Here is a 100,917-nt window from a genome sequence, read left to right on the forward strand (position 1 = left end):
GCGCCATAGCCAGAATTGTGTAGATACCGATGCCCGATGGCGCTGAATCAGTCACCTGATGAATCGACTGACACACCGCTATCGGGGGCAAGCCCTCTCCCACATTTGGATCGCGGGGTAATGGTTAGATTGTGGTCAGCTGTCAGGCAGCCGGCGGGAGCAAGCTTCCTCGCCACCGGTCCAGCGCCATATCCAGAGTGGTGTAGATACCTAGGGCCATCGAGCTCCCACAGGTAAGCTGCGGTTTATTCCCTATTGGGTTTCCAGTTCAAGCCGCAAGCTATGGTCAGACAGGTGCTGGCTATCCTTCACCACTGCGCGGGTACGCCGCCCCTCCAGCGCAAACACCACGGTCTGCGCCGCGTGCAGATCTTCCGGCAAAGGCTGGAACACCTTCAGCACAGTCCCGCCAGCTCGCCGTTGCACGCTCACTTGGCACTCGACATGCTTGGCCATAGGCCCAAAAAGCGTTTCCTGGGTGTAATCAATGCGCGCCTTGCCATTGACCGGTATGGATAAATTCATGTTTGTCACTCCCTGATCAAGCCTGGGCGCGCGCGTCCGAGCGGCGCCATTGTACGTGGGTAATACCGAACTTTTCGGCTTGCTGCTGGCTGGTCTTCTTCACTTGCTCGCGGGCGAACCGACCGATACGACCCACCCCTGCGTCACAGCTTGCCCAGTGCCAGGCTTCTGCTGCATCAAGCTTTTCCAGGCGAATGATGAAGGACTTGGGTTCACCGTGCAGGCAGTAGTCGATCACAAATAGTTTTGCGTTATTCATTGGTCCATTAACCCTCCATGTATAAACAAGTGATCGTCCCGTGCCGCAAAAATTCACTCGGATTCTCCAGCGGTGGTCATTACCATGGCGACTCTTCCTTGATTGATGTACATCCCCATGGCCCTGGCCGCGCCCCCCGACCTCAGTGACCACGCCGTTCCCGTACAGCCCTTGGCGCGTACCTACCCGCGTGGGCTGTACGTGGAGCCGCATAGCCACGAATGGGGCCAGTTGCTCTACGCCATGAGCGGCGTGATGTGGGTCGAGACGCCCCGTGAAGCCCTGGTGGTGCCGCCTCAGCGTGCGGTGTGGCTGCCGCCGGGGGTGGAACATGGGATCCGCGTGGTGTCGGATTTGCAGATGCGCAATATCTACCTGCGACCAGCATTGGCAGCGACGCTGGACAGCCAGGTGCAGGTGATTGAGGTGGGAGGGCTGCTCCGCGAGTTGATCGTCACGCTGGTGGACGAGGGCGACAACGGTGAGGCGGCGTACTACGACGCGGTGGTCAGCCTGGCCTTGCTGGAGCTGCAACGGGCGCGCCGCTCGCCGATCCGCATCGCCATGCCGGTTGAGGCTGACCGTCGACTGATTAATGTCTGCCAGGCGGTCATGGCCGCGCCCTCCCTGGAGATCCCTTTTGAGCAACATGCCGAAACCGCTGGTGCCAGCGTGCGCACCCTGGCGCGGTTGTTCCAGCACAACCTGGGCATGGGCTTCGCCGAGTGGCGTCGCCAGGTGCAACTGGCCACGGCGGTGGCGGAATTGATCCAGGGGCAGTCGGTCAGCGGGATTGCCCGCTCGCTCGGCTATTCACCCAGCAGCTTCAGCGACATGTTCCGCCGCGAACTCGGCGTGGCGCCCTCGCACTACGCCGGTTGAACGGATGGCCGAAATCCTGAAGCACTTGGCCGATGCTTCAGGAATCGCCTCTCTACACTGAGCGCCTCTCACCACACGGCGCTGCTCACCATGAACTATCTGATTTCCCTCGCCATCGGCCTGTTTGTCGGCGTGATCTATGGTGCCCTGGATTTCCGCTCGCCCGCGCCCCCGGCCATCGCCTTGATAGGCCTGATGGGCATGCTGCTGGGCGAAAAGCTCTGGCCCATGGGCCGGCAGCTGGTGGGCACCTGGTTGTCTTGACCTCCTTTTTTTCTTCGATGGATATTGGCCATGAAAGCACTGCAATTTACTGCCACCGGCGATCTCGCCGCCCTCGGCTTTGTCGACGTCGCCACCCCGGTGCCGGCCGCGGGTGAAGTGCTGGTACAGATCAAGGCCGCGGGCCTCAACCCCAGCGACGTCAAGAACGTGCTCGGCCGCTTCCCCTACACCACCTTGCCACGCATTCCCGGCCGCGACTTTGCCGGTGTCGTCGTGGAGGGGCCACAGGAACTGGTGGGTCAGGAAGTCTGGGGCACCGGCCGCGACCTGGGGTTCTTTGCCGACGGTTCCCACGCCCAGTACCTCACCGTGTCGGCCAAGGGTGTGGCGCATAAACCCACCCACCTGAGTTTTGCCCAGGCCGCGAGCCTCGGCGTACCGTACACCACCGCCTGGGACGCCCTTGAGCGCAGCGGCGTGACCCAGGGCACGCGCTTGTTGGTGATTGGCGCCAATGGCGCGGTGGGCAGCGCGACCCTGGCCTTGGCGAAAATCCGCGGCGCGCAAGTGCTGGCCGCCGTGCGTCGACCGGAGCAGGTTGAAGTCTTGCAAGCGCAGGGCTTCGAGGCGATTGCCCTGGGCATGCCGGAAGAACTGGGTGCGCAGGTGAATGCCGTGTTCAAGGGCGGCGCCGATGTGATCTTCGACACCACCGGTTTCTGGCTGCCGGCGGCCGTGGCGGGCCTGGCGCCGTTCGGTCGTATCGCGATTATCGCGGCACCGGTGGACGGTCATGTGCAACTGCCGGCCCTGGCCCTGTATCGCAAGGGCGGCTCGGTGGTGGGGATCAATTCGCTGCTCTACAACGGCGAGCAATGCGCGGTGATGCTGGAACAGTTCGGGCGCTTCTTTGATGAAGGCTTGCTGCCGTTGCCGACGGGCTTGCGTGAAGTCGCGTTGGCAAATGGCGTGGAGTGTTACGAAGAAGTGAACCAGGGCAGCCCCGACAAAATCATCTTCCTGCCCTGACACGGTGAAAATGTGGGAGGGGCTTACTCCTCCCACCTGTCGATCTCCATCAAGCTTCGGGAACACCTTTCTCCCAGGCCGACCAGTTCTTCAGGATCGCCTGTACCAACGGGTTGCCCGTGCGGTACAGGTTCTCGAGCGCCGGCACGAAGCCGCCTTGATCGGCGTATTTCAGCAGGTTGTCCACTTCGCTGTAGCCAGGGTAAGGGCGGTCGAAGTCCGAGCCGGCACGTACCACCGCCAGGCGCTGGATATCCACCAAGCCTTCGCGGCTGGCGCGCAGCAACGCTTCATAGGTGGAGTTGTCTTCCTGCTGGGTGGTGCAGTATTCACCGTTGTTGTCGGTCAGCAGCTTGGTCCAGACTTCGGCACGTTCGCTGAGGCGTGTGCCGGAGAACCAGGTATTGCCGGCCAGGGTGTCGCAGCGGGTGACCTGCGGCGGTTGGTTGGCAGGGGCGGCGGGGTAGTGTTTGCGCCAGGCGCTGGATTCCTTGCTTTCCGTCAGCTCGACGTTGTGCGACAAGGCGAAGGCCTTGGCCTGCAATTTGGGATTCAGCTCAAACACTTCGGTCTTGTAGTCCAACGGTGGTTTTTCGTTGGGGCCCTTGGTGTTGATGCCGATATAGCCGGTCGGCCAATCCTTGGGCGCGTCCCGTGAGTCCAGCTCCCACTGGGTGCCGAACTCCACCAGGTAATGCGCCCAGGCGGCGGTGCCGAGGGTGCCGTGCTTGGGGCTGATACCGGCGATCCCGGCGATCAGGAAGTAGCTCTGGCGCAGGTCGAACTTGGGTGACAGCGCCAATGCCAACGTGGACGCGGCGGCATTGGTCTGGCCCATGCCCGTCACCAGCAGGCACACGTCCTGGGTGTTGCAGCGGATCACCGGGTATTCGGCGGACAGCCCTGGTACACGCACTTCCTGCTTGAGTTCCAGGCGATCGATCCAGGTTTGCGCCTCGGGGGCGAACATGGTGATCAGCATCACCTTGGGTTTGATCGGCGCAGGTGTATTCGCCAGTACCACGTGGGGCAGCAGCGCCAGGCCGACAGCCATCGAGAAGCCGGTAACAGAGCGACGGGTAAATGCTTTCATCTATAGCTCCTTGATCAGAATTGGTAGCCCACGCCGGCGTAATAACCCCAGCCGTCGGAGCGGGCGCGGAAGTTGCCTTCGCCGAAATTCAACTCGCTGCCGTCTTCCCAGTTGCCGCCGTTATGGAAGTAACGGCCGACCAGGGTGAACCGCAGGTGGGTAAACGAATACAACAGCACGTTGGTGGCCACCACGGAATTGGCGGTGCGCGCCGGGTTGTCCTTGTGCAGGTCCGAGCCGAAATCGTAGTTGGTGAAGCCGATATAGGTCAGTGAGGCGCCGTTGTCGAATTTGCCGATGGGCACGATGTACTTCATTTGCGCGCGGTAACCGTCCCAGGAATATTCATTGCTGGCACCATAGTTTTCCCACTGGTAACGCCCGTAGAAGTTGGCCGACAGGTTGACCCGCGAGTGGGTGTCAATGTCGGTGCCGAGGCCGCTGTACAGGGTGTTGGCGCGGTTTTCCTTATTGCTGCCGTGGTCGTAGATCCAGTCGAACGCGACATACCATTCCTTGAACGGCCCGATGGCGAGGCTGCGGCCTGCGAGGTAGTCGATTGAGATACGTGGCTCATGCTCCATGAACACGGGCGAGCCATGGTCCCACACGCCTTTGTCATTGCTGTTGCCGATGGTGAGGATCTTCGGCACGTCGATATAGCCGTACAGCTCGAAGGGCCCTTTGCGGCCGAAGTATTCGTACTCCAGGTAGATATCATCCTGCGGCTTGGGGCCGAAGCTGATGTCTTTACTGCCGATCAACGTCAGGTCCTGGTTGAACCAGTCCGACAGGTACACGCCTTTTTTTGCCGGGTTTGCCTCAGGGCTGAGCGTTTCGCCCTGTGCTGAGTCATCGACAGGTTTTTCCTGCGCCAAAATGGGAGCGCTGAGTACTCCCGTAACGGCAGCCAGTAGCAAGGAAACACCAAAGGGGGTAGGACGCCTTGAGGTGAAGTGCATTGAAAATCCCTATTCGTACGCGGTTTAGACCCGATGCTTCGGGAAGAGGTGAACTGGGTGGCCAAGTTCATACCGCAAACGTTTGCACAGGTTGTACCAACTTTGCTCAATCGGTTGATCAGCCTGAAAAAAACTGGGATTAGTCGACCTTTTGGTCAGAATTGACTGGGTGTCATTTTTTCAATGCGCTGGAACAGGTGCATGGCTGTTTCCCGCCGATAGTCACTCGGTGTCTGGTTCATTTCGATCCGGAAGTGCCGATTGAAATTGGACAGGTTGGCGTAGCCCACCTCAAAACAGATATCGGCCACCGACATATCACTTTGCAGCAACAGCCGGCAGGCGCGTTGCACGCGGAACTTGCGCATCAAGTCGATAAAACCGTGGCCAGTGTTGCGTTTGAAGAAACGCGAGAAGCCCGGTTCGCTCATGTCCAGTTGTTGTGCGATCACCGACAGGCGCACATCGCCCGTCAGCTCACGCATCAAATAGTCGAACGCCTTGTTGATGCGTTCGGCGCTGCGTGCGTCCAGGGTCGGCGCATAGCAGGGGCTGGCCAGGGCCTTGACCTGTTGCGTCGGCGCATTTTTCAGGCTGTCGAGCAGTTGCAGGAACAGGATCAACCGTTGCAGGCCCTGGGCGTTGCCGATGGCTTCCATCAAGTGCGCTGCCTTTACAGCGGCCTCGCCAATAAATTCCAGGCCACGACGGGCCTGTTCGAACAACGCCGAGAGGTCCCCGAGCTCCGGCAGGGTCTTGCGCAGGGCGAGGAGAGCGGCGCCGTCGAATTGCAGCACCACGTCGCGGCCGCTCAGGTATTCGCCGGGCGCCAGCTCACCGATCCAGTCGTGGGGCAGATCGGGGCCGATCAGTGCCACATGCCCGGCACTGAACGCACCAATGTAGTCGCCGGCCACCAGCTTGCCGTTGCCCTGGCGGATCAGGTGGATTTCGAATTCAGGGTGGTGGTTCCAGCGCGCCAGCTCATAGGGATAGTCGTGTTCGAACCAGCGAAAGCAATGATCCGGTTCGGGCAGGATCACTTCGAGTTCGGCGGGACGGTGTTCAAACAGTTGGGCGCGGCTGATGGGCATGGTAATGCCTCTTGTATGGGTGGAATCGCCTCAAAATACGCGGGTTGGCGATACCCGCGCTACCCCCGGTTTCGCTTGGCACTGATACTTTTTTAACTGACAGGCGACGGTTAAAAAAGTATCAGTCGAGCATCCGCCCTGCGTTTGTGAGGGCCTGGCCAAGCTGCTGTAATCGGCCCTCAACAACAAAAACAACAGGTGGAAACCGCTATGTTCAAGCTCCCGCAAGCGTTGTTCCTGCTTTCCGGCCTGGCATTGGCCATGCCCGGCCAGGCTGCCGACACCGTCACCATCGCCACGGTCAACAACAGCGACATGATCCGCATGCAGCGCCTGTCCAAGGTGTTCGAAGCGCAGCACCCGGACATCAAGCTCAACTGGGTGGTGCTGGAAGAAAACGTGCTGCGCCAGCGCCTCACCACCGATATCGCCACCCAGGGCGGGCAGTTCGACGTGCTGACCATCGGCACTTACGAAACCCCGCTCTGGGGCGCCAAGCACTGGTTGGAACCGCTGACCCAGCTGCCCGCCGATTACGACGCCGACGATATCTTCCCCTCGGTACGCCAAGGCCTGTCGGTCAATAACACCCTGTACGCCTTGCCGTTCTATGGCGAAAGCACCGTCACCTATTACCGCACCGACCTGTTCAAGCAGGCAGGCTTGACTATGCCGTCGCATCCTACCTGGACCCAGCTCGGCGAGTTCGCCTCCAAGCTCACCGCCAAGGATAAGGACCAATACGGTATGTGCCTGCGCGGCAAGGCCGGTTGGGGCGAGAACATCGCCTTGCTGAGCACCATGGCCAACGCCTTTGGCGCGCGCTGGTTTGACGAGCAGTGGACGCCCGAGCTGACCAGTCCCGAGTGGACCGCCGCGGCCAATTTCTACGTCAACACCCTCAAGCAATACGGCCCGCCGGGCGTGTCCAGCAACGGCTTCAACGAAACCCTGGCGCTGTTCAACAGCGGCAAGTGCGCGATCTGGGTCGATGCCAGCGTGGCCGGCTCCTTCACCACCGATAAAAGCCAGAGCAAGGTCGCCGACAGCGTCGGTTTTGCCGCCGCGCCGACCGAAGTCACTGATAAAGGCTCGTCATGGCTCTACGCCTGGTCCCTGGCGATCCCGGCCACGTCCAAGCACAAGGACGCCGCCAAGGCCTTTATCAGTTGGGCGACTTCCAAGGATTACATCCAACTGGTCGCCGACAAGGAAGGCATCACCAACGTACCGCCTGGCACCCGCCAGTCCACCTACAACGAGGCGTACCTGAAGGCCGCCCCGTTTGCCCAGGTGACCCTGGAAATGATGAAACACGCCGACCCCGCGCACCCATCGGCCAAGCCGGTGCCGTACGTGGGCATTCAATACGTGACGATTCCTGAGTTCCAGGCCATCGGCACGTCGGTCGGCAAGCTGTTCTCGGCGGCGCTGACCGGCGGCATGTCGGTTGACCAGGCCCTGCTGCAAGCGCAGTCCACCACCGAGCGCGAGATGAAACGCGCCGGTTATCCGAAGTGATTTTTGACGGGACATACCCATGAAACGACTGGAAGGTAAGAGCGCGCTGATCACCGGATCGGCGCGCGGTATCGGCCGCGCCTTCGCCCAGGCCTATATCGCCGAAGGCGCCACGGTGGCCATCGCCGATATCAACCTGCAACGGGCCCAGGCCACAGCGGCTGAGCTGGGCCCACAAGCCTATGCGGTAGCCATGGACGTCACCGACCAAGCGTCCATCGACGGCGCGATTGCCGCCGTGGTGGCCCAGGCCGGCAAGCTGGATATTTTGATCAACAACGCGGCGCTGTTCGACCTGGCGCCCATCGTCGACATTACCCGTGACAGCTATGAACGGCTGTTCTCGATCAACGTTGCCGGCACGCTGTTCACCCTGCAGGCCGCCGCGCGGCAGATGATCAGCCAGGGCCACGGCGGCAAGATCATCAACATGGCCAGCCAGGCCGGGCGCCGGGGCGAGGCGCTGGTGGCGGTCTACTGTGCGACCAAGGCAGCGGTGATCAGCCTTACGCAATCGGCGGGGCTGAACCTGATCAAGCAGGGCATCAACGTCAACGCCATCGCACCGGGCGTGGTGGATGGGGAACATTGGGATGGGGTGGACGCGTTGTTTGCCAAGCATGAGGGTCTGGCGCCCGGCGAGAAGAAAAAGCGGGTAGGGGATGAGGTGCCCTTTGGACGGATGGGCACGGCGGAAGATTTGACCGGGATGGCGATCTTCCTGGCCTCGCAGGAGGCCGACTATGTGGTGGCCCAGACCTACAACGTCGATGGCGGCAACTGGATGAATTGACGCCGTCTACTCGGCGAAACTGCGATCAAAGAAGTAAATGTCCCCAGGCTTCAGGTTTTCCACCGTCGCCTGGGGCCTGCCGCCTTCACCCTGCTTCTTGCGCCCCGTCTCCCGCAGATACCCCGCCTCGGTCAGCTTCAACATGCGCTGGCGAATACTGGTCTTCAACACCGGCCGCGCCAGCACCAGGGAAAAAATCGTGGTCGCCTCCGGCGCGCTGAATTCATTGCCCAGGAACATCAGCGGCAAGCTGCTGTACAGCGACTTTGAAAACAGGCGTTCCTGTACCGATGCCACGATCATGTTGTGATCGAACGGCAGCTTGATGCTGCCGTCCGCCACGGCATTCAGTGAATACCAGGCTTGATGCTCGCCGAGCGTCACCTCATCCGCCACGATCGCCAGGTAGTACGTGGACGACGACCAGCAACGCGGGTCGCGAAACGCATCGCCCACCGTGCCGACTTGCTCGCTCCAGGCCAGTTCAAACCCCACCTTGTCACTCGCCCGCAAGCGCTCCACTGCATCCTGGAGGCGCAGATCTTGCACGCCGCCATTCACCACCACCCCCGGCAACGCCCAGTGCCCGGCGAACGGCTCGGCGTCGCGTTTGTTCAGCAGCAGCTTCAATTCGCCCGCGCGGCGGCAGTAGAACAGTACGCACAGGTCGACGGTGTGGAGGTAGGCGCTAAGCGGCATGTGAGCTCCTTGCGAATAACAATGGGGCACAGTCTAACGGATCAAACAAATATGTCATGTACTGACGCCAGGATAGATAACCAAATGTTTCTTGCAATGAAAGTACATGACGTGTACTTTTGTTTCCAGACCACAGGAGAAACGCCATGACCCTCGCGAAAACCGCCATTGCCTCATTCGACGTCGACGCCCAGAAGAGCTTCACGCCACTGTGCCCCAACGAGTTGCCTGTGGCCGGCGGTGACCAGATCGGTGCCGAACTCAACTACATGGCCAGCCTCGCCGGCCATCGCGTCGGCAGCAAGGACGCCCACACTCCGCACGCTCCCTGGGTGGTGTCGCAGCACAGCGAGATGCTGCAACCCACCGGCCTGGCTCATGCCGATGTGACCTGGGTGAGCCACTGCGTCCCTGGCACCGAAGGCTTCACCCTGCTGGACGCGTTGCCCACGCCCTATGACTACGATTACTTCATCTGGAAAGGCGTCGAACCCGACCTGCACCCCTACGGTGCCTGCTACCACGACCTGCACGACAAGCTGTCCACTGGCGTCATTGAGTACCTCAAGGCCCAGGGCGTCACCCGCGTGATCGTCGGCGGCCTGGCGCTGGACTACTGCGTCAAGACCACCGCGTTGCAACTGCTCAAGGCCGGCCTGGACGTGGTCCTGCACCTGCCGGCATGCAGGGGCATCACGGAAGAGGGCGGCATACGGGCCGTCAATGAATTGCTCAAGGCCGGTGCCGTCATCAGCAGCAACCGCGAAGAACTGGCCGCGATGGCCACGCGTTAAGGAGAGACACCATGGAAAGTGCATACGACTACGAGTCCCCGGTGATCCAGGGCTTGCTCGACACCGACTACTACACCTTCACTATGATGCAGGCCGTGTTGCACCAGCACCCGAATGTCGATGTCGAGTACAACTTCATCGTCCGTTCGAAGGAAAAACTCGGCCACCTGATCCCCGAGCTGCGCGCCGAACTTGAAAAAATGGCCGGCCTGCACATGCGCGAAGGCGAGCTGCGCTTTCTGTTCAACCCACGCTTTCGCGAATACCTCACCCCGGATTACGAGCGCTTCCTCGGTCTGTTCCGCTTCAACCTGCGCTATATCCACGTCAGTGAAGTCGACGGCCAGCTGAACATCCGCGTGGTCGGCCCGATGCTGCACTGCATCATGTTCGAACAGCCGGTACTGGCCCTGGTCAGCGAACTGCGCAACCGCGACAAATACCCTGACGTGACCCTCGAAGACGTCACCCGCAAGCTCTACCAGAAGTTCGACTGGCTGGAGAAAAACCTCAGCCGCGATGAGCTGGCCGACTTGCGCGTCTCCGACTTCTCCACGCGCCGGCGCCTGTCGTTCAAGGCCCAGCGTGAAGTGGTCGACATCATGCGTCGCGACTTCCCCGGCCAGTTCGTCGGCACCAGCAACGCGCACCTGGCCTACGAATTCGACCTGCCGCTGATCGGCACCATGGCCCACCAATGGCTGATGGTGCACCAGCAACTGGGCCGGCTGCGCGAAAGCCAGAATGCCGCGCTGGAAAACTGGGTACGTGAATACCGTGGTCGCCTCGGGATCGCCCTGACCGACTGCATCAGCACCGACTTTTTCCTCAAGGACTTCGACCTGTACTTCGCCAAACTGTACGACGGTCTGCGCCAGGATTCCGGTGATCCCATCGCCTGGGCCGACAAGGTGCTCGCCCGCTACAAGCAATTGGGCATCGACCCGATGACCAAGGACCTGATGTTCTCCGACGGCCTCAACTTCGAGAAATGCCTGCCGATCCTGCGCCACGTACGCGGCAAGGCCAAGTTCGGGTTCGGCATGGGCACCAGCCTGGCCTGCGATGTGGAAGGCGTCGAGCCGCTGAGCATCGTGATGAAACTGGTGCGGGTACACGGCGAGCCGGTGGTGAAATTCTCCGATGACCCGGTCAAGAACGTCTGCGAAGACGCCTCGTTTTTGCAGTACGCAGCACAAGTGTTCAACGTTGGCAGTGTGGAGGTGTGACATGCAAGACCGTATCGCACGAGAACTGAATATCAACCGCGCGCTGGTCCTAGGCGGCGAGCCCGAGGAAATCCAACGGCGCATCGACTTCATCAAGGTCACCTTGCGCCACTCAGGCTGCAAGGCCCTGGTATTGGGCATCAGCGGCGGCGTCGACTCCCTCACCGCTGGCCGCCTGTGCCAACTGGCGGTACAGCAACTGCGCAGCGAGGCGTACGCCGCACGCTTTATCGCCATGCGCCTGCCCTACAAGACCCAGGCTGATGAACGTGACGCCCAGTCCTCCCTGGACTTCATCACCCCGGACCACATCGACACCCTGAACATCGCCGCCAGCGTCGACGGCCTGATGGCCAGCCTGACCGCCACCGACGCCAGCGCCGAACACGTCGATTTCATCAAGGGAAACGTCAAGGCCCGCACCCGCATGATCGCGCAATACGCCGTGGCCAACCTGCACAACGGCCTAGTGGTTGGCACCGACCATGGCGCCGAAGCGCTGATGGGCTTTTTCACCAAGTTTGGCGACGGCGCCTGTGACCTGGCCCCGCTGTCGGGCCTGACCAAGACCCAAGTGCGCCTGTTGGCCAGCGCCCTCGGTGCCCCCGTCAACCTGGTGCAAAAACCGCCCACTGCCGATTTGGAAGAACTGGCGCCGGGCAAGCTCGACGAGCATGCCTATGCGTGCACGTACGAAGAGATCGACGCCTACCTGATGGGCGAACCGGTGAGTGAGCGGGTCAAGAACCTTGTGGAACGCGCCTACCTGAAGACCGCCCACAAACGCGCGCTCCCCATTGCTCCGCTGTAGCCGCCATCAGCGTTCGATGGACCGACTCCACCGCGCATTCCACTCCGGCCGCGCTTGGTTGACCTGGTCCCAATCAATCGAAATCGCGGTCTGCAGGTAACCCTGCATGGCTTCCACTCGCGCGCGGGTCTTGTCGGTGGTCGGTGTGGTCGGGTTCGACGGAATCTGGTCACCTTCCTCCAACGCCGGCGCCTGGGCCTCGGCGGTCAGCAGAAAGGCCGCGAGTTTCTGCGCCAGTTCCGGTTGGTCGTTGCGTGCGATCACGCATTCGGCCACGTTCAGCACCACCGCGCCTTCCTTGGGTTGTGCATACTCCATCGGCACGCCGAGCAGTTTCTGGGTGGCGACCTGGGTCGGGGTGAGGGGGAAGATCGCGGCTTCGTCGGTCTGCACCATCTCGGAGATTTTCGCCGAGCTGGCGATGTACTCCAGCACGTTGGGGCCGACGGTTTTCGGCCAGGCCTTGAAGCCGGGCTCGACGTTGGTTTCGTCGCCGCCCTGGATGCGGTTGAACATCAGGAAGCCGTGCAGGCCGAAGGTGGACGACGCCAGGGACTGGAACACCACTTTCTCCTTGAAGCGCGGGTCGGCCAGGTCCATCCATGAGGTGGGCGCGGCCCAGCCTTTTTCCTTGAACATCTTGGCGTTGTAGCCCAAGCCGGTGACGCCGAGGGTCACGGCCACGGCTTCCTCCTTGATTCTGGCCTTGGCCGGGATCTGTTCCAGGGGCGGGCTGGGCGCCAGCTTGTCGCACAGGCCCATGGAGATGGCGCGGTACATGATGCCGTCGTCGAGGAACATCACGTGCATCTGTGGGTTGTCTTTGTTGGCCTGGACCTTGGCGAGGATGTCCGACGAGGTGCCGGGCACGATCACCACCTTGACGTTATTGGCCTTTTCGAACGCGGGCAGCACCTTGTCGGCGTACACCCGTTCCATGGTGCCGCCGTTCATGCCCAGGTACAGCGTGGGCGCGGCGTGCGCGGTGGAAGCGAGCAGGGCGAGGGACAAGCAGGACAGCGCAATACGTGGGTTCATGGATGTTTTTCCTCTCAGGCTTGGAAACGACGGATGGAAAACGCTTCGATGGGTTGGCGGCTGGCTCCGTCGCAGACGATCTCTGCCAGGGCTTCACCCACCGCGGGACCGAGCTGGAACCCGGCGCCGGCAAAGCCGAAGCCATGGAGCAGGCCAGGTTGGGTGCTGCTGGGGCCGATCACCGGTTCGTGATCGGGTAGATAACCTTCGGTGCCGCTCCACGTGCGAATCGCCTGGGCACCCTTGAGGAACGGGTACAGCTCGCCGGCATTGCGCAGGATCTCCAGCACCGCTGCCTGCCCCGGCCGCGCGGTCAGCGGGCCCAGGGCAAAACCGCGACCGCCGCCGAGGATGCAGTTGCCCCGGGCGACCTGGCGCGCATAAATCCCGCCGCCTTCAACGCCGGTGCTCACATTCATCACCACCGGCAGCGGCTCGGTGACCAGCATCGCTGGATGCGCCGAGGTGATCGGCACCGCTTCGCCAAACTGCGCGGCGACGGTGCCGGCCCAGGCGCCAGCACAGTTCAGCAGCCAGGGCGCTTGCAGGTGCAGGCCGTTGGCGCACTGCACCTGAAAGTGCTGGCCGTCATGTTCTATACCAATCACCTCAGCCTGCTCGTACACCGATGCGCCAAGGCGCTGCGCGGCACGGGCGAAGGCCGGGGATACCAATCGTGGGTTGGCGTGGCCGTCTTGCGGGCACAACGAGGCGCCCACCGCAATATCGCCGACCCAGGGAAAGCGTGCGCGCAGTTCGGCGTAGTCGAGCAACTGCAAGCCCAGGTCAAAGCCACGGGTCTGCTCGGCATACGCCTGCAACGCGGCGAAATCAGCCTGACTGCGCGCCAGCTTCAAATGCCCGGAGCGCACGTATTCGCCGTCGATGCCGATCAGGCCCGGCAAGTCGGCCCACAGTTGATGGGCGCGCTGCGACAGCGGCAACTGATGCAATGGCCGGCCCTGGCGGCGCACACCGCCATAATTCACGCCGCTGGAATGCGAGCCACAGAAGTCCCGTTCCACCAAGGCCACGCGCTGGCCTTTCTGCGCGAGCATCAAGGCCGCCGACGCGCCGACAATCCCACCGCCCAGCACGATGACGTCGATCATGACTGCGCCTCCACGCCAAACGGCAGCGGCTTGATCGGCGCCTGGCCACGCAAGCGGCCGACGTTTTCGATGCCCCGGCCGCTGCGCTCGGCGATAATCTCCGCTGCCGCCGGCCCGCACATGCGGCCCTGGCAGCGGCCCATGCCGACGCGACAGTGGGCCTTGACCCGATTGATCTCCCAGTGGCCTTCATCCACCACCGCACGTATATCGCCGGCGCTGACTTCTTCGCAGCGGCACACCATCAACGCATCCGGTGCCTGTGCCGCCCACTGCTCAGGGAAAGGAAACGCGGTTTCCAGGCCCTGGCGAAAGCGCTGGATACCCGCCAGTTGTTGCTCCAACACGGCGGGGCGGCGCTGATCAATGGCAATGCCCGCGTCCTCCAGTACCGCCAGCGCAGCACGCTCGCCGGCCATCTGCGCGGCGTCCGCGCCCATGATCCCGGCGCCGTCTCCCGCCAGGTACACACCGCTGATACTGCTGCGCCCGGCGCTGTCGCGTTGTGGAAGCCAGGCGCGGTTCAACGTGTTCCAGGCGAATTCACAACCGAGCAGATCCGCCAGTTGCGTCTCGCTGCGCAGGGCATGGGCAAAGCCCACGGCGTCGCATGCCAGGCTGTGCTCACCCCAACGAATAGCGCTGACCCGCTGTTCGCCTTCGATCTGCGTGAGCGTGGCGCCCTGATGCACGGCAATCCCATGGGCCGTCAGCCAGGCGCGGTAATACAAGCCCTTGGCCAAGGTCGCCGGTTGCCCGAGCAGCGCCGGCAGCGCTCGGCACTGCGCGCTGAACGGTGCGCTATCGAGCACCGCCACGACCTTGGCCCCGGCTTTGGCGTACTGATAGGCGACCAGGTACAACAACGGCCCGCTGCCACAGAACGCCACGCGCTCACCGATGGCGCAGCCCTGGTATTTCAAGGCGATCTGCGCCGCGCCGAGGCTGTAGACACCGGGCAAGGTCCAGCCCGGCACCGGCAGGATGCGGTCGGTGGCGCCCGTGGCGACGATGATCTGCGCGTAGTCGAGGCTCTCGGCGCGGCCTTTGTTGAGCATATCCAGGCGGCCGTCCTCGGCGTTCCACACCAGGGTTTGCGGCCGGTAGTCGATCAGCGGCGCCAGCTCATCCAGGGTGCGGTGCACGGCTTGGGCCTTGCTCGCTTCAAATCCGTAGAGCTGCCTGGCGGTGCGTTGGAAGCCTTGGGGTTGGCGCCGATAAATCTGCCCGCCACCGCGCAGGCTCTCATCCACCAGGCAGGGTGTGATGCCGTGGTCGAGCAGGGTGCGCGCTGCGCTGATGCCTGCCGGGCCTGCGCCCACAATCACCACCGGCTTCATGGCTGGCGCCCCGGATCGCGGCTGACCGCCTGACCTTCTTCCAGCAGCGTCGAACAGGCGCGCACGCGGCGCCCATCTTCAAGGCGCACCCAGCAGTCCTGGCACGCGCCCATCAGGCAGAAACCGGCACGCGGTTCGGCGCTGAAGTCACTGCCGCGCAGGTGCTCGGCGCAGGTCAGCACGGCGGTGAGCACCGTGTCACCCAGCAAGCCGCTGGCGGGCTGGCCGTCCAGGGTGAAGGACAGGACCGGGCGTTCGGTCTCGGCTAAGCGTTTAAACAAGGCCATCAATGTTTCCCCACCAGCACGCGGTCCAGGCCGTAGACCCGATCCAGCAGAATCATGGTCGCCGCCGTCAGCGCAATCACCAGCGCCGACACCGCCGCCATCATCGGGTCGATGGACTCGGTGGCGTACACATACATGCGCACCGGCAGGGTTTGCGTGGCCGGCGAGCTGACGAAGATCGACAGCGTCACCTCGTCGAAACTGTTGATGAAGGCTAACAACCACCCCCCGGCGACACCGGGCAGGATCATCGGCAGGGTGATCTGGCGAAACAGCGTGAAACGGCCAGCCCCCAGGGATTCGGCGGCATGCTCGGCGCTGCGATCAATACCGATGGCTGCAGCCAGCACCAGGCGCAGCACATACGGCGTGATGATCACCACATGGGCCAGCATCAGCCAGGTAAAACTGCCGTTGACGCCCATCAGCGCAAACAAGCGCAGCATGGCCACGCCCAGCACCAGGTGCGGGATGATGATCGGCGACAGGAACAACGCACTGAAAAAGTTGCGCCCCGCAAACGAATACCGGCTGATCGCCAACGCCGCCGGTACGGCAATCAAGGTGGCCAATGTCGCAGCGGTGAACGCCAGGATCAGGCTGTTATAGAACGCCTGGATAAAATCCGCCCGCTCGAACACCGCGCGAAACCAGCGCAGCGAGAAGCCCGACGTGGGCAGGCTCAAGGTGTTTTCGGGCGTGAAGGCCACCAGGCACACCACCACCAGCGGCGCCATCATGAACAGCACCACCAAACCGTGGAAACCAAGGGCCAAAGGACCGTTTCTGGACATGCGCTTAAACCCCCAGGGACTTTTTGTAGCGGCCTTCGACCATGCGGTTCCAGCTCAGCATGATCAGCAGATTGACCAACAGCAGCACCACCGCGATGGTCGCGCCCATGGGCCAGTTGAGTTCCGAGAGGTACTGGTCGTACACCACGGTGGCGACCATTTTCAGGCGACGCCCGCCGAGCAGGCCGGGGATCGCGAAGGAGCTGGCGGCCAGGCCGAACACGATCAAGGTGCCGGACAGTACCCCGGGCATGACCTGCGGCAACACGATCTTGCGCATCACCGTGGCCTGGCTGGCGCCCAGGGACAACGCGGCTTGTTCAGCCGACGGGTCGAGTTTCTGCAGGGAGGTCCACACCGGGATGATCATGAACGGCAGCATCACGTGCACCAGGGCGATGATCACCGCGAACGGCGTGTACAGCAGCTTCACCGGGCGCCCACCGAGGAACTGGATCACTTGGTTTACCAGCCCGTCCGCGCCGAGCAACAGGCTCCAACCAAAGGCGCGCACCACCACCGAAATCAGCAAGGGCGTGAGGATCAGAATCAGGAAGATCGAGCGCCACGGCGTGCCCATGCGACTGAGGATGTAAGCCTCGGGCACACCGATCACCACGCACAGCAGGGTGACCAGCGCGCTGATCCAGAAGGTGCGCCAGAAAATCTCGTAGAAGTACGAATCGCTGAACAATGACAGGTAGTGCGCGAAGGTCCATTCATCGGCCTTCACGCCCACCTGGTAGTCAAACACGTTGAACGACAGCACCAGGGTCAGGCCCAACGGCAGGATCAGCAGCCCGACAAACAGCACCAGCGCCGGCAGCGAGAGCAGGTAGCCGCGACTCATGGGTGCACCTCATCCGCCGCCAACACGCGCAACAGGCTGGCGTGCCAGTCCAGGCCTACCGCTGTGCCGCAACGCAGCGGCGCGTTGCCGTCGTTGCTGCGCACCACGGTGACTTCGCCGAGGGCGGTGTCGATGTGGTACAGCCATTGGCTGCCGAAGAAGTAGCGATTGATGACCTGGCCTTGCAGGCGACCTGTGCCTGCGTCCACCAATTGGATCTTTTCCGGGCGCAGGCTCAGGGTCAGTTCGCCGTCGCCGCTCTCGTGGCGCACTTGCGGGGTGCCGAGTATGTCGTAGTCGCCCGGCAGCAGGTTGGCCTTGCCGACAAAGTCGGAGATGAAGCGCGTACGCGGATGTTCGTAGAGCGTGTAGGGCGCGTCGATCTGGGTCACGCGCCCGGCCTGCATCACCACCACGCGGTCACTGATCGACAGCGCTTCGGCCTGGTCGTGGGTGACCATCAACGTGGTGATACCGACGGCGCACTGGATGCGGCGGATCTCGAACTGCATCTCTTCGCGCAAATTAGCGTCGAGGTTGGACAACGGCTCATCGAGCAGCAACACCGGCGGCTCAATCACCAACGCGCGAGCCAGGGCCACGCGCTGGCGCTGGCCGCCGGACAACTCCCGTGGGTAGCGGTCGGCGTGCGGCGCCAGGCGCACCAGTTCCAGCACGGTCTTGACCTTGCTGGCGATCTCGGCGGCCGGCACTTTGCGCATCTTCAGGCCGAAGGCGACGTTGTCGCGCACGCTCATGTGCGGGAACAGCGCGTAGCTCTGGAACACCACGCCCAGGCCACGGCTGGCGGGCTTGGCGTGGGTGATGTCGCGGCCGTCGAGCAGGATCTGCCCGCCGCTCACATCGACGAAGCCGGCGATCATTTGCAGGGTGGTGGTCTTGCCGCAGCCCGAGGGGCCGAGCAGGGAAACGAACTCGCCTTTTTCCACCGCGAGGTCGGTGGCGACCACCGCGTCGACGGCGCCGTAGCGTTTGCTCAAGGCGTTGAGTTGGAGAAATGCCATGTCTGCGTTCCACCTTTTTTTGAGTCGCGTCGAGACGCGCTTTTTTGTTTTGGGCAGATGCGAAAAGGGTGTTGCGGGTGCGTTGGCGCTCGATCTCAAGTCGGCTGCCGGTTGTTGTTCATTTCGCCCCTGTGGACGCAGATTAGGACGAAGACTAGGATGGGCGGAAGATAGAATTTCACTGAACGGACTGTTATTTTTAGTTTTATTCACTCACCGGAATTTGCAAAGAGATGGGTTGTTATGCATTCCACTGATCGAAATGAAAAGGGCAAAGAAGTCGGGGTGGGCGGAGTGTCTCGTCTGTTCGCGCTGCTGCGCACCCTGGGTGAAGTGCCGGAGGGTGGCGAACGCGTTACGCAGCTCGCGCAACAGGTGGGCCTGTCCCAGCCCACCACCCACCGCCTGCTGCGCAGCCTGATGGACGAAGGCATGGTCGAGCAGGACGCACGCAGCAAGCGCTATCGCCTCAGCCTGGAGTTCTTCGCCCTGGCGGCCAATGCAGGCAAGACCGGCAACCTGCGCGACCTGGTGCGGCCGAGCATGCTGCGCCTGAGTGCTTCACTGGGCGACTCGCTGTTCCTGCTGGCGCGCAGTGGCTTCGATGCGATCTGCCTGGACCGCAGCGAAGGCCCGTACCCGATCCGCACCTTCACCGGTGATATCGGCGGGCGTGTGGCATTGGGCGTGGGGCAGGGCAGCCTGGCGATCCTGGCGTTTTTGCCGGAGGAAGAGCGCGAGACGGTGATCCGCTACAACCTGCCACGGCTCAAGGATTTCCACCTGTATGACGAAGTGCTGTTGCGCTCGGAAGTGGAGAACGTGCGCAACCTGGGGTATGCGGCGCGCAATACCGGGGTGCTGGAAGGCATGGCGGGGTTGGCGGTGCCGATACTGAATCGGGACGGGCATGCGGTGGCGGCGTTGAGCGTGGCGACCATCAGTGACCGCCTGGGGCCGAGCCGGTTGCCGATGGTGGTGGAGTTATTGAAGCGCGAAGCGGCGGCGATCGGGCCACGGATCAATCCGTTTGATCCGACGTTGCGCAGGCCCTCACACACCTTCGGCGGGTAACCGATTTCAGCCTCGATGAAGAGCAAAAAATGTGCGAGCGGGCACCCCGCACATTCAGAGGGCGGCCAGGGCGACGGAGGTGGCCGCTGTGCGGGTCTCCACGCCCAACTTCACATACACATGCTCCAGATGCTTGTTCACCGTCCTCGGGCTCAACCCCAGGATATCCCCGATATCCCGATTGGTTTTCCCGCACGCCACCCAGCGCAGCACCTCTACCTCACGCTCGGTCAATTGGAACCGGGCCGACAGCAGCCTATGCGCCGGCTCATCTTCAAGCGTCAACACACTCGGCTGCTGCGCCTCCCGCGCCGACAACAAAATACGCGACGTGCGTAAATGTGCCGCCACCCGAGCCAGTACCTCGTCGGTCTGGATCGGCTTGGTCACGTAGTCACTGCCACCCACTTCAAAGCCCTGCACCACGTGCCTGGTGTCGGTCAGCCCGGTCATGAACACCACCGGGATGTCCGCACTGGCGGGTTGCGCCTTGAGCCGGCGGCAGGTTTCGAAGCCGTCCAGGCCGGGCATCATTGCGTCCAGCAGGATCAGGTCCGGGCGCCGGCGTTGTACGCGGTTCAACGCGCTGAGGCCGTCGAGGGCCACCAGCACCATATAGCCCGCGTCGTCGAGGGCGTCGGAGAGCATCGCGAGGTTATCCGGCGTGTCGTCGACGATCAGCACAACGCCGGGTTCAGTGCTGCGGGTGAGTGCATTCATCTTCGGCCTCCTTGAGGGTTCGGTTGAGTTCATCCAGGCGGAAACCCTTGAGCAGCCCGCGTACCTTGCTGATGAAAGGCTCGGTGTCGGGGTGCTGCGCAAGGATCGTGTCGAGTTTTTCGTGCAGGCCGCGCACGTAACCGATGGCGCTGAGTTCGGCGAGTACCGCTAGGTCTTCGGCGCCGGGCAGCACACGGGGGGGCGGTGGCGGTATCGAGCGTCGGGTGCGCCGTAGCCAGTGCAGGTCCAGGTGTTGTTGCAGGCGCCCGAGCAGCTCCGGCGTGCGCACGGGCTTGGCCAGGTAGTCGTTGCAGGCGGCGGCAATGCTGCGTTCGCGGTCGTCGGTAAAGGCGTTGGCCGAGATCACGATGATCGGTGCGGTGCACAGCGCATTACGGCGTATCAGGCGGCTGGTTTCGTAGCCATCCAGGGTCGGCATCGACAGGTCCATCAGGATCAGGTCCGGCGCCAGCAGCGCCACCTGGCGGATCGCGTCCTGGCCATTACTGGCCTGGATCACCTCGAAGCCCAGCGGCGTGAGCATGCCGCTGAGCACCTTGCGATGGTCTACATGGTCATCCACCACCAGGATGCGCCGCCGCTCGCCTTGATAACCGATGATGTCGTGCTCCACGTGCACCACCGCTTGCGGCGCGCGCACCTGAGACAGGAACAGCCGCACCTGGAAGCAGGTGCCCTTGTCCAGCTCGCTGGTTACTCGCAGCTCGCCGCCCATCAACGCAGTGAGCATGCGCGTGATAGTCAGCCCCAGGCCCACGCCGTTGTCCTGGCGCATCAGGTCGCCGCGCTCGAACGGCTGGAATATCCGCTCCAACTGCCCAGGATCGATGCCGATGCCGGTGTCGATAATCTCGAAGTTGGCGGTCTCGCGCATATAACTGACCCGCAGGCGCACTTCGCCGCTGTCGGTGAAGTTCACGGCGTTGCCCAGCAGGTTGATCAGGATCTGGCGCACGCGTTTTTCATCGCCACGCACCACCGCCGGGATCTTGCCCACGCAGTCCAGGCGAAAACGCAGACCCTTGTCGTGGGCTTGCGGGGTGAACATCTGCTCCAGGTCGTGGAGCAGCTCGGGGAAGGGGATTTCGGTGAGTTCCAGGCGCAACTTGCCGGCCTCGATCTTGGCCACGTCGAGCAAACCGTCGATCAATGACACCAAGTGCGAACCACTGCGCAGGATGGTCGCCAGCGCATCCTGATGCTGCTCGGGCATGGCGCTGTCGCGCTGCAGAATCTGGGTGAAGCCAAGGATGCTGTTGAGCGGCGTGCGCAGTTCGTGGGACAGCCCGGTGACGTAGCGGCTCTTGGCGGCATTTGCGGCTTCCGAGGCTTCCTTGGCTTGCTGCAGGGCCTGGTCGGTGAGGCTGTGGGCGTCGATTTCCTGCATCAGCAGCAGGGTTTGGCGGTCGGATTCCTCCTGGGCTACGCCACGGCTTTCGCGGGTCAGCACCACCCACCAGGCGAGCACGGCGGCCAGCACCGAGAGCGTCAGGAACGCCTTGAAGAACGCCTGGTACAGGGTTTCGGAATGGGGCAAGCCCTGGGCCGCCTGTACGTAGATCAACGCCAATGCGCCGGCAAGCATCAGCACCAGGGCGAGCAACAATCCCAGGTAATGGGCCAAGCGTGTGTGCAGGCGCGGCATCATCGTGTTGGGCAGCAGCCAGCGCAGTACGCCTTCGAACTGGGTGACCAGGCGGGCGTGGGGCTTGCAACGATCACCGCAGCGCGCATCCAGCGAGCAACACAGTGAGCAGATCGGCGTGCTGTAGGCCGGGCAGAACGCCATGTCCGCGGTCTCGAACGGGTTGCTGCACAGCCCGCACACCGCGTGGGTCGCGGGGGCAACCGGGTGAATCAACTGCACGTCGCTGGTGCGGGCGATGTAGTACTTGCCCTGGGTCAGCCAGGCCAGCAGCGGCGCCATCACCAGCGCCGTGCCCAGGGCCACGAAGGGCGGTGCCGCCTGGGCCAGGGCACCGAACAGGCCGAAGTGGGCGAGGATCGACAGCAACGACGCAATCAGCATCGAGCCGACGCCCACCGGGTTGATATCGTAGAGGTGCGCGCGCTTGAACTCGATGTGCTTGGGCGACAGGCCCAATGGCTTATTGATCACCAGGTCCGCCACCAGCGTGCCGATCCAGGCGATCGCGATATTGGCGTAGAGCCCCAGCACCTGGTCGATCACGTCGAAAACGCCCAACTCCATCAGCATCAGCGCGATGGCCACATTGAACACCAGCCATACCACGCGGCCGGGGTGGCTGTGGGTCACGCGGGCGAAAAAGTTCGACCAGGCCAGGGAGCCCGCGTAGGCATTGGTCAGGTTGATCTTCATTTGCGAAATAATCACGAACAGCACCATGGCGCCGAGCGCCCATTCCGGCGAACTGAACACGTAGCGGAACGCAACCAGGTACATCTGGGTTGGCTCGGCGGCGCGTTCCATGGGGATTTCATGTTGCAGCGCGAGAAACGCCAGGAACGCCCCGGCGAACATCTTCAAGGCGCCGGGAATGATCCAGCCGGGGCCGGCGCAGAGCAGGGCGGCCCACCAGCGCTTGCGGTTGGCAGCCGTTTTTTCGGGCAGGAAACGCAGGTAGTCCACCTGTTCGCCGATCTGCGTGACCAGCGACAACGCCACCGTGCAGGCGGCGCAGAACGCCAACAGGTTGAAGCCGCCGCCGTCACCGCTGCGTCCGACAAAGCTGGTCCAGTCGCTGAAGGCGTCGGGGTTCTTCCACCCCACAAAACCATACGGCAGCACCAGCAACAACAGCCAGATCGGTTGCGTCCACAGTTGCAGGCGGCTGATCAGCGTCACGCCGTACGCCACCAGCGGGATCACCAGCAGCGAGCAGATCACATAGGCCAGGGCCAGCGGGATATGGAAATACAGCTCCAGTGCCAGCGCCATGATCGCCGCTTCCAGGGCGAAGAACAGGAAGGTGAAGCTGGCGTAGATCAGCGAGGTGATGGTGGAGCCGATATAGCCGAAGCCGGCGCCACGGGTGAGCAAGTCCATGTCCACGCCGTAGCGTGCGGCGTAATAGCTGATGGGCAGGCCGGTGAGGAAGATCACCATGCTGATGGCGAGGATCGCCCAGAAGGTGTTGGTAAAGCCGTAGTTCAAGGCCAGCACGCCGCCGATGGCCTCCAGCGCCAGGAACGACACCGCGCCGAGGGCGGTGTTGGCAATGCGCAGCTCCGACCACTTGCGAAAGGACTTGGGGGTGTAGCGCAGGGCGTAGTCTTCCATGGTCTCGTCGGCGACCCAGGTGTTGTAGTCGCGGCGGATCTTGACGATGCGCTGGGTGCCGGAAGGAGGGTGCACGGCGGGATGGCTCCGGGGAGTGGGCAAGGTGGATGAGCAAGTTCCGTGCCCCGATTCAAAATGTGGGAGCTGGCTTGCCTGCGATGGCGGTGGGTCAGGCATGGGGAAGTTGGTTGATACACCGCCATCGCAGGCAAGCCAGCTCCCACATTGATCGGTGCTGTCAGGGCGGGCGGGATCTTGCTCGAAAACAGTGCGCAGCGGCATACGTCAAATGACGTACCCCGTTACGTCAGGCTGCGTATACCCGCACCGGTCCACTGCCGCCATGCTGGACCCCTCATTGCAGAGGAGTCGCCCCATGGCACCACGATTGATCCGCTCCACACCGCTGTTGGCCCTGTCATTGCTGGCGGCCGCTCTGTTCAGCCAGGGCGTGCTGGCCGATAACGAAGGCCTCGCCGTGACCCCGACCGAAGTCACCGTCGGCCAGTTGCACTCCGCCACCGGCACCATGGCGATTTCCGAAACCGGTTCGATCCAGGCCGAACGCTTGGCCATCGAACAGATCAACGCCTCAGGCGGGATCCTCGGACGGCAGATCAAGGTGATCCAGGAAGACGGCGCCTCCGACTGGCCGACCTTCGCCGAAAAAGCCAAGAAGCTGCTGGTCAACGACAAGGTCGCCGCCGTGTTCGGCTGCTGGACCTCGGCCTCGCGCAAAGCCGTGCTGCCGATCTTCGAAAAGGAAAACGGCCTGCTCTACTACCCGACCTTCTATGAAGGCCTGGAACAGTCGAAAAACGTGATCTACACCGGGCAGGAAGCCACCCAGCAAATCCTCGCCAGCCTTGACTGGATCGCCAAGACCAAGGGCGCCAAGACCTTCTACCTGGTCGGCTCCGACTACATCTGGCCGCGCACCTCGATGAAGATCGCGCGCAAGCACATCGAAAACGTCCTGCACGGCACCGTGGTCGGCGAAGACTACTACCCGCTGGGTAACACCCAGTTCGGTTCGCTGATCAACAAGGTCAAGCTGAAAAAGCCTGATGTGGTGTTTGCGGCGGTGGTGGGTGGTTCCAACGTGGCGTTCTACAAACAACTCAACGCGGCGGGCGTGAATTCGGCCAAGCAGACCCTGCTGACCCTGTCGGTCACCGAGGACGAACTGCTCGGCATCGGCGGTGAAAACATGGCCGGTTTCTATGCCTCGATGAAGTACTTCCAGAGTCTGGATAACCCGAACAACAAAGCCTTCGTCGAGGCCTTCAAGGCCAAATACGGCAAGGACGCAGTGATCGGCGATGTGACCCAGGCGGCCTATCTGGGGCCGTGGCTGTGGAAAGCGGCGGTGGAGAAGGCCGGCAGTTTCGACGTGGATAAAGTGGTGGCCGCGTCGCCTGGCATCGAGCTGAAAACCGCGCCGGAAGGCTACGTGAAGATTCACGAGAACCATCACTTATGGAGCAAGTCGCGCATCGGCGAAGTGCAGCCCAACGGCCAGTTCAAGGTGATCTACGAGTCGGATCTGATCGAGCCGAATCCGTTCCCCAAAGGCTATCAATAACCCTGGTCTTGGCGCTGAGCTAAATGTGGGAGCGGGCTTGCTCGCGAACGAGGTGGATCAGTCAATACACCTGTGAATGACACTGCGCATTCGCGAGCAAGCCCGCTCCCACATAAAGCAGACGCAGATTGCAATTCAACCTGGCTCTCAGGAGACCATCATCATGGAATGGCTATCGGAATTTGGAGCCATCGCGGCGATGCAGGGGTTCAACGGTTTGTCCGTGTTCTGCGTGCTGTTGCTGATGGCATTGGGGCTGGCGATCATCTTTGGCCAGATGGGGGTGATCAACATGGCCCACGGTGAGTTCCTGACCATCGGCGCCTACACCACGTATGTGTGTTCCAGCCTCACGGCGCACTTTGCACCGAGCTTCCAACCCTATTACTTCTTCTTCGCCATTGCCCTGTCATTCCTCGTCGCCGGCGCCATCGGCTGGCTGGTGGAATGGGCGATGATCAGCCGCTTGTACAAGCGCCCGCTGGACACTTTGCTCGCCACCTGGGGGCTGTCGCTGGTGATGCAGCAGACCTTCCGCTCAGTGTTCGGCGCCCGCGAGGTCAGCGCTGAACCACCGGCCTGGCTGATGGGCTCGGTGAATTTCACCGATGCCATCGAGATCCCGCGCAATGGCCTGTTCATGATGGCCCTGACCCTGCTGCTCACCGCCGCGATCTTCCTGATGCTCTACCGCTCGCGTTGGGGCCTGCAGGTGCGCGCCACGGTGCAGAACCGCCTGATGAGCCGCGCGGTGGGCATCAATACGCGCAAGGTCGACCGCATGACCTTCGCCTTGGGCTGCGGCGTCGCCGGGGTGGCCGGCGCGGCGTTCACCACCATCGGCTCCACCGGGCCGACGGCGGGCTCGCAGTACATCGTCGACACCTTCCTGGTGGTGGTCTTCGGCGGCGCGCAGAGTCTGTTCGGCACCATCGCTTCGGCCTTCGTGATTGCCCAGACCCAATCGCTGTCGGAGTTCTTCCTCAGTGGCTCGATGGCCAAGGTACTCACCTTGTCCTCGGTGATTCTGATCCTGATGCTGCGCCCGCAAGGGTTGTTCTCCATCAAAGTGCGCAAGTAGAGGCGAGCGGATGAAGGCTTTAGACAAGCTGCTGGGCGGCCAGCAAAACCTGATCGGCATCGTGTTGCTGGCGCTGTTGATCCTGGTGGTATTCCCCCTGACCCTGGATGCGTTCCGCCTGAACATGGTCGGCAAATACCTGACCTACGCGTTTGTCGCGGTGGGCCTGGTGTTGTGCTGGGGCTATGGCGGCATTCTCAGCCTGGGGCAGGGCGTGTTCTTTGGCGTCGGCGGCTACTGCATGGCAATGTTCCTCAAGCTTGAGGCCTCGGACCCGGAAAGCACCAAGATCCAGTCCACACCGGGCATTCCGGACTTCATGGATTGGAACCAGATCACCGAGCTGCCGTGGTTGTGGCAGCCGTTCCACAGTTTCAGCTTCACCTTGGCGGCCGTGATTGCGGTGCCGGTGCTGCTGGCGTTCATCATCGGTATGGCGCTGTTCAAGCGGCGCGTGGGCGATGTGTATTTCTCCATCGTCACCCAGGCGATTGCGCTGATCCTCACGGTGCTGATCGTCGGCCAGCAAGGCCTGACCGGTGGCGTCAACGGCATCACCGACCTCAAGACCCTGCTTGGCTGGGACCTGCGCACCGACAGCGCGAAGATGATCCTGTACTTCATCAACGCCGGGTTGCTGTTCGGCTGCATCTTCATTGGCCGGTTCATCCTTGCTTCCAAGCTCGGCCGGTTGCTGATGGCGATGCGCGACAAGGAAGAACGCGTGCGTTTCTCCGGGTATGACGTGGCCAGCTTCAAGATCTTCGTGTTCTGCGTGGCCGCCGCGTTCTCGGCGATTGGCGGGGCGATGTTTGCCTTGCAGGTGGGCTTTATGTCGCCGTCGTTCGTGGGCATCGTGCCGTCGATCGAGATGGTGATCTTCGCGGCGGTAGGCGGGCGCATGTCACTGCTCGGTGCGGTGTATGGCGCGTTGCTGGTGAACTACGGCAAGACCTACTTTTCCGAGTCCTTCCCCGAGTTGTGGTTGTACCTCATGGGCGGGCTGTTTATCGCCGTGGTGATGTACTTCCCCAACGGCCTCGCCGGTTTGTGGGACAGCCATGGGCGTCAGGCGCTGGCGAGAATGTTGCGGCGTAAACCTGTAGCGGCGACCCCGGTGAACGCACCGTTAACACCCAAGGCCACAAGCAAAATCCTGGAGACCCAGCCATGACCGCCGTCGGCTTTGAAATGAAAAAACCGGTGCTGGCCATCGAAGGCCTCACCGTGTCGTTCGACGGCTTCAAGGCGGTCGACAACCTCAACCTGTATATCGACCGCAATGAAGTGCGCGTGGTGATCGGCCCTAACGGCGCCGGCAAGACCACCGTGCTTGACCTGATCTGCGGCAAAACCCGCGCCACCAGCGGCAGCATCCAGTTCGACGGCCAGGAACTGACGAAAATGCGCGAGTACAACATTGTGCGTGCCGGCGTGGGCCGTAAGTTCCAGAACCCGTCGATCTACGAAAACCTCACGGTGTTCGAGAACCTGGAGATGTCTTACCCGGCCGGTCGCAAGGTATGGGGCGCTCTGTTTTTCAAGCGCAATGCCCAGGTGATCGCACGGGTGGAGGAGGTGGCGCGGGAGATCTTTCTCGGCGACCTGCTGCAACAACAGGCCGACCTGCTGTCCCACGGCCAGAAGCAGTGGCTGGAGATCGGCATGCTACTGATGCAGGACCCCGAGTTGCTGATGCTCGATGAACCGGTGGCTGGCATGAGCGTCAATGAGCGCGCGCAAACCGCCGAGCTGCTCAACCGCATCAGCCAGGGCCGTTCGGTGCTGGTGATCGAGCACGACATGGAGTTCGTCAAAAGCATCGCCCACAAGGTCACGGTGCTGCACCAGGGCAAGGTGCTGGCCGAGGGCAGCATGGCGTCGGTGCAAAGCAACCCGAAAGTCATCGAAGTGTATTTGGGCCACTGAGGAGCCGCGCATGTTCAAGATCGACCAGTTGGCCTGCGGCTACGGGCAGAGCCAGATTCTCCATGACTTGGACCTGAACGTCGCCAAGCGCGAGATTGTCGCGGTGATGGGCCGCAACGGCATGGGTAAAACCACGCTGTTCAAGAGCCTGATGGGCATCCTGCCGCAGTGGAAGGGCCAAGTCAGCGTGGATGGGCAGGATGTCTCGGCGCTGGAAACCCATGAACGGGTCGCGCGGGGGATCGCCTATGTGCCCCAGGGCCGCATGATTTTCCCGAGTATGACCGTGCTGGAAAATATTCAGACCGGCTTGCCGGCATCGGCACGCGGCAAGGTGCCGGAAGACTTGTATGCGCTGTTTCCGGTGCTCCACGACATGCAGTCGCGAAAGGGCGGTAACCTGTCCGGCGGGCAGCAACAACAACTGGCGATAGCCCGGGCGCTGGCGACCAACCCCAAGGTGCTGTTGTTGGATGAGCCGACAGAGGGCATCCAACCGTCGATCATCAAGGACATTGCCCGCACGCTGAAGGAAATCCGTAACGTGCGCGATTTGACCATTGTGGTGTCGGAGCAGGTGCTGTCGTTTACCCTGGAAATCGCGGACCGTTTTCTGGTGATCGAGAAGGGGCGGTTTGTGATTGAAGAGACCCGCGACCGAGTGGATGAGGCGATCATCAGCCGGTACTTATCGGTGTGAATGCAGGTTGGTCTGCCGCCTCGTAAGTGCTGTTTTTTACCGATGTTCCACTGGAACCGTTGCTCTTTGTGTGGCCACAGATGGGTGTCGACAAAGTGTCCAGCCGAGCGTTGGTCGGCTGTGATGCATCTACTCCCTGAGGTGTTGCCATGGTAAATACTCAATACGGTCAAAATTATCCACTCAGTTTCAATCGGCCTGATCTTGACGGGCAACCCACCTCGCGGGAGGACAAATACAAGCACACTTCAAATTTGGATCTGGTGAAGACGTTTGGGAATAACTTTGACTACTTCGTCAATACCAAGACCGGCTTTGTGGACCAGGCCAAACTCCGTGAAGTGGCGGCTCGTCCGCTGACGGGTAATTCCGTCGACGACAATATGACGCTATTGGCAGGCGAAATCCTGAATCGCCCGGACGTGAACCGTAAGTTGGATAAGTTGAATGAGCGCGGTATACACGACGGTCTTGTTGACCGTGAAAACGTTGAACAGCTCGTTGATTACTACACGAGCGATGACGCGTCTGCCGGCCAGCAGTCCAGGGCCGGAGAGCCGAGCACTGCACCGTCATTTTCGCAGGCTTACCCTGCGCAATATGAGCGTCCCGTTAATAACGTCGGAGCGTTTAACCCGCCTGCGATGAATCATTCACCCGGGGACTATCGCGCGCCCTCAAATACCACGGTTGCACGGGATTTTGCCGATAGCTTCAGTTACTTCCAGGGACCGTCCGGCTTTGTCACACGTGCAGTCCTTGAGGACGCTGCCAACCGCCCATTGACCGGTCACCCGGTGCACGACCGCATGACAATGCTGGCCAACGAGATTCTCAGCCGTCCTGAAATGAGTCATTTGCTTGATGCAATCAACCATGACGGCCTTGAAGACGGGCTGATCAGCCAGGGGGACGCGAACAGGGTGGTTGATTACTACCAAACCCAAGAGGCACCCTCCATGCAGAGCGGGGCCGGAAGGTACACCGGTTCCATGCAGCGCCAACGTGTTGAAAACACCTATGACGAGAACTATCGCCCCCAGGCATTCGGCAGAAATGCGCCCATTCAACCTCTTTCCTGGGGCATGTCCGCATCGTCGCAAGGCGAAGGCATGAGCCCGCAGAATACTGAGGTCGCTAATGCGTTCAAAGGAACCAAGGACTCAGACTTGGCGAGCGAGTTGGGTAATAATCTTGATTATTTCAAACCCGACGCGAATGGAAAAATCACTCAGGGAGCGCTTCGTGAAGTCGCGGGTCAGCCCTTGACTGGCAATGCGTCGGATGACCGGATGACCCTGTTGGCCAGGGAAATCATCAGTCGGCCGGGACTCAATAGCAAACTGGATTCCGACCATGATGCTGACAAGTCCGACGGGCTTATTGGGCGCGACACTATTGAAAGGGTGTCCAGGCAGAATGCAGCGCCAAGCTATGAAAAAATGAGTGACGTTGAACTGCTTCAGGCCCTTGACGAAAAGTTCAAACAGTATTGGGGCGCGGATAACTATATCAGCTTCGATAGCTTAAAAAGTGCTGCTGCAGAGTCTCCACCGACAGACCGGTCTGGACTCGCGGCTGAACTTCTCCGGCGCCCGGGCCTGATGAAAGAAGTCGATATTGGCACTGATGGCAAAGGCGGCAGGGGCGCAGAAGATGAAAGGTTTAATTGGGTCAATGTCGACTACGTAAAAAAAGAAAAACAAGCGCAGTCGTTACGGGGTTGAGTGTGGGCCGCGACGTTCCGTGATCAGCCGGGGCTGATCATCCTTTCCGGCCGCACCTGTCGCTCATATTCTTCGGCGGTTATCAGCCCCAGTTGCACCGCCGCGTCCTTGGGTGACAGGCCCTCGTCCGCGGCTTTGCGGGTGATCTGCGCCACGCGGTCATAGCCCAGCACCGGGTTCAGCGCGGTCGCCATCAATAATGAGTGCTCCACGTTGTGCGCCAGTTGCGGGCGGTTCAGTTCCAGGCCGCCCAGCAGCTTGTGGGTGAACAGGCTGGCGCAGTCGCTGAGTACCTCGATCGAGTGCAGCAGGTTGTGGATCAGCACCGGCTTGGCCACGTTCAATTCGAAGGTGCTGGAAGCCCCCGCCAGGGTGATGGTGGTGTGGTTGCCGATCACCTGCATCGCCGCCTGCACCAGCACTTCGGCGATGGTGGGGTTGCGTTTGCCGGGCATGATCGAAGAGGTCAGGCCGTCGTCGGGCACGATCAATTCACCCAGGCCGCAGCGCGGTCCCGAGCCGAGCAGGCGGATGTCATTGGCGATCTTGGTCAGTGACACGGCGAGCACATTCAACGCCCCAGAGGCCTCTACCAAGGCATCGTGGGTGCCCATGCCTTCGAACTTGCACGGGTTGGTTTCGAAGCGTTCGCCGGTGAGTCGGCTGATTTCCTCGCAGAACGCCCGGTCAAAACCCTCCGGTGTATTCAGTCCGGTGCCCACCGCTGTCCCCCCTTGGGGCAGCAGGCGCAGGCGCGGCATGCACGCTTCGATGCGCGCGATAGCGTGCTGGATCTGCTGGGCAAACGCGCCAAACGCCTGGCCTTGGCTCATGGGCACCGCATCCATCAGGTGGGTGCGGCCGATTTTAAGCACCTCCCGCCAGGCGTCGGCCTTGTTACTGAGCTCATCACGCAGATGGCCCAGCACCGGCAGCAGGCGGCCGCGCAGTTCCAGCACGGTGGTCAGGTGCATCACCGTGGGGAAGCTGTCGTTGGACGACTGCGAGCGGTTTACATGGTCGTTGGGGTGCACCGGCGACTTGCTGCCCAGTTCGCCGCCGAGCGCGAGGTTGGCGCAGTTGGCGATCACCTCGTTGGCGTTCATGTTGGTCTGGGTGCCGGAGCCGGTTTGCCAGATCGACAGCGGGAAGTGCTGGTCAAGGTCGCCCTTGGCCAGTGCTTCGGCGGCCTGTTCGATCGCTTGCGCCAGGGCCGGCGCCAGTACGCCGAGGCGTGCATTGGCACGCGCGCACGCACGTTTTTGTTGGCCAAAGGCGCGGATCAGGCTGGCGGGGAACGGCTGTTTACCGCCGAAGACCTCCAGCGCCCGTTGGGTTTGCGCACCCCAGTAGCGGTCGGCCGGTATGGACACGGGGCCGAACGCGTCATGTTCGATTCGCAGCGTCGTCATCAAGAGGCTCCGTTAAAGCGCAGCGCCGGCAGCACGCCCGAGCACGCGTTGGTATTCATCCTGGGCGGTCTGCTGGGAGAACTCCCCGGACCATTTCGACACCACCACCGTCGCGACGCTGTTGCCGATGGTGTTGCAGGTGGCAATGGCCATCGACATGAAGCGGTACACGCCGAACAGCAGCGCCAGGCCTTCCGCCGGCAGCACGCCGATGGCCGTGACGGTCGCGGCGAACACCACGAAGCTGCCACCCGACACCGCCGCCGCGCCTTTGGAGGTCACCAGCATGATCGCGATGATGCCCAGCTGTTGTTCCCAGCTCAGCGGCACCCCGTAGGCATTGGCGATAAACAGCACGCACAGCGACATGTAGATCGAGGTGCCGTCGAGGTTGAACGCATAGCCGGTGGGCAGCACCAGGCCGACGCTCTGTTTGGAACAGCCGAATTTCTCGAGTTTTTGCAGCAGGCGCGGCAGGGCGCTTTCCGACGAGGCGGTGCCGAGCACGATGAAGATTTCATCCTTGATATAGGTGAGGAAGCGCCACAGGCTGAAGCCACTCAACCGGCATACGGCGCCGAGCACCACAAAGATAAAGAATGCGATGCCGACGTAGAACATCAACACCAGGTTGGCCAGGGACATCAGCACTGCCGTGCCATTGCTGCCCACCGCGTAAGCCACCGAACCGAAGGCACCCAGGGGCGCGAACTTCATGATCAGGTTGATGAACTCGAAGAAGCACTCGGAGATGCGGTTCAGGCCGTCTTCGATCACTTCGCGGCGTTCGGGCTTCAACGCCAGCAGGGCGAAGCCGAACAACACCGAGATCACCAGTACTTGCAGCAACTGGCCGCCGGCGAAGGCACCGACGAAATTGTCCGGGAAGATGCCGTAGATAAAGTCCAGGGTCGACGCAGGCGCATGCCCCTTGGCCACGGCGGCCCTCGCGGCGGCCGCGGCGGCGCTGCTCGGGTGGGCGTCGTGCATGCCGGAGCCGATCTGCAACAGGTTGCCCCACAACAGGCCGATGGCCAGGGCAAGGGTGGAGACCACTTCGAAGTAGATCAACGCGCGCAAGCCGACCTTACCGACGCGCTTGATATCGCCGGCCGAGGCGATGCCGTGGACCACGGTGAAAAACACCAGCGGCGCGACGGCGGTCTTGATCAGCTTGAGGAAGATATCGCCAAGGATCTTGAAACTGGCGGCCAGCTCGGGAGCGAGAAAGCCGAAGGCGATGCCGAGGAACATGGCGGCGACGACCTGGAAGGTCAGGTCCTTGTAGAGCGGTTTTTTTGCGGGGGTGGATGACATGTCTGTGATCTCATTGTTGTTATGGGCACATGTTAATAGGGGGCTCTGCCCTGCTTTTTGTAGTGAGCGGGCTTGCCCCGCGCGAGGCAAGTTCGCTCACGACAAAAGCCTGGCCAACTCAGCGTTTGACTGAGCCGGGGCGCGCCAGCGCGATGTCCACCATCTGCGGCGCGAGCCCCAGGTAGTTGGCCGGGTCGGTCAGGCGTTGCAGTTCGGCCAGGTCCAGTTGCGCGGTGGCTTCACCCTGGGCGAGCAGGGCGTCGAGCAAGCTGGTGCCCTGGTCGTTGGCCATGCGGCACGCGGCATACACCACGTCATGGGCCACCTGGCGGCCAAGGGCCGGGGCGAGGCCCATCATCACGGCTTCGGCGACGATCAGGCCCTGGGTCATGTCGAGGTTCTTGCGCATGCGCTCGGGGCGCACCTCCAGGCCGGCGAGCATAAAGGTCGCCTGGCCGAGGGACGCGGCGCTGAGGGCGAAGGCTTCGGGAATGGCGATCCACTCCGCCTGCCACGGCCCGGTGGAGCGTTCGAAGTCCTGGATCATCGCGTCGAGCATCAGCCCGGCGTGTTGGCGCACGCCCTTGGCGGCGGCGTACATCAGCTCGCAGGAAATCGGGTTGCGCTTTTGCGGCATGGTGCTGCTGGCGCCACGGCCCTTGACGAACGGCTCGTACACTTCGCCCAGCTCGCTGGTCATCATCATCATGATGTCGAGTGCGATCTTGCCCAGGGAACCGGTGACCAGCCCGAGGAAGTTCAGGGTCTCGGCCAGCCCGTCGCGGGCCACGTGCCAGGTGGCCTGCGGTACGCCCAGGCCGAGTTCGCTCATCAACGCTTCCTGGACTTCCAGGCCTTTGTCGCCGAGGGAAGCGAGGGTGCCCGCAGCCCCGGCGAACTGGCCGATTTCGACGCGTGGGCGCAGTTCCACCAAGCGCTCGGCGTGGCGGTCGAACATGCTCAGCCACACCGCGCACTTGTAGCCGAAGGTGATCGGCAGCGCGTGCTGCAAGTGCGTGCGACCGGCCATGGGGGTGTCGCGATAACGCTCGGCCAGGCCGGCGAGCAGCCCGCGCACGGTCTGGATATCGCGCTCGACGATGGCCAGTGCGGCGCGTACTTGCAGGACCACGGCGGTGTCCATGATGTCCTGCGTGGTGGCGCCCCAATGCACGTAGCGGCCCGCTTCACCACAGATCGTCGACAGTTGCTCAACCAGCGGCAGGATCGGGTAACCGACGATCTCCGTTTCGTGCTGCATCAGCGCCAGGTCCAGGGCTTCGTACTGCGACAGCGCGGCGATCTGCTCGGCCGCGTCGGCCGGGATCACGCCGCAACGTGCTTCGGCGCGGGCCAGGGCCACTTCCACTTCGATGTAGCGTTCGATCAGGGCTTTATCGGAGAACACGCCGCGCATTTCGGCGGTGCCGAACATGTCGCGGAACAGGGCGGAATCAAAAACGGTACTCGACATGGGAAAATCCTAATTGTTATTTTCAAACCATACATATTTAATATGTCCGTACATTATGATTGCGCCTGTGCTGATACACTGTCAACTCGATAACGAGGGTAAAAATGGAAAGCGTGAGCCAGAGGCGTTATGCGGCGGTTGCCAAGGATTTGATCGACCGGATTGGCAGCGGCCATTACCCGGTGGGTTCGTTGTTGCCGACTGAGTTCGAACTCTGCTCGCTGTATGCGGTGAGCCGACACACCGTGCGCGCGGCCATTGACCAGTTGCAGGGGCAGGGCATGGTCTCGCGGCGCAAGCGCGTGGGCACGCGCGTCGAAGCGGCGTCGCCCCAGGGGGGATACTCCCAGGCGATGGCGTCGGTGGCCGACCTCGTGCAAGTGGCCGAAACCCATATCCGCGATATCCAGGCGGTGCGCGAGTTCGTCGCCGACATCGCCCTGGCCCGGCGCCTGGGGCTGGAACCGGGCGGGCATTACTTCTGCGTGTCGAGCATCAAGGTCGATGCCGGCGCCGGCAACGCGCCGTTGTGCTGGACCGACGTGTATGCCGAGCAGACTTTTGCCGAGGTGATTCCCGAAGCACGCAAGCACCCGGGTGAACTGATCGCGGCACTGATCGGCAAGGCCTTCTCGCGGCACATCGATGTGGTCGACCAGCAGGTGCGCCCGGTACAGTTATCGCCCGAATTGGCCGCCAGCCTCAAGGCGCAGAGCGGTGCGCTGGGGCTGACCATCATCCGCCAGTACCGCGATGAGGACGGCGTGCTGATCGCCGTATCGGAATCGGTCTACCCCGCCGACCGTTTCACCCTGACCATGCAGATGAAACGCGACAAACACTAGGCCACGTTGAAAAACGCCACCTTGGTGCTCAAGCGATCCGCCAGCTCCGCCAGTTCGTGATTGGAATTTTCCACCTGCTCGGAGCGCGCCGCCGATTGCACGGTGGAGCTGTGGATGCGCGTGACGTTCTGTGCAACCTCTTCAGCCGCCGCGCTTTGCTGCACGGAAACACTGGCGATCTGCGCGTTCATCGCATTGATCGCGCCGACTTCCTGGCTGATCTTGCCCAGCGCCAACTGAGAGTCGCGGGTCTGCGTCACGGTGGCCTGGGCCAGGCTGCGGCTGCGTTGCATGATGTCGGCGGCGTCCTGGGTGCCGCTTTGCAGCTTGCCGATCATGTCGCGGATTTCCTGGGTGGACTCCTGGGTGCGCGTCGCCAGGGAGCGCACTTCATCGGCCACCACCGCAAACCCTCGGCCATGTTCACCGGCACGCGCGGCCTCAATCGCCGCGTTCAGCGCCAACAGGTTGGTCTGGGCGGCGATGGCGTTGATCACTTCGATCACGGTTTCGATGTTTTCACTGTCGCTGGACACCTGGTTGACCCGAAGGGTGGCCTGGTCGAGGATCGTCGCCAATTCTTCGATGGACACGGTCACTTCGCCCACCAAGCGGTGGCCGCTGTCCACTTCGGCGTCGGCCAGGATAGTCGCCTTGGAGGCGGCGGAAGCGTAGCCCGAGACCTCGCTGACCGAGGCGGCCATTTGCGTGATCGCGGCCGCCACGTGCTGGGCTTCGCTGGTCTGCAGGTTGATCTGCTGGCGGTTATCGCTGGCCACTGACAGCAGGGTGACCGAGGAATGGCGCAGGGCCTGGGCTGCCGAGCGCACTTCGCTGATGGTGTCGCTCAGGCGTGCCAGGGCGTTTTTCAGGATGCCCATCACGCTGTCGGGGTAGCGGGTTTCGATGCGCTGGTTCAGCTCGCCATCGGCCAGGCGGCGGATCGCCTCGGCGACTTCCTCCGGCTCTGCGCCAAGGGTGGCCTTGACCTTGCGGATAATCAGCAGTGACACCAGCACGCTCAAGATAATCGCGACGGCGCTGGCCAGCACCATCAGCACGGCAAAGGTGCCTGCGGCCGATTGCACGGTATCCAGGCGTTGCTTGATGTGCGCTTCTTCGAAGTCGATCAGCGCATTCACGCGTTTGAGCCACTCGGTGTAGTGGGCCGAGGCCTGGGCCAGCAGCAAGTCCTGGGCGCCGGCGATGTCATTGCTGCGACGCAGGTTGATCACCCGTTCGGTGGAAGCCAGGGCCTGGCTCTCGATGGCTTTGATATCACCCAGCAGACGGGTTTCCTCGGCGCTGGCGGTGGTGTTGGCGAACAGGCGGTCCATCATCACGGCAGAGTCCTGGTAATCGCGCTTGAGCTGATCGATCTCGGCCAGATGGCGGTTGAGCGCCGGCTCATCCTTGACCAGTACCGCATCGCGAATGGCGATGGCGCGGTTGTGCACGCTGCCACGGAAGTTGATCGCGTAGCGCTGGACGACGGCGGCTTTTTCACCGACATCCTTGAGCGTACTGTCGATAAAACCCACGCGTTGAATACCGACGGCAGTGATCAGCACCAGCAACGACAGGGTGGACGCGAAGCCCAGCCCGATACGCATTGCCAACGACACAGGGTTTTTCATGAAAGGCTCGATATTCAAGGGGTCAGGAGTGATGGCTAAAAGCTATCTTCTCGGTGGAATCTAACGACCTGCCGGCCTGGCGTCCAATCAGTAAATACTTAAGCTGTCATCGAGCGAATTGATGGAATAAAACCGCGACACCGTCGTTTATACGTCATCCAACGTATTTCCCGTTTTTCCTGGCCGCCCGAGACTGGATCGCACGCACCCCGTCATCCGTCCAGGAGCCAGTCCATGACCGAAACGCTGATCAAAGTCGACCTCAACCAGCCTGTCACCGAGAACGAGCAGATCCATAACCGCTGGCACCCGGATATCCCTATGGCCTGTTGGGTCAAGCCGGGCGATGACTTCATCCTGGAAACCTACGATTGGACCGCCGGCGCGATCAAGAACAATGACGACGCCAGCGATGTGCGCGATGTGGACTTGTCGACCGTGCACTACCTGTCGGGCCCGGTGGGTGTACACGGCGCCGAGCCGGGGGATTTGCTGGTGGTGGACTTGCTGGATATCGGTGCCAAGGCCGATTCCCAGTGGGGCTTCAACGGGTTCTTTTCGCGGCAGAACGGCGGTGGTTTCCTTACTGATCACTTCCCCAGCGCGCAGAAAGCCATCTGGGATTTCAAAGGCATGTTCACCCGCTCGCGGCACATTCCCGGGGTGAACTTTGCCGGTCTGATCCACCCAGGCTTGATCGGTTGCCTGCCCGACCCGGTGATGCTCGCCGACTGGAATCGTCGCGAGCAGGAGCTGATTGACACCAACCCGACTCGCGTTCCGCCCCTGGCCAACGCACCGCTGGCCGCCACCGCCCACATGGGCAAACTCACCGGCCAGGCCCGTGACGATGCGGCAGCGACCGGCGCACGCACAGTGCCGCCGCGCGAGCATGGCGGTAACTGCGATATCAAGGATTTATCCCGGGGCTCGAAGATCTTCTTCCCGGTGTACGTCAACGGCGCCGGGCTGTCGGTGGGCGATCTGCACTTCAGCCAGGGCGACGGCGAAATCACCTTTTGCGGCGCGATCGAGATGGCTGGCTGGGTGCACATGAAGGTCGAGCTGATCAAGGGCGGCATGGCCAAGTACGGGATCAAGAACCCGGTGTTCAAGCCGAGCCCGATCACCCCGAACTACAAGAATTACTTGATCTTCGAAGGCATCTCGGTGGACGAACAGGGCCAGCAGCACTACCTGGACGTCAATGTCGCCTACCGCCAGGCGTGCCTGAATGCGATCAACTACCTGACCAAGTTCGGCTACTCGCCGGCCCAGGGTTATGCGCTGCTCGGCTCGGCACCGGTGCAAGGGCATATCAGCGGCGTGGTGGACATCCCGAATGCCTGCGCCACGTTGTGGCTGCCGACGGAAATCTTCGAATTCGACATCAACCCCAACGCCAGCGGCCCCACTCAATTCCTCGACGGCAGCATCGACCTGCCCATCGCTCCGGACCTCTAGCCATGCCGACCTACGAATACGCCTGCGACACCTGCGGCACTTTCACGATGTTGCGCCCGATTGCACAGCGTAATGAACCCAGCCAATGCCCGTACTGCGCAGGGCCGGGCGGGCAGTTGCGGGTGTCGGCTCCGGCGCTGCAAACCCTGTCGGCCAACCAGCGCAGGGCCATCGCCGGCAACGAGCGCAGCGCCAACGCGCCGCAAACCCTTGGTGAATACCAGGACAGCCGCAAACACCCGTCCGGTTGCAGTTGCTGCGGCAGCCGCAAGAAGGTCGAGCCCAGCAAGGCCAATCCCTTGGGGCTCAAGACCCGCACCGGCCCACGGCCGTGGATGATCAGTCACTAGAACAGGAGCGTTGTAATGCGCCATGGCGACATTTCCAGCAGCCCGGACACCGTCGGTGTAGCGGTGGTGAACTACAAGATGCCGCGCCTGCACAGCAAGGCCGAGGTCATCGACAACGCAAGCAAGATTGCCGAAATCATTATCGGCATGAAACAGGGCCTGCCCGGCATGGACCTGGTGGTGTTCCCGGAATACAGCACCATGGGGATCATGTACGACCATGACGAGATGATGGCGACCGCCGCGAGCATTCCCGGCGAGGAGACCGCGATCTTCTCGGCGGCCTGCCGCCAGGCGAATACCTGGGGCGTGTTCTCCCTGACCGGCGAGCGCCACGAAGCGCATCCGCACAAGGCGCCCTATAACACCCTGGTATTGATCAATAACCTGGGCGAGATCGTGCAGCGCTATCGCAAGTGCATTCCCTGGTGCCCGATCGAGGGTTGGTATCCGGGGGACCGCACCTACGTGTGCGACGGGCCCAAGGGCATGAAGATCAGCCTGATCATCTGCGACGACGGCAACTACCCGGAGATCTGGCGTGACTGCGCCATGAAGGGCGCCGAGCTGATCGTGCGTTGCCAGGGCTATATGTACCCGGCCAAGGAGCAGCAGGTACAGATGTCCAAGAGCATGGCCTGGGCCAATAACTGCTATGTGGCGGTGGCGAATGCCGCGGGGTTCGACGGGGTGTACTCGTACTTCGGGCACTCGGCGATCATCGGCTTTGATGGGCGCACCCTGGGCGAGTGCGGCGAGGAGGAGATGGGCATTCAGTATGCGCAGTTGTCGGTGTCGCAGATCCGCGATGCGCGGGCCAATGACCAGTCGCAGAACCATTTGTTCAAGCTGCTGCATCGGGGCTACACCGGCATGCATGCCTCGGGCGATGGCGACAAGGGCGTGGCGGATTGTCCGTTCGAGTTCTATCGCACCTGGGTCTTGGATGCGCAGAAAGCCCAGGAAAACGTGGAGAAAATCACCCGCAGCACGGTAGGCGTCGCGGAGTGCCCGGTGGGGAATTTGCCCCATGGTGGTAAAGAACAGACGGCGGGGTAGGGCATGCGCTTTACCTTTGAACCGGCCCAGGTGATGGCCCTGCTGCGCAGCCGGATCGTCGGCCAGGAGGCGGCGCTGGCCCAGGTGGAAGGCCTGCTCAAGGTGGTCAAGGCCGATATCAGTGAGCGTGACCGCCCCCTCAGCGTTAACCTGTTCATGGGGCCGACCGGTGTCGGCAAGACCGAAATCGTGCGCCTGCTGGCCCAGGCGCTGCACGGTCGCGCCGACGGTTTCTGCCGCATCGACATGCACACCCTGGCCCAGGAACATTACGCGGCCGCGCTGACCGGCGCGCCGCCAGGGTATGTGGGCAGCAAGGAGGGCATCAGCCTGTTCAACAGCGAGTTGATCCAGGGCACCTACAGCCGGCCGGGGATCGTGCTGTTCGATGAACTGGAAAAGGCCAGCCAGGAGGTGGTACGCAGCCTGTTGGGCATACTGGAAAATGGTCAACTGACTTTAGCCGGCGGCACGCGCACGTTGGACTTTCGCAACAGCCTGATCTTCATGACCAGCAACATCGGCGCGCAACAGGCGCGTCGGCATCGCCTGCGTTTTACCCAGGGCTGGCGACGCCTGCTGCGCGTGTTTGTACGGGGTGAGGCACAGGTGTTGGAAGAGGCGCTGCATGGGCATTTCGAACCGGAGTTTCTCAATCGGATCGACCGTATCCTGATGTTCGAGCCCATTGACGCGCAGTGGCTGGAGGCGCTGCTGGCGGTGGAACTCGACAAACTCAACCAGCGTCTGGCGGTGCAGCAGCGTTCGTTGGTGCTGGACGCGCAGGCGCGGGCTTGGCTGTGCCGCCAGCACGACCTGCGATTTGGCGCGAGGGCGCTGGCCAGGCGCTTGCGGGTCGAACTGGAACCCGCGATTGCCGAATGCCTGTTGCAAGGCAATGCCCGACACCTGAGTGCGACAGTGCGCAACGCCTGTTTGGTGGTCGAACCCGAAAGCACAGGAAGATAGGATCCACTTACGGTATAACCCTCGGACGCTTTAGTTCTTCGAGGCCCCGTTTTTCATGCAAAGCCCTTTGCAACGCCCGCTGTGGCAGATCTACCTGATCTTTCTGGCACCGATGGTGCTGTCCAACTTCCTGCAAAGTTTTTCCGGCACCCTCAACGGTATCTATGTCGGGCAAATGCTCGGCACCCAAGCGCTGGCGGCGGTGTCGGGGATGTTTCCCATCGTGTTTTTTTTCATTGCACTGGTGATTGGCCTGGGGGCGGGCGCCTCGGTGTTGATCGGCCAGGCCTGGGGTGCCCAGGAAACGGCAATGGTCAAGGCTATCACCGGCGCGACCCTGACCCTGGGCGCGCTGGTGGGTGTGATTGCCGCAGTGTTGGGCAGCCTGTTTGCGCGCCCGGCGTTGCAGGCGCTGGGCACACCGGTTGATGTCCTCGACGATGCGGTCGGCTATGCGCAGAAGATGATGCTGATCATGCCGTTGCTGCTGGTGTTCATCCTCTACACCCAGTTGCTGCGCGGTGTCAGCGACACGATCTCGCCATTGCTGGCGCTGATGGTTTCGACCCTGGTCGGCCTGCTGCTGACCCCGGCGCTGATTCGCGGCTGGGTCGGCTTGCCACCCTTGGGCATCCAGAGCGCGGTGTATGCCGGGCTGGTGGGCAACGCGTTAGCCATGCTGTTTTTGATCTTGCGCCTTCGGCATAAAAACCATGTGATGGCGCCAGACCGCGAACTGCTCGCGGCTTTGCGCCTGGACCGTGTGATTCTTGGCAAAGTCCTGCGTATCGGCTTGCCCACCGGCCTGCAGATGGTGGTGCTGTCGCTGTCGGAATTGGTCATCCTCGCCTTGGTCAACGGCCATGGCTCCCAGGCCACGGCGGCCTATGGCGCGGTGACGCAGATCGTCAACTACGTGCAGTTCCCCGCGCTGTCGATTGCCATCACCGCGTCGATCCTCGGCGCCCAGGCGATTGGCGCCGGGCGTCTGGAGCGCATCGGCCCGATCCTGCGCACCGGCCTGTTGATCAACACCTGCCTTACCGGTGGCCTGATTGTGCTGGGTTATGTCTTGTCGCATTGGTTGCTCGGCCTGTTCATCACCGACGACGCGGCGCGGGTCAATGCCGAACACCTGCTGCACATCATGCTGTGGAGCATCCTGGTGTTCGGCTTCCAGGCCGTGATCGGCGGGATCATGCGCGCCAGCGGCGTGGTGCTGATGCCGGTGGTGATCTCGATTTTCTGTGTGCTCTGCGTTGAACTGCCAATGGCTTACCTGTTGAACGCCCACTTCGGCCTGGAAGGGGTGTGGATGGCGTTTCCGGTGACCTACCTGGCCATGCTGGTATTGCAGACTGCGTATTACCGCTTGGTGTGGCGACACAAGCAGATCAAGCGGTTGGTGTAAGGCTGAGGCCACGCAACAACAGCTCCAGGCCCTGCAAACCTTGCTCCAGCCGCTCGCCCGGATGCTCATCCCGGGCGATCCACAGGGCGGTGTTGACCAGGCTGCCGTTGATCAATTGCGCCAGCGCGGTGCTTGGGGCGGGGCGGATGACACCGGTTTGCATCAGGGCTTCCAGCCGTTCGCGCAATGACTCGACACACTGTTGCTGGGAGCCGGTATCGCCCAGTACGGCCGGCGCATCCTGCAACACAATGCGCTGGATCTCGGCGTCCTGAGCCATGCGCAAATAGGCGCGGCAACGTTCGCAAAAGCCGGCCCATGGATCAGTTGCTTCATCTGTGATGCGCTGTAAGTGTGTGTCCATCTCACTGTCGAGTTGGGCAACCACGGCGGCCAACAGCCCTTTTTTGTCACCAAAGTGATGGTACAACGCGCCGCGTGTCAGGCCGGCGCGAGCGGTAAAATCGTCCATCGATGTGTTCGCGTAGCCTTGGGTGGCAAAGGCCTGTCGCGCGCTGGCGATCAGCCGGGCGCGGGTGTCTTCGATCATTTCGGCACGGGCTCGGCTCATGGTAGGTCTCACAATGGGCAGGTGAACGATTGACATACGTTGCGTATGTTACGCATGATTTTTCACATACGCACCGTATGTATTTTGCCTCGGTCATTGCAGATAGCAAGTCGCAGGCATTCAGCAAGAGGTCCAGCAGGATGGCAAACCCTTACGCCGAGTTGTTCCAGGTCCCCGGCGCCCGGGCTTTTGTACTGGCAGGCATGCTGGCGCGCATGCCCGTGTCGATGACGGGGATTGGCTTGATCACCATGCTTGCCCAGGTGCACGGCGGTTACGGCCTGGCGGGTTCGGTGGCGGCGGTGTTTGCCCTGGCCACGGCGTTTTGCGCACCCCAGGTATCACGGCTGGTGGACCGCTACAGCCAGGGCCGGGTGCTGCCGATTGCCGCGCTGATCGGCGGCGGGGCTTTGTTGATGTTGTTGCTGTGCACCCGCTTGCAAGCACCGAACTGGACGTTGTTCCTGTTTGCCGCCTTGGCCGGTTGCATGCCGAACATGTCGGCCATGGTGCGTGCGCGCTGGACCGAGTTGTACCGTGGCCAGCCCAAATTGCAGACCGCGTTCGCCCTGGAGTCGGTGCTGGATGAGGTGTGCTTCATCATCGGGCCACCCATTTCGGTGGGTTTGAGCGTGGTGCTGTTCCCCGAGGCGGGGCCCTTGGTGGCGGCGCTGTTACTGGCGATCGGCGTCACCACCTTTGTATTGCAACGTGAGACCGAGCCTCCCGTCCATGAACATCAGGAGCATCACGGCGGCTGGCTGATTGCATCGCCCTCGGTGCTGATCCTGATGATCCTGCTGCTGGCCATGGGCGTTATCGTCGGCGTGGTGGACGTGGTCAGCGTCGCCTTTGCCCAGCATCAGGGCCAGCCGGCGGCGGCGAGCATAGTGCTGTCGGTGTACGCCATCGGTTCGTGCCTGGCGGGGCTGGCGTTCGGTACCCTGAAGCTCAAGGCGCCGTTGCCCAGGCAGTTCCTGTTCTGCGGCGTGGCCACCGCGTTGACCACCTTGCCGTTGCTGCTGGTGAGCAACATTCCGGGGCTGGCGGTGGCGATCTTTATCTCCGGGCTGTTCTTCGCCCCCACGTTGATCGTGTCTATGGCCTTGGTGGAGCGGATCGTGCCCGCCAGCCGCCTGACCGAAGGCATGACTTGGCTGATCACCGGCCTCAGCATCGGCGTGGCCATCGGCGCCGCCAGTTCCGGTTGGATGATCGACCACTTTGGCGCCACCAGCGGGTTCTGGGTCGCGTTGGTGGCCGGGGCGGTGGTGCTGGGGGCCGCGGTGCTGGGGTATCGGCGGTTGGGATAATCAGCCTATCGCTGGGCAAGCGTCTGCACTGTGGTGTTGCAGAAAATCGCTCAAGGCTTGGCGAGTCAGGTCATTAAGGGTCACTTTCTTGCGGGTCGCCGCCAGGGCCGCCGCCAAGTGCAGGTCATGGCCGACCCGGACATTGAAGGAACCCTTGCAAGGCTTCTCCGGTGTGTGGCCCAGGGACTGGCACGTAGTGAGGTAGTCGTCCACCGCCTCCCGGAATGCGGCGTCCAGTTCTGCGACGGTTTTTGCTTCGTAGCTCACCAGCGCCTTGATGAACAGAATCTTGCCGAACAGGCAGTTGTCTTCGAGGCTGGCTTCGATAGAGCCGATGTAGCCTTTGTGTTTCAGTTGATTGTTCACTGAATCAGTTCTCCTGATTTCAATTGCTCGATGATCTGGCGCCGAATGTAGTGTTTCAGTTCGTTGCCAGGGTGAGGCTTGTGCAAGGTGATCATTGCACTGGGGTCACCGATGTCGAACTTGACGCGGCTTCCAGCCCCTTCAATCTGTGTGTAGCCCAGTCGACGCAGCAGCGTGACGAGTTCGGGCCAGGTAAATGCCATGTGCTCATTGAGCAGTTTGGCGAGCCGCTTTTCATTTTTGGACACGGCGCTCTCTGCGTGTAACTAAACGTAGTTGCAAAAAGTGGTGTTCGTCAATGCTAGCCCGACTTTGTGCGGTCTTCCTGAGTTTGATGTAACCCTTGATGACACCTCGCCCTGCGCCTCCCATCCCCCGCTAATTTTTCCCTCTCCGGTTCGTTTTATAGGGACGACGTGCCTTTGTGCTTCCTGCCTATTGCTCCGGACTCCAAGAAATGAATGCTGAAGACTCCTTGAAACTTGCTCGCCGGTTTATCGGGTTGCCCCTGGAAAAGCGCCAACTGTTCCTGCAGGCCTTGCAGAAAGAAGGCGTGGACTTTTCCCGGTTTCCGATTCCGGCAGGGGTGCAAGTGGAGGATCGCCAGGCGCTGTCCTACGCGCAGCAGCGCATGTGGTTTCTCTGGCAATTGGACCCGGCCAGCGGGGCCTACAACCTGCCGGGTGCCGTGCGGCTCAAGGGCGCGTTGAGCCTGGATGCGCTGGAGCAGGCGTTTGCCAGCCTGGTCGCGCGCCACGAAACCCTGCGCACCGTGTTCCAGCGCCAGGCGGATGAACGCCTGTTGCAGGTGGCGGCCGACACGTCGTTGACCGTCGAGCAACTCGATCTGAGCCATCTGGCCCCCAGCGAGCGTGAAGAGGCCGTCAACGCCGCTGCGACCCGTCAATCGCTGCTGCCGTTCGACCTGGAAAACGGTCCGCTGCTGCGCGTGCAACTGCTCAAGCTCGACGCCCAGGAGCACGTGTTGCTGCTGACCCTGCACCACATCGTCTCCGACGGCTGGTCGATGAACGTGCTGATCGACGAGTTCATCCGCTGCTACGACGCCCATGAGCGCGGCCAAGCCCCACAATTGCCGGCCTTGCCGATCCAGTACAGCGACTACGCCCTGTGGCAGCGCCGTTGGCTCGAAGCCGGCGAGCAGGCGCGTCAGCTGGAGTACTGGCAGGCGCGCCTGGGTGATGAGCACCCGGTGCTGGAACTGCCCACCGACCGCCCACGCCCGGCCATGCCGAGCTATCAGGGCACGCGGCATGAATTTGCGATCGACCCGCAGCTGGCCGCGCAATTGCGCACCTGTGCGCAAAAGCACAACGTCACCCTGTTCATGCTGTTGCTCGGTGCCTTCAACGTGCTGCTGCATCGTTACACCGGGCAGGGCGATATCCGCGTCGGCGTGCCGATCGCCAACCGCAACCGCACGGAAGTCGAAGGCCTGATCGGCTTTTTCGTCAACACCCAAGTCCTGCGCACCGAGCTCACCGGGCAAACCCGTATCACTGAGCTGCTGCAAAGCATCAAGGAACACGCACTGGGCGCCCAGGCCCATCAGGAGTTGCCGTTCGAGCGGCTGGTGGAAGCGCTCAAGGTCGAGCGCAGCCTGAGCCATACGCCGTTGTTCCAAGTCATGTACAACCACCAGCCGGTGGTGGCCGACATTGCTGGCATCAGCACCGCCTCCGGCCTGGAGCTGGCGCTGGTGGAGTGGCAAGGCCGTACCACCCAGTTCGACCTGACCCTCGACACCTATGAAAAATCCGGCACCCTGCACGCCGCGCTGACCTACGCCAATGACCTGTTCGACGCGCCGACCATCGCACGCATGGCCGGGCACTGGATCAGCCTGTTGCAGGCGATGGTCGCCGAGGGTGAGCAGCGCATCGGCGAGTTGCCGATGGTGGCCGCAGATGAACAGCAATTGCTGGTCCACGCGTGGAACCAGACCGCCGAGGTGTACCCGACCGAGCGCGGCATTCACCACCTGATCGAAGACCAGGTGCAAGCCACCCCTGGTGCGCCGGCACTGGTGTTCGGTGCAACCACGCTGACCTACGCCCAACTGGACGCGCGCGCCAACCAACTGGCCCACGCCTTGCGCGAGCAGGGTGTGGGTCCGGACGTGCTGGTGGGGATCTGCGTCGAGCGCTCCGTCGAAATGGTGGTCGGCCTGCTGGCGATTCTCAAGGCGGGCGGTGCCTATGTCCCGCTCGACCCCGAATACCCGCAGGAACGCCTGGCCTACATGATCGAGGACAGCGGCATCCAGTTGCTGCTCAGCCAGCAACGCTTGTTGCCGTTGCTGCCTGTCGATGGCATCCAGGTGATGGCTTTGGACCGCCCCGCCAGCTGGCTCGATGGCCACAGCACTGAGGCGCCGAAGGTCAGCCTGCACGCGCTGAACCTCGCTTACGTGATCTACACCTCCGGATCCACCGGCAAGCCCAAGGGCGCCGGCAACAGCCATCGCGCACTGGTCAACCGCCTGTGCTGGATGCAGCAGGCCTATGGCCTGGACGCCAGTGATGCGGTGTTGCAGAAAACCCCGTTCAGCTTCGACGTCTCGGTGTGGGAGTTCTTCTGGCCGCTGATGACCGGCGCGCGCCTGGTGGTGGCGGCCCCCGGTGAACACCGTGAGCCGGCGCGGCTGATCGAGACCATCGGGCAGCATGGCATCACCACCTTGCACTTCGTGCCGTCGATGCTCCAGGCGTTTATCCATGAGCCCGGTGTGCAGGCCTGCGCCAGCCTCAAGCGCATCGTGTGCAGCGGCGAAGCCTTGCCACTGGATGCGCAGCTGCAGGTGTTCACCAAGTTGCCACAGGCCGGTCTGTTCAACCTCTATGGGCCAACCGAGGCCGCCATCGACGTGACCCACTGGACCTGTGTCGACGAAGGCGCCGACAGCGTGCCCATCGGCCGGCCCATCGCCAACCTCGGCACCTACGTGCTCGACGCCCAGCTTAACCCGGTGCCTGCCGGCGTCAGCGGCGAGCTGTACCTGGGCGGCACTGGCCTGGCGCGCAGTTACCATCGACGCCCGGCCCTGACTGCCGAGCGTTTTGTGCCGAGCCCCTTCGGTGATGGCGCGCGTCTGTATCGCACCGGCGACCGCGTACGCCAGCGCGCCGACGGGGTGATCGAATACCTGGGGCGCCTCGATCATCAGGTCAAGCTGCGTGGCCTGCGTATCGAACTGGGCGAGATCGAGACACGCCTGATGCAACACCCCTCGGTGCGCGAAGCCGTGGTGCTGGTGCAGGGCGGCAAGCAACTGGTGGCGTACCTGGTGCTGGAGGACCCCGCGCCGGCCGACCTCAAAGCCTGGCTGCTCAGCAGCCTGCCCGAGTACATGGTACCCAGCCATATGGTGCCCCTGGCCAGGCTGCCCGTGACCGCCAACGGCAAGCTCGACCGCAAGGCCCTGCCATTGCCGGATGCCGCGCCACAGCAGGCCTTTGTCGCCCCGGAAAACGACCTGCAGAAAGCCGTGGCGGCGATCTGGAGCGATGTGCTGGGTGTGGAACAGGTCGGCCTGGACGACAACTTTTTCGAACTGGGCGGCGATTCGATCATCTCCATCCAGGTGGTCAGCCGTGCCCGCCAGGCGGGTATTCTCCTCAGCCCACGGGACCTGTTCCAGTACCAGAGCGTGCGCAGTCTGGCGCGGGTAGCGACCTTCGAGCAGGCGACGGCTATCGATCAGGGACCGGTGACCGGCGAAGTGATCCTCACGCCCGTGCAACACAGCTTTTTCGAGCAGGCGATCCCGGCGCGTCAGCACTGGAACCAGTCGTTGCTGCTGACCCCGCGTGAACCCCTTGAGCCCGCGCGCCTTGAGGCCGCCTTGACCCGGTTGATCAACCACCACGACGCCCTGCGCCTGCGGTTTGTGCAGCAGGCAGACGGTTGGCAGCAATCTCACGCCGAGCCGGTTGCCACCGCTTCGTTGTGGCAGTCCCACGTCGCTGACGAGGCCGAGTTGGCCGCACTGTGCGACGAAGCGCAACGCAGTCTCGACCTCGAACAGGGCCCGTTGCTGCGCGCGGTCCTGGCCATGATGGCCGACGGCACCCAGCGCCTGCTGCTGGTAGTGCATCACCTGGCGGTGGACGGCGTGTCGTGGCGCATCCTGCTCGAAGACCTGCAACAGGCTTACCGCAACGCTGCATTGCCGGCCAAGACCAGCGCCTACCAGCTGTGGGCGCAGCAGTTGCAGCGCCATGCGCAGACGCTGGACGAGCAACTGCCGTATTGGCAGGCGCAGACCGCGAGTGCCGATCTGCCGTGCGACAACCCCCAGGGCGGCCTGCAAAATCACTTGGGCAACACGCTCGAAGTCCGCCTCAGTGCCGAACACACCCGGCAACTGCTGCAAGACGCCCCGGCGGCCTACCGAACCCAGGTCAACGACCTGCTGCTGACTGCGTTGGTGCGGGTCATCAGCCGCTGGAGCGAGCAGCCCGCCGCGCTGATCCAACTGGAAGGCCATGGCCGCGAAGACCTGTTCGACACGGTTGACCTGAGCCGCACCGTCGGGTGGTTCACCAGCCTGTTCCCCGTGCGCCTGCATGCCGATGGCGAGCTGTCGGCGGCGATCAAATCGGTGAAGGAACAACTGCGCGCCGTGCCGCACAAAGGCATCGGTTACGGCCTGCTGCGCTACCTCGGCACCCCTGACGCCCGCGAAGCGTTGTCGGCCTTGGCCGCGCCACGCATCACCTTCAACTACTTGGGCCAGTTCGACCGCCAGTTCAACGAGTCGGCCTTGTTCGTCCCGTCCACCCAGGGCAGTGGCCAGGCCCAGGACCCGCAGGCGCCGCTGGCCAACTGGCTGACCGTGGAAGGGCAGGTGTATGGCGGTGAACTGGCCTTGCAGTGGGGGTTCAGCCGCGAGATGTTCGAGGTGGCGACGGTCCAGCGCCTGGCCGATGACTACACGGCGGAACTCCAGGCCCTGATCGAACACTGTTGCGCCACGCCGGCGGGGCAGGTCACGCCTTCGGACTTCCCTCTGGCACGCCTGACCCAGCAGCAACTGGATGGCTTGCCCATCGCCGGGCCGGCGATTGCCGATCTCTACCCATTGTCGCCGATGCAGCAGGGCATGTTGTTCCACACCCTCTATGCACCTGAGGCCGAGGCTTATATCAACCAGTTGCGCCTGGACATCGAAGGCTTGGACCTGCTGGCGTTCGGCCGTGCCTGGCAAGCCGCGCTGGACCGCCATGACATCCTGCGCAGCAGCTTCCACTGGCTCGGCCTGGACAGCGCGCACCAGGTGATCCAGCGCCAGGTCGATGTGCAGTTGCACGTGATCGAAGACATCGACGCCGATTGCGATGCGCTCGCCGTGGCCGAGCGCGAGAAAGGTTTCGCACTGAATGCAGCGCCGCTGTTTCGCTTGATGCTGGTACGCGGTGCCGGTACGGCCTGGCACCTGATCTTCACCAGCCACCACATCCTCATGGACGGCTGGAGTAACGCCCAGTTGCTCGGTGAAGTCATCGCTCATTACGCCGGGCACGCCGTGCCGGCGCCGCTGGGGCAGTTCCGCGATTACCTGGGCTGGCTGCAACAGCAAGCCTCGGGCGAGGCGTTCTGGAAAGCCACTCTGGCACCGTTGCAAACGCCAACCTTGCTGGCGCAGGCGCTGCGTGTACCGGCCGAAGGCAAAGGCATGGCTGAGCATCAGGTGCTGCTGGGCGACGACTTCACGCGTGCCCTCGGCGAGTTTGCCCGCCGCCACAAAGTCACCCTCAACACCGTGCTTCAAGGCGCCTGGAGCCTTTTGCTGCAGCGCTATACCGGGCAGGACTGCGTGGCCTTTGGTGCCACGGTGGCGGGGCGCTCGGCACCGTTGCCGGGGATCGAACAGCAACTGGGCCTGTTCATCAACACGCTGCCCATTGTCAGCGCGGCCTCGCCCGCGTTGTCGGTGGCCGGCTGGCTGAGCGAACTGCAAGCCCTCAACCTGAGCCTGCGCGACCACGAACATGTGCCGCTCTACGACATCCAGGGCTGGGCGGGGCAGCAGGGCACTGCGCTGTTCGACACCTTGCTGGTGTTCGAAAACTTCCCGGTGGCCGAAGCCTTGAAACAAGGTGCGCCCGCCGGCCTGACCTTCGGCCGCCTGCACAACCATGAGCAGACCCACTATCCGCTGACGCTGGGGATCGAGTTGGGCGCCAGCCTGCGCCTGGAGTTCGGCTACGACCAGGCCCGATTCAGCGCGCAACAGGTCGCTCGACTGAGCGGCAACCTGCATCACCTGCTGGTGCAGATGCTCGCAGACGCGCAGGCACCGCTTGGCAACCTGCGCCTGCTCGACGCCGCCAGTCGCCGCGACGTGCTCGCCCATAGCCGGGCGCCCGGTGCCGCCCCGCGCCAGCTGCGCGTGCACGAACGTATCGCCGCCCAGGCGGCCGCCACGCCTGACGCGCTGGCGGTACAAGCGGGCGACGCGTGCCTGAGCTACGCACAGCTGAACGACCGCGCCAATCGTCTTGCCCATCGCCTGCTGGCGCTGGGTGTTGGCCCAGGCCAGCGCGTCGGCCTGGCAGCGCGACGTGGCCCGCAGTTGATCGTCAGCCTGCTGGCGGTGCTCAAAAGTGGCGCCGCCTATGTGCCGCTGGACCCGAACTATCCGACCGAACGCCTGGCCTACATGCTGGCGGACAGCCGCCTGGACCTGCTGCTCAGCGAAACCGGGCTGTTGGCCGACCTGCCACTGCCCCAAGGGCTGGTGCGTTTGGACTTCACCGCGGCCGGTGCAGAGTTGGCTGACTACCCGTCGACCCATCCAGCCAACCAGGCCGCCGCTGCCGACCTGGCCTATGTGATCTACACCTCCGGCTCCACCGGGTTGCCCAAGGGGGTGGCCATCGACCATGCCGCCCTCAGCCAGTTCTGCGACAGCGCCGAGGCTTACAGCCGCTTGAGTGCTGCTGATCGCGTGCTGCAATTCGCGACCTTCAGCTTTGACGGCTTCGTCGAGCAATGCTACCCGCCGCTGTGTGTGGGCGCGGCGTTGATCATGCGCGGTGATGAGCTGTGGGATGCCGGGCAACTGGCCCGCGAAATCGTCGAGCAGGGCGTGACCCTGGCGGACTTGCCGGCTGCGTACTGGTATCTGCTCGCCAAGGAGTGCGCCGTCGACCGACGTTCCCTGGGCAACCTGCGCCAGGTCCACGTGGGGGGCGAGGCGATGTCGGTGGAAGGGCTGCGCGCCTGGCACGCCGCCGGCCTGGGTGGCGTGCGCCTGGTCAACACCTACGGGCCTACCGAGGCCACCGTCGTGTCCAGCGTGCACGACTGCCAGTGGGCGGACGCCAGCGATGCGTTTGGCGTGCCGATTGGCCGGGCCATCGCAGGCCGTGCCTTGTATGTGCTGGACAGTGGTTTCGAGCTGCTGGCCACCGAGGGCGTCGGCGAGCTGTGCATCGGCGCCGAGCACGGCCTGGCGCAACGCTATTTTGACCGCCCGGCGTTGACCGCCGAGCGCTTCCTGCCGGACCCGTTCTCCGCCGTGCCGGGTGCACGGCTCTACCGCAGTGGCGACCTGGCCCGTTACAACGAGGCGGGTGCGCTGGAGTACGTCGGGCGTATCGACCATCAAGTGAAAATTCGCGGTTTCCGCGTGGAAATGGGCGAGATCGAAGCCAGCCTGCAAGCCTTGCCGTCGTTGCGTGAAGCGGCGGTCATCGCGCAATCGAGCGCGACGGGCACGCAATTGGTGGCGTACGTGGTGCCCGTCACGGGGCAGACGCTGGACCCGCAAGCATTGGCGGCCACCTTGCGCCAGTCCCTGCCGGACTACATGGTGCCGGGGCACTGGGTCATTCTCGAGGCCTTGCCGTTGAACAACAACGGCAAGCTTGACCGTCGCGCACTGCCGGCGCCGGACCTGAATCAAGCGCAACAGGCCTACCTGGCGCCGCAAAATCCCCTGCAGGCGCGATTGGCCGCCATCTGGCAAGCGGTGTTGCAAGTGGAACAGGTGGGGCTCAACGACCACTTCTTCGAACGTGGCGGCCATTCGTTGCTGGCGACCCAAGTGGTCTCGCGGGTGCGTCATGATCTGAAGCTGGAAGTGCCGTTGCGCACACTGTTCGAACAACCGACGCTGGAAGCGTTCGCAGCCGCTTGCGCCGGGTTGCAGACCGCCCTGGCGCTGCCGCTGGTGGCGGTGACGCGGGACCAGCCGCTGGCGCTGTCGTTCGCCCAGGAGCGCCAATGGTTCCTCTGGCAACTGGACCCGACCAGCGCGGCTTACCATGTGCCGAGTGCACTGCATCTGCGCGGCCGTTTGGACGTCGCGGCGCTGGAGCAGGCGTTCCAGGCCCTGGTGCAGCGCCATGAACCGCTGCGCACCACCTTTGTGGAAGAGGGCGAGCACACCTGGCAAGTGATTCATCCGCGCCTGGCGATGCCGATCGAACACCAGCGGGTCGCGGCCTCGGCGATCGAACACGCGGTGGCGCAGGAAATCCAGCGCCCGTTCGACCTGGTCAATGGCCCGCTGATGCGCGTCAACGTGCTGGAGGTCGAGGCCGAGCACCATGTGCTGGTGATCACCCAGCACCACATCATCTCCGACGGCTGGTCGATGCAAGTCATGGTCGACGAGCTGGTGGCGCTCTATCAGGGCCAGTTCTCGTTGCCTGCGCTGCCGATCCAGTACGTCGACTATGCCCAGTGGCAACGTGACTGGATGGCGGCCGGTGAAAAACAGCGCCAACTCGATTACTGGCGCACCCGTCTGGGCACCGAGCATCCGGTGCTTGAGCTGCCGCTGGATCACCCGCGGCCGGCGCTGCAAAGCCATCGTGGCGCACGCCGCCAAGTCCAGCTCGACAACGCGCTGGTCACTGAGCTCAAGGCCCTGGCCCAGCGTCAGGAGGTGACCCTGTTCGTCGTGCTGCTGGCGTCGTTCCAGACCTTGCTGCATCGCTACAGCGGCCAGTCCCGGATCCGCGTCGGCGTACCGATCGCCAACCGTAATCGCCTGGAAACCGAGCGTCTGCTGGGCTTCTTCGTCAATACCCAGGTGCTGCAAGCCGACGTGCACGGGCAGATGGCCTTCGACCAACTGCTCGCCCAGGTCAAGCAGCAGGCCCTGGACGCCCAGGCGCATCAGGACCTGCCGTTCGAACAACTGGTCGAAGCCCTGCAACCGGAGCGCAGCCTCAGCCATAACCCGCTGTTCCAGGTGATGTTCAACCACCAGGACAGCCTGCGTGCAGCCCCGCTGCAGTTGCCGGGCCTGGACCTGCAAGCGGTGGATTGGGCCGGGCACAGCACCCAGTTCGACCTGAACCTGGAAACCGAAGAGTCCGCCGAAGGCCTGTGGGCGTCCCTGACCTACGCCACCGACCTGTTCGATGCCACGACCGTCGAGCGCTTGGCCGAGCACTGGCAAAACCTGTTGCGCGCCGTGGTGCACGATGCATCCCAGGCTGTGGATGAGCTGGCGATGCTCAGCGCGCCGCAATGGCAACAGATGGTCGAGGCTTGGAATGACACGTCGGTTGATTACCCCCGCGAGCGTTGCGTGCACCGGCTGTTCGAGGCCCAGGCCCTGGCACAACCGGACGCGCTGGCGCTGCAGTTCAATGGCCAGGCCCTCAGCTACGGCGAACTCAACCGTCGCGCCAACCGCCTGGCCCATCGCCTGATCGCGGCGGGCGTAGGGCCGGACGTACTGGTGGCGGTGCATGTCGAGCGTTCGCTGGACATGGTGATCGGCCTGTTGGCGACCCTCAAGGCGGGTGGTGCCTACGTGCCGCTCGACCCGCAATTCCCGGCGGACCGCCTGGCCTTCATGCTTGAAGACAGCCGTGCGCGAGTGTTGCTGACCCAGCCGCACCTGGATGGCAGCCTGGCGCACTCGCAGGGTGTGCAGGTGCTGATGGTCGAAGCGGATGACAACGCCGCCGAGCACAACCCGCAGGTCAACGTCACGCCGGAACACCTGGCCTACGTGATCTACACCTCCGGCTCCACCGGCAAGCCCAAGGGTGTGATGGTGCGCCACCAGGCGCTGTGTAGCTTCACCTGCGGCATGGCTGGCACCCTGGACATCGGTGCTGACGCCCGCGTGTTGTCGCTGACCACCTTCTCGTTCGACATCTTTGCCCTGGAGTTGTACGTGCCGCTGACGGTCGGCGCCACCGTGCTGCTGAGTGGTCAGGAACTGGCCCTCGACCCCGAAGCCATCATCGACCTGGTGCACAGCCAATCCGCCAACGTCCTGCAAGCCACGCCGTCGACCTGGCGCATGCTGCTGGAAAGCCCGCGCGCCCAACGGCTGCGTGGTATCAAAAGCCTGTGCGGCGGCGAAGCACTGCCGTCGGACCTGGCCCAGCGCCTGCTCGACCTGCAGGGCCCGCTGTGGAACCTCTATGGCCCGACGGAAACCACTATCTGGTCGGCGGCCCATCGTCTGCACGAGGCCCAGCCTTTTGTCGGGCGGCCTATCGCCAATACCGCGTTGTTCATCCTCAATGCCGGCTTGACCCCAAGTCCGGTGGGCGCGGCCGGTGAGTTGCTGATCGGCGGCGTCGGCCTGGCGCGCGGTTACCACGAGCGCCCGGCGCTGACCGCCGAGCGTTTTGTGCCCAACCCGTACGGTGCGCCGGGCGAGCGCCTGTACCGCACCGGCGACCTGGCCCGCTACCGCGACGACGGTGTGGTGGAGTACATCGGCCGGGTCGACCATCAGGTCAAGGTACGTGGGTTCCGCATCGAGCTGGGTGAAATCGAAGCCTGCCTGCGCGAGCAGGCCGGTATACGCGAAGCCGTGGTCCTGGCCGACAACGACCGCTTGATCGCCTACCTGGTGAGTTCCGCGCCCGACGCGCCGGAGGTCTACAAGGCGGTCCTGCGCGAGCGCCTGCCGGACTACATGGTGCCGGCGCACCTGATGTTCCTCGACAGCCTGCCCCTGACCCCCAATGGCAAGCTCGATCGCAAGGCATTGCCGGCGGTGGACGCGGCGCTGTTGCGCACAGGTCATGTGGCGCCCGTGACGCCGCGTGAACAGCAGGTCGCGGCCATCTGGGCCGACGTGCTGGACCTGCCGCAGGTCGGTCTCGATGACCACTTCTTCGAACTGGGCGGGCATTCGCTGCTGGCCACGCGGGTGGTCTCGCGGGTTCGCCAGGCACTGGCGCTGGAAGTGGCGCTCAAGACCCTGTTCGAACACCCGCTGCTGGGTGACTTCGTGCAGGCCCTGGGCGAGGAGGGCGTGGTTGCGCCGGCCTTGCTCAAGGCTGACCGCCGCCAACCGCTGCCGCTGTCCTACGCCCAGGAGCGCCAATGGTTCCTCTGGCAACTGGACCCACACAGCACCGCGTACCACATCCCCAGCGCCTTGCGTTTGCGAGGGCCGCTTGACCTCGGTGCGCTGCAACGCAGTTTCGATACCTTGCTGGCGCGCCATGAAAGCCTGCGCACCCATGTGCGCCAGGACGCCGCCGCTACCGTGCAGGTGATTGAGGACTCGGGCCTGATCGAAATCGACCTGGCCGACACCGATGAAGCCAGCCTCAAGACCCGGGTCGCTGAGGTGGTCGCGCAGCCATTCGAGCTGCTGCGCGGGCCGCTGCTGCGGGTCAACCTGCTGCGCCTGGCGGCTGATGATCATGTGCTGGTGCTGGTGCAGCACCACATCGTCTCCGATGGCTGGTCGATGCAACTGATGGTTGAGGAACTGGTGCAGCTGTACGCCGCCTTCAGCCAAGGCCACATGCCAGACTTGCCAGCCTTGCCGATCCAGTACGCCGACTACGCCCTGTGGCAGCGCAACTGGATGGAGGCCGGCGAGAAGGCCCGCCAACTGGCGTACTGGCAGGCCCAGTTGGGTGGCGTGCAGCCGGTGCTGGAGTTGCCTTTCGACTACCTGCGCCCCGCGGTACAAAGTCACCGTGGCGCACGCCTGGGCATTGAGTTGCAACCGCAGCTCCTGGCCGGTTTGCGCCGCTTGGCGCAAGGCGCCGGTGTGACGTTGCCGATGGTGCTGCTGGCGTCCTACCAGGCGTTGCTGCACCGCTACAGCGGCCAGGAAGACGTGCGCGTCGGCGTGCCGATTGCCAACCGCAATCGCCTGGAAACCGAGGGGCTGATCGGCTTCTTCGTCAACACCCAGGTACTCAAGGCCGATATCCACGGGCAGATGAGCGTCGTGCAACTGCTGCAACAGGTACGCCAGCGTTCCCTGGAGGCCCAGGCCCACCAGGACCTGCCGTTCGAGCAACTGGTAGAAGCCCTGCAACCCGAGCGCAGCATGAGCCTGAGCCCGCTGTTCCAGGTGCTGTTCAACCATCGCGTGACCTCGGCAGCCAATCACCTGCAGCGCCTCACCGAACTTGATGTCGAGGTGCTGAGCTGGGATGAAGGCGTTGCCCAGTTCGACCTGGCACTGGATGTGGAGGAAAGCCAGGCGACCCTGCGTGCCTCCCTGAACTACGCCACCGACCTGTTTGCGCCCGCCACGATTGAACGCATGGCCGGCCACTGGCAGAACCTGTTGCAGGCGATGGTAGCCGACCAACAGCAACCCATCAGCCAACTCAACCTGCTGGGCCAGGACGAGCAACAACACATTCTTCAGCTGTGGGACCAGACCGACGCCGGCTTCTCGGCCAAGCGCATGGTCCACGAATTAGTCGCCGACCGCGCCCGGGAAAACCCGGAGGCAGTTGCGGTGAAATTCGACGCACAAACCCTGAGCTATGGCGAGCTGGACCGCCAGGCCAACCGCCTGGCCCATGCATTGATCGCCCGTGGCGTCGGCCCCGAAGTGCGCGTGGCGATTGCCATGCCACGCAGCGCCGAGATCATGGTGGCGTTCCTCGCGGTGATGAAAGCCGGTGGTGTCTACGTGCCGCTGGACATCGAATACCCGCGTGACCGCTTGCTGTACATGATGGAGGACAGCCGCGCGCAGCTGCTACTGACCCACACCCGTGCCTTGCAGCAACTGCCGATCCCCGACGGCCTTGATAGCCTGGCGATTGATCGTACCGAGGAATGGACAGGCTTCAGCGACACGGCGCCGCAGGTGAAACTGGACGGCGACAACCTGGCCTACGTGATCTACACCTCCGGCTCCACCGGCATGCCCAAAGGCGTGGCGGTGTCCCATGGCCCGTTGGTGGCGCACATCATTGCCACCGGCGAGCGTTATGAAACGTCGCCGGCCGATTGCGAACTGCACTTCATGTCGTTCGCCTTCGACGGCTCCCACGAAGGCTGGATGCACCCGCTGATCAACGGCGCGAGCGTGCTGATTCGCGATGACAGCTTGTGGCTGCCGGAGTACACCTACCAGCAGATGCATCGCCATCACGTGACCATGGCCGTGTTTCCGCCGGTGTACCTGCAGCAGCTGGCCGAACATGCCGAACGCGACGGTAACCCGCCGAAGGTTCGTGTGTACTGCTTCGGCGGTGATGCCGTGGCCCAGGCCAGCTATGACCTGGCGTGGCGTGCACTCAAGCCGACCTACCTGTTCAACGGCTATGGCCCGACCGAAACCGTGGTCACGCCGTTGCTGTGGAAAGCCCGCCGTGGTGACCCGTGCGGTGCCGTCTACGCGCCGATCGGCACACTGCTGGGCAATCGCAGCGGCTACGTATTGGACGCGCAACTCAACCTGCAACCCATTGGCGTAGCCGGTGAGTTGTACCTGGGCGGCGAGGGCGTGGCCCGGGGTTACCTGGAGCGTCCGGCCCTGACCGCCGAGCGCTTCGTACCGGACCCGTTCGGCAAGCCCGGCAGCCGCGTGTATCGCAGCGGCGACCTGACCCGTGGCCGTCCGGATGGCGTGGTGGATTACCTCGGCCGTGTCGACCATCAGGTGAAAATCCGTGGCTTCCGTATTGAGCTGGGCGAGATCGAAGCGCGCCTGCGCGAGCAGGACAGTGTCGGCGAAACCGTGGTGGTGGCCCAGGAAGGGCCGAGCGGCAAGCAACTGGTCGCCTATGTGGTGCCGCTGGATCCGTTGCTCGTCGACGACGCCGTGGCGCAGTCGACCTGCCGCGAAGCCTTGCGCCGCGCCCTGAAAACCCGCTTGCCGGACTATATGGTGCCCACGCACCTGATGTTCCTTGAGCGCATGCCGCTGACGCCGAACGGCAAGCTCGACCGCAAGGGCCTGCCGCGCCCGGATGTCAGCCAGATGCAGCAGGTGTACGTGGCGCCACAGAGTGAGCTGGAGCAGAAGATCGCGGCGATCTGGTCCGACGTGCTGCGTCTGCCACGTGTCGGTTTGCACGATAACTTTTTCGAATTGGGCGGTGACTCGATCATCTCGATCCAGGTGGTCAGCCGTGCCCGCCAGGCCGGTGTGCGCTTCACGCCCAAGGATCTGTTCCAGCACCAGACGGTCCAGAGCCTGGCGGCCGTGGCCCGGGAAGGCGAGGGCGCGGTGGTGCTGGATCAGTCGGCATTGACCGGCGAGTTGTTGTTGCTGCCTGTCCAGCAGGCGTTTTTTGCCGATGACATTCCCCAGCGTCACCACTGGAACCAGTCGGTGGTGCTACAGCCACACCAGGCGTTGCAGGCGCCGCTGCTGGTGGCTGCGCTGCAGGCCTTGATCGTGCATCACGACGCCCTGCGCATCGGTTTCGTCCAGGGCGCGGCAGGCTGGAGCGCGGCGTATCGCGGGCCGCAGCAGCATCAGGCCGAACAGGTCCTGTGGCAGACCACCTTGAATGCGGTCGAAGAGTTGGAGGCCCTGGGTGAGGAAGCCCAGCGCAGCCTCGACCTGAGCGAAGGGCCGCTGCTGCGTGCAGTGCTCGTGGACCTGGCCGACGGCTCCCAGCGCTTGCTGCTGGTGATTCATCACTTGGTGGTGGACGGTGTGTCCTGGCGCATCCTGCTGGAAGACCTGCAAACGGCTTACCGCCAGCTTGCCCAAGGTGCCACGGTCGTGTTGCCCGCCAAGACCAGCGCGACCCGGGCCTGGGCCGAGCGTCTGCAAACCTATGCACGCAGCGCCGCACTGGCGCAGGAACTGGCCTGGTGGCAGACGCAGTTGCAAGGCAGCCCCACCGGCCTGCCTGGGGCCGATCCACAGGCCAGCGTGAGCAACCGGCATGCGCTGAGCGTGACCACCCATCTGGATCAGGCCTTCACGCGGCGTCTGTTGCAGGACGCCCCCAGTGCTTACCGCACCCAGATCAATGACCTGTTGCTGACCGCACTGGCGCGCGTCGTTGTGCGCTGGACCGGTGACGCGTCGATGTTGATCCGCCTGGAAGGCCACGGTCGTGAAGACCTGTTTGACGAGATCGACCTGACCCGTACCGTCGGCTGGTTCACCAGCCTCTACCCGGTGAAGCTGGTGCCGACCGATTCGCTGGCCGGCTCCCTCAAGCAGATCAAGGAGCAGCTGCGTGCGATTCCCGACAAGGGCCTGGGCTTTGGTGCCCTGCGTTACCTGGGGAATGCCGAGGCTCAACAGGCCCTGAGTGAACTGCCGCGCCCACGCATCACCTTCAACTACCTGGGGCAATTCGACGGCAGTTTTGACGGCGGCGAACAAGAAGGCTTGTTCGTCCCCTCCGGTGATGGCAGTGGTGCCGAACAGAGTGCCGAGGCACCGCTGGGCAACTGGTTGGAAATCAACGGCCAGGTCTACGCCGGCGAATTGAAGTTGAACTGGAGCTTCAGCCAGCAGATGTTCGATGAGGCGACCGTACAACGCCTGGCGGATGACTACGCCGCGGAACTCAAGGCGTTGATCGAGCACTGTGGTGTCAACCAGGGTGTCACGCCTTCGGACTTCCCGCTGGCGCGCTTGTCCCAGGCGCAACTGGACAGCTTGCCGGTGACGGTGGCTGACATCGAAGACGTTTACCCGCTGTCGCCGATGCAGCAAGGCATGCTGTTCCAATCGCTGTACGGCGAAGGCTCGGGTGACTACATCAACCAGATGCGCATCGATGTCGAGGGCCTGGATGTACCGCGCTTCCGCCAGGCCTGGCAGGCGGCGGTCGACAGCCATGAGATCCTGCGCAGCGGTTTTCTCTGGCAGACCGAGCTTGAGCAGCCGTTACAGGTGGTCTACAAGCAGATGCGCATGCCGTTCACCGAGCTGGACTGGCAAGATCGGCCCGGCAGCAGTGCGGCACTCGATAGCCTGGCCGAGTCGGCGCGGGCCCAGGGGTTCGTGCTGGAACAGGCGCCGTTGCTGAGCCTGACGGTGGTCCGTACGGGGGCGTCCCGTTATCACTTGATCTACACCAACCACCACATCTTGATGGACGGCTGGAGTGGTTCGCAGTTGTTTGGCGAGGTGTTGCAACATTACGCCGGTGAACCGCTGCGTGCGCCCATCGGGCGTTACCGCGATTACATTGCCTGGCTGCAGGCACAGGACAAGTCGGTCAGCGAGGCATTCTGGAAAGGGCAACTGCTCAACCTGCAAGAACCAACCCGCCTGGCCCGTGGCCTACAAGCTGCGCACAGCGAGGCGCTGGCGGTCAACGGCGAGCATCGTCTGAACCTCGACGCCAGCCAGACCGCTCAGCTCAAGGCCTTCGCCCAGCGCAATAAAGTCACCCTCAATACGTTGGTGCAAAGCGCCTGGCTGCTGCTGTTGCAGCATCACACCGGGCAGTCCACCGTGGCGTTCGGCGCCACCGTGGCAGGCCGTCCGGCGCAATTGCGCGGTATCGAACAACAGGTCGGTCTGTTCATCAACACCTTGCCCGTCGTGGCCACGCCGGATGCACAGATGACGGTCAGCCAGTGGCTGCAGCAGATCCAGGCGCAGAACGTGCGCTTGCGTGAGCAGGAGCATACGCCGCTGTTCGAGATCCAGCGTTGGGCCGGGCTGGGTGGGGAGGCGCTGTTCGACAGCATTCTGGTGTTTGAGAACTACCCGGTGTCCGAAGCGCTGGAGCAGGGCGCACCTTCGGGGCTCACGTTTGGCGCCGTCCACAGCCTGGAGCAAACCCACTATCCGTTGACGGTCTTGCTGGGCATCGGTGACACCTTGGGCCTGGAGTTCAATTACGACCGCCAGGCATTCAGCGCGGCGCATATCGAACGGTTGGCCGAGCACTTCCAGCAGGTGTTGCAGGCATTGGCAGTGGATGGCGCCCAGCGTCTGGCAACGTTGCCTTCGCTGGCCCGTTCCGAGCGCGAAACGGTCCTGCATGCCTGGAATGACACGGCCACGGACTACCCGCTGCACCTGCCGGTGCATCAGTTGATCGAAGCCCAGGTGGTGCGCACGCCGGACGCACCGGCGCTGGTATTTGCCGGGCAGGTATTGAGTTACGCCGCGCTTAACCGCCGGGCAAACCGCCTGGCGCATCGCCTGATGACGGCCGGCGTCGGGCCGGATGTCCTCGTGGGGCTGGCGGTTGAGCGTTCGATTGAAATGGTCGTTGGCCTGCTGGCGGTACTCAAGGCAGGTGGCGCTTATGTGCCGCTGGACCCGGAATACCCCCGCGATCGATTGGCCTACATGCTGCAAGACAGCGACGTGAAGCTGTTGTTGACCCAGGCGCATTTGCTGGAGCAACTGCCGATTCCAGCGGGCTTGCACAGCCTGGTGCTGGAGCAGGGCGATGAGGGGTTGCAGGCCTACGCCGAGCGGAATCCGCAGGTCGCCGTCGATGGCGAAAACCTTGCCTATGTGATCTACACCTCGGGCTCCACCGGCCAACCCAAAGGTGCGGGTAACCGCCATTCGGCGCTGACCAACCGGCTGTGCTGGATGCAGCAGGCGTATGGCCTGGACGGCAGTGACACGGTCTTGCAGAAGACGCCGTTCAGTTTCGACGTGTCGGTGTGGGAGTTCTTCTGGCCGTTGATGACCGGTGCGCGCCTGGTGGTGGCAGCGCCGGGCGACCATCGTGATCCGGCCAGGCTGGTGAGCCTGATTAACGCCGAACAAGTCACTACGTTGCACTTTGTGCCGTCCATGCTCCAGGCCTTCTTGCAGGATGCCGGCGTCGGCGCCTGTCACAGCCTGCAGCGCATTGTGTGCAGCGGTGAAGCACTGCCGGTGGATGCCCAGCAACAGGTGTTCGCCAAACTGCCACGTGCCGGGTTGTACAACTTGTATGGGCCGACCGAAGCGGCAATCGACGTGACCCACTGGACCTGCGTCGACGAAGGGGGTGACGCCGTGCCGATTGGTCGGCCGATTGCCAACCTGGGCTGCTACGTGTTGGACGGCAACCTGGAACCGGCACCCGTTGGCGTGTTGGGTGAACTCTATCTCGGCGGCGTCGGCCTGGCGCGTGGTTATCACCGTCGGCCGGCGCTGACCGCCGAACGCTTTGTGACCGATCCGTTCGGCAGTGGCACCCGGTTGTATCGCACCGGGGACCTGGCGCGTTATCGCGACGATGGGGTGATCGAGTACGCCGGGCGCATCGATCACCAGGTCAAGCTGCGTGGCTTGCGCATCGAATTGGGTGAAATCGAGGCCCGCCTGCTGGAGCATGCGTACGTGCGTGAAGCGGCGGTGCTCGCCGTGGACGGCACGCACCTGGTGGGCTACCTGGTGCTGCAGGCGCCGAGCGAGGATTGGAAAGCACAGGTGGCGATGCACCTGGCGGCGCAGTTGCCGGACTACATGGTGCCGGCGCAGTGGGTAGTGTTGACACAGATGCCGCTGAGCCCCAATGGCAAGCTGGATCGCAAGGCGTTGCCTAAACCGGAGGCGCAAGGCGCGGACGCTTATCAGGCCCCGCAAAGCGCCATCGAGCAGCAAGTCGCTGCGATCTGGCGTGATGTCCTCGGTGTCGAGCGCGTAGGGCTGAACGACAACTTCTTCGAGTTGGGCGGTCACTCCTTGCTGGTGCTGATGCTCAAGGAGCGTATCCGTAAAGTCAGCGGTGTCGGCTTGTCCGTCAGCCAGTTGATGCTTAACCCGACCGTACGCGGCCAGGTCAACTGCCTGCAGGGCGACGCGCGCAGCTCGTTGATCGTCAAGCTCAACAGCCAGACCGAAGGCACACCGTTGTTCATGTTCCACCCAAGCTTCGGTTCGGTGCATTGCTACACCGCGATTGCCCTCGCGCTCCGGGAGCAGCGTCCGGTGTTCGGGGTGATTTGCCGTGCATTGGCCGAGGAGGGTGCAGCAGTGCCCGAATGGCAAGCCATGGTCGAGGATTACGCCGAGCAACTCCTGTTGGCCCAGCCTCAGGGCGCCTTCCGCCTGGCAGGCTGGTCGTTGGGTGGCAACCTGGCGATGGAAGTCGCCTACGTGCTGGAGCAAGCGGGACGCGACGTCGAGTTTGTCGGCTGGATCGACGCCGCGCCGCCGCAGTGGCTCACGCCCTATTGGCAGGCGGTCGTCACCGAGGATGACCGTGAAGTCTCGGCGAACGAGCGGCGTGCGGCCTTGTTGGGCGTGATGTTCCCGGCGTTTGCCGAGCGGATTCAGGCGGCCTGGCAGCAATGTCAACGCGATGCCCAAGACGAAGCGGGGCAATGGCAAGGGTTTATCGCCTGGGCCGAGCAGACCCTGGGCGAGGCCTTTACCGGTATCAAGGACGAGTTGCTGCGTGGCAATGAGGCGCAGATTTCCTGGGAGGTCGACCGCGCGCTCAGTGAGCGTCTGTCGGCGGCGGACTTCAAGCCGATCAAGGCCCCGATCAGTTGCTGGTGGGCGTCCATGAGCCGCGCCGGGCAGTTCAAGGACCTCATCGAGCAGCACATGGCAAGTACCCTTGTTCAGGGGCGGATCGAGCGTTCAGTGGTGATCGAGACTGATCACGACGGGATCATCGACAGTGCCGAGTTCATCCGTAGCCTGGTGGCCGCCATGGAATAACACCTCAAGTGATGAACACTGAACCTGTGGCGAGGGGGTAAGCTCTCTCGCCACAGGGAGGGCGGGGCACAAAAAAGCCCGATGAAAGCAGCGCTTCCATCGGGCTTTTGGTTGATCGCCGCCAGGGCGATCAAGGCATCACATCAGAAGTCCCAGCGGGTGCTGAACATCACGTTGCGCGGCTCACCGTAGGCAGCCGAGTTATAGAAGCCCACGTTGGTGTAGTAGGACTTGTCGAAGATGTTGTTGAAGTTGACAGTCGCCGAGAGGTTCTTGGTGACCTGGTAGCGGGTCATCAAGTCCACCAGCCAATAGGACTTCTGGGTGATGTCCTGGTTGGTGTTGAGCGGCGAGTTGTAGATTTCATACCAACCCTTGCTCTGCCAGCGCAGGCCGCCACCGATGGTGAATTGGTCCAGGTCGCCCTTGAGTTTGTAGGTGGTGTTCAGGTTGACCTGGTGCTCAGGCTCGAAGGTGGAGATTTTCTTGTCGTCATCGTCACGCACGATCTTGTGGGTGTAGCCACCCTGTACTTGCCAGCCCGGCGCCAGTTCACCGGAAACTTCAGCTTCATAGCCTTTGGTAACGGCCTTGGAACCCTTGAACGCGTAGTTGTTCGGGGCCGGGGTCTGGTTGTTGTAGGCATCGTCCGAGATAGCGCGGTTGGTCTCATGCACTTCGAAGTAAGCAAGGCTGGCGTTCAGGCGGCCATCGAGGAAGTCGCCCTTGAGGCCCAACTCATAGTTTTGCCCTTCATCCGGTTCCAGCAGCTTCTGATTCCGGTCTTTGTAGGTGCTTTCCTGGGGTTGGAAAATATCGGTGTAGCTGGCGTACGCCGAAATGTTGTCATTGAGGTCGTAGACCACACCGGCGTAAGGAACGAAGCGGCCGGTTTCCTTGTAGGAAGGGTTGATACCGGTGACGTGGTAGTTGGCGACGCGCCCACCGAGGATCACGTGCAGGTCATCCATCACGTTCAAGCGTGTGGTCATGTAGTAGCCGGTCTGGCGGATGGTATCGTCGATGTATTGCTGGACAGGGCCGTAGATCGGCTTGGCAATGTGGCCATTCCAGTTATAGAAATCGACTTTATTGCCGCCTGGCCATTCCGGCGACCAGTACCCCTTGCCTTGCCAACGCGACGTGCCGATCGAGCCGCCCACCACCAGTTCATGTTCGCGGCCAAACAGGCTGAAAGGCCCGGTGGCGTAGAGGTCGGCGGAGGTGCTTTTGGTTTCGCCGGTGTATTTCTGACCGTTGACCTCGGCGGTGCCATCGGCTGCCGGCTGGACAAACTGGATCGAACCGAGGTCGGCATGGTAGCTGTTGATCTTGTGGTCGAGCTGGAATTTGGTGACCCAGCCGTCACCCATATCATGCTCAAGCATGGCAAAGGCGGTGCGGGTGTTCTGTTCCCAGGAGCTCCAGGTGGCGCCGTTGTTGTAGGAGCGTGGCATCTTGTTGATGCTGCCGTTGGAGTTGACCAACGGGAACGAACCAGACCAGCTGGAGCCTTTCGGAATGTTGTCCTGATAGTCGAAGCCGACGGTCAACATGGTGTCGGGGGACAGGTCGAACTCGGTAATGCCGTAGTAGGTTTCGGTCTTGCGCGAGTAATGGTCCATGAAGGACTTTTTGTCCTGGTACGCCGCCACTGCACGGCCCCGGACATTGCCGCTGTCGGTCAACGGGCCGCTTACATCCACTTCGCTGCGATAGTTGTCCCAGGAGCCAGCGCCCAATTGCACATGGCCCTTGAACTCCGACGTCGGCTTCTTGCGGATCAAGTTGATGGTCGCGCCCAGGGAGCCGGCGCCGTTGAGCAGGCCGGTGGCCCCCTTGAGCACTTCGACGCGGTCGTAGATCGCCATGTCGCTGAGGGTGTTCCCCGCCGAGTAGCCGACGTTGCGCACGGTGGACGGAATACCGTCGTACTGGAAACTGTTGACCGAGAACCCACGCGAGTAATAGTTGGTACGGTCGGTGTCATAGGCCGATACGGTGATGCCAGGCGTGTGGCGCATCACGTCATCGACGTTGTTGAGGCCGAAGTCCTCGATATGTTGGCGGGTAATCACCGTGATCGACTGCGGGGTTTCCCGCGGGGTCAGGGTCAGCCGCGTGGCCGTGGCAATGGTGCCCGGCGTGTAGGAGCCGGAGCCCTCGGTGATGTTGCCCAGCACGTTGCCGGTCACTTGGGTCGGACTCAATTCCAGCCCGGCGGACGCGCCGGCGGCGGTAACGGTCAGCGCGTTGCCACTGAGGCTGTGGGTGGTCGAAGTGCCTGCCAGCAAGGTGTTGATTGCCTGCTGCGGATCCAGTTTACCTTTGATCGCCGTGCTGTTTTTTCCCGCCACGTCGGTCGGGCTGTACAGCACCTGCAGGTTGGCCTGGCGGCCGAATTCCTGCAGTGCACTCCCCAGTGCCTGTGCTGGAATATCCAACTCGATCTCCTGTGCCTGCACATAGCCGGCAACCGGCAGCGATACCGCTAGGGCAAGCGCGCTCGGCAGAAGGTTGATGTTCAGGGCCCTGGTTAGCGCTTTGCTCAGTGGGCTGAGACCGAGTCGTGCTGACATGGATGGTTTCTCTTCTATGTTTTAAGTGGGCAAATTTTAATGTTTATTGAGGTTAGTTCTCATTACCACTAGTGAGACGTTCCTACTTCGGAAAACCGGAAAAGAAAATGTCATGCAGGCTCCATTTCATGCATCACCTGGCCGGCGCGCAGCCGTACCAACTGATCGGCGATGTCGAAATAGCGGTCGTCATGGCTGATCACGATGATGGTTTTGCCCAGGCGCTTGAGGTCCGGCAGCAGCTCGGTATAGAAAATCCGGCGGAAGGCCGGGTCCTGGTCGGCGGCCCATTCGTCGAATACCAGCACCGGGCGTTCCTCCAGCCAGGCGTTGACCAGTGCCAGGCGCTTGCGCTGGCCGGTGGACAGGTCGGTGGTGCTGAACACACCGTCCTTGACGCTGACTTTGTGCGCGATCTCCAGGCGTTCCAGGTATTTAGTGGCGCTGTCCAGTGACTGGGTGGCGCTGCCCTGGACCAGGTCGTCGAACAGGTAGTAGTCGGCGAATACCGTGGTGAACAATTGGCGATAGTCATCGCGCTCGGGGTCGGTCACGGCCTCGCCGTTGAGCAGGATTTCGCCGGACTGCGGCGGGTAGAGCCCCAGCAGCAATTTGATCAGCGTGGTCTTGCCACTGCCGTTTTCGCCGACGATAAATACGATGTCGCCTTGGGCAATGCTCAGGTTGATCGGCCCCAGGTGAAACGGCTCGCTGCCTTCCACGGCCGGTGGGCTGTAGCTCACGTTTCGCAGTTCCAGGCTGTTGACGATCGGTGTCGGCGCCTCGCTGTCATCCATCAGCAGGTGCGGTTCAGGCGAGGAGAAGCGCTCCGACAACTCGCTGATACGCCCGAAGGCAATCTTCGCCTTGCCCACCACGGGCAGGTAACCCAGCAGGTGTTCCAGCGGGCCTTTCATGTACAACAGCACCAGCACGAAGCCGGTGATCACGGTCGGGTCCGGGTTCGGGTTATAGGCCTGCATCGCCAGGGCCAGGCCGATGACCACGAAGAACAGCATCGAGCCGAAGGTCTTGGCGAGGATGTAGATGTTGACCGAACGCACCTGGATATCGCTGATGCGGTCCGCCGTTTCCTGGATACGGTGGGTGTTCATGCGAAAGCGCCGTGGCCGATGCATACGCAGTTCCTTGGCGCCGGACGCGATGGCGTTGTAATAACGCTGCAATTCGTCTTCATGGCTGCGTGCCAGGTCGAAGCCTTGGATACCTTTGCCGCCGGCGATGAACTGCACGGCGCTGCCGATCACGATGGCGACGACCATCATCAGGAACATCGGCACCGACAGGTACGCCAGGTAGCCCAGGCAGCCCAGCGTCACCGTGGCGGCAATGGCCAAGGGCGTGAACGCGAAGGAGAAGTCGCTGATGGTGTCGACATCGTGGGTCAGCACCGGGATCAGTCGGTGGGAGCGGTAGCGCTCGATTTGCCCGATGGGCGCCGACAGCACCTTTTCACCCAGGTCTTTGCGCAGGGCGGCAATGATCCGTTGACCGACGTAGTTGGTGCCGATGTCGGAAATGATCGAGCTGACCAGCGCCAGCACGCACAAGGCTGCAAAGGTCAGGATCACGCCCTGGGTCATGCCTTGTGGCGAGTGCAGGGCATTATTGATCGTCGCCAGCAGCAACGTGATGGCCAGGCCGCCGGCCATGCCCAGGGCGACGGAGACGGTCACGAGGGTGCGAAAGGGCCTGAGCAATGCGAGCAAACCGTTGAAGGCGCCGCGCTTGGGGTCGGTCATAAATACTTCCCGGAAAGTGAAAAAGAGGGGGCTGGGCACACAGACCCTTACCCATGACAAACGAAGTGTCGGCGCGACTATTTAGCTCGGCGTGCCAGGCGGTGGCCGCGATGGATAAATTGGGCGGGGCCTGGTTCGTTCTTGTGGTGTAGGCGCACGCGTATCGGCGCGTGCCTGATCTATCCAGTGAGAGCGAAACAATGACGAAAAAGAACCTGGTGTATGTGTGGTCCCTGCGCAATGCCGCTGCCGACAAGGCTGGGCAGCCGGTGGCCTACAAGGACCACGAGCGCTACATGATGTCGGTGCTGGAATCCCTGGCGGGGGCACTGAACGACACGCCGCTGGGCGAGGCCTACAACCTGGTGGGGGTGGTGTATGACGATGACGAGCAGAACCCGCGTGACCAGCAATTGGTCAGCGACTACGGTTTTACCTACACGCCTGGCCGTCAGTGGCTGTACCCGGCCGACTTGCGGGTGCAGGGGCGCCTGGTCAATGACTTGCTGTTGAGCGTGCCGTCCACCTATCGCCGCCTGCCACGGGGCACTGCGGAACACATCGCCGGCAAGCAGGACTTCGAACGCCGCCTGCACGACACGCTGGTGGAACTGAAGGCGGATATCGTGGTGCTGGACGGCCTGCTGGTGATCCTCGACGAGCTGGTGCGTCCCGGTGCACCGTTTGCCCGCCGCATCATGAACATTCACCCGGGCATTACCCGCATCGAATCGCCCTACGAGCGCCGTGGCGCCTACGCGACCTGGAACGCCCTGTACGGTGCGCGTGGGCTGACGGTCACCGATTGGACGACCAAGGCCACGATGCCATCGGAGCCGCTGTACCTCACCGGCGCGTCGTTCCACTACGTGGACAACGGCATCGACTCGGGTGAAGTGTTCCATGACGTGCTCAAGACCGAGATCTCGCCGGAGGACACCATCCTCGAACTGCGCTGGAACAACTTCAACAACAGCCTGTTTCCGGCGCTGCATGAAGGGTTGGCGTTGTTGGCACGGAAGGAACTCTAAAGCGGGCACAGTTAAAAGTGTGGGAGGGAGGGCTTGCCCCCGATAGCAGTGTGGTGAATGATTCAGTGCCATCGAGGCATCGGTATCTACACAATTCTGGCTATGGAGCAGGACCTGTGGCGAGGGAGCTTGCTCCCGCCGGCGGCCTGGCAGCTGAGCGCCATCTAACGGTTAGATCGCGATCCAAATGTGGGAGGGGGCTTGCCCCCGATAGCGGTGTGTCAGTCGATTCATCAGGTGACTGATTCAGCGCCATCGAGGCATCGGTATCTACACAATTCTGGCTATGGCGCTGGACCTGTGGCGAGGGAGCTTGCTCCCGTTGGCGGCCTGACAGCTGACCTGGATGCTGGATCAGACCGGGTACATATCCGTTATTTAGGTAACGGCCGCTATGGGTTCCGCTTTTACAGCGGCTCACTTTTGAAAAGCGCAAAAGTAAGCAAAACGCTCTTGCCCCAACACTCGGCACCTCGCTCACGCTCGGTGTGCCCGTAATCCGCCAGGTATTTGGGGGGCCGCCGCCACGCGCCATCCATGGCGCGGGGCGGCTAAACCGGCATCCCTGCCGGTTTACCCCCCAAATCCCTGTCGAATTACGGCCAGCGTGTTTGACGGGGCGCCTGAGATCAAAAGCTAGATCAAGATCAAGATCAAGAGCGACTCGCTTCGCATCGTGGTTGCCGTGGTTGCTACAGCGTTGTGTAGATACTTATGCCGCCGATGGTGGTAGGTCAGGTACTGATACATCCCCATCGGGGGCAAGCCCCTTCCCGCATTTGATCTCCTGCGTTATTACAGGTCGCGTACCACCCGAAAGCCAATCCAATCCCCCCGCGTCTGCGGGTAGATGTTGTTGCGGTTGCCCGAGCGTGAGAACACCGGCGCTTCTCCCCAGTCATTGCCGCGAATCATGTAGCCCTCGCAGTTCGGCTCCATCCACGCACTGCCGTCGGTAGGCGCGCCGATGTAGTTGGCGTGCTCGCAGTCGGCCACGCGTTCGTAGACGTTGCCATGCATGTCGTACATGCCAAACGCATTCGGCGGGTAGCTGCCGACAGGCGATGAGTAGCTGTACCCATCGGCCGGGCCATAGGTGTTGGCGTGCTTGGCGATGCTGTAGCCCTTGCCCTCATCGAACGGGAAGGGGAACGGCCCGGTAGAACCGGCGCGCGCAGCGTATTCACGTTGGGCTTCGCTGACCATGTGGTATTGCTGGCCGGTTTTTTTCGACAGCCAGGCCACGTACTGCTTGATGTCCTCCATGTCCATGCACACTGCCGGTTGGCGCGGGCCCTGGGGGTAGCGCGGCTTGCTGGCGATGCACTCGCGGCCGGGGCGGGTGTCACCGTCGGCGATCTTCACTCCGGTCTGGCGGATGTAGCTGTCCCATTCGCCGGCGGTGATGTGGAAGCGGCTCATGGCGAACGGCTTGGCGAAGGTCACGTCGTGCATCGGGCCTTCATCCGGCTCGCGGCCGACTTCATCCTCTGGCGTGCCCATGGTGAAGGTGCCGGCGGGCAGCACCACCATCTCCGGGCAGTCCTTGCAGTCCTTGAATACTTTGCCGGGTTGTGGCGCGGCGGCCTGGGCCAGGCTTGGCAACAAGGCACCGCACAGGGCGGTGAGTGCCAATGCCGTGAGGGGTTTGTTCATGGAGTCCTCTCATTCAACGTGGAAAAGGTGTGCGTTACACCCGCTGGCCCAGCAACGTCATGAAGCGCTGGATCTCTGCGGAAGTATTAAGCAGGCCAGGCGCTGTGCGGATCACCGGGCCGACATCACGGTCTACCGCGTCAATCACCACACGGTTTTTCATCATGTAGGCGGCTACGGCGTCACTGTCCTCGCCCTTGACCCTGAAAAAGGTAAAACCGGCCGACAGTTCGGGGCTGTGCGGGGTCACCAGTTCGATCTGCGGGTGTGCCAGCAGTTGCTCTTTCAGTTCGGTGTTCAGCGCATGGATGCGCGCCTGCACCTGCGCCTTGCCCAGCTGCAAGTGCAGCTTGAAGGCCTCGTCCGCTGCCCAGCGATGCTCAAAGGCGTGGTAGCCGCCTGGGGTCATGCTGGTGGCGAAGTCTTTGTCTTCGGAGAAGGTCGGCACCATGGGGGTCACGTAGTTGTTTTGCGGGTCGCGGGCGCACACCAGTCCGGTGCCGCGTGGGCCGAACATCCACTTGTGGGTGCCGGCGATGAAGAAGTCACAGTGCATGTCCGGGAAATCGAGGTTTTCCACGCCGAAACCATGCACGCCGTCGACCACGTAGAGGAGGCGGTCCTTGTCGTCACGGTTGCGGTTGTGTTCTTCCACCAGCTTGCCGATTTCGCCGATGGGCAGTTTCACGCCGCTGCCGGACTGCACCCAGGTCATGCCGAGTACGCGCGTGTTGGGGCGGATATTGCGCTGGATGTTGCCCAGCACCTCGTCGATGGACACGCGGTTGGCGTTGTCGAACAGGCGAATCTTGCGAACCTGGGTCTGCTCCTTGCGCACGCGAAAGTCCAGGCTGTACTCGGTTGCATAGTGCTCGTGGACGGTGGTGAGGATCTCCTGGTCCGGCCGTACCTTGATCCCGCCATAAATCATCGCCAGCCCTTCGGAGGTGCTGCTGGTGAGGGCGATCTGCGCCGGTGCGGCTTTCAGGTAGCGGCCGGCCCACTCGCGCACCTGGCCTTCGCGCTTCCAGGCTTCCTGCAGGTCCCAGTCCATGGCCAGTCCTGGGTTGCGGTCGATCTGTGCGCGGTAACGCTCAATGGCCTCGCGCACCGGCTTGGGGTGCGTAGCCACCAGGAAATTGGAAAAGTGCAGGTAGTCCGGGTCCTGGTTGAACAGTTGCTTGAGCCCCGTCCATGGGGCATCGGTTGCGTTGGCGGCGACGGCCTGCGGGAGCAGGGCGGCGCCCAGTGGCAGGCTGGCGGCAAATACACCAGCCTGTTTGAGGAACGTACGGCGGTCGGTCATGGACGGGCTTCTGGATGATTAGCGGTTGGCCAAGGGCTTGGCGGCTTTTTGTACCTGGTTCCACACCCGCAGGAAGTTGCCTCCCCACAGCTTGGCGATGTCGGCTTCGGAGTAGCCGCGCTGGATCAGTTCGGCGGTGACGTTGCGTATTTCGCCGACGTTGTTCCAGCCCTCGACGCCGCCGCCGTCGTTGAAGTCCGACGCCAGGCCGACATGGTCGATGCCGATCTTGCGCACGGTGTAGTCGATGGCATCCCCCAGGTCCTTGAGGGTGGCCTTGGGTTCCTCATCGAGGATGGCGTAGAGCGCGCTGGCGTACTCGCCGAACTTGTGTTCGGGCCAGGCGGCGATGATTGCGTCGCCCGGCATCAGCGCCATGGCCAAGTTGGGCAGGGGTGGCAGGTCAAAGCGGGCGCGCAGGGCGTTGAGCTTGTCCTGGGTCGGCTGGCTCAGTGGGCGCAGGTAGGCGGAGAACCCCACGATCTGCACCACGCCACCGCTGTGCTTGATCAGTTGCAGCTCTTTGTCGCTCAGGTTGCGCGGGATATCCACTGCCGCGCGCGGTGCCGAGTGCGACGCCACCATCGGCGTACGACTCAATTGCGCCACTTGCTCCAAGGCTTTGGTCGACATCTGCGACACATCGATGATGACCCCCAGGTCATTGAGGCGGTGCACCGCTTGCTTGCCGATCTCCGACAAACCGTCGAGGGCGTCGGTGGAGTCATTGAAAAACGGCAGCGGGCGCGACGAGTCCGACCAGGCGTTATTGCCCACATAGCTGAAGCCGAACATGCGCATGCCGCGTGCCGCCCATAGGTCCAGCTGGTTCAGGTCGTTGCCCAGCGGGTAGGCGTTGAGCATGCTGATGAAGATCGCGAACTTGCCCTCGCCATGCAGGCGCCGGAAATCATCCGGGGTGTAGGCGATGGCGACTTGGTTGGGGTAGTCGCGCACCATGCCGCTGATAATCTTGTAGCGCACTTCCTGTTCGTGGCGCGCGGCTTCGACAAAACCGTCGGTGGGCTTGTGCGGCGCGTTGGCGCCGTTCCAGATTTCCGGCCAGCCGAAAATCGTCAGGGCTGCACCGGACAGGCGCCCGCGTGCCGCCTTGGCCAGGTCGAACTGGCCCTCACCGTCCTTGTCGGCCTCGTTGCCGGCGGTGCCGAAATCCACCGGCACGGTGATGTGGCTGTCGAACGACAGCAGCCGATCCTGCATTTCATTGGCCTGCTTGATCACCTCCAGCGGGTAACCGGCATTGCCCTTGAACCAGTGATCCCAGACCAGGAAACCGGCCCCGGCACCGATGGCCAGTGCCAGCGGCAAGCCGATATACAGCGCCTTTTTCGAACGTGGTTTTGTCATTGCCATCTCAGTCAGTTGAGGCCTTCGCTATCAGGGAAGAACGAGTGATGGGCGGGGAAATTTAGGCGGGCAGGGCGCGGCGGTAAATTTCCCCGGCGTGCAAACGTTCTAGCTCTGATAAAGCCGTTTCCTAAGGTAGACAATGACCATCTCTCGACGTGGGTTCATCGCAGGCCTGGCACTGACAGGCGCCGCTGTGCCGGCAGCCTTCTATGCCCATCGCGAGTTGACGCGCGAAGAAGAATTCCCCATCACCCCCGGCGAAGCCACCGTGGACCTGGCCGACACCGCCGGCCAGCACCTGGCGAACACGCTGCGCGGGGTCTGGGACCTGCGCCTGGAAGGCCGCGATGCCGGCCTCAAGGGCCTGCCGTTGCAAGGCCTGGCGCTGTTGCTCGACATCGCCCCCCGTGGGCGTGGCCTGCGCGGCTACCTGGACACCGCCGCCAACCTGCGCGCCGAAGGCGAACCGCGTTACCGCGTGCTCGGTGATCTGCTGACCGGGGAGAGCGCCGTGCTGTACTGGCGGTTGATCGACCGGGACTCGACCGATGGCACGCCGGCCTATGAATTCAAGATGACCCTCGACGAAGTCTGGGCCGACTTCGGCAACGCCGGCAGTGGCACCCTCAGCGGGCAGATCCTCGACCTCGACCGGCCGTTGGCTCTCGTTGAGCGCGACAACCGTTTCATCGCCCATAAACAGTGGTTCCCCGAAGCCCGCCAGCGTATCGGCCTCAACCCGACCCTGCTGGCCTGGCTGATTTCCCCCGAGCACCGCCTGTTCCACCAGCTGTGGCACGCCAGTCGTGACCAGTGGCACAAACTCTCCGAAGAAAAACGCGACGCCCTGCGTGGCATCGGCTGGCAGCCCGGTCCGCGTGGCCAGGAGCGCGACGCACGGGGCAAACGCAAGGACCGTAACGGCTCGGGAATCGACTTCTTCTTCATGCACCGGCACATGCTCGGCACCGCGCGCTCAATGCAGGACCTGCCCTCATGGCCGCAGTTCCCCGAGCCGCAACCGGCCCTGGAGCGTGATCGCCTGGGCTTTCTGCGCTACTTCGACAACCACGACGGCTTTGCACTGCCACCGACCTGGTCGGCGCCGGACGACGGCGACTACACCCAGTGGGTCAGCGACATCAAGAGCGCCGAGACCTACCACAGCAACTTCCAGGTCTGGGAGTCCCAATACCGCGACCCGCGCTACCTGGCCAAATTCACCCTGGGGCAGTTGGGCTCCGAGATGGAACTGGGCCTGCACGACTGGCTGCACATGCGCTGGGCCTCAGTGCCGCGCGACCCGTCGAACGGTGCGCCCGTGCCCTTCGCCCGCGACCCCTCCGACTTCGCCCCGCGCTGGTACGCGGCGGAAAACGACTTCCTCGGCGACCCGTTTTCCTCGCACGTCAACCCGGTGTTCTGGCACTTCCACGGCTGGATCGATGACCGTATCGAAGACTGGTTCCGCGCCCATGAACGCTTCAATCCAGGCGAAGTCAGGCGCATGGAGGTCAACGGCGTAGCCTGGTTCGCACCGGGACGCTGGGTGGAAGTCGGCGACCCTTGGCTCGGCCCGGACACCCATGGCTGCAGCACCACGCCGGGCCTGCAGATGGGCCGGTCGATGGAGATGGACCCGGAGACCATGAAGCTGGCGCTGCGCATTACCTTTGGTGAAGACGAAAACCTATTACAGGGCCTGTTCAAGCGCGTGCCAAGACGACCGTGGTACGCCCGCCACCTCAAATTACCCTCTGCCTGAATCTGTGATGGGCAGGCCTGTTGTGATGGGCAGGTTCGTTGTAGTGAGCGGGCTTGCCCCGCGCTGGGCTGCGAAGCGGCCCCAACACGGCCACCGCGTTCTTTCAGGTAAAACGAGTTGGCCGGATTAGGGCCGCTTCGCAGCCCAGCGCGGGGCAAGCCCGCTCACCACAAAAAGCCCGCTCACCACAGCAAGCCCGCTCACCACAAGGTCCCGCCAGCCACAGGCGTAAGGTGTTTTCATTGAGATTGAACCAACCCTGATCTCTCTTGTCCCCGCTTACCATGTCACCCCCCGCCTGCCAAATCCCTTAATTTTCCAAGCCTGCCGGAAGCCTCTCCAGGCCCCCGGCTGCGCCCGCTTTTTTTGGGCGCGCGGCGCCCAGCACCCGATTTACGCGGCAGCTGAAAACGGACTTTCTCCTCAACCGTGACTTACCAGGCAGGTTACCCCATGCAGTTCAGCGAATTATTGGCAGCGATTTCCACCCATGCGATCCGTCTGCAACTGGAAGAAGGCGACCTGATCATCCTCGGTGACGACGAGGCGTTGGAGGATGCGCTGTGGGATCAACTGATTGCTCACAAACCCCGGCTGCTGGAACTGGTGGCCGAGCATGGCGGTGACTGGCTGAGTCCGGCCTACCGCATTACGCCGGACATGCTGCCGCTGGTCAGCCTCGACCAGGCGGCTATCGACCGTATCGTCGCGGCCATCCCTGGGGGCGCGGCGAATGTGCAGGACATCTATCCGCTGGCGCCGCTGCAGGAAGGCATGCTTTACCACCATCTGTCGGCGGAGCAGGGTGACCCCTACGTGCTGCACGCGCATTTCGAATTCGACAATCGCGCACGTTTGCACGCCTTTACCGAAGCGTTGCAATGGGTGATCGATCGCCACGATATCCTGCGCACCTCGATAGTCTGGGAGCGTCTCGACGAACCGCTGCAAGTGGTGTGGCGCAAGGCAAGCCTGGCGTGCGAAGCCGTGGATTTCGATGCGCGCAACGACCGCATGGACCTGGGCCAGGCACCGCTGCTGCGCCTGGTGTTTACCCAGGATTCGCTCACCGGGTGTGTGGCGGCAACCCTGCTGTTTCACCACACCATCCTCGACCACACCGCCCTGGATGTGGTGCGCCATGAAATCCAGTTGTACCTGGCCGGCGAGCAAGCCCAGGCGGGAGAGCCGGTGCCGTTTCGCAGCTACATCGCCCAGGTGCGTCATGGCGTCAGCGAGCAGGCCCATGAGGCCTTTTTCCGCGAGATGCTGGCGGATATCGAGGAGCCGACACTGCCTTTCGGTTTGCAGGACGTACAGGGCGACGGCCTGGGTATCGACGAGGCACGCCTTGCCGTCGACAGCGCGCTGAGCCGCCGTCTGCGCACCCTGGCGCGGCCGCTTGGCGTGAGCGTGGCGAGCATGATGCACCTGGCGTTGGCGCGCGTATTGGGCGTGGTCTCTGGGCGCGACGCGGTGGTGTTCGGCACCGTGATGCTCGGCCGCATGGGCGCGGGCGAGGGCGGTGAGCGGGCCCTGGGCATGTTCATCAACACCTTGCCCTTGCGCGTAGACGTGGGCGAGCAGAGCGTGCGCGCCGGGGTCAAGGCGACTCACGAACGCCTCACCACCTTGCTCAACCACGAACATGCCTCCCTGGCGCTGGCCCAGCGTTGCAGTGGCGTTGCCGCACCGACGCCGCTGTTCAGCGCCATGCTCAACTACCGCCACAGTGCCGCCACGGACATGGCCGAGGTGATCGAGATCGCCGAGGGCATTCGCGTTCTCAGCGCCGAGGAACGCACCAACTACCCGCTGACGGTCAACGTCGATGACCTGGGTGAAGATTTCGCCCTGACCGTGATGGTCGACGCGTCCATCGGTGCCGAACGTGTCGCCACCTACTTGCATACCGCTCTGGAAAGCCTGGCCGAGGCCCTTGAACAGCGACCGGATATGCCGCTCAGCGGCCTGACTATCCTGCCCGACACCGAACGCCAGAGCCTGTTGCATCGCTTCAATCACAGCCCCGCGCTTTACGCCGACACCGCCCTGATCCACCAGCACGTCGAAACCCACGCCGCCGCCCAGCCTGAAGCCATTGCCTTGCGCTTCGACAACCAGCGCCTCACCTACCGCCAGCTCAACGAGCGCGCCAACCAAGTCGCCCACCGCCTGCTGGCCCAGGGCATCCGCCCGGATGACCGCGTGGCGATCTGCGTGGAGCGTGGCCCGGAAATGATCATCGGCCTGCTGGGCATCCTCAAGGCCGGCGCCGGCTACGTGCCGATCGACCCGGCGTACCCGCTGGAGCGCATCGCCTACACCCTGGCCGACAGCGAACCCTTGGCCGTGTTGGTACAAGCCAACACGCGCCATCTGGTTGGCGACTTGCCACAGGTCGACCTCAACGGCCTGCGCGGTGAATCCATCGTCAACCCGCGGGTCAACGTCAGCCCGGCCCACCTGGCCTATGTGATCTACACCTCCGGCTCCACTGGCCAGCCCAAGGGCGTGATGATCGAGCACCGCCAGGTCGCTCGCTTATTCACGGCCACCGAGCACTGGTTCGATTTCAACCGCAACGACGTCTGGGCGCTGTTTCACTCCTTCGCCTTCGACTTCTCGGTCTGGGAAATCTGGGGCGCGCTGATGCACGGCGGCCAGTTGCTGATCGTGCCGCAACTGGTCAGCCGCTCACCGGACGAGTGCTACACGCTGCTGTGCGAAGCAGGTGTGAGCATCCTCAACCAGACGCCCAGCGCCTTCCGCCAATTGATCGCCGCACAAGGCCAGAACCCGCAGTCCCATTCCCTGCGCCAGGTGATCTTCGGCGGCGAAGCGCTGGAGCCGGGCATGCTCAAGCCGTGGTACGCCCGGGCGATCAACGCCGGCACGCAACTGGTGAACATGTACGGCATCACCGAAACCACCGTGCACGTGACCTACCGCGCCCTGGAGGCGGCGGACGCGCAGTTGGTGGGTGTCAGCCCGATTGGCGTGCGCATTCCCGATTTGCAACTGTATGTGCTCGACGCGCGTCGCGAGCCGTTGCCGCTGGGTGTGGTCGGTGAGTTGTACGTGGGCGGCGCCGGTGTGGCGCGCGGTTACCTCAACCGTGACGCGCTGACCGCCGAGCGCTTCCTGCCCGACCCGGCCACCGGTCTGCGTATGTACAAGACGGGTGACCTCGGTCGCCTGCTGGCCGACGGCAGCGTCGAATACCTGGGCCGCAACGATGACCAGGTGAAAATCCGCGGTTTCCGCATCGAACTGGGCGAGATCGAAGCGCACCTGGCCAGCGCCGAGGGTGTGCGTGACGCCGTGGTGATCGCCCGTGAAGATGCGCCGGGTGACAAGCGCCTGGTGGCCTACGTGATTGCCGAAGGCGCACTGCGCGCCGCCGACCTGCGTGACCACCTGCTGCTGAGCCTGGCCGAACACATGGTGCCCAGCGCCTTTGTGCAGTTGGATCAATTCCCGTTGACCACCAACGGCAAGCTTGATCGCAAGGCACTGCCCGCACCGGACGCCGATGCCCTCGCTCGACGGGGCTATGAAGCCCCCCGAGGCGCGGTGGAAAACGCCATCGCGGCGATCTGGCAAGACCTGCTCAAGTTCGAGCACGTGGGGCGTGACGACAACTTCTTCGAACTGGGCGGCCATTCGCTGTTGGCGGTCAAGCTGATCGAACGCATGCGCCAGGTCGACCTCAGCGCCGACGTGCGTGTGCTATTCGGCCAGCCGACCCTGGCGGCACTGGCGGCGGCGGTGGGCGGGCAGCAAGAGGTGCAGGTCCCGACCAACCTGATAACCCACGCCACCACGCACATCACCCCGGACATGCTGCCCCTGGTGGAACTGGACCAGGCGGCCCTCGACCACATCATCCAGCGCGTGCCCGGCGGCATCAGCAACGTGCAGGACATCTACGGCCTGGCGCCGTTGCAGGCCGGTATTCTCTATCATCACCTGGCAACCACCGAGGGCGATCCCTACGTGTTGCAGGTGCAGTTCAGCTTCAACGACCAGGCGGCGGTGGACGCGTTTATCCAGGCCCTGCACAGCGTGATCGAGCGCAATGACATCCTGCGCACCGCGATCCTCTGGGAAGGCCTCAATGAGCCGGTGCAGGTGGTGTTGCGCCAGGCCGCGCTGGCCGTCGAGCGTATCGACGAGCCTTTTGAGCAACTGCAGCAACGCTTCGATCCTCGTCACTTCCGCCTCGACCTGAGCCGTGCCTCGCTGATGCGTTTTGCCTACGCCGAGGAGCAGGACCGTTTCGTCGGCATCCTGCTGCTGCACCATATCCTGCTGGACCACACCGCCCTGCAGGTGTTGGTGGCAGAAATGAGCGCGAGCCTGTCCGGCAACAGCGCGCAATTACCCGACGCCGTGCAGTACCGCAACTATGTGGCCCAGGCACGGCTTGGGGTCAGCCAGGCGCAGCACGAAGCATTTTTCAGCGAGATGCTCGGCGATATCGACGAGCCGACCCTGGCCTTCGGGTTGCAGGACGTGAATGGCGACGGCAGCGGCATCCTTGAAGCCCACCTGCCACTGGAACCGGCCTTGAGCCTGGGCCTGCGCGAACAGGCGCGGCAATTGGGCGTGAGCACGGCGAGCCTGGTGCACCTGGCCTGGGCGCAGGTGCTCGGGCAAGTGTCCGGCCAGCAGGCGGTAGTGTTCGGCACCGTGTTGCTGGGGCGCATGCAGGGCGGCGAGGGCGCCGACCGGGCGCTGGGGATGTTCATTAACACCTTGCCGCTGCGCGTCAGCCTGGGCAGCGTCGGCGTACAAGCCGGTGTACGCGCCACCCACGCGCGCCTGGCGCAGTTGCTCGGGCATGAGCACGCGTCGTTGTCCCTGGCCCAGCGTTGCAGTGGCGTGCCGGGTTCGCTGCCGTTGTTCAGCACCTTGCTCAACTATCGTCACAGCGCGCCGGGCGAGGCGCCGGGGCACAGCCCGTTCGCGGCCTCCGGCATCCAGATTCTCAGTTCCGAAGAACGCAGCAACTACCCGCTGGTGCTCAACGTCGATGACCTGGGCACAGGCTTTGCCCTGACCGTGCAAGGCGTGGCGAGCCTGGACGTGCAGCGCGTGGGCGACTACATGCTCACCGCGTTGCGCCATCTGGTGACCGCCTTGCAGCAGGCGCCCACCACGCCGCTGCAGGCCATCTCGATCCTGCCGGCCGCCGAGCGCCACCAATTGCTGGTGGACTTCAATGCCACCGCCCGTGATTACCCAGCGCACCTCACCGTGCATCAACTGTTCGAGGCTCAGGCGCTGGCCCGTCCGGAAGCGGTGGCAGCGGTGCATGGCCCGCTGTCGTTGAGCTACCGCGACCTCAACCGGCGCGCGAACCGCCTGGCCCATCACCTGCTCAACCAGGGCGTGCAGCCGGGCGAAAGCGTGGCGATTGCGCTGCCGCGTTCGCTCGACCTGTTGATCTGCCAACTGGCGATCCTCAAATGCGCGGCGGTGTATGTACCGCTGGACGTCAATGCGCCGGTCGAGCGCCAGGCGTTTATCGTGCAAGACAGTGGCGCGCATCGGGTGCTCAGCAGCCTCGTAGACCTGAACCTGGACGGCCTGTCGCCGCGTAACCCTGAACTGCCCCAGTCCTCGGAGAGCGTCGCCTATATCCTCTACACCTCCGGTTCCACCGGTGCGCCCAAAGGCGTGCAAGTGCCGCACCGCGCCATCTCGCGACTGGTGCTCAATAACGGCTATGCCGAGTTCAACGCGCGGGACCGCGTGGCGTTCGCCTCCAACCCGGCGTTCGACGCCAGCACCCTGGATGTGTGGGCGCCGTTGCTCAATGGCGGTTGCGTGGTGGTGGTCGAGCACGCGGTGCTGTTGTCCCAGGCCGCGTTCGCTGCGTTGTTGCAGGAGCAATCCGTCAGCGTGCTGTGGATGACCGCGGGGCTGTTCCACCAGTACGCCGATGCGCTGATGCCGGTCTTCCACCAGTTGCGCTACCTGATTGTCGGCGGTGACGTGCTCGACCCGCAGGTGATTGGCCGGGTGCTCGAACACGGCAAACCCCAGCACCTGCTCAATGGCTACGGGCCCACCGAAGCCACCACGTTTTCCACCACCTTTGAAATCACTCGGGTCGGCGAGGGCGGTATTCCCATCGGTAAGCCGATCGCGAATGCCCAGGCCTACGTGCTGGACGCGCGCCAGCAACCGGTGCCGCTGGGCGTGGTCGGCGAGCTGTACATCGGCGGTGCGGGCGTCGCCACGGGCTATTTGAACCAGCCGCAACTGACCGCCGAGAAATTCATCCCCAACCCGTTTGGCGACGGCGTGCTGTACCGCACCGGTGACCTGGCTTGCTGGCAGGCCGACGGCACCTTGCTGTACCAGGGGCGCAATGACCTGCAGGTGAAGATCCGTGGTTTCCGTATCGAGCCCGGCGAGATCGAAACCTGCCTGGCCAGTTTCCCTGGCGTGAAAGACACCGTGGTGCTGGCCCGTGAAGACGAGCCGGGCGACAAACGCCTGGTCGCCTATTACACGGCCGGTGCGGCGCTGGAGATCGAAGCCCTGCGTGCGCATTTGCAGGGCCAGTTGCCGGACTACATGGTGCCGTCGGCGTATGTGTGGCTGGAGCTGTTGCCGCTCACCGCCAACGGCAAACTCGACCGCAAGGGTCTGCCGGTGCCGGATCAGAGCGCGTTGTTAAGTCGCGGGTTTGAAGCCCCGGAAGGCGAAGTGGAAACCCAACTGGCGCAGATCTGGCAGGACGTGCTCAAGCTGGAGCGGGTCGGGCGTCACGATCATTTCTTCGAACTGGGCGGGCATTCGTTGCTGGCGGTCAGCCTGATCGAGCGCATGCGCCAGGTCGGCCTGAGCTGTGACGTACGCGTTTTGTTCAACCAGCCAAGCCTGGCGGCGCTGGCCGCTGCAGTGGGCAGCGGCCGGGAAGTCGTGGTGCCGGCCAATGGTATTCCGCTGGGTTGCACGCAGATCACCCCGTCGATGCTGACGTTGGTGCCGCTCGACCCGGCGTCCATCGAGCGTATTGTCGCGAACGTGCCGGGTGGTGCGGCGAATGTGCAGGACATCTACCCACTGGCGCCGTTGCAGGAAGGCATTCTTTACCACCACATCAGCGCCGAGCAGGGCGATCCGTACCTGCTGCAATCGCGCATGGCGTTCGACAGCCTGGAGCGTCTGCACGGGTTCATGGGCGCGCTGCAACAGGTGGTGGCCCGCCACGACATCCTGCGTACCGGCGTGGTCTGGGAAGGCCTGGACAGCCCGGTGCAAGTGGTGTGGCGCGAGGCGCAGCTGGTGGTTCAGGAGGTTGCCCTGGACCCGGCGGACGGCGGCATCATCGAGCAGCTGCACGCACGCTTCGACGCTCGCCACTACCGTCTGGATATCACCCAGGCGCCGTTGCTGCGCATGGTGTATGCCCAGGATCCGCAGCACAACCGGGTCGCCGCGATCCTGCTGTTCCACCACTTGGCGCTGGACCACACCGCCATGGCCGTGGTGGGCCAGGAGATGCGTGCGTTCATGTTCAACCAGGCCCAGGACTTGCCCGTGGCGGCGCCGTTTCGCAATTACGTGGCCCAGGCGCGCCTGGGCGTCAGCGTGGAGGAGCACGAGGCGTTCTTCCGCGACATGCTCGCCGACGTGGAGGAACCGACCTTGCCGTTCGGTGTGCAGGACGTGCAGGGCGATGGGCGTGATATCGAAGAGGCCGAACAGCCGCTGGACGCCGCGCTGGCTAGGCGGGTGCGCGAGCAGGCGCGGCAGTTGGGGGTCAGCGCGGCGAGCCTGATGCACCTGGCCTGGGCACAGGTGCTGGGGCTGGTGTCCGGGCGTGATGACGTGGTGTTCGGCACCGTGTTGATGGGCCGCATGCAGGCCGGTGACGGTGCGGACCGCGCGCTGGGCATGTTCATCAACACCCTGCCGCTGCGCGTCGACGTGGCGGCGACTGCCGCTGCTGCGGTCAAGGCGACTCATGGGCGCTTGAGCGCCTTGCTCGGCCATGAACACGCGTCCCTGGCGCTGGCCCAGCGTTGTAGCGGCGTGGCGAACGCATCGCCGTTGTTCAGTGCGTTGCTTAACTACCGTCACAGCAGCCCCGACGAAATGGCCCGCGATGGCCATGGCATCTGGGAAGGCGTGCAATTGCTCGGCGGTGAAGAACGCAGCAACTACCCGTTGACCTTGAGCGTGGACGACTTGGGTGAGGGCTTCGGCCTGACCGTGTTGGCGCTGCCGCAGATCGGCGCCCAGCGCCTGTGCGCCTACATGCACAACGCCGTGGAGCAGTTGGTGGCCGCCTTGGAAAGCGCACCGCAGACCGCGCTCAACCAACTGCCGATGCTGGCGGCGACGGAGCGCGAAACCCTGCTGCGCGACTTCAACGCCACCGTCCATGATTTCCCGCAGGGGCAGACCGTCCACGGTGCCTTTGAGGTCCAGGCCGAACGCCAACCCCAGGCCGTCGCGGTGCTGCAAGGCGGTGAGGCGTTGACCTATGAACAACTCAACCAGCGCGCCAACCAACTGGCCCATCACCTGCTGGCACTCGGTGTACAGCCCGACGACCGTGTCGCGCTCTGCTGCCGTCGCGGCCCGCAGATGCTGGTGGGCTTGCTGGGCATCCTCAAGGCCGGTGCCGGTTACGTGCCCATCGACCCGGCGTATCCCGCCGAGCGCATCGCCTACCTGCTGCACGACAGCGCACCCGTGGTGGCGGTGGCCGAAGCCAGTACCCGCGCGTTATTGGGCGAGGTCGCCAGCGTAGACCTGCATGACCCACGCTTGCAGCAGCTCGCCGTCACCAACCCACCACTCGACACGCTGACCCCGGCGCACCTGGCCTACGTGATCTACACCTCCGGCTCCACCGGCCAGCCCAAGGGCGTCATGGTGGAACACCGTACCGTGGAAAACCTCGTGCATTGGCACTGCGAAGCCTTTGGCCTGGGTGCCACGGGCCACACCAGCAGCGTCGCCGGGTTCGGTTTTGATGCGATGGCCTGGGAGGTGTGGCCGGCACTGTGCGTGGGGGCCACCTTGCACCTGCCGCCGGCCAACGTCGGCAATGAAAACATCGATGAGCTGCTGGCCTGGTGGCTGGCGCAGCCGCTGGACGTCAGCTTCCTGCCGACGCCGGTGGCCGAATACGCCTTCAGCCAGCAGCTGCAACACCCTACGTTGCGCATCCTGCTGATCGGCGGCGATCGCCTGCGTCAGTTCACTCACGAGCGGCGCTTTGCGGTGATCAACAACTACGGTCCCACCGAGGCCACCGTGGTTGCCACCTCCGGCCGCGTGCGCGCCGGGCAGGTGTTGCATATCGGTCGGCCGATCGCCAATGCCAGCGTCTACTTGCTGGACGCGCAATTGCGCCCAGTGCCGGTGGGGGTGACGGGCGAGCTGTATGTGGGCGGCAGCGGTGTGGCGCGGGGTTACCTGAACCGGCCCGACCTGACTGCCGAACGCTTCCTGCAAGACCCATTCAACGCCGGGCGCATGTACCGCACCGGCGACCTGGCGCGCTGGCTGCCCGATGGCAACATCGAGTACCTGGGCCGTAACGATGACCAGGTCAAGCTGCGTGGCGTACGGGTGGAACTGGGGGAAATCGAAAGCCGCCTGGCCGCCCTGGACGGCGTCGGCGAAGCGGTGGTACTGGTGCGCGAAGGTCGCTTGATTGCCTGGTTCACCGCACAGCAACCGCTGGACATCGATACCCTGCGCACGCAGCTGCAAGCCCAATTGCCCGATGCGCTGGTCCCGGTCGCCTATGTGAAGCTGCACGCATTACCGCTGACCGCCAACGGCAAGCTCGACCGCAAGGCGCTGCCGGAACCCGATCACGCCGCGCTGCTGACCCGTGTATACGAAGCGCCCCAAGGCGAAGTTGAAACCACCTTGGCGCGCATCTGGGCCGAGGTCTTGCACGTCGAGCAGGTCGGTCGCCATGACCACTTCTTCGAGCTGGGCGGCCATTCGTTGCTGGCCGTCAGCCTGATCGAACGCATGCGCCAGGTCGGCCTGAGTGCCGATGTGCGCGTGCTGTTCAGCCAGCCGACCCTGGCCGCACTGGCCGCCGCCGTCGGCAGTGGTCGCGAAGTGCAGGTGCCGGTTAATCGCATTCCCGCCAACTGCCGGCGCATTACGCCGGACCTGCTGACCTTGGTGGAACTCGACCAGGCAACGATCGACCAAGTGGTCGCGCAAGTACCCGGCGGTACGGCGAATGTGCAGGACATCTACCCGCTGGCGCCGTTGCAAGAGGGCATTCTCTACCATTACATCACCGCTGAGCAGGGCGACCCGTACCTGCTGCAAACGCACCTGGCGTTTGACAGCCTCGAACGTCTCAACGCCTTCACCCAAGCGTTGCAACAGGTGATCGATCGTCACGATATCCTGCGCACCGGCGTGGTCTGGGAGGGCTTGGCGCAACCGCTGCAAGTGGTGTGGCGCACCGCCGAACTGCAGGTGCAGGCGCTGCACCTGCAAGGCGATGTACTGGCCGGCCTGCACGAACGTTTCGATGCACGACGCTATCGCCTGGACATCAGCCAGGCCCCGCTGATCCGCCTGATGTATGCCCAGGATCCCGCCCATCAACGGGTGGTCGCGGTATTGCTGTACCACCACATCGTCCTCGACCATACCGCGTTTGACGTCGTGCTGCGGGAAATGCAGGGCTTCCTGCTCGGCCGGCAAGTGCCAGCGGCTGCACCGATGCCGTACCGCAACTACGTGGCTCAGGCGCGGTTGGGCGTGAGCGAACAGGAGCACGAAGGCTTTTTCCGCGCAATGCTCGGCGATATCGACGAGCCGACCTTACCCTTCGGCTGGCAGGACGTCCGCGGCGACGGCAGCGCCATCGAGGAGCACAGCCTGCGCCTGCACAGCGACCTCAACCGCCGCTTGCGGGCCCAGGCCCGGCTGATGGGGGTGAGCACGGCGAGCCTGTTTCACTTGGCGTGGGGCCAGGTGCTGGCGGCGACATCGGGCCGCCACAGCGTGGTGTTCGGCACCGTATTAGTCGGACGCCTGCAAGGCGGCGAGGGCGCAGACCGCGCCCTGGGGGTATTTATCAACACCTTGCCGCTGCGCCTGGACATCGACGGTCAAGGCGCACGTGCCGCCGTACGGGCGACCCACGAACGGCTCAGCGCCTTGCTCGGCCATGAACACGCGTCCCTGGCGCTCGCCCAGCGTTGCAGTGGGGTCGCTGCCCCGGCCCCGCTGTTCAGCTCAATGCTCAATTACCGTCACCGTGGCGCGGCCACCCGCTCGCAAGAGGCGCAGCAGGCCTGGGAAGGCATGCAGACCCTGGTCAACGACGGACGTACCAACTACCCGTTGACCTTGAACGTGGACGATTTGGGCGATGGCTATGACATCACCGCCCTGGCACGCGTCGACGCGCAACGCGTGTGCGATTACCTGCAGACTGCGCTGTCGGGCCTGGTCGAGGCGTTGGAGCATGCGCCGCAACACGCGCTCGATCGTTTGCCGATCCTGGGCGCCGAAGAGCGCAATAAGCTGCTGGTCGAATTCAACTCAACCGAGGTGCCGTACGATCTCGATCAGACCCTGCAGGGGCTGTTCGAAGCCCAGGCCGAGCGCACGCCGGAGGCGGTGGCGGTGATTGCCGCAGAGCAACGGCTGACCTACCAGGCACTCAACGAACGCGCCAATCGCCTGGCCCATCACCTGCGTGAGCGCGGCGTACTGCCGGATACACGGGTGGGGATCTGCCTCGAGCGTGGCCTGGACATGGTGGTCGGCCTGTTCGCCATCCTCAAGGCCGGCGGCGCCTACGTGCCGCTGGACCCGGCCTACCCCCAGGAGCGCATCGCCTACATGCTGCAGGACAGCGCGCCGGTGGTGGTCCTCGCGCAAGCGACCACCCACGCGCTGCTGGGCGACGTGCCGGTGATCGAGCTTGATCACGTCACGTGGCAGCACCAGCCCGCGACCAACCCCCAGGTCCCGGGCCTGACCGCTCGCCACGCCGCCTACGTGATCTACACCTCCGGCTCCACCGGCGAGCCCAAGGGGGTGATCAACGAGCACGCCGGGGTGGTCAACCGCTTGCTCTGGATGCAGGACGCCTACGGGCTCAACGCTGAGGACGCGGTGCTGCAGAAAACCCCGTTCAGTTTCGACGTGTCGGTGTGGGAATTCTTCTGGCCACTGTTTACCGGTGCGCGCCTGGTGATGGCGCGTCCGGGCGGGCACAAGGACCCGGCCTATCTGTGCGAAGTGATCGAGGCGCAGCGGATCACCACCTTGCACTTCGTGCCGTCGATGCTCGACGTATTCCTCGCCCATGGCGATGTGAGCCAGGCCGAAGGGTTAGTCCGTGTGATGTGCAGCGGCGAAGCCCTGCCGGGCAGCCTGGTGCGGCGCTTCAAGCAGCAATTGCCGGGCATCGGCCTGTACAACTTGTATGGCCCCACCGAAGCGGCGGTGGACGTGACCGCTTGGAACTGTGCGCGGCCCGAGGTGCCGGACAACACACCGATTGGCAAACCCATCGCCAATACCCGCATGTACGTACTGGATGCACAGTTGCAACCGGTGCCATTGGGCGTGGTGGGCGAGTTGTTTATCGGCGGGGTGCAGGTGGCGCGGGGTTACTTGAACCGTGCGCAACTGACGGCCGAGCGTTTCCTCAAGGACCCGTTCACCGGCGGGCGCCTGTACCGCACAGGGGACGTGGGCCGTTACCTGCCCGATGGCAATATCGAGTACCTGGGGCGTAACGACGACCAGGTAAAAATCCGTGGCCTGCGTATCGAACTGGGGGAAATCCAGGCGCGCTTGAGCGAACACGCATCGGTCAAGGACGCCGTGGTGGTGGCCCGCGACGAGCGCCTGGTCGCCTACTACACCGGCGAGCACACGCCCGTCGAAAGCCTGCGTGCCCAGCTGCTACTGCACCTGCCGGACTTTATGGTGCCCGCGCTGTTCGTGCACCTCGACGCGCTGCCCTTGAGCCCCAACGGCAAACTCGACCGCAAGGCCCTGCCGGCACCGGGCATGGACGCACGGCGGGTACGCGCGTTCGAAGCCCCCGAAGGGGACACCGAAATCCTGCTGGCCCGGCTCTGGGTTGAACTGCTCAACGTGGAGCGGGTAGGGCGGCATGACAATTTCTTTGAACTGGGTGGGCACTCGCTGCTCGCCGTCAGCCTGATCGGGCGCTTGCGCCAGGAAGGCATGGAAGCCGACGTGCGCGCGTTGTTCGAACAGCCGACCCTGGCTGGCTACGCCGCATTGACTGAACGAATGGAGATCGTCCTGTGAGCATCAACCAACTGCTGGCGACGCTAAAGACCAAGGACATCCAGCTGGCGCTCAAGGGCGAACAGCTATCGGTGCAGGGCAACAAGCAAGCCTTGAGCGACCCGGCAATCCTCGCCGCCTTGCGCGAGCACAAACCGGCGTTGATCGAACTGATCAAGGCCGGTGAATACTCGGCGACGAAGGCGGGCGTGGTCGACGTGCCCGCCAATGGCATCCCGGCGGACGCCGAACGCATCCTGCCGGCGATGTTGACGTTGTCGACGCTGAGCCAGGACGAGATCGACCGTATCGTCGCCAGCGTCGACGGTGGCGTGGCGAATATCCAGGACATCTACCCGCTGGCGCCGTTGCAGGAAGGCATTCTGTTCCACCACGTCAGTGCCGAGCGGGGCGACCCGTACGTGATGCAATCGCAATTTTCCTTCGACAGCCTGGAACGGTTCGAGGCGTTTGCCCAGGCCCTGCAAGCGGTGATGGACCGTCACGACATCCTGCGCACAGGGGTGGTCTGGGAGGGCGTGCAGCAACCGTCGCAAGTGGTGTGGCGCCGCGCGCGCCTGCCGGTGCAGGCCTTGGCGCTGGACCCGGCCGACGGCGACATCGCCACGCAACTGCACGCCCTGTTCGATGCTCGCCACTATCGCCTCGACGTGTCCCAGGCGCCGCTGCTGCGTCTGGTGCGGGCCGAAGACGTGGCCAATCAACGTATCGTTGCCAGCCTGCTGTTCCACCATATGGCCCTTGATCACAGCGCCCTGGAAGTGGTGTGCCACGAGCTGCAGGCCTACCTGTTGGGGCAGGGCGCGGCGTTGGGCCAGGCCGTGCCGTTTCGCAATTATGTGGCTCAGGCGCGGTTGGGGATCAGCGAGCAGGAACACGAACACTTCTTCCGCCAGATGCTTGGCGACATCAGCGAACCCACCTTGCCGTTTGGCTTGAGCGATGTGCAGGGCGATGCGCGGGGCATTAACGAGGTACACCTGGCGCTGCCGGCGGTGCTGTCGCAACGGCTGCGAGCACAGGCACGGCAACTGGGGGTCAGCGCAGCCAGCCTGTTCCATTTGGGGTGGGCGCAGGTGCTGGGGGTGTTGGCCGGCAAGGAACAGGTGGTGTTCGGCACGGTGTTGATGGGCCGCATGCAGGGCAGTCATGACACAGACCGGGCGCTGGGTATCTTCATCAACACCTTGCCGTTTCGCGTGGACGTGGGCAGCGAGGACGTGCGCGCCGGGGTCAAGGCGACTCATGCGCGGCTGACGACGTTGCTGCGGCATGAACACGCACCGTTGGCGTTGGCCCAGCGGTGCAGTGGCGTGGTGGCGCCGACGCCGTTGTTCAGCGCCTTGCTCAATTATCGCCACAGTGCCTCGGCCGCCAGTGACGAAGCGATCTCGGCCTGGCAGGGGATCGCTGCGCTGAGCGCTGAGGAACGTACGAACTACCCCTTGACCCTGAGTGTCGACGACCTTGGTGATGACTTTGCCCTGAGCCTGCTGGCCAGCAACCTGGTCGATCCGCAGCGCGTGTGTGCCTACGTGCAAACCGCCTTGGAGAACCTGCTGACCGCGCTGGAGCAGGCGCCAGGCACCGCGCTCAACCAAGTGTCAGTGCTTCCGTTCGCCGAGCAGCAGTGGTTGTTGGAACACTTCAACGCCACCCACACGGATTTCCCCCGAGGCACCACGCTGCACGGGCGCATCGAAGCCCAGGCCGCGCTGACGCCTGATGCGATTGCCGCCGTGCACCAGGGCCGCCAGCTGACGTATGCCGAACTCAACCAGCAAGCCAACCTGCTGGCCCATCACTTGCTGGCGCTGGGGGTCAAGCCCGACGACCGTGTTGCCATCGTCGCCCGCCGTGGCCTGGACACCCTGGCCGGCCTGTTGGCGATTCTCAAGGCCGGCGCCTGCTATGTGCCGGTGGACCCGTCGCACCCGGCCGAGCGCCTCAACTACCTGCTCAGCGACAGCGCCCCGGTGGCGGTATTGACCCAGCAGGCCTTGCTGGAGCGCCTGCCGGCCCTGGATGTGCCGGTGATCAACCTCGATCGCTACACCTGGCAGCACCATTCGGCGAGCAACCCCAAGGTGGCGGTCACGCCGTCCAACCTCGCTTATGTGATCTACACCTCCGGCTCCACCGGCCTGCCCAAGGGCGTGATGGTGGAGCACCACACCGTCGCCAATCTGGTGGACTGGCATTGCAACGCCTTTGACCTGCGCGCCGGGCGCCACACTGCCAGTGTTGCCGGGTTCGGCTTTGACGCGATGGCCTGGGAAGTCTGGCCGGCGCTCTGCGTCGGCGCGACCCTGCACCTGCCACCGGCCCATGACGGCGCCGAGGATGTCGACGCGCTGCTGGCCTGGTGGTGCGCGCAGCCCTTGGACGTGTGCTTCCTGCCCACGCCGGTGGCCGAGTACGCCTTCAGCCAGCAGATCGAACACCCGACGCTGCGCACCCTGTTGATCGGCGGTGATCGCCTGCGCCAGTTCGGCCGGGCGCAGCGCTTTGACCTGATCAACAACTATGGCCCCACCGAAGCCACGGTGGTCGCCACCTCCGGCAAGGTCGAGGCCGGCCAGCCGTTGCACATCGGCAAACCCATCGCCAATGCCACGGTGTACCTGCTGGATGAGCAGCAACGGCCGGTGCCGCTGGGTGTGGCGGGGGAGTTGTACGTGGGCGGCAAAGGTGTGGCGCGCGGCTATCTGAACCGCCCGGAGCTGACCGCCGAACGCTTCCTGCACGACCCGTTCAACGCCGGGCGCATGTACCGCACCGGCGACCTGGCGCGCTGGCTGCCGGACGGCAATCTTGAGTACCTGGGCCGCAATGATGACCAGGTGAAGATCCGTGGCATGCGCATCGAACTGGGCGAAATCGAAGCCCAACTCAACCAGTTGGCGGGTATCCAGGAAGCCGTGGTGCTGGTGCGTGAAGAGCGGCTGGTGGCGTATTTCACCGAAAACAGCCAACTCGACCCGCTGGTGGTGGCCGAACTCCGCGCCCACCTGGTGGCGCATTTGCCGGACTACATGGTGCCGGTCGCCTACGTGAAGCTGGACGCGTTGCCCCTGACCGCCAACGGCAAGCTCGACCGCAAGGCCCTGCCGGCGCCGGACATGGCCGCCGTGTTTACCCGCGAGTACGTGGCCCCCGAAGGTGAAATCGAAAACGTGCTGGCGCAGATCTGGGCCGATGTGCTGCAAGTGGAGCGGGTGGGGCGTCGCGATCATTTCTTCGAGCTGGGCGGGCATTCCCTGCTGGCCATGCGCATGGTCTCGCAGATCCGCCAGCGCCTGGGCGTGGAGTTGCTGCTCGGCGACTTGTTTGCCAATGCCGAACTCGCGGCGGTCGCCGAGGTGTTGGCCCAGTCCGGTCGCAGCGCCTTGCCGGATATCCTCCCGGCCAATCGTGACGAAGACACGCCGCTGTCTTTCGCCCAGCAGCGCCTGTGGTTCCTGGCGCTGATGGAAGGCGCCAACACCGCCTACAACATTCCTATCGGCCTGCGTCTGCGTGGGCAGTTGCACGTGGAGGCGCTGCAACGCGCGCTGGCCCGCATCGTCGCGCGCCACGAAACCCTGCGCAGCCGCTTTGCCCAGCACGGCGATGACGCCCAGGTATTAATCGTACCCGCCGAAGACGTGCTGCCCCTGCAAGTGCAGGACCTGCGCCGCCACCCGCAACCCCAGCAGGCACTGGACGCATTGATCCACGGCGAAGCCTCGGCACCCTTCGACCTGGAGCGCGGCCCGCTGCTGCGCGGGCGTTTGGTGGTCATGGCTGACGATCACCATGTGTTGCTGCTGACCCTGCACCACATCGTCTCCGATGGCTGGTCCATGGGCGTGCTCACCCGTGAACTGATGGCGCTGTACCAGGCGTTCAGCCACGGCCAGGCGGACCCATTGCCGCCGTTGCCGATCCAGTACGGCGACTTCGCCGTGTGGCAGCGCCTGTGGCTCAGCGGTGAAGTGCTGCACCGCCAGAGTACCTATTGGCAGCAGACGCTGGCGGGTGCGCCGGCCTTGCTCACGTTGCCCACCGACCGCCCGCGCCCGGCAGAGCAGGACTACGCCGGCAGCAGCGTCGACGTGCGCCTGGACGAACGCCTCACCGCCGGGCTCAAGGCGTTGAGCCAACGTCACGGCACCACGCTGTACATGACCCTGATGAGCGCCTGGGCCTCGTTGCTCGCGCGGTTGTCCGGGCAGCAGGATGTGGTGATCGGCTCACCCGTGGCCAATCGCACGCGCAGCGAGGTGGAAGGGCTGATCGGCCTGTTCGTCAACACCCTGGCGGTGCGCATCGATACCTCCGGCGAGCCGAGCACCGAGGCGCTGCTGGCGCGGGTCAAGGCCCAGGCCCTGGCGGCGCAGGCCCACCAGGACCTGCCGTTCGAGCAAGTGGTGGAAGTTACCCGCCCGCCGCGCAGCCTGGCCCACAGCCCGCTGTTCCAGACCCTGCTGACCTGGCAGGACAGCAGCGCGCCGACCCTGGCCCTGGGCGACCTGGCTTTGGAAGGTATCGTCGAGAACAGCCACTTTGCCAAGTTCGACCTGTCCCTGGACCTGGGGGAAGTGCAGGGCACGATCATCGGTGCCTTGGAATACGCGGTAGCGCTGTTCGATGAGTCGACAGTGCAGCGGTATATCGGTTACTTCACCCGGGTGCTGCAGGCCATGGTCGATAACGACCAGGCGGTGCTGGAGCAGGTGCCGCTGGTGGACGAGCGGGAGCGTCAGCATCTGCTGTTCGACTTCAATGCCACCGATGTGGCGTACAACCTCGACCAGACCTTGCATGGCCTGTTCGAAGGGCAGGCGATGCGTACGCCGGATGCCGTGGCCGTCAAGGCCGGTGACCAGGTATTGACCTATGCCGAGCTGAATGCGCGGGCCAACCAGCTCGCTCACCACCTGTTGGCGCTTGGCGTACAGCCGGATTCACGGGTGGCGATCTGCGTCGAACGGGGCCTGGACATGGTCATCGGCCTGTACGCGATCCTCAAGGCCGGTGCCGCCTATGTGCCGCTGGACCCGGCGTATCCGCTGGAGCGTATCGCCTACATGCTGGAAGACAGCGCGCCTGTCACGGTGCTGGCCCAAGGCGCGACACGTGCACTGCTGGGGGACGTGGCGGTGGTCGACCTGGACCAGCCGACCTGGCAGCACCAACCCGTCGACAACCTGCCAGTGGCTGGCGTCAGTGCCTACGTGATCTACACCTCCGGCTCCACCGGCCAGCCCAAGGGCGTGATCAACGACCACCCCGGCGTGGTCAACCGCCTGCTGTGGATGCAGGACGCCTATGGCCTGCAAGCCCATGACCGGGTGCTGCAGAAAACCCCGTTCAGCTTCGATGTGTCGGTGTGGGAGTTCTTCTGGCCGCTGTTCACCGGCGCCTGCCTGGTGATGGCGCGCCCTGGCGGCCACAGAGACCCGGCCTATCTGTGCGAAGTGATTGCGGCTGAGCGCATCACCACGCTGCACTTCGTGCCGTCGATGCTGGATGTGTTCCTGGCCCATGGCGATGTGAGCCAGGCCGAAGGGTTAGTCCGCGTGATGTGCAGCGGCGAAGCCTTGCCCGGCAGCCTGGTGCGGCGCTTCAAGCAGCAGTTGCCAGGCAGCCAGTTGCATAACCTGTATGGCCCGACCGAAGCCGCCGTCGATGTGACGGCCTGGAACTGCGCCGGTGCGGTGACGCCGGACAACACACCGATTGGCAAACCGATCGCCAATACCCGTATGTACGTGTTGGATGCCCACCTGCAGCCGGTGCCATTGGGCGTGGTCGGCGAGTTGTTCATCGGCGGCGTACAAGTGGCGCGCGGCTACCTGAACCGGCCTGAATTGACCGCCGAGCGTTTCCTCAAGGACCCGTTCACCGATGGCCGCCTGTACCGCACCGGTGACGTCGGCCGCTACTTGGCGGATGGCACGCTGGAGTACCTGGGGCGCAATGACGATCAGGTGAAAATCCGTGGCCTGCGTATTGAATTGGGGGAGATCCAGGCACGCCTCACCGACTACCCACCGGTCAGCGAAGCCGCCGTGATCGCCCGCGACAATCGGCTGATTGCCTACTACACAGGTACGTTCAGCGACATCGACGCGTTGCGCGCTCACCTGCTGAACCATCTGCCGGAATTCATGGTGCCGGCCATTTTCGTGCATCTCGACGCCTTGCCGCTGAGCCCCAACGGCAAGCTCGACCGCAAGGCACTGCCCGCGCCGGGCCTGGATTCAGTGGTGGCGCGTGAGTACGAAGCCCCCCAGGGCGATACCGAAATTGCCTTGGCCAGCCTCTGGGCCGAACTGCTCAACGTTGAGCGCGTGGGCCGTCACGACAACTTCTTCGAGCTGGGCGGGCACTCGCTGCTCGCGGTCAGCCTGATGGGACGCATGCGCCGCCTCGGGTTGTCGGCGGATGTGAAGGTGTTGTTCGGTCAGCCCACGTTGTCGGCCTTGGCGGCGGCACTGGGCGGTGGTCGTGAAGTCGCGGTGCCGGACAACGGCATTGCGGCCGATTGCGCTTATATCACCCCGGACATGTTGCCGTTGATACCGCTGGATCAGCCGGCCATCGAGCGTCTCGTCGCCTGCATCCCCGGCGGTGCGGCGAATGTGCAGGACATCTACCCGCTGGCGCCGTTGCAGGCCGGCATGCTCTATCACCATCGCGCGGTGCAGACCGGCGACGACTATGTGCTGCGGGCGCAGTTTGCGTTCGACAGCCCGCAGCGGATGCACGCATTTGCCCTGGCCTTGCAGGCGGTGATCCAGCGTCACGACATCCTGCGTTCGTCGTTCCATTGGGACGGCTTGGAAGAACCGGTGCAGGTGGTATGGCGCGAAGCCCCGCTGTGCGTCGAAAACGGGCCGGTGCCGGAACGGCTCGATGTGGCCCAGGCACCGCTGATGCGCCTGGTGTGCGCCGAGGACACTGCCACGTTGCTGTTTCACCACTTGGTGATGGACCACGTCGCCCTGGAGATCCTGCAACACGAACTGCAGGCGTTCCTGTCGGGCACGCAGCACACGTTGGGCGCGGCCGTGCCGTACCGCAACTATGTGGCCCAGACCCGACTGGGCGTTGACGATCACGAGGCGTTCTTTCGTGAGATGCTCGGCGAGATCGATGAACCGACTCAGGTCGACAGCCTAGGCCGCACGGAGCAGGTGCAACGGGCCCTCGACCCGGCGTTGAGCCAACGCCTGCGTACTCAGGCGCGCCAGTCCGGGGTGAGCGCCGCCAGCCTGATGCACCTGGCCTGGGCCCAGGTGCTGGGCAAGGTCTCGGGCCGCGAGCAGGTGGTGTTCGGCACCGTGATGCTCGGCCGCCTGCAAGGCGGTGAAGGCGCCGAGCGCGCCATGGGCGTATTCATCAACACCCTGCCGCTGCGGGTCGACCTGGGCCAGCACTCGGTGCGCGACGCCTTGCGGGCCACTCACACGCGGCTGACCCACTTGCTCAGCCATGAGCAGGCGCCGTTGGCATTGGCCCAGCGCTGCAGTGGCGTGCCCGCAACGACGCCGCTGTTCAATACGCTGTTCAACTATCGCCACAGCGCGCCGCAAGCGGCAACCGAGGCGTTACAGGGTATCCAGTTGCTCAAGGCCGAGGAGCACAGCAACTACGGCCTGTCGTTGAGCGTGGATGATCTGGGTCAGGGGTTCTCCCTCAAGGCCGTGGGGCAGGGCGCCCGCCGTTTGTGCGATTACCTGCAGGTTGCCGTGGAGCAGGTGGTGCAGGCGTTGGAACAGGGCGGTACGACTGCCATCAGCCACGTGCCGATCCTGCCCGCCGCCGAACGCCAGCAGCTGCTGGATTTCAATGCCACCACGCGGCCCTTTCCGCGCGAGCACACGGTGCAACGCCTGTTCGAAGCCCAGGCCCAGGCCCGTCCTGCTGCGTTGGCGGCGCTGCAGGGCGAGCATTCACACGGCGTCGTGACAATGAGTTACGGCGAACTCAACACGCGCGCCAATCGCCTGGCTCATCATCTGATGGGCCTTGGGGTGCGTCCCGCCGATCATGTGGCGATCCTGCTGCCGCGCTCGCTGGACCTGCTGGTCAGCCAGTTGGCCGTGCTCAAATGCGCTGCCGCGTATGTGCCGCTGGATATCAACGCCCCCGCCGAGCGCCAGGGCTTCATGCTGCAGGACAGTGGTGCGGCCTGGCTGCTGACCCGCAGCGACGCGTCCGTTGACTACCCGGCGCAGCGCCTGGACCTGGACACCCTGGTCCTCGATCCGCAACCGAGCCACAACCCGGACCTGTCGCAGTCCTCCGACAGCGTGGCGTACATCATGTACACCTCCGGCTCTACCGGCACGCCCAAAGGCGTATTGGTGCCCCATCGCGGCATCACGCGCCTGGTGCTCAACAACGGCTACGCCGACTTCAACGCCAGCGACCGCGTGGCCTTTGCCTCCAACCCGGCGTTCGACGCCAGCACCATGGACGTATGGGGGCCGTTGCTCAACGGCGGCCAGGTGCAGGTGATCGACCACGCCACCTTGCTCGATCCGACGGCCTTTGGGGTGGCCTTGGCGGACGTGACGGTGCTGTTTGTCACCACGGCGCTGTTCAACCAGTACGTGCAGCTGATTCCCCAGGCCCTGGCGGGCTTGCGCATCCTGCTGTGCGGCGGCGAGCGTGCCGATCCGGCGGCATTCCGCAGCCTGTTGGCGCGTGCGCCGGCGTTGCGCCTGGTGCATTGCTACGGACCGACTGAAACCACCACTTACGCCACTGCCTACGAAGTCCGGTCGCTTGCGGAGGACGCCGACAGCGTGCCCATCGGTCGACCGATTTCCAATACACAGCTCCATGTGCTGGATGCGCAGTTGCAGCCGGTGCCATTGGGCGTGACCGGTGAAATCTGCATCGGCGGGGATGGCGTGGCCAAGGGGTACTTGAATCGACCGGCGCTGACGGCTGAAAAGTTTGTGCGCGACCCATTCGACGCAGACGCCTTGATGTACCGCACCGGCGACCTCGGCCGCTGGACGGCGGGCGGCCTGCTGGAATGCATCGGGCGCAATGACGACCAAGTGAAAATCCGTGGTTTCCGCATTGAATTGGGCGAGATCGAAGCGCGCCTGGCGACCTTCGCGGGTATTCAGGATGTGGTGGTGCTGGCCCGCGAGGACGCGCCGGGAGACAAGCGCCTGGTGGCGTATTTCACCTGGGCCGATGAACCCGTCGCCATCGACAGCGTGCGCGCCTACCTGCAGGGCCAACTGCCGGAATACATGCTGCCGTCGGCCTTTGTGCCGCTGGCGCACCTGCCGTTGACGGCCAACGGCAAGGTCGACCGCAAAGCCTTGCCGGTGCCTGCCCTGGAAGCCTTGAACCGCCGCGATTTCGAGGCGCCAGCCGATGCACTGGAGCAGAGCCTGGCGGCGCTGTGGACCGAGGTGTTGAAGGTGGAGCAAGTCGGTCGTCATGACAGCTTCTTCGAGTTGGGCGGGCATTCATTGCTGGCGATCCGGCTGGTCAGCCTGATGGATGAAGCGGGGTTGGCGGTGTCGCTGGCCGAGCTGTTCCAGCACGCCAGCGTGGCCTCGGTGGCCGCGATGCTGCGCCAGCGTACGGATGCGCCGGTGCGCGACACCTCGGTGATCACGGTGCGCAGCAGCGGGGCGCAAGCGCCGTTGTTCCTGGTCCATGAGTTCAGTGGCATGGACGTGTATTTCCCGGCGCTGGGCCAGCATCTGCCCGGTGACTATCCGATTTACGGCCTGCCGGGCTTGGCGCTGGGCGAGCCGCACCTGAACACCATGGAAGGCCTGGCGGCGCGGCTGGTCGGGTTGATTCGCGGCATTCAACCCCATGGGCCTTACCGGGTCGCCGGCTGGTCGTTCGGCGGGGTGCTGGCCTATGAAGTGGCAATGCAACTATTGGGGCTGGATGAACCGGTGGCATTCCTCGGTTTGATCGACAGCTACGTGCCGCGCATGACCGACCAGGGCAAGGCGCGCTGGAGCGGGCCGGACGCGCTTAAGCGGCACTTGTTGTTGCAGTGCACGGCGTATTGGAAAGCACAGGGAGGTGTGGATGAACTGGCGAGCCTTGGGCAATTGGAGTCGCAGATTGGACAGCTGGACTTTGCGGGCCTGCTGCAACGCTGTCGCGATCAAGGTCTGCTATACGCGCAAATGGCGGCGGCTGCGGACGCGGACCTCTTGAGCTTTATCGAACGGGAAGTCGGGCACGGGCATGCGCTGGCGCACTACAGCGTGTTCCCGTTGCCGGTTGCGGTGCATCTGTTCAGCGCGAGTGAGCGTCCGACCGAGTTGTCACGACGCAGTGATTCGCTGGGTTGGATCGATGCCTTGGCGCCAGGGCAATTGCGCCAGGTGGAGGTGCCGGGAGATCACCAGAGCATGATGCAGGCGCCGCATATCCAGGCGCTGGGGCAGGCGCTGACCGAGGCCTTGGCGACGAGTGCGCCGGTGGTTCAGGCGCAGCATCAACCGTTGCTGCGAATTCAGAGTGGCCGGGCGGGGTATGCGCCGGTGTTCTGCGTGCCGGGGGCCGGAGATAGCGTCACCGGGTTTGTGGGCCTGGGCGAAGCGCTGGGGCGCGACTGGCCGCTGTTCGGCTTGCAGCCGCGCGGGTTGGAGGGGCAGGCGGTGCCCCATAGCCAGGTGGAAGCGGCGGCGCGGTGTTACTTGGCGGCGCTGGAACAGGCGTGTCCGCAGGGACCGGTGCATTTGGTCGGGCACTCGTTTGGTGGCTGGGTCGCGCTGGAGATGGCGTTGCGGTTGCAGGCGGCCGGGCGGGAGGTGGCATCGTTGACGGTGATCGACAGTGAGTCGCCTGGGGGCGCCGCGAAGGTTTACACCACCACGGCGGCGTTGATGCGCTTGATTGAGGCGATGCAGTTGTCGGCCGGGAAATCGCTGGGGATTGATCGGGTCGACTTTGTCGGGTGTGATGAGGTGACGCAGCGCCAGCGGCTACACGCAGGGATGGTCGGCGTTGGGTTGTTGCCGGGGCGCGCGGCTGTGGATGCGATGGATGGGCCGGGGCGGACGTATGCGGCGGCTTTGCGCACGGCGTATCGGCCTGTTCAGCGTTTTAACGGGATGGTGCGGTTGGTATTGGCTGAAGACCCAGCGCTGGATGCGGCGGGGAATCAGCGGGAGCAGGGGGGGATGATTGAGGGGTGGCGGCGACAGGGGAGTGGGTTGCAGGTTTGGTATGGCGGGGGGAATCACTTTACGTTGCTCAAGGCGCCGAATGTTTTTGGGTTGGCGCGGTGGTGGTTGGGTGGGGTTGTGGTTGGGGAGGTGGTGTCTTGAGGTTTTGCTTGGGGTACATATCCGTTGCTGCGGTAACGGCGGCTTATGGTTCCGCTCTTACAGCGGGTCACTTTTGGAAGGACCCAAAAGTAACCAAAAGGTCCTCGCCCCACCACTCGGTGCCTCGCCTAGGCTCGGCATGCCCTCACTCCGGCTTTGGAGCGTGGGCCGCCGCGCTGGGCCATCCTTGGCCCAGCGCGGCTAACCCGGCGTCCTGCCCGCGTGGTTTTACGGGGCGCCGAAGATCAAAAGCCAAAGCAGGGCGCGGCGGCCTTAAAGCCGACCGGTATTGCGATTGTCGATCGCGGTTCAAATGTGGGAGGGGGCTTGCCCCCGATGGCGG

General features: G+C 63.5%; 54 protein-coding genes and 1 pseudogene. 27 read left to right on the forward strand and 28 right to left on the reverse strand.

Translation table 11 applies throughout. From position 1 onward, the window contains the following. Positions 1-252: 252 nt before the first annotated feature. Both BM403_RS28235 and BM403_RS28240 read right to left on the reverse strand, forming a co-directional pair. The gene (locus BM403_RS28235) at positions 253-525 is read right to left on the reverse strand and encodes a hypothetical protein (RefSeq protein ID WP_093546243.1); all 273 of its coding nucleotides are present in this window, start codon (positions 523-525) and stop codon (positions 253-255) included. 16 nt (positions 526-541) lie between these two features. Then, positions 542-784: a DUF6555 family protein gene (locus BM403_RS28240; protein ID WP_064054525.1), complete on the reverse strand. Its 243-nt coding sequence runs from the start codon at positions 782-784 to the stop codon at positions 542-544. Between the two features lie 117 nt (positions 785-901). Between BM403_RS28240 and BM403_RS28245 the strand changes: the two genes are divergently transcribed. The 3 genes from BM403_RS28245 to BM403_RS28255 all read left to right on the forward strand — a co-directional run bounded on the left by BM403_RS28245 (position 902) and on the right by BM403_RS28255 (position 2,920). Then, positions 902-1,666, forward strand: coding sequence for an AraC family transcriptional regulator (locus tag BM403_RS28245; RefSeq protein ID WP_046036228.1), 765 nt, complete (start codon positions 902-904; stop codon positions 1,664-1,666). Between the two features lie 90 nt (positions 1,667-1,756). After that, the gene (locus BM403_RS28250) at positions 1,757-1,930 is read left to right on the forward strand and encodes a DUF1427 family protein (protein WP_012723684.1); all 174 of its coding nucleotides are present in this window, start codon (positions 1,757-1,759) and stop codon (positions 1,928-1,930) included. Between the two features lie 30 nt (positions 1,931-1,960). Then, on the forward strand, positions 1,961-2,920 hold the full coding sequence (locus BM403_RS28255) for a quinone oxidoreductase family protein (protein WP_012723685.1): 960 nt from the start codon (positions 1,961-1,963) through the stop codon (positions 2,918-2,920). A 49-nt stretch (positions 2,921-2,969) separates the two neighbouring features. On the opposite strand, the gene BM403_RS28260 is transcribed toward BM403_RS28255, so the two are convergent. From BM403_RS28260 to BM403_RS28270, 3 genes are all read right to left on the reverse strand, one after another. Next, a complete protein-coding gene (locus BM403_RS28260; RefSeq protein WP_046036231.1) occupies positions 2,970-4,013 on the reverse strand; it encodes a purine-nucleoside phosphorylase in 1,044 nt (347 codons plus the stop codon). A 14-nt stretch (positions 4,014-4,027) separates the two neighbouring features. Then, positions 4,028-4,975: a nucleoside-specific channel-forming protein Tsx gene (locus tag BM403_RS28265; RefSeq protein WP_046036232.1), complete on the reverse strand. Its 948-nt coding sequence runs from the start codon at positions 4,973-4,975 to the stop codon at positions 4,028-4,030. A 155-nt stretch (positions 4,976-5,130) separates the two neighbouring features. Next, positions 5,131-6,069 carry an AraC family transcriptional regulator gene (locus BM403_RS28270; RefSeq protein WP_012723688.1) on the reverse strand — a complete coding sequence of 313 codons (939 nt, stop codon included), beginning with the start codon at positions 6,067-6,069 and terminating at the stop codon, positions 5,131-5,133. Between the two features lie 210 nt (positions 6,070-6,279). Here BM403_RS28270 and BM403_RS28275 point away from each other — a divergent pair, with 210 nt between their 5' ends. Both BM403_RS28275 and BM403_RS28280 read left to right on the forward strand, forming a co-directional pair. Next, positions 6,280-7,590, forward strand: a complete 1,311-nt coding sequence (locus BM403_RS28275; RefSeq protein WP_012723689.1) for an ABC transporter substrate-binding protein — start codon at positions 6,280-6,282, stop codon at positions 7,588-7,590. Between the two features lie 19 nt (positions 7,591-7,609). Next, positions 7,610-8,383: an L-iditol 2-dehydrogenase gene (locus BM403_RS28280; RefSeq protein ID WP_093546246.1), complete on the forward strand. Its 774-nt coding sequence runs from the start codon at positions 7,610-7,612 to the stop codon at positions 8,381-8,383. A gap of 6 nt (positions 8,384-8,389) precedes the next feature. Here the strand turns inward: BM403_RS28280 and BM403_RS28285 are convergent, their stop codons facing one another. Beyond that, the gene (locus BM403_RS28285) at positions 8,390-9,082 is read right to left on the reverse strand and encodes an NUDIX hydrolase (protein ID WP_012723691.1); all 693 of its coding nucleotides are present in this window, start codon (positions 9,080-9,082) and stop codon (positions 8,390-8,392) included. 146 nt (positions 9,083-9,228) lie between these two features. Here BM403_RS28285 and BM403_RS28290 point away from each other — a divergent pair, with 146 nt between their 5' ends. The 3 genes from BM403_RS28290 to nadE are packed head-to-tail and all read left to right on the forward strand — an operon-like array spanning position 9,229 to position 11,916. Next, positions 9,229-9,876 carry a nicotinamidase gene (locus BM403_RS28290; RefSeq protein ID WP_093546249.1) on the forward strand — a complete coding sequence of 216 codons (648 nt, stop codon included), beginning with the start codon at positions 9,229-9,231 and terminating at the stop codon, positions 9,874-9,876. A gap of 11 nt (positions 9,877-9,887) precedes the next feature. Further along, complete coding sequence (pncB, locus tag BM403_RS28295; RefSeq protein ID WP_046036237.1) at positions 9,888-11,105, forward strand: nicotinate phosphoribosyltransferase; 1,218 nt, start codon at positions 9,888-9,890, stop codon at positions 11,103-11,105. A 1-nt stretch (position 11,106) separates the two neighbouring features. Continuing rightward, positions 11,107-11,916, forward strand: a complete 810-nt coding sequence (gene nadE, locus BM403_RS28300; protein ID WP_093546252.1) for an ammonia-dependent NAD(+) synthetase — start codon at positions 11,107-11,109, stop codon at positions 11,914-11,916. A 6-nt stretch (positions 11,917-11,922) separates the two neighbouring features. On the opposite strand, the gene BM403_RS28305 is transcribed toward nadE, so the two are convergent. The 7 genes from BM403_RS28305 to BM403_RS28335 are packed head-to-tail and all read right to left on the reverse strand — an operon-like array spanning position 11,923 to position 18,362. Next, positions 11,923-12,954 (reverse strand): ABC transporter substrate-binding protein, encoded by a 1,032-nt coding sequence (locus tag BM403_RS28305; RefSeq protein ID WP_012723728.1) that lies wholly within the window; start codon positions 12,952-12,954, stop codon positions 11,923-11,925. A 14-nt stretch (positions 12,955-12,968) separates the two neighbouring features. Then, on the reverse strand, positions 12,969-14,066 hold the full coding sequence (locus tag BM403_RS28310) for an NAD(P)/FAD-dependent oxidoreductase (RefSeq protein WP_064054514.1): 1,098 nt from the start codon (positions 14,064-14,066) through the stop codon (positions 12,969-12,971). Further along, entirely contained in the window at positions 14,063-15,406 is a 1,344-nt protein-coding gene (locus tag BM403_RS28315; RefSeq protein ID WP_046036241.1) for an FAD/NAD(P)-dependent oxidoreductase, read from the reverse strand. Before BM403_RS28315 ends, BM403_RS28310 begins: the two co-directional genes overlap by 4 nt. Then, complete coding sequence (locus BM403_RS28320) at positions 15,403-15,693, reverse strand: (2Fe-2S)-binding protein (RefSeq protein WP_043205219.1); 291 nt, start codon at positions 15,691-15,693, stop codon at positions 15,403-15,405. Before BM403_RS28320 ends, BM403_RS28315 begins: the two co-directional genes overlap by 4 nt. Beyond that, complete coding sequence (locus BM403_RS28325) at positions 15,693-16,487, reverse strand: ABC transporter permease (RefSeq protein ID WP_046036242.1); 795 nt, start codon at positions 16,485-16,487, stop codon at positions 15,693-15,695. The genes BM403_RS28320 and BM403_RS28325 overlap by 1 nt, the downstream gene beginning before the upstream one ends. Positions 16,488-16,491: 4 nt before the next feature. Further along, a complete protein-coding gene (locus BM403_RS28330) occupies positions 16,492-17,337 on the reverse strand; it encodes an ABC transporter permease (protein ID WP_064054511.1) in 846 nt (281 codons plus the stop codon). Next, positions 17,334-18,362 carry an ABC transporter ATP-binding protein gene (locus tag BM403_RS28335; RefSeq protein WP_012723734.1) on the reverse strand — a complete coding sequence of 343 codons (1,029 nt, stop codon included), beginning with the start codon at positions 18,360-18,362 and terminating at the stop codon, positions 17,334-17,336. Before BM403_RS28335 ends, BM403_RS28330 begins: the two co-directional genes overlap by 4 nt. Positions 18,363-18,605: 243 nt before the next feature. Between BM403_RS28335 and BM403_RS28340 the strand changes: the two genes are divergently transcribed. Next, positions 18,606-19,436, forward strand: coding sequence for an IclR family transcriptional regulator (locus BM403_RS28340; protein WP_012723735.1), 831 nt, complete (start codon positions 18,606-18,608; stop codon positions 19,434-19,436). Positions 19,437-19,490: 54 nt separating this feature from the next. Here the strand turns inward: BM403_RS28340 and BM403_RS28345 are convergent, their stop codons facing one another. Together BM403_RS28345 and BM403_RS28350 are read right to left on the reverse strand one after the other, a co-directional pair. Next, positions 19,491-20,156 carry a response regulator gene (locus tag BM403_RS28345; RefSeq protein ID WP_012723736.1) on the reverse strand — a complete coding sequence of 222 codons (666 nt, stop codon included), beginning with the start codon at positions 20,154-20,156 and terminating at the stop codon, positions 19,491-19,493. Beyond that, positions 20,131-23,514, reverse strand: coding sequence for an ATP-binding protein (locus tag BM403_RS28350; protein WP_093546255.1), 3,384 nt, complete (start codon positions 23,512-23,514; stop codon positions 20,131-20,133). Before BM403_RS28350 ends, BM403_RS28345 begins: the two co-directional genes overlap by 26 nt. Before the next feature lie 301 nt (positions 23,515-23,815). Between BM403_RS28350 and urtA the strand changes: the two genes are divergently transcribed. The 6 genes from urtA to BM403_RS28380 all read left to right on the forward strand — a co-directional run bounded on the left by urtA (position 23,816) and on the right by BM403_RS28380 (position 30,461). Continuing rightward, complete coding sequence (gene urtA / locus BM403_RS28355; RefSeq protein WP_010211081.1) at positions 23,816-25,024, forward strand: urea ABC transporter substrate-binding protein; 1,209 nt, start codon at positions 23,816-23,818, stop codon at positions 25,022-25,024. Between the two features lie 163 nt (positions 25,025-25,187). Then, a complete protein-coding gene (gene urtB / locus BM403_RS28360) occupies positions 25,188-26,105 on the forward strand; it encodes an urea ABC transporter permease subunit UrtB (RefSeq protein WP_069023195.1) in 918 nt (305 codons plus the stop codon). 10 nt (positions 26,106-26,115) lie between these two features. Continuing rightward, positions 26,116-27,279, forward strand: coding sequence for an urea ABC transporter permease subunit UrtC (gene urtC / locus BM403_RS28365; protein ID WP_021493284.1), 1,164 nt, complete (start codon positions 26,116-26,118; stop codon positions 27,277-27,279). Next, the gene (gene urtD, locus BM403_RS28370; RefSeq protein WP_046036246.1) at positions 27,276-28,034 is read left to right on the forward strand and encodes an urea ABC transporter ATP-binding protein UrtD; all 759 of its coding nucleotides are present in this window, start codon (positions 27,276-27,278) and stop codon (positions 28,032-28,034) included. The genes urtC and urtD overlap by 4 nt, the downstream gene beginning before the upstream one ends. A 10-nt stretch (positions 28,035-28,044) precedes the next feature. Beyond that, a complete protein-coding gene (gene urtE, locus BM403_RS28375; RefSeq protein WP_046036247.1) occupies positions 28,045-28,734 on the forward strand; it encodes an urea ABC transporter ATP-binding subunit UrtE in 690 nt (229 codons plus the stop codon). 149 nt (positions 28,735-28,883) lie between these two features. Then, positions 28,884-30,461, forward strand: a complete 1,578-nt coding sequence (locus BM403_RS28380) for a hypothetical protein (RefSeq protein ID WP_093546259.1) — start codon at positions 28,884-28,886, stop codon at positions 30,459-30,461. Between the two features lie 23 nt (positions 30,462-30,484). Here BM403_RS28380 and BM403_RS28385 read toward each other — a convergent pair whose 3' ends face one another. From BM403_RS28385 to BM403_RS28395, 3 genes are all read right to left on the reverse strand, one after another. Then, positions 30,485-31,873, reverse strand: a complete 1,389-nt coding sequence (locus tag BM403_RS28385) for a class II fumarate hydratase (protein ID WP_046036249.1) — start codon at positions 31,871-31,873, stop codon at positions 30,485-30,487. 12 nt (positions 31,874-31,885) lie between these two features. Beyond that, positions 31,886-33,190 carry a cation:dicarboxylate symporter family transporter gene (locus BM403_RS28390; protein WP_046036250.1) on the reverse strand — a complete coding sequence of 435 codons (1,305 nt, stop codon included), beginning with the start codon at positions 33,188-33,190 and terminating at the stop codon, positions 31,886-31,888. 118 nt (positions 33,191-33,308) lie between these two features. After that, entirely contained in the window at positions 33,309-34,664 is a 1,356-nt protein-coding gene (locus tag BM403_RS28395; protein ID WP_093546262.1) for a class-II fumarase/aspartase family protein, read from the reverse strand. A 113-nt stretch (positions 34,665-34,777) separates the two neighbouring features. On the opposite strand from BM403_RS28395, the gene BM403_RS28400 reads away from it, so the two are divergent. After that, positions 34,778-35,509, forward strand: a complete 732-nt coding sequence (locus BM403_RS28400; RefSeq protein WP_175538115.1) for a GntR family transcriptional regulator — start codon at positions 34,778-34,780, stop codon at positions 35,507-35,509. Here the strand turns inward: BM403_RS28400 and BM403_RS32705 are convergent. Together BM403_RS32705 and BM403_RS32710 are read right to left on the reverse strand one after the other, a co-directional pair. After that, positions 35,506-36,564, reverse strand: coding sequence for a methyl-accepting chemotaxis protein (locus BM403_RS32705; RefSeq protein ID WP_371914034.1), 1,059 nt, complete (start codon positions 36,562-36,564; stop codon positions 35,506-35,508). The two genes, BM403_RS28400 and BM403_RS32705, sit on opposite strands and share 4 nt — an antisense overlap. 69 nt (positions 36,565-36,633) lie before the next feature. Beyond that, positions 36,634-37,146: pseudogene (locus BM403_RS32710) on the reverse strand (MCP four helix bundle domain-containing protein); the annotation flags it as partial. Between the two features lie 234 nt (positions 37,147-37,380). Between BM403_RS32710 and fmdA the strand changes: the two are divergent. From fmdA to BM403_RS28430, 5 genes are read left to right on the forward strand one after another with little or no spacing between them, the layout of a single operon-like run. Next, complete coding sequence (fmdA, locus tag BM403_RS28410; RefSeq protein WP_010211069.1) at positions 37,381-38,610, forward strand: formamidase; 1,230 nt, start codon at positions 37,381-37,383, stop codon at positions 38,608-38,610. Between the two features lie 2 nt (positions 38,611-38,612). Continuing rightward, entirely contained in the window at positions 38,613-38,960 is a 348-nt protein-coding gene (locus BM403_RS28415) for an FmdB family zinc ribbon protein (RefSeq protein WP_093546270.1), read from the forward strand. Positions 38,961-38,975: 15 nt separating this feature from the next. Then, positions 38,976-40,019: an aliphatic amidase gene (locus BM403_RS28420; RefSeq protein WP_046036255.1), complete on the forward strand. Its 1,044-nt coding sequence runs from the start codon at positions 38,976-38,978 to the stop codon at positions 40,017-40,019. Between the two features lie 3 nt (positions 40,020-40,022). Beyond that, a complete protein-coding gene (locus BM403_RS28425) occupies positions 40,023-40,988 on the forward strand; it encodes an AAA family ATPase (protein ID WP_012723741.1) in 966 nt (321 codons plus the stop codon). Between the two features lie 55 nt (positions 40,989-41,043). Beyond that, positions 41,044-42,399 carry an MATE family efflux transporter gene (locus BM403_RS28430; protein ID WP_012723742.1) on the forward strand — a complete coding sequence of 452 codons (1,356 nt, stop codon included), beginning with the start codon at positions 41,044-41,046 and terminating at the stop codon, positions 42,397-42,399. Here BM403_RS28430 and BM403_RS28435 read toward each other — a convergent pair. Then, positions 42,383-42,970, reverse strand: coding sequence for a TetR/AcrR family transcriptional regulator (locus BM403_RS28435; protein ID WP_012723743.1), 588 nt, complete (start codon positions 42,968-42,970; stop codon positions 42,383-42,385). The genes BM403_RS28430 and BM403_RS28435 overlap by 17 nt on opposite strands. Before the next feature lie 140 nt (positions 42,971-43,110). On the opposite strand from BM403_RS28435, the gene BM403_RS28440 reads away from it, so the two are divergent. Next, positions 43,111-44,283, forward strand: coding sequence for an MFS transporter (locus tag BM403_RS28440; protein ID WP_046036256.1), 1,173 nt, complete (start codon positions 43,111-43,113; stop codon positions 44,281-44,283). On the opposite strand, the gene BM403_RS28445 is transcribed toward BM403_RS28440, so the two are convergent. Further along, on the reverse strand, positions 44,284-44,649 hold the full coding sequence (locus BM403_RS28445) for a type II toxin-antitoxin system HicB family antitoxin (protein WP_012723745.1): 366 nt from the start codon (positions 44,647-44,649) through the stop codon (positions 44,284-44,286). It abuts the gene before it with no gap. Then, positions 44,646-44,897: a type II toxin-antitoxin system HicA family toxin gene (locus tag BM403_RS28450; protein ID WP_012723746.1), complete on the reverse strand. Its 252-nt coding sequence runs from the start codon at positions 44,895-44,897 to the stop codon at positions 44,646-44,648. Before BM403_RS28450 ends, BM403_RS28445 begins: the two co-directional genes overlap by 4 nt. 209 nt (positions 44,898-45,106) lie before the next feature. Between BM403_RS28450 and BM403_RS28455 the strand changes: the two genes are divergently transcribed. Continuing rightward, positions 45,107-64,471, forward strand: coding sequence for a non-ribosomal peptide synthase/polyketide synthase (locus BM403_RS28455; RefSeq protein WP_093546273.1), 19,365 nt, complete (start codon positions 45,107-45,109; stop codon positions 64,469-64,471). A 143-nt stretch (positions 64,472-64,614) separates the two neighbouring features. Here the strand turns inward: BM403_RS28455 and BM403_RS28460 are convergent, their stop codons facing one another. Both BM403_RS28460 and BM403_RS28465 read right to left on the reverse strand, forming a co-directional pair. Then, the gene (locus tag BM403_RS28460; protein WP_012723749.1) at positions 64,615-67,050 is read right to left on the reverse strand and encodes a TonB-dependent siderophore receptor; all 2,436 of its coding nucleotides are present in this window, start codon (positions 67,048-67,050) and stop codon (positions 64,615-64,617) included. A 110-nt stretch (positions 67,051-67,160) separates the two neighbouring features. Then, the gene (locus tag BM403_RS28465; RefSeq protein ID WP_012723750.1) at positions 67,161-68,813 is read right to left on the reverse strand and encodes a cyclic peptide export ABC transporter; all 1,653 of its coding nucleotides are present in this window, start codon (positions 68,811-68,813) and stop codon (positions 67,161-67,163) included. Positions 68,814-69,013: 200 nt separating this feature from the next. On the opposite strand from BM403_RS28465, the gene BM403_RS28470 reads away from it, so the two are divergent. Continuing rightward, positions 69,014-69,844, forward strand: coding sequence for a N(5)-hydroxyornithine transformylase PvdF (locus BM403_RS28470; RefSeq protein WP_046036261.1), 831 nt, complete (start codon positions 69,014-69,016; stop codon positions 69,842-69,844). Between the two features lie 795 nt (positions 69,845-70,639). Here BM403_RS28470 and BM403_RS28475 read toward each other — a convergent pair. Genes BM403_RS28475 through pvdM form a run of 3 tightly spaced genes read right to left on the reverse strand, consistent with a single transcriptional unit; the run spans position 70,640 to position 74,174 of the window. Beyond that, positions 70,640-71,500 carry a dihydropyoverdine dehydrogenase gene (locus tag BM403_RS28475; protein WP_046036819.1) on the reverse strand — a complete coding sequence of 287 codons (861 nt, stop codon included), beginning with the start codon at positions 71,498-71,500 and terminating at the stop codon, positions 70,640-70,642. 34 nt (positions 71,501-71,534) lie between these two features. Beyond that, a complete protein-coding gene (locus BM403_RS28480) occupies positions 71,535-72,806 on the reverse strand; it encodes a pyoverdine-tailoring periplasmic protein PvdN (protein ID WP_093546276.1) in 1,272 nt (423 codons plus the stop codon). Positions 72,807-72,824: 18 nt separating this feature from the next. Then, positions 72,825-74,174 (reverse strand): pyoverdine-tailoring dipeptidase-like protein PvdM, encoded by a 1,350-nt coding sequence (gene pvdM / locus BM403_RS28485; protein WP_093546279.1) that lies wholly within the window; start codon positions 74,172-74,174, stop codon positions 72,825-72,827. A 142-nt stretch (positions 74,175-74,316) separates the two neighbouring features. Between pvdM and BM403_RS28490 the strand changes: the two genes are divergently transcribed. From BM403_RS28490 to BM403_RS28500, 3 genes are all read left to right on the forward strand, one after another. Further along, a complete protein-coding gene (locus tag BM403_RS28490) occupies positions 74,317-75,942 on the forward strand; it encodes a pyoverdine maturation tyrosinase PvdP (protein ID WP_093546282.1) in 1,626 nt (541 codons plus the stop codon). Positions 75,943-76,395: 453 nt separating this feature from the next. Beyond that, on the forward strand, positions 76,396-89,256 hold the full coding sequence (locus BM403_RS28495) for a non-ribosomal peptide synthetase (protein ID WP_093546285.1): 12,861 nt from the start codon (positions 76,396-76,398) through the stop codon (positions 89,254-89,256). Next, positions 89,253-100,574 (forward strand): non-ribosomal peptide synthetase, encoded by an 11,322-nt coding sequence (locus tag BM403_RS28500; RefSeq protein WP_093546288.1) that lies wholly within the window; start codon positions 89,253-89,255, stop codon positions 100,572-100,574. The genes BM403_RS28495 and BM403_RS28500 overlap by 4 nt, the downstream gene beginning before the upstream one ends. The last annotated feature ends 343 nt before the right edge of the window (positions 100,575-100,917 follow it).

The organism is Pseudomonas sp. OV546 (assembly GCF_900116845.1).
GTDB lineage: Bacteria > Pseudomonadota > Gammaproteobacteria > Pseudomonadales > Pseudomonadaceae > Aquipseudomonas > Aquipseudomonas petroselini.

What these genes read in the sequence shown, in the direction of transcription:
- BM403_RS28235 (WP_093546243.1), bottom strand. Translation starts at nt 525, where the DNA reads ATGAATTTATCCATACCGGTCAATGGCAAGGCGCGCATTGATTACACC.
- BM403_RS28240 (WP_064054525.1), bottom strand. Translation starts at nt 784, where the DNA reads ATGAATAACGCAAAACTATTTGTGATCGACTACTGCCTGCACGGTGAA.
- BM403_RS28245 (WP_046036228.1), top strand. Translation starts at nt 902, where the DNA reads ATGGCCCTGGCCGCGCCCCCCGACCTCAGTGACCACGCCGTTCCCGTA.
- BM403_RS28250 (WP_012723684.1), top strand. Translation starts at nt 1,757, where the DNA reads ATGAACTATCTGATTTCCCTCGCCATCGGCCTGTTTGTCGGCGTGATC.
- BM403_RS28255 (WP_012723685.1), top strand. Translation starts at nt 1,961, where the DNA reads ATGAAAGCACTGCAATTTACTGCCACCGGCGATCTCGCCGCCCTCGGC.
- BM403_RS28260 (WP_046036231.1), bottom strand. Translation starts at nt 4,013, where the DNA reads ATGAAAGCATTTACCCGTCGCTCTGTTACCGGCTTCTCGATGGCTGTC.
- BM403_RS28265 (WP_046036232.1), bottom strand. Translation starts at nt 4,975, where the DNA reads ATGCACTTCACCTCAAGGCGTCCTACCCCCTTTGGTGTTTCCTTGCTA.
- BM403_RS28270 (WP_012723688.1), bottom strand. Translation starts at nt 6,069, where the DNA reads ATGCCCATCAGCCGCGCCCAACTGTTTGAACACCGTCCCGCCGAACTC.
- BM403_RS28275 (WP_012723689.1), top strand. Translation starts at nt 6,280, where the DNA reads ATGTTCAAGCTCCCGCAAGCGTTGTTCCTGCTTTCCGGCCTGGCATTG.
- BM403_RS28280 (WP_093546246.1), top strand. Translation starts at nt 7,610, where the DNA reads ATGAAACGACTGGAAGGTAAGAGCGCGCTGATCACCGGATCGGCGCGC.
- BM403_RS28285 (WP_012723691.1), bottom strand. Translation starts at nt 9,082, where the DNA reads ATGCCGCTTAGCGCCTACCTCCACACCGTCGACCTGTGCGTACTGTTC.
- BM403_RS28290 (WP_093546249.1), top strand. Translation starts at nt 9,229, where the DNA reads ATGACCCTCGCGAAAACCGCCATTGCCTCATTCGACGTCGACGCCCAG.
- pncB (WP_046036237.1), top strand. Translation starts at nt 9,888, where the DNA reads ATGGAAAGTGCATACGACTACGAGTCCCCGGTGATCCAGGGCTTGCTC.
- nadE (WP_093546252.1), top strand. Translation starts at nt 11,107, where the DNA reads ATGCAAGACCGTATCGCACGAGAACTGAATATCAACCGCGCGCTGGTC.
- BM403_RS28305 (WP_012723728.1), bottom strand. Translation starts at nt 12,954, where the DNA reads ATGAACCCACGTATTGCGCTGTCCTGCTTGTCCCTCGCCCTGCTCGCT.
- BM403_RS28310 (WP_064054514.1), bottom strand. Translation starts at nt 14,066, where the DNA reads ATGATCGACGTCATCGTGCTGGGCGGTGGGATTGTCGGCGCGTCGGCG.
- BM403_RS28315 (WP_046036241.1), bottom strand. Translation starts at nt 15,406, where the DNA reads ATGAAGCCGGTGGTGATTGTGGGCGCAGGCCCGGCAGGCATCAGCGCA.
- BM403_RS28320 (WP_043205219.1), bottom strand. Translation starts at nt 15,693, where the DNA reads ATGGCCTTGTTTAAACGCTTAGCCGAGACCGAACGCCCGGTCCTGTCC.
- BM403_RS28325 (WP_046036242.1), bottom strand. Translation starts at nt 16,487, where the DNA reads ATGTCCAGAAACGGTCCTTTGGCCCTTGGTTTCCACGGTTTGGTGGTG.
- BM403_RS28330 (WP_064054511.1), bottom strand. Translation starts at nt 17,337, where the DNA reads ATGAGTCGCGGCTACCTGCTCTCGCTGCCGGCGCTGGTGCTGTTTGTC.
- BM403_RS28335 (WP_012723734.1), bottom strand. Translation starts at nt 18,362, where the DNA reads ATGGCATTTCTCCAACTCAACGCCTTGAGCAAACGCTACGGCGCCGTC.
- BM403_RS28340 (WP_012723735.1), top strand. Translation starts at nt 18,606, where the DNA reads ATGCATTCCACTGATCGAAATGAAAAGGGCAAAGAAGTCGGGGTGGGC.
- BM403_RS28345 (WP_012723736.1), bottom strand. Translation starts at nt 20,156, where the DNA reads ATGAATGCACTCACCCGCAGCACTGAACCCGGCGTTGTGCTGATCGTC.
- urtA (WP_010211081.1), top strand. Translation starts at nt 23,816, where the DNA reads ATGGCACCACGATTGATCCGCTCCACACCGCTGTTGGCCCTGTCATTG.
- urtB (WP_069023195.1), top strand. Translation starts at nt 25,188, where the DNA reads ATGGAATGGCTATCGGAATTTGGAGCCATCGCGGCGATGCAGGGGTTC.
- urtC (WP_021493284.1), top strand. Translation starts at nt 26,116, where the DNA reads ATGAAGGCTTTAGACAAGCTGCTGGGCGGCCAGCAAAACCTGATCGGC.
- urtD (WP_046036246.1), top strand. Translation starts at nt 27,276, where the DNA reads ATGACCGCCGTCGGCTTTGAAATGAAAAAACCGGTGCTGGCCATCGAA.
- urtE (WP_046036247.1), top strand. Translation starts at nt 28,045, where the DNA reads ATGTTCAAGATCGACCAGTTGGCCTGCGGCTACGGGCAGAGCCAGATT.
- BM403_RS28380 (WP_093546259.1), top strand. Translation starts at nt 28,884, where the DNA reads ATGGTAAATACTCAATACGGTCAAAATTATCCACTCAGTTTCAATCGG.
- BM403_RS28385 (WP_046036249.1), bottom strand. Translation starts at nt 31,873, where the DNA reads ATGACGACGCTGCGAATCGAACATGACGCGTTCGGCCCCGTGTCCATA.
- BM403_RS28390 (WP_046036250.1), bottom strand. Translation starts at nt 33,190, where the DNA reads ATGTCATCCACCCCCGCAAAAAAACCGCTCTACAAGGACCTGACCTTC.
- BM403_RS28395 (WP_093546262.1), bottom strand. Translation starts at nt 34,664, where the DNA reads ATGTCGAGTACCGTTTTTGATTCCGCCCTGTTCCGCGACATGTTCGGC.
- BM403_RS32705 (WP_371914034.1), bottom strand. Translation starts at nt 36,564, where the DNA reads ATGGTGCTGGCCAGCGCCGTCGCGATTATCTTGAGCGTGCTGGTGTCA.
- fmdA (WP_010211069.1), top strand. Translation starts at nt 37,381, where the DNA reads ATGACCGAAACGCTGATCAAAGTCGACCTCAACCAGCCTGTCACCGAG.
- BM403_RS28415 (WP_093546270.1), top strand. Translation starts at nt 38,613, where the DNA reads ATGCCGACCTACGAATACGCCTGCGACACCTGCGGCACTTTCACGATG.
- BM403_RS28420 (WP_046036255.1), top strand. Translation starts at nt 38,976, where the DNA reads ATGCGCCATGGCGACATTTCCAGCAGCCCGGACACCGTCGGTGTAGCG.
- BM403_RS28425 (WP_012723741.1), top strand. Translation starts at nt 40,023, where the DNA reads ATGCGCTTTACCTTTGAACCGGCCCAGGTGATGGCCCTGCTGCGCAGC.
- BM403_RS28430 (WP_012723742.1), top strand. Translation starts at nt 41,044, where the DNA reads ATGCAAAGCCCTTTGCAACGCCCGCTGTGGCAGATCTACCTGATCTTT.
- BM403_RS28435 (WP_012723743.1), bottom strand. Translation starts at nt 42,970, where the DNA reads ATGAGCCGAGCCCGTGCCGAAATGATCGAAGACACCCGCGCCCGGCTG.
- BM403_RS28440 (WP_046036256.1), top strand. Translation starts at nt 43,111, where the DNA reads ATGGCAAACCCTTACGCCGAGTTGTTCCAGGTCCCCGGCGCCCGGGCT.
- BM403_RS28455 (WP_093546273.1), top strand. Translation starts at nt 45,107, where the DNA reads ATGAATGCTGAAGACTCCTTGAAACTTGCTCGCCGGTTTATCGGGTTG.
- BM403_RS28460 (WP_012723749.1), bottom strand. Translation starts at nt 67,050, where the DNA reads ATGTCAGCACGACTCGGTCTCAGCCCACTGAGCAAAGCGCTAACCAGG.
- BM403_RS28465 (WP_012723750.1), bottom strand. Translation starts at nt 68,813, where the DNA reads ATGACCGACCCCAAGCGCGGCGCCTTCAACGGTTTGCTCGCATTGCTC.
- BM403_RS28470 (WP_046036261.1), top strand. Translation starts at nt 69,014, where the DNA reads ATGACGAAAAAGAACCTGGTGTATGTGTGGTCCCTGCGCAATGCCGCT.
- BM403_RS28475 (WP_046036819.1), bottom strand. Translation starts at nt 71,500, where the DNA reads ATGAACAAACCCCTCACGGCATTGGCACTCACCGCCCTGTGCGGTGCC.
- BM403_RS28480 (WP_093546276.1), bottom strand. Translation starts at nt 72,806, where the DNA reads ATGACCGACCGCCGTACGTTCCTCAAACAGGCTGGTGTATTTGCCGCC.
- pvdM (WP_093546279.1), bottom strand. Translation starts at nt 74,174, where the DNA reads ATGACAAAACCACGTTCGAAAAAGGCGCTGTATATCGGCTTGCCGCTG.
- BM403_RS28490 (WP_093546282.1), top strand. Translation starts at nt 74,317, where the DNA reads ATGACCATCTCTCGACGTGGGTTCATCGCAGGCCTGGCACTGACAGGC.
- BM403_RS28495 (WP_093546285.1), top strand. Translation starts at nt 76,396, where the DNA reads ATGCAGTTCAGCGAATTATTGGCAGCGATTTCCACCCATGCGATCCGT.